Below are 112,676 nucleotides of genomic sequence, written 5' to 3' on the forward strand. Positions count from 1 at the left end.
GGGGCCGGCAAACTTTCTCTCCGCCAATCCGCACTTCGCCAAGTCCGCACTGGCACGCTACACGCCGCGCGATTTTGTGGAGCTGGTCGAACGCTACGCGATCGAATGGCACGAAAAGACGCTGGGTCAGCTGTTTTGCGACGGGTCCGCGAAACAGATCGTGGCGATGCTGCTGGCGGAGTGCGAAAAGGGATCGGTCGAAGTTCGCACCGGGCAGCAGATCGGCACGGTCTCGCATGGCGAGGATGGCTTCACGGTCGAGGCGAATGGCGAAACGCACCGCGCACCTGCGCTGGTGATCGCCACCGGCGGGCCGTCGATCCCGAAGATGGGCGCGACCGGCATCGCCTACGATCTCGCGCGCCAGTTCGGCCTCAAGGTGGTCGAGCCGCGCCCCGCGCTCGTCCCGCTGACGCTGGGCGGCAAGGATGTGCTGTTCCGCGAGCTGTCGGGCGTGTCCGCTCCGGTCGAGGCACGCGCCGGGAAGGCGACATTCCGCGAGGCGGCGCTGCTGACGCACAAGGGCCTCTCCGGCCCCGCGATCCTGCAGGTCAGCTCCTACTGGCGCCATGGCGAGGTGTTGCGGATCGATTTCCTGCCCGATGCGGCCCCCGGCTGGCTGATCGAGCGCAAGGCAGGCACGCCGCAGGCGCAGTTCGCGAGCGTGCTGCGCGAGCATCTGCCCGAGCGGCTGGCCGATACCCTCGCCGGAAGGCTCGGCCTGTCCGGCCCGCTCCAGTCGCTCTCCGACAAGGCGCTGCGGCAGGCGGAGGAAGCGTTGCGCGGCTGGCAGTTCCACCCCAACGGCACCGAAGGCTTCGTGAAGGCGGAAGTGACCGCGGGCGGCATTTCGACCGCCGAACTCTCCTCGCAGACGATGGAAGCGAAGAAGGTGCCCGGCCTGTTCGCCATCGGCGAAGCGGTCGACGTGACCGGCTGGCTGGGCGGCTACAACTTCCAGTGGGCCTGGGCGAGCGGCCATGCCTGCGGGCAGGCGCTGTAGGTCGCGTCCCGGCAAAAGCCTTCTTGAAGTTGCAACGCGGCGCGCGCATCGCAGCGGGCATGACCGCAAAGACCTTCTTCGCCGCCCTCCTCGCCCTCACGCTCGGCGCCTGCACCACCATCCCCGAGCCCCCGGCACCCGAGCCTGTGACCATCGGCATCGTCGGCCTCAACGATTTTCACGGCAATCTCCAGCCGATTTCGCGCCCGGTGAGAATCGCGGACGGCGTCGAGGTAAAGGCGGGCGGCGCGGCCTACCTCGCCGCGGCGGTCGACGCGCTGCGCGCAAAGCGCGCGAACACCATGGTCATCGCCGCGGGCGACCTTATCGGGGCCAGCCCGCTGGTGTCCTCGCTGTTCCTCGACGAGCCGAGCATCGGCGCGATGAACCGAATCGGGCTCGATTTCAACGCGGTGGGCAATCACGAGTTCGACCGCGGCTGGCGCGAACTCATGCGCGTGCAGAACGGCGGGTGCGAGAAGCTGACACTGCGCGAACCTTGCGCGGTCGAGGCCGATTTCGCCGGCGCCCGGTTCGGCTTCCTCGCCGCCAATGTGCGCACGGCCGACGGCGGCACGCTGTTTCCCGGCTACGGCATCAAATCCTTCGAGACCCCTGCGGGCGAGATCAGGATCGGGGTAATCGGCCTGACGCTGAAGGAAACGCCCACGCTCGTCACGCCGAGCGGGGTCGACGGCCTGACCTTCGGTGAGGAAGCGGCGGCGATCAACGCGCTGGTGCCGGTGCTGGAAGACCAGGGCGTGGACGCGATCGTGATCGCGATCCACCAGGGGCTCTATACCGAGGTCGGCTATAACGACAAAAGTTGCGGCGGGGTCTCGGGCCCGCTGATCGACATCCTCCGGCAGGTCGATCCCAGGGTGGACCTCGTCCTCTCCGGCCATACCCATGCCGCCTATGTCTGCGACTTCGCCCGAATCGATCCTTCGCGGACCTTCCTGGTGACCAGCGCGGGCTATGGCGGGTCTTTCCTGACCGACATCGAGATGGAGTTTGATCCCTCCACGCACGACGTGGTGCGCGTCACCGCGGACAATGTGGTGGTGCAAAGCGCCGCGCCGCAGGACGCCAACCCCGCCTTCGCCACGCTTTCTCCCAATGCAGGCGTTGCCGCCTATGTCGCACGCTATGCCGATGCGGCCCGCGCGGCGGAGCAGCGCCCCGTGGGCCGCGTCGAGGGCAATGGTTCGGCCCCCGGCCCGGCGACTGAGGAAACCCAGCTCGGCAATTTCATCGCCGACGCGCAATTGTTCGCAACCCGCAAGGAAGGCGCGCAGATCGCCTTCATGAACAATTCGGGCATTCGCGGCGCGGGGCTGGAGCCCGCCGGGGACGGCACGATCACCTTCGGCAACATCTATTCGGTCCAGCCTTTCGGCAACACGCTGGTGACCAAGACCTTCACCGGCACGCAGCTGCTCGCCCTGCTCGAACAGCAGTTCGACGACGAAGGCTTCGTCCAGACTTTCAGCGCTTCGCAGGGCTTCGAGCTGACCTACGACCTGAGCCGCCCGGTCGGATCGCGCGTCGTTTACGCAACGCTCGACGGCAAGCCGATCGATCCGCAGGCCGACTACCGCGTGACGATGAACAGCTTCCTCGCCGCGGGCGGCGACAGCTTTACCGTGTTCGAGGACGGCATCGACGTGGTCACCGGCCCGGTCGATCTCGACGCGATCGAGGCCTACCTTGCGCAGCAGGACGTCACGACACTGCCCGCCGCAGACCGGATCACCGCGGTCGAATAGCGATCAGAGGGTTATCGCGGGCAGGTAACCTTCGCCGAAGACGACCGCCGTAAAGCCCAGCGACGCGCCGATCCACGCGCCCGCCAGCCATCTCCAGCCGATGCCGGACCGGCGGGCACCGACAAGCATGAGGATCGCCAGCAGGCCGACGACGAGGGCGGGCAGTATCCATATTCCCAGCCCCAATGCCTCGCTGATCCGCGCTTCGTCGTTCGGAGCCTGCACGCTCACTGCGGTCGCCAGAATGCGCATCATCAGCGCAGCGAAGACGATGGTGGGCCCAAGCGTGCTGCCGCGCTTGCTGAGCATCACTCCGATGATCGCCAGCAGCAGGGTTACCAGCGGCCCCGCAGCATCGACCAACGCGGCGTCGCGCCAGCTTGCGGCCCCGCCGGTGATCGACACGCTGTTGATGCGTGCCACCGCGTCGTAGCCCAGCGCCTTGGCCGCCACGAGGTGACCCGCCTCATGCAGAAGGTTGCACACGACGACCACGATCAGCGCCAGCCCGATCTGCCTGAGTATTGTTAACGCCATTGCTTCCCCCCAGTTGCGAAGCCCGAACGCACATCGGCGCGAGGGACGCGTCAAGCGAACCCATGACCGGGGGCGCTCCCCTATCGACGGACGGCACCTTTGCGGAGGATCGCAGGCCCAGGTCGGCGGGCGTGCCGCGAAAAGGTACGCGAGGCCCGGCGGCACATCCGGACCCGGCGGATTCTCCGACGCGCGCTTCATGCGCTAGCGTCGCGCCCACTGCAGGTCCGCCTCCACGCCGCTACATCCGGAACACACCGAAGCGCGGGCGATCCGGAATCGGCGCTTCGAGACAGGCGGCGAAGGCGAGGCCCAGCACGTCGCGGGTCTGCACCGGGTCGATCACGCCATCGTCCCACATCCGCGCGGTGGCGTAGTAGGGATTGCCCTCGTCCTCGTATTTCTGGCGAATAGGCGCCTTGAATTCCTCGGCCTGGTCCTCGGTCCAGGAGTCCGCGTCGCGGTGGACCGTGGCGAGCACGGACGCCGCCTGTTCGCCGCCCATCACCGAGATGCGGCTGTTGGGCCAGCTGAACAGGAAGCGCGGGGAATAGGCGCGGCCCGCCATGCCGTAATTGCCCGCGCCGAAGCTGCCGCCGATCAGGATCGTGACCTTGGGCACGCTCGCGGTGGCGACCGCAGTCACCAGCTTCGCGCCGTGCTTCGCGATGCCTTCCGCTTCGTACTTCCCGCCGACCATGAAGCCGGAGATGTTCTGCAGGAACAGCAGCGGGATGCGCCGCTGGCACGCCAGTTCGATGAAGTGCGCGCCTTTGACGGCGCTTTCGGAGAACAGCACGCCGTTATTGGCGAGCACCGCCACCGGCATGCCCCAGATATGCGCGAAGCCGCATACCAGCGTGGAGCCGTAGTCCTTCTTGAACTCGTGGAACTCGCTGCCGTCGACCAGCCGCGCGATCACCTCGTGCACGTCGTAGGGCGCGCGCACATCCTCGGGGATCAGCGCGTAGAGGTCTTCGGCGTCGAACTTCGGCGGCACCGGCTCCTGAAGGTCGATATTGGTCGCCGCATCGGTGTTCGCACCCAGATGGCTGACGATATCGCGCACGATGGTCAGCGCGTGCTCGTCGTTCTCTGCCAGATGGTCGACCACGCCCGATTTCTTGGCGTGGAGGTCGCCGCCGCCCAGATCCTCGGCGCTGATTTCCTCGCCCGTCGCGGCCTTCACCAGCGGCGGCCCGGCGAGGAAGATCGTGCCCTGGTTGCGCACGATCACGCTCTCGTCGCTCATCGCGGGGACATAGGCCCCGCCCGCGGTGCAGCTGCCCATGACGCAGGCGATCTGCGGGATACCGAGGCTGCTCATCTGCGCCTGGTTGAAGAAGATGCGCCCGAAGTGCTCCTTGTCCGGGAAGACCTCGGCCTGATACGGCAGGTTCGCGCCGCCGCTGTCGACCAGATAGATGCACGGCAGGCGGTTTTCCTGCGCGATTTCCTGCGCGCGCAGGTGCTTCTTGACCGTCATCGGGTAGTAGGAGCCACCCTTCACGGTCGGATCGTTGCACACGATCATTACCTGCCGCCCGCTGACGCGCCCGACGCCGCAGATCATCGAGGCGCCGTTGACGTCGCCTTCGTACATCCCGTTGGCGGCAAGCTGCCCGATCTCGAGGAAGGGCGAGCCGGGATCGAGCAACCGCTCGACCCTTTCGCGAGGCAGCAGCTTGCCGCGTGAGACATGCCGCTCGCGATGCTTCTCGGAGCCACCAAGCGCGGCTTCGGCGACCTTCTCGCGCAGCTCTTGCGCCAGCGCCTTGTTGTGATCGAAGCGTGCCTTGGCATCGGGCGCGTCGCGGTCGAGCGTCGAGGTGAGTACGGGTGCGGTCATGAAAACTCCTTGTGCGCGCCCTAACGCCACTGCATCCTCGCGCCAAGTTAGGAGGAGTGATCGGAATGAGGATCGTGCGAGCCATCGGCGCAGGGCTGCTGCTGACGGCAGCAATCCCGGTGCCCGTCTACGCCGACATCGCCGGACGCTACGAGACCGTCGATGAAGACGCGCTCATGAAGATGGAAATGACCATCGAGGCAGACGAGCACGGCAATGTCCGCACACAGATGGCGCGGCTTGGCGCATATTTCCTGGTTAGCGACGGCGAGTTTTACCAGGTAGCGACTAGCGAAGAAGGCCCCTCGGTCATCCGACTGGCCGACTTGATGGCCATTCAGAAAGAGTTCGCGGAAGATTTCTTCGCCGACCGCCTCGAGGCTTGGGAAAAACCGACCGAGACCTTTGCGCCGATGGACGAAGAAACCGTCGGGAGCCGTGTCGGAACGGGCTACGGCATCGTGAACGATGACAATCCCGAACCGCAATACGCCTTGCTGGTTATCAGCGACGATCCGCAGCTGGCCCCGCTCGGGCAGGCACTGGCCAATTCGAATGAGGCAATGGCCGATTCGATGAACGGGTGGGGCGCGATGGGTACTGTGCTCCGGATGATGAACGACGAGATGGTTGCTGTGATGCGCAAGGGGGCACCCCTGCGTATGATGTCCATCGAACTGACCGATGTGTCTCTCGATCCCATTCCGGCAGAGCGCTTTGAATTGCCCGCGCAGCCCCTCACTATCGAAGAGATTCGCGCGCGGTTCATGCCCAGTGTGGAACCACCGCCGACACTTCCTCCGCGCGAGGACTGATCCCACGCTGGCCGTGCATCCGGCGGGAGGTGTGCACCCTGCTCAGGCGTCCATCTCTTCGTCGGCCGTGCTGCGCAGATCGGCGGGGACATCGGTTCCCTCCAGCCAGCGGCCCTTCATCCATTGCTTGGTCGCAATGCGCGTGCGGGCGGCATAGTCGGGCGTATCGAGACCGACCAGCGGGAGATCGAATTCTTTCGCGGTCAGGGCCAGGCCGGCATCGTCGAGATCGCGGCCCGCCTTGACCGCGTGGCGCGCCAGCTCCAGTTCCTGCCCCCAGAAATAGACCATGTCCGCCTTCGCGTTGGCCTGCATATCGTGAACCTCCTCGGCGCGGCCCCAGCTGATCATGTCGAGCCAGATGTCGGGCATCAGCAGGTCGACATGGCGGTCGGGCTTCCACTCGAGCGCGTCGGCCTCGACGATATGCACCTTCTCGCCCGCACCATCGGGCAACTTGGAGAACAGATCGAGCTGCCGGTGCATTTCGAGCACCTCGTCGTCCATTTCGATCACGGTCACCCGATCGACCTCGGGCTTGAGCGCGGTCATCGCGGCGACCCAGCCCATGCCGAGGCCGTAGATGGCGACATGCCCGCGCGCGAAATCGACCCCGATCAACTGACTCTCGGTCTCCATCGGCGTGATCGACATCCACACGTTGCTACGGCGCCTGAGCAGGATGAGGCCATTGACCACCTGCAGCCCGGTCCAATAGCCCTCGCACACCACCGTCGGCAGTACCTGCAAGGCCCACGCGCCGATCTGCATCGGCTGGTAATAGGCGCGCAGCGGATCGTCCGGCGTAACGGGCAAGGTGTCGAGGTCGACATTCGACAGGTCCGGCACCTGGCTTTGCGGATGCGGTTTCCCGCCGAGTTGATCGACCAATCTTGCCTCCCCCGATTGCGGCCGAGATCGGCCCCGCCCCTGTGCTAACCCGCCATTGCGATCAAATCGTGGCCATCCGCCATGTCGCTGATCAACGCTTCTTCACGAACTCGGCGCGCAGGACGAGGCCCTTGATGCCAGGGTACTTGCAGTCGATCTCCTGCGCGTCGCCGGTCAGGCGGATCGACTTGATCAGCGTGCCCTGCTTCAGGGTCTTGCCCGCGCCCTTGACCTCGAGATCCTTGATCAGCGTCACCTGGTCGCCATCCTCGAGGACATTGCCCACCGCGTCGCGCACCTCCATCTTGCGGGCAGCAGCCTGCTTGGCGGCCAGTTCGGAAGCGGGCATCCATTCGCCGCTTTCCTCGTCGTAGACGTAGTCTTCATCGGCGCTCATTCGGATGGCCCTTCGAGGTGTTCGGCGAAAAAGGGCAACACATGCCCGGAAAAGCGTTCGCCCACCCGGTTGGTGTGATCGCCATCATAGAGTTCGAACTCGTAGTCCACCCCGAACCGGTCGAGCTCTTCGCGCCAGATGCGGTTGCCTTCGAGAAGGAAATCCTTGTCGCCAATATCCATCGCAAAGCCATCGAGCGAGGTGAGCGAACGCAGATATTGCGGCAGGATCACCACCGGCGCATTGGCGGCGACGCGCTGATTGACCAGCGGGTCGATCGTGCCGTCTTCGCGCAGGCCGGTATCCGCCTTGAGGAAGCCTTCGTCCGACGGGTCCGGCGACCAGGCGACGAGCGTGGAGATCGCGGCGAGCTGGAAGAATTCCGCATTTTCCACCTCCTCCTGGCTCATCCGTTCGATCTGCTGCGCCATCTGCGGCGTCATGACCTGCGGGTCGAGGCAGCACGCGCTCATCATATAGATGCTGGAGAAGATGCCGGGGTTCTTCATCGCGACGCGCGCCGTGCCATAGCCGCCCATCGAATGGCCGGAGAGGCCGCGGCTCTGCGGATCGGCAATCGTGCGGTAGTTGGCGTCGATCCAGGAAACCAGATCATGCGCGATGAAGCCTTCGTAATCGCCCACGGTCGGACCGGAGGAATAGAAGGCGCCTTTCCACTTGGAATCGCCATTGGGGACGACCAGGATCATCGGATGCCCTGCCGCAGCGGCTTTATCGACCGCGCCGGTGAAATCGATGTGATGTTCGGCGTAGCGTTCGGGCGAACCCCAATAGCCGTGCAGGAAATAGACCACCGGGTACTGCGCATCGGGCTCCTCGTCATAGCCCGGGGGCGTGATGACGTAGACCTCTCGCTCCGCCGTATTGTTTTCAAGGTTTCCCTCGATCGCGGGGCTATGGACGGATTCGATGGTGAGCCGCGCTGTCTCCTGCGCGGCGGCAGGCATGGCCAGGGCCGCAGCCAGGCCGAGCATGAAAGCGATTTTCCCGAGCATCGTCATTTCCTTTACCCCGCCGCCCCGATCAGTTCGCGCCCGATCAGCATGCGGCGGATTTCGTTGGTGCCCGCGCCAATGTCGAGCAGCTTGGCATCGCGCATATAGCGTTCCACCGGCCAGTCGAGCGTATAGCCCGCTCCGCCCAGCGCCTGCACGCTTTCCGCTGCCACGCGGAAGGCATTCTCGCTCGCGAGCAGGATCGCGCCCGCCGCGTCGAAACGGGTCGTCTTGTTCGCATCGCAGCTCTTGGCGACCGCGTAGGTGTAGGCGCGCGCCGATTGCAGCGCGACATACATGTCCGCCACCTTGGCCTGCATCAGCTGGAAAGACCCGATCGGCTTGCCGAACTGCGTGCGCTCGCGAAGATAGGGGATCACGGTGTCGAGGCAGGCCTGCATGATGCCCAGCTGAAGCCCCGCGAGCACCACCCGCTCGTAATCCAGCCCGCTCATCAGCACGCCGACGCCGCCGCCGACCGGGCCCATCACGCGGGTTTCGGGCACGAAGCAGTCGTCGAACACCAGCTCGCTCGTCGGCGAGCCGCGCATGCCGACCTTCTCGATCTTCTGGCCGATGGAAAAGCCTTCGTCGCCCTTCTCGATCAGGAAAGCGGTAATCCCGCGCGATCCGGCCTCGCTATCGGTCTTGGCGTAGACCACCAATGTGTCGGCATAAGGCGCGTTGGTGATCCAGAACTTGGTCCCGTTCAGGCGGTAGCCGCCATCGACGGCCTCCGCCTTCAACTTCATCGAAACGACGTCGGACCCGGCGCTCGCCTCGCTCATGGCCAGCGATCCGACATGCTCGCCGGAGATCAGCCCCGGCAGATACTTGGCCTTCTGTTCCTCGGTTCCCCAGCGGCGGATCTGGTTGACGCACAGGTTGGAATGCGCGCCGTAGCTGAGCCCGAGAGAGGCGCTCGCCCGGCTGACCTCCTCGACCGCGATGACATGTTCGAGATAGCCGAGGCCGAGCCCGCCATCGGCCTCGTCCACGGTGATCCCATGCAAGCCAAGCTCGCCCATCTGGCGCCACAACGCATCGCGCGGAAACCAGTCCTCACGGTCGATCTTCTCGGCCAGCGGAGCGATCTGTTCGTCGGCGAAGCGGCCAATGCTCTCGCGGATCATCTCCGCGCTTTCGCCAAGCTGGAAATCGAAGTCGGGGGTTGCGCGCATTTTCAGGACATCCTTCTCTTTGCGCACGCGCATAACAGGCGCGCCCGGCATGGCAAACAGGCGGGCCGATGCGGGCGCAGGCAGGTGTGCGAGAGCCGCCGGATATCTTAACAATAATCATCAAAAGCAAAGCTTTTGTAGCGCGTCTCGCTGGACCGCCTATATCTTCGCGCGAAGTAGAGGGGCGGATGGAATCGACATTCGATCAGTTGGGCACGGACGAAAGCGCTCCGGATGCCACGGGTCACGGCCTGGACGGACGGCTTCGCAAGCTGGCCGAATACGGGATCGACGCGCTCGAAGACGATCCCGAACTGCGCGCGATCGCCGATTTCGCGGCCCGATTGTGCGAGACGCCGAGCGCGAGCGTGACCATCGTCGAGCGGGAGCGTCAGCGGTTCCTCGCTCGGCACGGGCTGGATAGTCGCGAGACCCCGCGGTCGGTCAGTTTCTGCGCGCATGCGATGCAGGGCGACGAACTGTTCATCGTGCCCGATGCCACGAAGGACCCCCGCTTCGCCGACAATGCCCTGGTCACCGGGGAAGAGCATGTCCGCTTCTATGCCGGCGCTCCGATGGTGACCGAGGACGGCACCGAGCTGGGCGCTTTGTGCGTCATCGATACCGAGCCGCGTCCGGACGGACTCACCACGCTGCAGGCGGAAGGTCTGACAATCCTTGCGCGTTCGGCGCTGCGCCGGTTCGTCAACGAGCGCGAGGCCTTGCGTTCGCGCAAGCAGGCCAAGGAGCGTGCGCGGATGCTCGAGCTGGTGCTCGATTCGGTCCCCGGCATCGCCTGGTCGGCGGACCGGGACCTCAATTTCGATTTCTACAACGCCCGATGGAACGAGGTGACCGGCACCGAACCACCCCGCAATGTCGAGGAATGGAGCGCGCATATCCACCCCGACGAATTCGGCGAATCGCTTGCCCAGTTCGTGGATGCGACCAGCAAGAAGCGCGTGTTCAGCCACGAATGGCGCCTGCGCCTCGCCGATGGATCGTATCGCTGGGCTCTCAGCCGCGCGGTGCCGATCGAACTGCCCGATGGCGACTGGCGCTGGTTCGGGACGATCATCGATATCGACGACGTACATCGCCTCTCCGAAAGCCGCGACCTGCTGGCGCGCGAGCTGTCGCACCGGATCAAGAACATCTTCGCGGTCGTCGCCAGCCTGATCACCCTGTCTGCCCGGCGCGATCCGCAATTGCGCTACTTCGCGGCCGAGATGACGGACAAGATCGCGGCGCTGGGTCGGGCGCACGAGTTCGTCGCGCCGACCGGGATGAACGACGTGCGGACGCTCCACGGGCTGCTCGAACAGATCTTCGCGCCCTATTCGGATGGCGATGGCCCACGCGTTTCGGTGTCGGGCGAGAATCCCGCAATCCATGCGCGTGCCGCCACGCCGCTGGCGCTGGTATTCCACGAATTGGCGACCAATTCCGCCAAATATGGCGTGTTGTCACGCGAGGAGGACGGGGTGGCGGTCTCGGTTTCGCTGCCCGATCCGACGACACTGCGGATCCAGTGGCACGAACCCGGTGTCGAGCAGGAGGGCAAGGCGAGCGAGGGCTTCGGCTCGCGGCTGCTGAGGATGAGCGTCGAGGGGCAGTTGCAGGGCAAGATCGATCGCGAATGGACCGACGACGGGCTGGTCGTGACGCTCGACCTTTCGCTTCCCGTGCTGGCGGGCTAGCGTCCCGGCGCATGGCAGCATCGCTTCGTTTCGAAGGCGTCACCAAGCGCTATGACAATACCGAGGCGCTCGCCGGGATCGATCTGGACGTCGCGGCGGGCAGCTTCGTCGCGCTGGTCGGCGCTTCGGGATCGGGCAAGTCGACGCTGCTCAAGACGATCAACCGGCTGGTCGAGCCGACCTCTGGCCGGGTGCTGCTGGATGGCGAGGATGTCACCAGTCGCGATGCCACTGCGATGCGCCGCACCATGGGCTATGTCTTCCAGCGGATCGGCCTGTTCCCGCACCTGAGCGTTGCCGAGAACATCGCCATCGGCCCCCGGCTGGTCGGCGAGCGGCTGAGCGAGGATCGCATCGGGGAACTTCTGACGCTGGTCGATCTCGACCCTTCGATGGCCGCCCGCCTGCCCGATGCGCTATCGGGTGGACAGCAGCAGCGCGTGGGCGTCGCACGGGCGCTGGCGGGCAATCCGGCGCTGTTGCTCATGGACGAGCCTTTCGGCGCGCTCGATCCCGTGACCCGCGACGCGCTGGGCGAGCGGGTGCGCGACCTGCACGAACGGCTCGACCTTACGACGATCATGGTCACCCACGATATGGCGGAGGCACTGATCCTCGCCGACCGCGTGCTGGTGATGGATGCAGGGTCGATCGTCGCCGATGAAACGCCACAGGCGCTGGCCAGCGGCAAAGGCGGCGAAATCGCACAGGCACTGGTGGCCATCCCGCGCCATCAGGCCGAGCGGTTGAAGGCGCTCGAGGCATGAGCGGTGTGTGGGCCGCGTTGCTGGGGCTGGGCGATGTTCTGGCGCAGCATGTCATCCTCGCCGCGTGCGCGATCGGGCTTGGCATCGCGGTCGCGCTGCCGCTGGCGGTCTGGGCGAGCCGCAGCCAGGCCGTGGCGCGCGCCGCGCTGGGCTTTGCCAGCCTCGTCCAAACGATTCCCGCGCTCGCCCTGCTCGCGCTGTTCTTTCCGATCCTGCTGAGCCTTCGCGCCGTCTTCGGCGAAGGTCTGCCGACGCTCGGCTTCCTGCCCGCGTTGCTGGCGCTGGCGCTCTATGCGCTGCTGCCGATCCTGCGCAACGCGGTGACCGCGCAGACCAATCTCGACCCCGGCGTGATCGAGGCGGCGGATGGCGTGGGAATGAGCTTCTGGCAGCGTTTGCGGCTGGTCGAAGCGCCACTCGCTGCGCCTTACATTATGGCGGGCATCCGCACGGCGGCGGTCTGGACCATCGGCGCGGCGACGCTTTCCACCACCATCGGCCAGCCGAGCCTGGGCGATCCGATCTTCGCTGGGTTGCAGACGCAGAACTGGTCGCTGGTGCTGGCCGGCTGCATCGCCAGCGCGGGGCTCGCGATTGTCGCCGATGCGCTGCTCGGCACGATCGAGGCGGGCTTCCGGCGGCGCGACCGGCGGCTGTGGCTGGGCGGCGCCATCGCGGTGGCGGTGGGTGTTGCAGCGGCTTTCGCCAGCCAGGCAGACTGGAGCCGCGACAACGGGCGCGACACGATCGTGATCGGGACCAAGCAGTTTTCCGAACAACTGATCCTTGGCCGTCTGGTCGGCGAACAGCTGGAGGACGCAGGCTACAACGTAGAATATCGCGAGGGGCTGGGCTCGGCAGTCGTGGCACAGGCCGTCGCCAATGGCTCGATCGACCTCTATTTCGACTATACCGGCACCATCTGGGCCAACCAGATGAAGCGCACCGACAACCCCGGTCGCGATGCGATGTACGACGCCATCGTCGAGTGGGAACGCGATGTGCAGGGCACGCGCGTGCTCGGCAAGCTGGGGTTCGAAAATGCCTACGCGCTCGCCATGCGCGAAGACCGGGCGCGGGAGCTGGGCATTCGCAGTATCGAAGATCTTGTCCGCGCTGCGCCCCGAATGGTCGCGGGCGGCGATCCCGAATGGTTCGAGCGACCCGAATGGTTCGCGGTGCGCGATGCCTACGGGCTGAATTTCGCCAATGAGCGCAATTTCTCGCCCACCTTCATGTACAATGCGCTCAAGTCCGGCGACGCCGACGTCATCAGTGCCTACACATCTGACGGGCGTATCGCGGCGGACAATCTGGTCATCCTCGACGACCCGCGCGAGGCGCTGCCGAGCTACGACACGCTCATCATCCTCTCACCCGAACGCGCCGATGACGAACGGCTGATCGCCGCGCTCGAGCCGCTGCTGGGCGCCATCAATGTCGATGCGATGCGCGAGGCGAACCTCTCGGTCGACCGGACCGATGGCGAGAAAAAGACCCCGCGTGAGGCCGCGCGGGCGCTCTCGCAAGCCATTGGTCTGGAGTAGCGCTGAGGCGCGCTAGCGCATCACCGCGTCCAGGTCTGCTCCTGACAGACCTTGACGATGACCCGGGCACAGCCCTTGACGCTCAGCCTGTTTGCCGAGGTGCGTTCAACGATCGACTCGTAGGTCTTGCCCGATTTGGGATCGTAGATGTCGCCACGCCACACCTCGCCGTCCTGACGCAGGTTGGTGAGCACGGGCAGACCCATCAGCTTGCGGCTGCGCAGACTCTTCCTCGGGTTGTTGACGTCGCGCTGGTCGGCACCCTGCGGCGGAGTTTCGAGGAATTTCGAAATCTTGCCACAGACCGACGATCCGCAATTGCCGATCGTGATCACGGCATCCTTGTCCTGCGTCACCCATCGCCCGGAAATCGGGTCGGCAGCAAGGGCGGGAGAAGCGAGCGCGGCCATGGCGGCAACAGCTGCAAGCGAGGCGAAGATGCGTTTTTTCATATGGAAGATACGTCAACAACGATGAAACGGTTTCAAGTAAATCTCACACCCGCAGGGCTGCACCATCCGGCCAGTCGCCATGCGCGAGGGCAATGACCTTGAACAGATCGCCCATCTGCTCGGGCGAGACAAGCCGGGATCGCGCCTCCTCGATGTCCGCCGCCCGTTCGGGCGCTGCCTTGGAAAGCGTGGCAGCCCGTGCGTCGATCCCCAGCGCGCTCAGCCATGCGCCCTGCGTGGCGCTGCCGAGCAGCCTCGCGCCATCGACGCGCGCGGCATCGGCCAGCGCTGCGAAATCGACATGCGCGGTCAGGTCCGCCGTGCCCGGATCCACGAGCGGATCGACCTTCCGGTGCCGCGCGACCGCCTGCAAGGTGGAGCCGATGCGCGGAGCAAGATGACCATAATCGATAATCAGCGCGACCCCGCCCTGCGTGGCCAGCCGCCGCGCAATCTCGCCCATCACCGCGCTTGCTCCGGGACAGGTTTCGATAATGGTGCCCGGCTCGCTGTCGCGCAGATCTTCGGGCACCGCGCTATCCATCGGCTGATCACCCGCGACGAACACGAAGCTCCCGTCGTCGTCCAGCCCTACCATCCGCTCGCGCCAGCCGCCCTCCATCCGCACCAGCTGGCGCACCGGCAGCGCATCGAAGAACTCGTTGGCGACGAGCAGGAGGGGGCGATCTTCGGGCACTCCGGTCAGATCGTCATGGAACTGCGCATCGGGCACGGCCTCGGTCTGCAGCGTCCGCAGCGGCGGTGAGCCTTCGACAAGGTGGACCTGCGGCTGCAACCCGAAGCGCGCCATGCTGCGCAGCGCGTCTTTCGCCAGCGTTCCGCGCCCCGGCCCCAGCTCGCAATAGAGCGGATCGGGCGGCGAGCCCGCGCGGCTCCACATATCTGCCAGCCACAGGCCCGCCAGCTCACCGAACATCTGACTGATCTCGGGCGCAGTGGTGAAATCCCCGCCGGCCCCCAGCGGATCGCGGCTGGCATAATAATGCGCGTTGCTCTCGCCCATGAAGCGCGCGACAGGTAGCGGCCCGTGGCTCGCGATCAGCCGCCGAAACCGCTCGGCCAGGCTGGCGGGCTGCGCCCGTTCGCTCAGGATTGCGCTCCGGGTTCGCTGGCGGCGGCGCTGCCTGCCCGGTCCGCCTTGTTCTGCAGCGCGTAAACCACCACCGCGATCCCGACGAGAATCATCGGAATGCTCAGCCATTGCCCCATCGACAGCCCGGTGCGGGCGGCAAATTCGGTCAGCTGCGCGTCGGGCTGGCGGAAGAATTCGTTGATGAAGCGCGCGCTCGCAATGCCGATGGTGAACACACCGACCAGCACGCCCGGCTTCCAGCGGGCCTTGGTCAGCCAGAACAGCGACAGCATGATGATCATCATCGCCAGTCCTTCGAGCCCGGCCTGGTAAAGCTGCGAGGGATGGCGGGCGATGTCTCCGGCGTTCGGGAACACCATCGCCCACGGCACATCGGCGGGGCGGCCCCACAGCTCTCCGTTGACGAAGTTGGCCAGTCGGCCGAAGAACATGCCGAACGGCACGTTGACCGCAATGTAGTCCGCCACGCGCAACCAGTTGAGATTGCTGCGATAGCTGACCCATAACAGCGCCAGAACCACGCCGATCACGCCGCCGTGAAACGACATTCCGCCATCCCACAAGCGCGGCAGGCCCCAGGGCATCCACCCTTCGTGGCTGAAATCGACGAACAGCTCGGGCTTGTAGAACAGCGCATAGCCCAGTCGGCCGCCCAGCAGCACGCCGAGCGTGCAGTAGAACAGCAGATCCTCGACATGCTGGCGGTTCATCGGCGCGCCGGGCGCCTTGATCATCCGCAGCAGATGCCAGTAGGCAAGGATGATCCCGAAGATATAGGCCAGCGAGTACCAGCGCAGGGTGAAAAACCCCAGGTCGATCCCGGGGGTCAGGCCCAGGTCCGACCAGTAGATCGGCTCGCTCGCGGCTTGCGCCAGTAGTGACAGCATTCCATCGACCCCTTAGAGATAACGGCTGAACGGCCCCCGCTTGCGCCAGTGCGGCGTGCATTGGCACAGGCGGGGCCACGAAAAAAGAGACAATGCACGCGCAGTTTGATCCTAATCATGCGGTGCACGACGAGAGAGGAAACGCATGCCCACGCAGCTCGACACTACCTTGGACACGATCATGGACCAGCTCGTCGCACCCGGCGGTCCGGCCGAAACTGTGCCGTTTACCCGCAACGGCGTGACCATGCCCGTTTTCAAGAACGCCCCGCCGAGCCTCGCGGACTATTTCGCGCATTATTGCACCCAGCATAAGGACGTCGAATTCGTCGTCGACGCCGGCTGCCGACTGACCTTCGGAGAGGCTTACGATGCGGCGCGCCATGTCGCGGCAGGGCTGCTTGCCAACCACAAGCTCATCAAGGGCGACCGGATCGGCATCGCGGCGCGCAACTCGGTCAACTGGATCATCGCCTATATGGGCATCACCATGGCGGGCGGCTGCGCCGCGCTGGTCAACGGTTTTTCGACCGGCGAGGAAATGGCGGACGCGATCCGCATGGTCGGCTGCCGGATCGTGCTGGCGGACCGCAAGCGTGGCGAGCGGCTGGAGGGCACCGACCACGGCGCGCGAATCGTTTCGCTGAAGCACGATTGCGCGCCAGCGGAAGGCCTCGCGTCGGTATGGGGCGATCCCGATACGGTAGCGCTACCAACTTTGGGGCCGGACGATTATGCGACGCTGCTCTACACCTCGGGCTCGACCGGCCGGTCGAAGGGTGCCTATTCGGACCATCGCGGCGTGATTCACGGCACGATGAGCTACGTGATGCAGAGCCTGATGGCGCTCACCTATATCTCGGGAAAAGGGGAAGCGCCGAGCCTGCAGCCCTGCGCGCTGGTCGCCGTGCCGCTGTTCCACGTGACGGGCGAAGTGCCTGTGTTCCTGCAGAGCTTCGCGCTGGGGCGCAAGCTGGTGCTGATGAAGAAATGGGATGCAGGCGAAGCGCTGCGCCTGACCGAGGCCGAGAAGGTGACCTATTTCACCGGCGTGCCGCTCATGAGCTACGAGATGGCGACCCATCCGGACCGCGACAAATACGACACGTCGTCCTGCACCTCCTTCGCCGCCGGCGGCGCGCCGCGTCCGGCCGATCACGTCACTGCGATCAAGGATGCCTTTCCCGGAGGCTTCCCGCTGCTCGGCTACGGCCTGACCGAAACCAACGCGATCGGCTGCGGAAACTTCAACGAGAATTACCTCGCCAAGCCCACCAGCACGGGCAAGGCCAGCCGACCGATCGTCGACCTCGCGATCCTCGACGATTCGGGCAACAAGCTGCCGACCGGCGAAGTGGGCGAGGTGTGCATTCGCACCGCCGCTAATTTCCTCGGCTATTGGGACAATCGCGAGGCCACGCGCGAAGCCTTTACCGACGATCTCTATTTCCGCACCGGCGACCTGGGTCGGCTGGATGAGGACGGCTATCTGTTCATCGTCGACCGCAAGAAGGACATCATCATTCGCGGGGGCGAGAACATCAGCTGCCTCGAAGTCGAGGAAGCGATCTACGCGCATGACGATGTAATCGAATGCACGGTCTTCGGCCTGCCCGACGATCGCTACGGAGAGATCGTGGGCGCCGTCTATCTGCCGAGAGAGGGCACGGACCTGAGCGAGGAGCAGCTCGCCGCCTTCCTCGAGACCAAGCTCCCGCCCTTTAAGCGTCCCGCAAAGATCTGGCGCGCGAGCGAGACGCTGCCGCGTCTCGGCACGCAGAAGATCGACCGCAAGACCATGCGCGAGCAATATACCAAGGTCTACACCTCCTCTTGAGTGCGCCCCCCCTCTCCGACCAGCGCGCCATCATCGACCGGCGCACGCTTGCCGCAGAGATTGCGGCGGCGGCTTCGCGCGATGCGGTGCTGGCGCTGCTGCGCGATGCGCTGGAGCAGGGGCGCCAGGAACTGTCGCGACGGCTCGCCGAGCATCCCTCGGCAGGCCACGCGCATTGCGGCGGGCATAGCTTTCTGCTCGATCAGCTGATCCGGCTGATCCACGATTACGCAGCGGAGCGGCTGGCACCCGTCCCCGAGGGCGAGACCGCCAAGGCGATGACCGTCGTGGCTGCGGGAGGCTACGGGCGCGAGGAGATGGCGCCGCATTCCGATGTCGATATCGCCTTCATCGTCGAGCGCGCGGAGGACAAGCGGACGGTCGCGCTGGTCGAGGCGATCCTGTATCTGCTGTGGGACCTTGGCCTGACGGTGGGTCATTCGGTCCGCACGCTCGACGACGTGGTCAGCATGTCAAAAGCCGACGGCACGATCCTGACCGCGTTGCTCGAATGCCGGTATCTGTGGGGCGACGAAGCGCTCTACGATGCTGCCACGCGCCGCTTCTATGCCGAGGTGGTGGAAGGCACCGAACGCCAGTTCGTCGCCGAGAAACTGCGCGAGCGCGATGCGCGGCACAAGCGGATGGGCGACACGCGCTATGTCGTCGAACCCAATGTGAAAGAGGGCAAGGGGGGCTTGCGCGACCTGCATGCGCTCTACTGGATCGGCAAGTATATCCACCGCGCGCGCAACGCGGCCGAGTTGGTCGATGCGGGCCTTTTCACGAAGGCCGAATATCGCAGCTTCCGCCGCGCGGAGGGCTTTTTCCTCGCGGTGCGGTGCCACCTGCACGAGATTACGGGCCGCGCCGAGGATCGCCTGACCTTCGATCTGCAGAAGGAACTCGCGCGCCGGATGAAGTTCGCCGACCGGCGGAGCAAGAGCGCGGTCGAGCGGTTCATGCAGTACTACTTCCTGCAAGCGAAGCGCGTCGGCTCGCTCACCGGGATATTCCTCGGCCAGCTCGAAGAGCAATTCGCGAAGAAGCGCGCGCGGCGCGGGCTGCTGGCGGGGTTCACCGCACGCCCACGGATGCTGCGCGGATATCAGGTCTTTGCGGGCAAGCTTTCCGCGCCGAGCGACGACTGGTTCCGCAAGGACCCGGTGCGGCTGATCGAGATCTTCCAGATCGCCGAGTCCGAACAGCTGGAGATCGATCCGCGCACCATGCGCCAAGCGGACCGCGACAGCGGCCTCATCAACGACGATGTGCGCGAAGACCCGCGCGCCAATGCGCTGTTCCTCGATCTGCTTGCCGGTCGCAACGATCCCGAAATGGTCCTGCGCTGGATGAACGAGGCGGGCGTGTTCGGCCGCTTCGTGCCCGATTTCGGGCGGGTCAACGCGCAGATGCAGTTCAACATGTACCACCACTACACGGTGGACGAGCACACCATCCGCGCGATCGGATTTCTCAACACAATCGAAAAGGGCGAGCTGGCGGAAGAGCATCCGCGCGCAACCCGTGCGATCCACCAGCTGAAGAGCCGCCGCGCGCTGTTCGTCGCCACGTTGCTGCACGATATCGCCAAGGGGCGCGGCGGCGACCACTCGGTGCTCGGCGCCGAGGTGGCCGAGCGGCTGTGCCCCCGGTTCGGGCTGAACGACTACGAGACCGCGCTGGTCGCGTGGATGGTGCGCCAGCACCTGCTGATGAGCCACACCGCGTTCAAACGCGATCTCGCCGACCCCAAGACGGTCGAGGATTTCGTGACCGAGGTCCAGACGCTCGAGCGGTTGCGCCAGCTCGCGGTCCTCACATCGGTCGATATCCGCGCAGTCGGCCCCGGCACCTGGAACAGCTGGAAGGGCCAGTTGCTCGGTGAATTATACGACCTCTCTTTCGAGCGGTTGCGGCTGGGCCATGTCACCAAGGGCCGCAAGGAACGGGTCGCCGCAAAGAAGGCGCAGGTGCGCGACGCATTGGGCGACAAGGCCGCGCTGATGGACCAGAAGGGCGATCTGTTCACCGCGCCCTACTGGATCGCGGAGCCGGTCGACATCGCAGCGCGCAACATCGTGCAATATTCCGTCGCGCGCGATCTCGGCGAGGCGCTGTCGGTCCATTGCGAGGCGGACGAGGAACGCGGCGCAACGCTCGTCACCGTGATCGCGGCGGACCATCCGGGCATTTTCATGCGGATCGCGGGCGCGATCCACCTCGTCGGCGGCAACATCATCGACGCACGAGTCCACACGACGCGCACCGGCTATGCGGTCGACAACTTCCTGGTGCAGGACCCGCTGGGTCGGCCCTTCGGCGAAGACAACCAGCTCGAGCGGATCGAGCGCAGCATTGCCGATGCGCTGGAAAGCGGCGCGAAGCTCGTTCCCAAGCTCGCCCAGCGCCCACTTCCGCGGCGGGGCGCGGACGCTTTCGAGGTGCGGCCCTCGGTCACATTCGACAACGACGCATCGCACCGCTTCACCGTGGTCGAGGTCGCCGCGCGCGATCGCCCGGCCCTGCTCAACCGGCTGGCGCGCGCGCTATTCGAACAGCATGCGATGATCCGTTCGGCCCACATCACGCATTACGGCGAGCGCGCGGCGGATACGTTTTACGTCACCGATCTGACGGGCGACAAGATCACCGATCCGGGACGGCTGGAGGCGCTGCGCGCCGCATTGGTCGAGGCCGCCAGCGACGAGATGCAGGCCGAGCTGGAGCCTGCCTGACCGCCCGGCGCAGCGCTCGATTGCGTAAAACGCAAGTTGATGAAGCCCTGCGTCGCAGTGCCTATGAAGAAGAGCGCCTGAAGGCGTCGCGGATTACGATGTGAAAGAGCGGGCCAGCGACGCTAGCACCGGGCGCGCGGGTAGGAAAATGCGTGGCGGCTATGGGGTGGGAAGCGGACGGACACCCTTCTTGATCAATACCCCGAATAGTGGCCTTGCCTCGGCGCGGGTAGAACTGGCGTAGTTGGATGGTAGCTGTGAAAAGGGAATGGCCTTGAAAGAGGTTCAAATCGAAGAAGTCGATAGGATCGCAGCGCGGAACCTGATTATTGAAATCACTGCACAACGCTTTGCCGCTGCTCGCACCGCTACCGATTTCGAAAAGCGCGTTTTGGCAGAAGCTGAGGCGCTGGGCGAATTTGCGAGGAATGCGGGCACTCGCACCTATTGCATTCTCGTTGTCTCGTTCTTGGAAGACACCTTCCGCGAGAACTTTGTGGAACGATGGCAAATCAGACCTTCTCAGCGGAATGATTTTTTTGGTGCCAATGGGCCACTCAGTACTTTTGCACAACGTATAACGTTAGCGTCGGGAATGAGCTGGCTGCCCGAGTGCTTCGTCAATGAGGCTGGCTTGTTGCGAAAAATAAGGAACGAACTTGCACACAATCATCGCATCCATTCGCTTATCCAAGACCCTTTGCTTAGTTGGGCCAATAACCTGAAGCCAGCAGAGACGGTCTGGATAAACGAAGAGCGGACGAGATACCGCGATGCCTATGACGCAGCCGACAGAGAGACCCAGCTTAGGATAAGGATATTTTGTGTAGCACTGCACATCATCGCCGCAGTTGTTTCTAGGTCAAAAAATATCGCAAATGAGTTGCCAACGAACTACAGGGCAAGTGAAGATTGGCGCGGGATGACGGATATTGAGCAAGGATTAATCGATGCAATGGTGCGTCATGCCTACTTAAGTCTCGGCATTCCGCCATCGATAACACCATAGGACTAGTCCTATGAGCCTGCTTCGGCAATGTCGTCTTTAGAAAAATGCGTGGGCCGGACCTCGCCGTCTCCCAACCGGGTCGCAAGCAGCCCCTACCCTGTCACCCCCGCTCGCCGAACAGCGCCGATCCCACGCGGATATGCGTCGCGCCAAGCATGATGGCCGTCTCGTAGTCCGCGCTCATCCCCATGCTGAGAGCCCAGGCGCCCGGTTCGGGCTCGTGTCGCCGCGCCAGCTCGTCGAGCAGGGCGAAGAAGGGTGCGGGCTCCTTGTCCGCCGGGGGGATGCACATCAGGCCGAGCAGCGGGATATCCGCCTCGCGCGCCTGATCGATCAGCGCGGGCAGGTCGGGGATTGCGCAGCCGCCCTTCTGCTCTTCCTCGCCGACATCGACCTGGATGAAGCACGGCACGCGCTTGCCCAGCTTGTCGTAGGCTTTGGCCAGCGCCTTGAGCAGGCTTGACCGGTCGAGCGAATGGATCACATCGAAGGTCGCCGCCGCATCTTCCGCTTTGTTCGATTGGAGCTGCCCGATCAGGTGCAGTTCCACTTCGTCGTAGCGCGCGCGCAGATCGGGCCACTTGGCCTGCGCTTCCTGCACGCGGTTTTCGCCGAACACGCGATGCCCCGCCTCCAGCACCGGCTCGATCTTCTCAACAGGATGCGTTTTGCTCACCGCGATCAGGTTGACCTCATCCCGCTCGCGCTTGGCGATCTTGCACGCGCGGGCGATCCGCTCTTCGACTTGGCCAAGGGCTGCTGCACTATCCATCGCGCGACGCTATAGCGATTGGACGATGCCGATCCAGCCCCGACCCGAAATGCTACCGCGCCTCTGGCTCTTGTCCGATGCCCGCAATGATGCGGTGCTCGCCGAAGCGCTTGTCACGATGCCCGAAGGCTCGGGCTTCGTCTTCCGGCACTATCATCTTGGGCCCCCAGAACGCCGCGAGCGATGGGAAATGCTGCGCAGCATTGTGCGCAGCAAAAATCATCTGCTGGTCCTTTCGGGCGGTGCGGATCAGGGCAAGGAATGGGAGGCGGATGGCATTTACGGCCCACCCGGAAAGCTCGGCAAGCGCCTCGGCTTGCTGCGCTTCGCCACGGCACATGATGCACGCGAGATCCACCTTGCCAATCGCATCGGCGCCGACGCGCTGTTCCTCTCCCCGGTCTTTCCCACGCGATCGCATCCCGATGGCCGCGCGCTGGGTGCAACGCTGTTTCACCAGCTTGCAGAGCGCAGCTCTATCCCCGTCATCGCGCTGGGCGGGATGACGGCGGAGCGCGCACGCGAGCTCGCCGTCACCCGCTGGGCGGCCATCGACGGGCTGTCCTGAGCCCTGCTCCCGAATCCTCGACGCCCCGGAAGCCGGGAAGCCATTTTCCTTGACGGGGGACTCCCCGAGGATTCATGATGCGTTCCGACCCCCAATCGCGAAGGCCCCCGGAAGGCACATCATGGCAAGCAAGGCACTCGTCACGACCGAGCAGCTCGACTGGCGCGAAGCGCTGCGCGCCTCGATCGCGCGCGCCGTGCAGATGGCGGGCGCGCTGATCCTGTTCGGGGCGATGGTGTTCCTTGCGCTTGCGCTCATCAGCTACACGCAGACCGATCCCAGCCCCTCGACCGCGGCCGCGCTCGACGGGCCGGTCGCCAACTGGATGGGCCGCGCGGGCGCTTGGGCGTCGGAGCGCGCACTGTTCCTGTTCGGCTGGATCAGCGTGCTGGTGCTGCCGCTGCTCTATATCGGGGCGCGCAGCCTCTGGCGCGCCGGGAACGAGGATACCGATCGGTCCACGCACACGCGCTGGTGGCGGCCCGCGGCCATGCTGTTGGCGTCGATGGCCTTGCTGGCGAGCGTTGCTGCACTCTCGCTCTCCGATGTGGCGATGGCGCTGCCCGCCGGTGCGGGCGGGCTTGTTGGCCTGCTCGGCGCGAGCGCGGTCGAGGCGATTGCCGGGCGGATTCTGGGCGAGGCGGCTGGCTGGCTGATCCTCGTCGTCGCGCTCGCCATGCTGGCGGGCGGCGCGCTGATGGTGGCGCGGGTCTTCGCGATCGACTGGCGCGGGCTGCTGACGCTGCCGAGCATGCCGCGGCAGTTCAAGCGCGAGCGGGCCGATGCCGGCGTGCCCGAAACGAAGTCCGGCGGCACGAAAAAGCGCACCAGAGCCAAGCCGGTCGTGCAGCAGCCCGACAACGACGTCGACGAGCCCGCGACCGAACCCGCCCGCCGCGCGCCGCAGATCGTCGACCCCAAGGTCGCGCCCCGCAAGGCGGACGGCCACGCGATCAACCGCCAAAAGGACATGTTCGCCGATTTCGACCTGCCCTCGATCGAACTTCTGTCCGACCGTGCCGATGCCAGCATCGTGCCCCTCGACCGGCAGGCGCTGGAGCGCAATGCGCGGCTGCTCGAATCGGTGCTCGACGATTTCAACGTGAAGGGCGAAGTCACCGCCGTGCGCACCGGTCCGGTGGTGACGATGTACGAGCTGGAGCCTGCACCCGGCACCAAGGCCGCGCGCGTGGTCGGCCTGTCCGAAGACATCGCCCGCAACATGAGCGCGATTTCCGCGCGCGTCAGCACGATCCCGGGCAAGACGGTGATGGGGATCGAACTGCCCAATGCCGAACGCCAGATGGTCGGCTTCAAGGAGCTTGCCGAGTGCCGCGACTTCGTCGACGCGCCGGGCGACCTGCCCATCATCCTGGGCAAGGATATCGCGGGCGAGCCCGTAATCGCCGACCTTGCCGCCATGCCCCACCTGCTGGTCGCGGGCACCACCGGGTCGGGCAAGTCGGTCGGCCTCAACACCATCCTCCTTTCGTTGCTCTACCGCTTCACGCCCGCCGAGTGCCGGCTGATCCTGGTCGATCCCAAGGTGCTCGAACTGAAGAGTTACGAGGATATTCCGCACCTCCTCTCCCCCGTCGTGACCGAGCCGGAGAAGACGATCCGCGCCTTGAAGTGGACGATCGAGGAGATGGAGCAGCGCTACCGCAAGATGAGCGAGGTCGGCGCGCGCAACCTCACCGGCTTCAACGACCGCGTGCGCGCGGCCAAGGCCAAGGGCGAACCGCTCGGCCGCCGCATCCAGACCGGCTACGATCCCGAAACCGGCGAGGAGATCGTCGAGGAGAAGGAGCTCGATTACGAAGAGCTGCCGCTGATCGTGGTGATCGTCGACGAGCTGGCGGACCTGATGGCGGTGGTGGGCAAGGATATCGAGATCCTGATCCGCCGCCTCACGCAGAAAAGCCGCGCGGCGGGCATCCACCTGATCATGGCCACCCAGCGCCCCTCGGTCGACGTCATCACCGGCGTCATCAAGGCCAACCTGCCCACGCGGATCAGCTTCAAGGTCACCAGCCGGATCGACAGCCGCACGATCCTGGGCGAGCAGGGCGCGGAAACGCTGCTGGGCAAGGGCGACATGCTGTTCAAGCCCAACATCGGCAATCTCACACGCGTCCACGGGCCCTTCGTCAGCGACGAGGAAGTGGAGCTGGTGGCCGAACACTGGCGCAAGCAGGGCTCCCCCGCCTATGTCGATGCCGTGACCGAGGAGCCCGAGAGCGGTGGCGGCTTCGCTTTCGAGGACGAATTCACCGCGAGCGACAACCCGGACGAGCGCAAGTACCGCCAGGCCTGCCAGGTCGTGTTCGAGAACCAGAAGGCATCCGGTTCGTGGCTCCAGCGCCAGATGGGCGTGGGCTACAACACCGCTGCCAAGTGGATCGAGCGGATGGAAAGCGAAGGCCTCGTCGGCCCCGCCAACCACGTGGGCCGCCGCGACGTCTACCGCGACAAGGACGGCAACCCGCTCTGATTCGCACGAGGCAAGCCGGATGGCGCGGGCTGTCCTGACACACCTGACACAGTGTCCTAGGCGCAGAAAAGCTCCGGCCTGCCCGGCGCGGTTTTCCAGACCGATCGACGCTGTGAAAGAGCGCCCTCAACGCTAGCGCCGGGGCGGCCTGTAGGACAGCCGAGGCAGGCGATCCACGCCCCGGCAACGCGCAAACCGACAGCTCCGCGCCCGGCATTGCAACATCGCGGCCAGAGGCACATGTGAATGGCGCAAGTCGCGTGCGCTTCATCGCAATTGCCGCGTCCGCGCAAAAGGTCCACGGCGCGCGGGAACAGCATGCGTTGCTTTAACAGGACGATGATCGGGCCAGGCCCGAAAGGCGAGAGATGAAAATCAACGAACATGCAGCGTGGGTCTTCAAGTCCGGGTGGAAAGGGCTTTGCCCCCGCTGCGGCAAGGGAGCCATGTTCAAGTCCTGGCTGAAGGTCAGCGATCGGTGCGAGGTGTGCGGGCTGGATTACCGCTTCGCCTCCCCCGACGATGGCCCCGCCTTCTTCTCGCTGTGCTTCGTCGCGTTCCCGCTGCTGTTCCTGATGGTCTGGCTACAGGTCGCGCTCGAGCCGCCGTTCTGGGTGCTGCTGGCGATCGCGGTGCCGGTGATGTGCATCGGCTGCCTGCTGCCGCTGCGCCCGATCAAGGGCTGGCTGGTCGCCTCGCAATACGTCAACCGGTCGGTCGAAGCGGGGACCGAGAAGCTGTGGGCGGACATGCACGCGCGCGAGGACGAGAAGAAGCGCAGCGAAGGCAGCGAGTAACTGCTGCGGCTACAACCGGGCGCCCACCGGCGCTCCGCCGAACCAGCGCTTCAGGCCGGCCGATCTCAGGCCGATCACCATGCCGACAAGCACCAGAACGGCGGCTACGCCCGCTGCTATGGCGACCAACTCTGCTTGCTGGCCACCGGCGGCGTAAATGGCCGACAGGGCCCACAGGAAAACCAGCGCATAGAACGGATTGCCGCGCCCCCGGGCGAGCGCGACCGAGGCGATGACGCCGCCTGTCAGCACCACGATTGCCGATATCAGCGGAGCGGCCTCTCCTGCCTGCACTCCATGGAAGATCAGCGAGGCCACGATATTGACGATGGTCGCGGCAGTCAGCCACGCGGCCAGCGCGCTCAATGGCAGGACGGCCAGCCATCGTTCCCCGGCCGAGAACATCGGCTGCCAGCTTGCGAATCTCCGGTAGATCGTAACGAGGCAGAGGAGGGTGAAGACGATGATAAGCGCCGATATCGCGGACAGGCCGTAAAACTGGGTGTAGAGCGCCCAGGCGGCGTTGCCGAGAAACGCCCCTGCTGCGGGCAGTCGCACATGGGCCAGCAGCCTGCTCGACCGTTGCGCGGGCAGCGCCTGGTAGATCGCGAACGCGATCGTACCCGCAAACAGCGGCCCCCAGATCGAGAAAGCCCAGCCCGCCGGAGTGACGAGGCTTCGCACCGCGTCCGACCGGGAGCCGATCGGATCGCCGATGCCCAGTGCCGGAAGCGACGTGGTGACGATCTGCAGAAGAGCCGCGATAATGACGGCGAAAACGACCGCAAAGCTTGCGCCGGTCCGATTCTTGCTGAGTTCCATGATGTGTGAACCTCCCCGATCCCATTCGGTTTCGTCGCAACCGCCCCGGCCTCAGCCCGAACGAAAAAAGCCGCCACGCTCATGTCCGAGCGGGCGGCCTTTTCGGCAACTTCGGTCTGCGAAGCGCCTTACTCTGCGGGTTCGGCAGCCGCCGCTTTGGCTTCGGCGCGCTCTGCTTCGAGGTCGGTATCGCTTTCAAGCTGCGCGGCGGTCAGCGCCGGGTGCGACTTGATCCGGTCGGTCATGGTTTCCATCGTTCCCGCGGGCAGCGCGACGAGGCCGATCTTGGCCAGCGGCCCGCCCCGCTCCCACATGTCCATCCACTCGTCGAGATAGGCCTGCAGTCCGGGGATGGCCTTGAGATGCGCCTGCTTGACGTAGATGTAGAGCGGGCGCGCGCCGGGGTACTTGAAGCTCGCGATGTTATCATAGGTCGGGTCGACGCCGTTCATGGGCAGGCCCTGAACGCGGCCCTCGTTCTCTTCCAGATAGGAATAGCCGAAAATGCCGACGGCGTTCTTGTTGCCCTGGATCTTCTGGACGATCAGATTGTCCTGTTCGCCCTGATCGACATATTTGCCGTCCGAGCGGACTTCGGTGCAGGTACGCTCGAACGCATCCTCGTCGCTTTCCTTCAGCGCTTCCATCCGGGCATCGGTTTCGCAGCCCGGCGTCAGCACCAGTTCCTTCAGCGCATCGCGCGTGCCGCTGGTCGAGGGCGGGCCGTAGACGAGGATCGGCGTATCGGGCAGCGAGGGATCGACATCGGACCATGTCTCGGCCGTCTGTTCCTCGCCATAGGGATTGGCGGCGAGCGCCTTGTAAACGATTTCCGGGGTCAGGCTCATCATGATGCCGCCGGTGGTGCTGGCGAAGGCGATGCCATCGAGGCCGACCTGAATTTCGGTAATCTCGGTCACGCCGTTGCTCTGGCAGGTTTCGAACTCGCTTGCCTTCATCCGGCGCGAGGCGTTGACCATGTCGGGCGTGTCCGCGCCCACGCCCTTGCAGAACAGCGCGATGCCGCCACCCGAGCCGGTCGATTCGATCAGCGGAGAGCGCATGTCGGAATTGGACCGGGCGAAGCTTTCCGCCACCAGCTTGGCAAAGGGATAGACGGTGGACGACCCGACCGCGCGGATCGACTCGCGCGAACCGCCGCCGCTGTCGCAGCCGGTAAGCATCAGACCGGCAGCCGCCGTCATTGCCAGAACATGGGTGAACTTCATCTCTCGCCAACTCCTGTGAAAACCGGGGACGCCCCGTCGCGCGCCGTATAACCACGGTGCTGTGACACTTGTATGACCGGCATGCGACGGAAATTGCCGTTACGGCGGCCTCCGCATGGTCTTGCCGTGGGTCGTCCGCCCACCTAACGAGCGCGGCGAAACGAGTAAAAGGCATTTCGAACTCCATGCGCATCGGTTGTCCCAAGGAAATCAAGAACCACGAATACCGCGTCGGCCTGACGCCCGAGAGCGCGGGCGAGCTCGCGCGCCACGGCCACGAGGTCTGGATTCAGAGCGGGGCGGGGCTGGGGATCGACGCAACCGATGCCGAGTACGAGGCGGCCGGCGCAAAAATCGTCGACGGGCCGGACCCGATCTTCGCCGAATGCGAAATGGTCGTAAAGGTGAAGGAGCCGCAGGCGGACGAGCGCAAGAAGCTGCGCGAGGGCCAGATCCTCTACACCTATCTGCACCTTGCTCCGGACCGCGATCAGACCGTCGACCTCGTCAACGCCGGCGTTACCGCGATCGCCTATGAAACCGTGACCGGGCCGCGCGGCTCGCTTCCGCTGCTCAAGCCGATGAGCCAGGTGGCCGGGCGGATGAGCGTGCAGGCCGGTGCCAATGCGCTGGAAAAGGCGCATGGCGGGCGCGGCGTGCTGCTGGGCGGCGTGCCGGGCGTGATGCCGGGCAAGGTCGTGGTCATCGGCGGCGGCGTGGTCGGCTTCAACGCCGCGCAGATGGCGGCCGGCGTGGGCGCGGATGTCACCATCCTCGACCGCGATCCCGAAGTGCTCGAACGGGTCGGCACCCATTTCGAAACCCGCGCCAAGACGCGCTTCTCCAACGCGGCGAACCTGCACGATGCGGTGTGCCAGGCGGATCTGGTCATCGGCGCGGTGCTGATCCCCGGTGCAGCCGCGCCCAAGCTGGTCACGCGCGAGATGCTGTCCGACATGCAGAAGGGCGCGGTGCTGGTCGATGTCGCGATCGACCAGGGTGGCTGTTTCGAAACGAGCAAGGCAACCACGCACGACAACCCGACCTACGTGATCGACGGCATCGTGCATTATTGCGTCGCCAACATGCCCGGCGCGGTCGCGCGCACCAGCACCTATGCGCTCAACAATGTTACCCTGCCCCACGCGCTGCAGATCGCGGACCTCGGCTGGAAAGATGCGATGCGTGCCAACGCGCACCTCGCCGAAGGCCTGAACGTGTGGGATGGCAAGGTGACCTACCAAGCGGTCGCCGACGATCTGGGCTACGAATATGTTCCGGTCGAGAAGGCGCTGGCCTGACGCGAACGGGCAGCCGGGCGATGATCGGGACTTAGCCTTACCGGCTCGTTAACACCTTGGTGCTAGCCGGACAGCATGGGGACGCTGCTGAGCCGGATCGGGATTTTATTCGCGCTGGCATGCGCGTGCCTCGCCGCGCCCGCATCCGCCGCCCAGCTCGATCCCGATTGCATCTTCGCAACCTCGCAAAACCTCTCCGTCGAAAGCGTTCGCGCCGATCCGCGATGGGTCTGCGACGAAGTGAAGGCCTTGGGAGCGCCGCGTTTCAACTGGCTCCGCTTCGAGGATACTAGCGGCGCCGATTTTCGCTATTACGCGATGGAGGCCCGCTGGTTCGACAGCATTACCGTGTACCGGATCGCGAGCGATGGCCGGATCGCAAGCAACACCCTCGTTCCGGACGAGGTCCGCCTCAAGAACCTCAACGACATGATGGTGCCGCTGCCGCAAGTCGGCGATCCGCAAGCCCCGGTGTTCGTCCGGATCGACAATTATGCAAAATTCCGTGACGCACCGAATATTCGCCTGCTCGAGAGTGCCGAGAAACCGGCAGGATTTGTCGACGACCTCGTATTCGCAGCCTTGCTGATGGGTCTTGTCCTCGCCCCCTGCATCCTCGCAGCCATGCTGGCCTTTGCGCTGCGGCAAACCTTCGTGGCATGGTACGCGATGATGTGCGCCGGCATGGCGCTGACGATTGCCATGACCAGCGGTCTCGCGGCCAGCTGGTTTTCCGGGAATCTGGCGGTGTTCCTGGTGTTCGAGCGGTTGGGCTACGTCCTGATCATGTTCGCATCGTGCCAGTTCGCCCGCGACTTCATCGAACGCGACGCGCTGTCGCCCGCGATGCGCCGTGCGTTGCGCTGGAGCGGCATTTTCATTCTCGTCGCGGGCGGATTGAACGCGGGCCTGATCCAAAGCCCGGCTCTGTTCGGCTTCGCCCAGCTTATCGTTCTGACGGCTTTGATCGCCGCATTCGCCCAGGCCGTGCGGCGCGGCAGCCGCTGGGTCCGCTACCAGTTGGTCGGCTGGTCCTTCGCGATGGTGCTGGTGACGGATATGGCGCTGAAAGGCGTCGGCCTCGGGGGATTTCTCCAAACCGATTTCACAATCGTCTACTACGCCATGGTGTGGGAGATCATCGTCGTCGCGGTCGGGGTGACCGACCGAGCGGTGATGTTGCGGTCCGATCGCGACCGGGCTCGCCAGCTGGCGGCCGAGATGGAGAACCTTGCCGAACGCGATCCGCTCACCGGCCTGTTGAACCGGCGCGGCATTGCCAATCAGTACGACAACCTGATGAGGCGCGGCTTCACCACCTTCGCGCTGATCGACCTCGACCATTTCAAGGCGATCAACGACCGGTTCGGCCACCATATCGGGGACGAGGCGCTGATCGCGACCGCCAGTGCACTTGCACCCGACGAAGACACGCTGGCCGTGCGGCTGGGCGGCGAGGAGTTCATGCTGGTGTTGCGCGGAGCCGATGCGACCTTGCGTGCGGAGCGGCGCCGCCGTGCGATCACCACGCGCATCGCGGACATGGTCCCCGAGATGGATCGGCCTGTCACCGCCAGCATGGGCGTGGTCGAGGCATCGGTGGAAGACGCAGCGGGGCTACCCTTCGAAGTGCTCTATCTGCGGGCGGACACCTTGCTCTATCGGGCGAAGAACGAGGGACGGAACCGCTATCTCCACGAAGCGCTGGACTTCGCCGAGCCGCCAGGGGTCGACACCCGGGCCTACGCCGCCTGACCTCGCAAGCGACGCGGCTGCGAGGGCGAGCCGTGCATGGTGGCATCGCGCCGCGTCACCGATTACACTCTCCCACATGCCACCTGCGACGTATCGGTTCTCCGGTACGGCGCCAGCCGGGAGAGATGAGGATGAGCACGCAGCAACCGACCAATTCGGGCTTTGGCCGGACCACCGAACCGCAGGAGGTGCTGGAAGGCATCGACCTGAGCGGCAAGGTCGCAATCGTCACCGGCGGTTACTCTGGCATCGGGGTGGAGACCGTCCGCGGGCTCGCCGGTGCGGGCGCGAAGGTGGTGGTGCCCGCGCGCAATCGCGAGAAGGCGAGGGGCAACCTGGCAGATGTGGCCGGTGACGTGACGATCATTGACATGGACCTCGCCGACCTCGGCTCGGTGCGCAATTTTGCTGCAAACTTTGCTGCGCAGCATGATCGGCTGGACCTGCTGATCAACAATGCCGGAATCATGGCCTGTCCGCTCACCCGCGTAGGGCCCGGTTGGGAACAGCAATTCGGCGTGAACCACCTCGGCCATTTCGCGCTGGCACAGGCGCTGATGCCGCTGCTGGAAAAGACCGCCGCGCTGCCCGACAGCGACGTGCGCGTCGTCGCGCTGTCCTCCACCGCCCACAAGATGGGCGACATCCGGTGGGATGACCCGCACTGGAACGATGGCGAGTACGACAAGTGGCAGGCCTACGGGCAGGCCAAGACCGCCGACGCGCTGTTCGCCGTGGGCATGAACAAACGCTTGGGCGAACACGGCGGGCGCGCGTTCTCAGTCCATCCCGGCGGCATCGCCACGCCGCTGCAGCGCCACTTGCCGAACGAGGAAATGGTCGCGCTGGGCTGGATGAACGAGAATGGCGAATTGACCGAAGAGGCTGCCAAGATGTTCAAGAGCGTTACCCAAGGCGCCTCGACCACCCTATGGGCCGCGACCGCGCCTGCGCTGAAGGACCGCGGCGGCGAGTATTGCGAGGATTGCGACATCGCCGAACTGGCGGATGCGGAAAACCCCAGCCGCTACAACAAGGTCCAACCCTACGCGGTCGACGAAGACAGCGCGCAGCGCCTGTGGGCGATGAGCGAGGAGATGGTGGCGGAGGTTTGAAGGGAATCGGTTCCGCCGATTTTGATCGTTGAGACTTTAGTCGAGGAGAGCACATGTTATCTATTCGTCCTGCAATCCTCCTCAGCCTGACCGTGATCCTTGGCGCGTGTCAGGAGGAATGCGAGCGGGGCGATCTGGGCTGCAACGAGCTTGCCAACAAGTCCGAGTATTCCTTGTTGCAAGCAGAGGAATTCCGACTTCGGGACAAGCCGCATACCCAGCGCTTTCTGATCATACGAAACGCTCTTGATAGTGGCCAGACGGTAATTGGCTTCCCGAAATCCGCATCGGAAAGGGGATATGTTGTCCTGCTGGCCGACTGGGAGGTGCCGTCCAAAGACAAGTCGGTTCCTGACGAGGGTTTTACCGTGTCGGCCGATGCTTTGGTCGCGCTCCAGAAGGAAGTCCGATTGTCTCCTGAAGTTGAACGCTACATCTCCACGATGGCGCACCGCTCCGCAGATTAGCCAAAGATCTCTCTTACTTCTCCCTTGAACGAAGCGCTACTGCCACCTCCTCCTTCTTCCCCTTCCGTCACCCCGGGCTTGACCCGGGGTCCCGCTTCTTCTCCATTCTCCGCATGGATCGCGAGGCATCGGGCGGCTGGGTGTACATCATGGCGGACCGCTATCGTGGCACCATGTACGTCGGCGTAACTGCGGACCTTGCACAACGTATCCATCAGCATCGGACGGGCACCGGATCGGACTTCTGTGCCCAATATGGATCAAAGCAGCTTGTCTGGGCGGAACGGTTCGGCAGCATTGTCGATGCCATCGCCCAGGAAAAGCGGATCAAGCGCTGGCACCGAGACTGGAAGTTTGAGCTGGTCGAGAAGGCCAATCAGGAGTGGGACGACCTGTTCGATTCCCTGATGTAAGATCGAAGGAGATAGCGGGACCCCGGATCAAGTCCGGGGTGACGAGGTGAGGAACGGCGCCGCAATCTCGCTCGTGATCCGCGCCGGGCGCATCGTCTCGCGGTCGAGCATTGCCCAGCGGGTTAGCGCGGAGACGAGCACCTTGCCCTCGCCATCCACGAACTGCACCTCGCGGTCGAAGCGGGCACCGCGCGGCTCGCCCGATACGCGGGTGCGGCCGTGCGCGGTCTCGCCGGACTTGATGTTGCCGCGATAGTCGATCTCGTGGCGGCTCACGACCCAGATGTATGTCTCGCGATGCTCGTCGGGCGCGACAGCGTTCCAGTGCGACACCGCGATGTCCTGAATCCAGCGGACCCATTCCGCGTTGTTCACATGACCGAGCTCGTCGATATGCTCCGCGCCCGCGGTGTAGTCGCGCTCGAAGGCCCAGCTCTCGTCGGACATCTTCTCGCTCACGCCGCCTCCAGCTTGGCATCCGGATCGACGCCGATGGAGCGCAGGTCCGCCTCGGCCTGCGCGGTGGTGGTGAAAACAAAGGCTTCCATCCCCACCGCCTTGGCGCCGTCGACGTTCTTCTGCAGATCGTCGAAGAACACGCATTCCTCCGGCACGAGATCGTAGGTTTCGGTCAGCCAGGTATACATGCGCGGATCGGGTTTGAGCGTGGAGTGATCGGCGGAAACGCACGCACCGTCGAACAAAGGCCAGAAATCGTAACGCCCACGCAGGTAGGCGACGATTTCGTGCACATTGTCGGTGATCGCATAGATGCCATAACCGCTCGCCTTGAGGCGGCGCATCAGCGGGGGCGTTTCCTCGATCAGGTGGAGGCTTTCGAACAGCGCGGAGACCAGCCGGTCGCAGGTTTTCCGGTCGAAGCCGTGGCGTTCGCCGAACATGCGCTGCGTCTCGGTCAGGCTCATCGCGCCGCGGTTCAGGGCGCGGAAGATGTCGCCGCCGAACAGGTCCTTGCTGGTGATCCCGTCAGGCAGGTCCTTGCCGAAGGCGAGCTCGACGATGGCCTCCGGCTCCCACCGGACGATCACGTTGCCGACATCGAAGACGACGTTTCTGATTCTTGCGGGGCGGATGGTCATTCGCTCTCCACCACGCCCAGCTGCGTGAGGATGAAGGCGAATTCCTCCGCCGTCTCGTACAGCGAGGCGAAGCGGCCCGACTTGCCGCCGTGGCCCGCGCCCATGTTGGTCTTGAGCAGCAGCGTGTTGCTATCGGTCTTGGTCGCGCGCAGCTTGGCGACCCACTTGGCGGGCTCCCAGTAAGTCACGCGCGGATCGTTGAGCCCTGCGGTGACCAGCAGCGGCGGGTAATCCTGCGCCACAACCTGATCGTAAGGCGAGTAGCTGAGCATGTAGGCGAAGGCCTGCTTGCTCTCGATCGGGTTGCCCCATTCGGGCCATTCGCCCGGGGTCAGCGGCAGATCCTTGTCGAGCATGGTGTTGAGCACGTCGACGAAGGGCACATCGGCCACGACCGCGCCCCACAGGTCGGGATCGGTATTGACCACCACGCCCATCAGCTCGCCCCCGGCGCTGCCACCGCTGGCGCTGATCCGGCCCTTCTCGGTGTAGCCCGCGTCGATCAGGCCCTTGGCCACATCGACGAAATCCTCGAACGTGTTGGTCCGCTCGTTCAGCTTGCCCTGCAGATACCAGCGGCGGCCCAGATCGTCGCCGCCGCGAATATGCGCGATGGCATAGGCCATGCCGCGATCGACGAGGCTCAGGCGGCTGGTCGAGAAGCCCGGCGGCACGGCGTAACCATAGGCGCCATAGGCATACAGATGCAGCGGCCCGCCCGTCGGGCGGTCCTTCAGCATCACCACGCTGACCGGCACCTGGGTGCCGTCGCGCGCGGTGATCGTCAGCCGCTCGGTCTTGTACTTCGTCGCGTCATACCCGCTCGGGATTTCCTGCTGCTTGAGCAGTTCGAGCGCGCCGGTCTTCACGTCGTAATCATAGACCGATCCGGGCGTGACCATGCTCTGGTAGGACAGGCGCAGCTTGCGCATGTCGTATTCGGGATTGTTGGAAAGCCCGGCGACGAAGCTCGCCTCGGGGAAGGCGATCGGGGTGACATCGCCCGCATCGTCGTAGGCGCGCAGCTGCACCTGATCGAGCCCGGCGAGCCGCCCTTCGGTGACGTAGAAATCCTTGAACAGCTCGAAATCGGTCAGGTAGAAATCGTCCGAGCCTTCGATCAGCGTGGTCCACTCACCCGGATTGGCCAGAGGCGCGGTCGCGAGGCGGAAATTGATGTGATTATCGTTGGTGTGGATGAAGAGCGTGTCCTCCCGCACGTCCACATCGTATTCCACGCCCTTCTGCCGTGCCTTGACCAGCGTCTGCTCGGCGGTGGGATTGGCGGCGGGGACCAGCCAGACTTCGCTCGTCTCGTTGTCGCCGGTGCCGATCACCAGCCAGTCTTCCTGCGCGGAAAGGCCTGCGCCGACGCGAAAACCTTCGTCCTCCTCGCGGAAGATCTCGACATCCTCGGACACGTCGGTGCCGAGCTTGTGAAGGCGGACATTGTCCACCCGCCAGTTCTCGTTCGCCTTGCCGTAGGCGATCATCGTGTCGCCTGCGAGCCAGGTGAGGCCCGACAAGGTCTCGGGGATCACATCGTCCAGCAGCTCGCCGGTTTCCAAGTCCTTCACCCGCGCGGTGAACCGCTCCGACCCGTTGTCGTCCGCCGAGTAGGCGAGATAGCGTCCGTCCTTGCTGACCGAGAACGCACCGAGGCGGAAGTAGTCCTTGCCCTCGGCCAGCTGGTTCTCGTCGAGAAGCAGCTGCGGCTCGCCGCCCGCAACCGGCCTGCGATAATGCAGGCGGTATTCCTTGCCCTCCTCGAATTCGGACCAGTAGAGCCAGTCGCCATCCTTCTGCGGCACCGTGGAATCGTCTTCCTTGATGCGGCCCTTCATCTCTTCGAACAGCGTATCGACCAGCTGCTGGTGCGGAGCCATCTGCGCCTCGAACCACGCATTTTCCTGGTTCAGGTAAGCGAGCACATCCTCGTCATCGACCTTCGGATAGGACTGGTCCTTCAGCCAGTGGTAGGGATCGCTGAGCGTGATGCCGTGGGTGGTGAAGCTGTAATCGCGTCGCTCGGCGACGGGTGGGGAAGTAGGCGCTTGTTCGCTCACGCTGGTATCGGCTCCGCTGGATTGGGCCGCGGCCATTCCCGGCATGGTCAATGCGGTCAATGCGATGGCTGCGGTGAGAAGCTTGCTCATTGTTCGATTCCCCCTCTGCGCGATGCGGCCTGGCTTTGAAAGCCTTGCGTTGCCGGGGTATGACCCCAGATCGTAGGCGATAGCCAGACACAAAAACGACAGGATCGACCAAATGCTGATGCAGACCCATGAAGCCCGCCTTTCCGCCCTGCGCGAGGAGCTGAAGAAGCGCGGGCTCGACGGGTTCTGCGTCCCCATCGCCGATGCGCATATGAGCGAATATGTCGGCGAGGATGCGCAGCGGCTGCGCTGGCTGACCGGTTTTGGCGGCTCGGCAGGCAGCGCGGTGGTTCTCCAGCATAAGGCGGCGATCTTCGTCGACGGGCGCTACACCGTGCAGGTGCGCGACCAGGTGGAAGAACGCCTGTTCGAATATCGCGGCGTGCCGAAGGACAATCCGGCGAACTGGCTCGCCGCGAATGTGAGCGAGGCCGCGCAGGTCGGTTACGACGCTTGGCTTGCGACGCCGGGCTGGGTCCGCTCGACCAGTGCCGCGCTGGAAAAGGTCGGCGCGCAGCTGGTCGCGGTGGACGGCAACCCGATCGACGCGGTGTGGCAGGACCAGCCCGCGCAGAGCGATGCGCCCGCGCGGATTCACGAGGATGAACATGCCGGTCGCAACGCGCAGGAAAAGCGCGCGGCAATCGCCGACTGGCTTTCGGAAGAGAAGCTCGATGGCGTGGTGCTGAGCGCGCTCGATTCGGTCGGCTGGGCGTTCAACATCCGCGGGGCCGACATTGCCCACACCCCGGTCGCCATGGCCTTCGCACTGGTTTCGCAGGATGGCACAGCGCAGCTCTTTATCGACGAGAACAAGGTCTCGCCCGAGATGAAGCAGCATCTGGGCAATGCGGTCACCATCCGCCCGCGCGGCGAGTTCGAGAGCGCGCTGGGCGATATCGGCGACAAGCGAATCGCGCTCGACCCCGAATATGGTGTCGCGGCCATCGCGCAGGCGCTCGAAGCGGGTGGCGCGAAGGTGGTCGAGACGCGCGACCCCACCATCCTGCCGCGCGCGATCAAGAACGAAGCCGAGGTCGACGGCCACCGCGATGCACAGGCGCGCGACGGTGCGGCAGTCTCCCGCTTCCTCGCCTGGATCGAAGCCGAAGCCCCCTCGGGCGAAATCGACGAACTGACCGCAGCGGCCAAGCTGCTCGAATTCCGCAGCGTGGACGGCGGGCTGAAGGATACCTCGTTCGACACCATCTCGGCCGCCGCGGGCCACGCCGCGCTGCCGCACTACAAGGTGGACGAAGACAGCAACATCACGATCCCGCCGGGCAGCATCTTCCTGTGCGATTCGGGCGGCCAGTATATCGGCGATGGCGGCGCGGGCACCACCGACATCACCCGCACCGTGTGGGTCGGCAGTGCCGACGGCAAGGCAGAGCCCACGGCGGAGATGAAGGACCGCTTCACCCGCGTGCTCAAGGGCCATATCTCGATTGCGCAGGCAATCTTCCCCGAAGGGACCACCGGCGGCCAGCTCGACACGCTGGCGCGCATGCACCTGTGGGAAGCGGGCTGCGACTATGCGCACGGCACTGGCCACGGCGTCGGCAGCGCGCTGGGCGTGCATGAGGGCCCGCAGCGGATCGCCAAGACAACCGGTTCGCAGGGCGGCACGATGGAACCGCTCGCCGCGGGCATGATCTGCTCGAACGAGCCCGGCTACTACAAGGCGGGCGAATACGGCATCCGGATCGAGAACCTCGTCCTGATCGAGGAGCGCGAGATTGAGAATGCCGATGAGGGCACGTGGTTCGGGTTCGAGAACCTGACCTGGGTGCCGATCGACGGCACGCTGATCGACATCGACCTGCTGACGCCCGAAGAGCGCGACTGGGTCGATCACTACCACGCCTGCTGCCGCGAAATCCTCAGCGCGCGCGTCGCCGAAACGGGCGACGATCGGGCGGCGAACTGGCTCGAGCGGCACACCCAGCCGCTCTGAAGGCGGCTTGCGAATCGGTATTCGTTCCCGTAATGTTCCAATTCTGAGGGTCGCTACTCGGGAGACGGTTCGATGATCGGTTACGTTACGCTGGGCACCAACGACCTGCAGGGCAATGCGCCCTTCTACGATGCCATCGCAAAGGAGATGGGCGTCGGCCGGATGATGGACTTCGACAGCTTTATCGCATGGGGCGAACCGGGCGGCGCGGCAGGTGTCGCGCTGACCAAGCCCTATGACGGCGAGGCGGCGAGCGTGGGCAACGGCACGATGGTTGCGTTCGAGGCGAAGGACAAGGAACAGGTCCACCGCCTGCATGAGATCGCGCTGGCCAATGGGGGCACTGACGAGGGCGCGCCCGGCCCGCGCGGTGATGCGGACGAGAACGGGCTGGTGTTCTACGCCGCCTATTTCCGCGACCGCGACGGCAATAAGCTCAACGCCTTCTGCATGAGCAAGAGCGATGGCTGAGGCGCGCAAGCTCTCCGAACACCCGGTCCATCTCGGCCTGGGGGCGACTGCCGTAGCGCAGCCGCCCTTCACCGGGATGGACTGGTACGAGGATTATGGCCTTCGCAACGCCGCCGATGGCGCGGAAGGGCGGCTCGTCTCGCTGCACAGCTTCGGCGAGAGCTGGGATTCGTGGGAAATGCACCCCAAGGGCTCCGAAATCGTGGTCTGTACCTCGGGCGAGATCGTGCTGACGCAGGAACATCCCGACGGCCGGGTCGAGCAGGTGACGCTGTGCCCCGGAGAATACGCGATCAACGATCCCGGCGTGTGGCACACCGCCGATGTCGAGGAGCAAGCGACCGCGCTGTTCATCACGGCTGGCGACGGCACCGAGCATCGGCCACGCTAGACGCTCACGTGGCGATCGGGCTTGCGGGCCGATGAATGGCCTGCCCGTCATGATACAAGCCGTTACAAACTCGCCCGATCATGGCAAACCCGCGCGACAATCGACGTCTAGAAGGGTCTCATGAGCTGCGAGGCGGGTTTCGATCTCCCCCCCTACCCCTGCCCGCTTCGCAGCTCTCCCACTCCAAAGGAGAGAATTTCATGAAGACCCCCATCATCGCCCTCGCCGGTATTTCGCTGCTCGCCGCAAGCGCCGCGATGGCCCAGCCGGGCGAACGCAATACCGGCCCCATGACCCGCGCCGACGTCGCGCAGAAGACCGCCGAGCGCTTCGAGCGGCGGGACCTGAACAGCGACGGCGTGCTCGATCTCGCCGATCGCGAATTGCGCCGTGAACAGCGGATCGCCCGGATCGATACCGACGGCAATGGCGCGATCAGCAAGGCCGAACGCGAAGCCGCGCAGGAAGCCCGCCAGGCGCGCCGCGCCGAACGCGCCGCAAAGCGCGGCGAGAATGCCACCGCCCGGGGCGAACGCCGCGCCATGCGCAAGATACATCGTGGCGGAATGCGCGGCATGCGCGGCGGCGGGATGATGGTCCGCGCCGATGCCAATGGCGATGGCCGCCTCACCCTCGCCGAAATGCAGGCGCACGCGCTCGCCCGGTTCGACCGGCTCGACGCCAATAGCGACGGCACCGTGACCGTCGAAGAGCGCAAGGCCGCCCGCGAAGCGATGCGCGCCAAGCGCGCCGAGCGGATGGAGCAACGCCGCGCCCAGCGTAGCGGCCAGTAAGGCCACCCGGATGGCTGCTTCCGAAGATACTGCTGCCATAACCGTGCTGCTCGTCGACGACGAGGCAAGCTTGCGCGAACCCCTGGTCGACTATCTCGTCGGCCAGGGGTTCGTCGTGCTCGAGGCGGAGAGCGCCGCCGCCGCGCGCAGCCTGCTGCGCGAAAAGCGCGCCGACATCGCGCTGGTCGACATCATGATGCCGGGCGAAGACGGCCTCTCGCTCACCCGCCACCTGATCGAGGCGCAGCACCTGCCGACCATCCTGCTAACCGCGATGGGCGAGGCGACCGACCGGATCGTCGGGCTGGAAATCGGCGCCGACGACTATGTGACCAAGCCGTTCGAGCCGCGCGAACTGGTCGCCCGCATCCGCTCGGTCCTGCGCCGCGCGGGCCGCTCGGCGATCAATCCCGACGGCGAGGATCTGCATTACCTGTTCGAAGGCTGGCGGCTCGATCCGCTCAAGCAGCGGCTGACCGATCCGGAAGATACGGTTGTCCCCATCTCGACCGCCGAATTTCGCATGCTGCGCGCCTTTCTCGATCGCCCGCGCGCCGTGCTCGATCGCGATTCGCTGCTCGACATGGTGCAGGGGCGCGAGGCGCATCTGTTCGACCGCGCGGTCGACAACCAGGTCAGCCGCCTGCGCCGCAAGATCGAGGAAGACAGCCGCAACCCCCAATTCATCCAGACCGTGCGCGGCGGAGGCTATCGCTTCGCCGCCGACGTCACCCGCGTACCCGCCTAATCGCGATGGCACGATTCATTCCGAAGAGTCTTCTGGGCCAGAGCCTGCTCGCCATCGCGGTGACGCTACTGATCGGGCAGGCGATATCGGGTGTCCTGCTGTATCGCGCGGCACAGGATCGGCGCGATGTCGGCACCCTCAACGCGGCCGCCTTCCACCTGCTACGCACCGCCAATCGCGATTTCGAATCGCCGCGCGAAGTGCGCCGGGCGCTGCGCCGGGCCGAGCCCGAGCGCGGGCTCGATCTTGCTTCGCGTGGCGAAACGCGCCGCCGGGGGCTCCCCCCGCGCCTTTCGGGCACGCTGAGCGAAACCTCGCCGCTCATCGCCGGGGAGACGCGCGATACCCAAGCAGAAAACCGCCTGCGCGAGATTCTGACGCGGCAGGGGCTCGACCCGCAGGATCTGGTGGTGACGATCCGCCCGATCGCGCAGGACCCGATGCTGACGCGACTGGCGCAGGAGCGTCCGCGCTTGCGCGCCCGCCTCGCACGACGCGCGACGGGCCGCGAGATTCTGGTGGCGGGGCTGAAGGTCGCCGGCGAGGATCGCTGGATCGTCGCACGCAGTCTTCGCCCGCCGCTGGAGGCCGGTGCCTTGTGGCTGATCGCCATCCAGACCGTGCTGCTGTTTCTCGTGCTGCTCGGTGCGACCTTCCTCGTGCTGCGCCGGATCACGCGCCCCCTCGCCCGGCTGACCCAGCGAGTCGAAGATTTCGCGCGCACGCAGGCCCCGCACGATCCGCTGCCCGCCGAAGGCCCGGAAGACGTCAGTCGGCTGATCGTGGCGCATAATACGCTCGAAAACCGGATCGCGGCGCTGCTGGACGAGAAGGACGTGATGCTCGGCGCGATCGGGCACGATCTCAAGACGCCGCTGGCCGCGCTGCGTGTACGCATCGAATCGGTGCCCGACGAGGCGCAGCGCGCGCGCATGGCCGAGGTGATCGAGGATTTGCGCCGCACGCTCGACGATATCCTCTCGCTCGCACGAATCGGGCGCGCCAAGGATCCGCCCGAGGCGACGCAGCTGGCCGCTCTGGTCGACAGCGTGGTAGAGGAATTCGAGGACATGGGACGGCCGGTGGTGGTCGAAGAGGCCCAGCGGGTCGTCGCACCGATCCAGGTAACATGGCTGCGCCGTGCGCTTCGCAACCTCATCGAGAACGCGCTGCGCTATGGCGGATCGGCCAGCGTCTCGGTCGCGCGCGAAGGCGATAGCGCGGTGATCGCGGTCGAAGACGACGGCCCCGGCATCGCGCCGCAAGACCTTGCGGCCATGCTCGAACCTTTCCGCCGCGGCGAAGCGAGCCGCAATCGCGGCACCGGCGGCGCCGGGCTTGGCCTGACGATCACGCGCGCGATCGTGCGAGAGCATCGCGGCGAGCTAATCCTGTCGAACCGCTCCGAAGGGGGCCTGCGCGCCGAAATGCGCCTGCCTTTGGTGGTTTAGTTCGGCGCCAGCCCTCACCCCCGCCCGGCCAACCCAACGGTAGTATCCTGTGTGGGTTGGCCGGGCGGGGGTGAGGGCCGGAACCGCGATACCTAGCGCATCAGCCCGCCGACGAGGTTTCGCACGAAGCTGCCGACCACCGGCCCCGCCAGATCGGTCGCGATCGATCCGGCTGCCGATGTGACGCCCGAGGCCATCGGGTTGGCGCGCGATTTCTTGCCCAGCACCGTGCGTGCCGCCATCCCTGCGGCGGACCCGGCGGCGACTTTGGTCCCGCGCGAGATCGCCTTTCCCCAGATGCTCTTGCTCTTGCGAGGGCGCTTGCGGACCTCGGCCTCGCCCTTCTCCTCCACCTCCTGCGCGGTCTCGGCCGCATCGACGATTTTCTGCGCGATCACCTCGGCTGCGCTCTCGCGGTCGACTGCGTGGTCGTACTTGCCCGCAAGCGGGCTCGCGCCGAGGATCACCGCCCGCTCGCCCGCCGAGAGCGGCCCGAGGCGGCTCTGCGGCGGCTTGATGAGGGTGCGTTCGACCACCGAGGGCGCACCATCCTCGTCCAGCGTGGAGACCAGCGCCTCGCCCGTTTTCAGCTCGGTGATCGCCTGCGCCACATCGAGTTCGGCGTTGATCCGGAACGTCTGCGCCGCCGCCTTGATCGCCTTCTGGTCGCGCGGAGTGAAAGCCCGGAGCGCGTGCTGCACGCGGTTGCCGATCTGGCCCGCGACATCGTCGGGCACGTCGATCGGGTTTTGCGTCACGAAGAATACGCCCACGCCCTTTGATCGGATCAGGCGAACCACCGTCTCGATCGTGTCCTGAAACGCCTTGGGCGTATCGTCGAACAGCAGGTGCGCCTCGTCGAAGAAGAACACGAGCCTGGGCTTCTCCGGGTCGCCCACTTCGGGCAGCGTCTCGAACAGTTCGGCGAGCAGCCAGAACAGGTAGGTCGCATAGAGATTGGGGCTGCGCATCAGCTTGTCGGCGGCGAGGATGCTGATGAACCCGCGCCCGTTTGCATCGACGCGGAACAGATCGTCCACTTCCAGCGCAGGCTCACCGAAAAAGCGATCCGCGCCTTCGCTCTCGAAGCTCAGCAGGCGGCGCTGGATGGCGCCGATCGATGCCTTGGTGATACGCCCGTAATCGCCCGCCACGGCATCGGGGTCGTCCGCCGCGAAGCCCAGCAGGCTGCGCAGGTCGGCAAAGTCGAGCAGCAGCAGGCCGTTGTCGTCGGCGTAGCGGAAGACGATCTGCAGCACGCCTTCCTGCGTGTCGTTCAGGTCGAGCAGGCGGGCGAGGAGCAGCGGCCCCATTTCGGAGATGGTGGTGCGCACGGGGTGGCCCTGCTGCCCGAACAGGTCCCAGAAGATCACCGGGAAATCGGCATAGGCGTAGTCGTCCATGCCCAGCTCGGCGGCGCGCCCTTCCAGCTTGTCGGCATGCTTGAACTTGGGCGAGCCCGGCACCGCGAGCCCCGCGAGATCGCCCTTCACGTCGGCCACGAACACCGGCACACCTTGTGCCGAGAAACTCTCCGCCAGGCCCTGCAACGTCACCGTCTTGCCGGTGCCCGTCGCACCCGCGATCAGGCCGTGGCGATTGGCGCGGTCGAGCCTGAGCTCCTGCGCTTCGCCCGCTGCGTTGCGACCCAGAAAAATCGCGCTCACCCGGCATTCCTCCCCTTCGCTTCGGACTGGGGCGTGGTCTGCGCACCGTGCCCGCGATGCGTCAAGGTGGTTCCAATTCGCGAGCGCTTCGATAGAGCGGTTCTCGCATGGCACAGGCGGACCCCTTCATATTGCTGGACGATGCACGCGCCCCCGCTGACGGCGGCGGGAGCGCGGGCGCACGCCTGTTCGAAGCGCCGGTCGCGATTTTTCGCGCCGTGCGGGCCGACGAGGTGGAACAGACGCTGGCGGCGGCGCAAGCGGCGCAGGCCGAACGCGGCGGCACGCTGGCCGGATATGTCGCCTACGAGGCAGGGTTGGCGCTGGAGCCGAAACTGCGTCCATTGGCAGACCGCCGCATCGGGGCTGCAGGCCCGCTGGTGTGGCTCGGCCTGTTCGAGGACGAGCGCGCGATTCCGGCGGACGAGGTCGATGCATGGCTGGCGGGTCGCACGCCGGGACCGGCGAGCCTTGGCCCCCTCGATCCCGCGATCACGCTGGGTTGCTGGCAGGAACGCTTTGCCGAATTACAGCGGGCTATCGCGGCGGGCGAGGTCTATCAGGCCAATCTCACGCTGCCGCTGACAGGCTCCTTCCGGGGCGATCCGCTGGCGCTCTATGCGCAGCTGCGGCAGGCCTCGCACGCGGGCCATGGCGGCGTGGTGTGGGATGGCAGCCACGCGCTCGTCAGCCTCTCGCCCGAGCTGTTCTTCGAAGCATCCGAAGCCGACATAGCGACCCGCCCGATGAAGGGCACCCGCCCGCGTCATGCTGATCCGGCGCAGGACCGGGCTGCGGCAGAGGATCTGGCGGCCTCCGAAAAGGACCGCGCCGAAAACCTGATGATCGTCGACCTTATGCGCAACGATCTGGCACGTATTGCCGAGGCCGGATCGGTCCAGGTGGAAGAGCCCTTCAAGGTCGAGAGTTTCCCGACCGTCCATCAGATGGTCAGTACCGTCCGCGCGCAGCTCGCCCCCGGCACCGGGCTGCCCGATATCCTCAAGGCGCTGTTCCCCTGCGGATCGATCACCGGCGCGCCCAAGATCCGCGCGATGGAGCTGATCGATCATCTGGAGCGCGACGCGCGCGGCCCCTATTGCGGGGCGATCGGCGCTTATGGGGCCGACGGGAGCGCAAGTTTCAACGTCGCCATCCGCACGCTGCGCCTGACCCCGATCGAGAATGGTCAGGGCAGTGCCGTGCTCGGCGTCGGCGCCGGGATCGTCGCCGACAGCGATGCGCTGGCCGAATGGCGCGAAGCGCAGATCAAGGCCGGCTTCGCCCGCAGCAGCGCGCCCGACCGCCGCGCGCCCGCGTTCGATCTCATCGAGACCATGCGATTCGACCCCGAAGAGGGTATTCCCCTGCTCGAAGGGCATCTTGCGCGGATTTCGACCAGCGCGCACGAGCTGGGCTTCGCCTTTGACCGGCATGCCGCGCGCAACCAGATCCAGACGCTCTGCTTCGAGCTGGACGAGGGCGCCAAGGTCCGCCTGTGCTGCGCGCGTTCGGGCACCACTGCGATCGAGGTTGCGCCGCTGCCCGCCACGCCATCCGGGCCGCTCGCCTGCATCGCGCTGCCGCTGCCCGTCGATCCAGGCGACTGGCGGCTGCGACACAAGACCACCGACCGCGGCTTTTATGCCGACGCGCTCGCCGCAGCGCATGGTGCCGAAGCGCACGAAGCGCTGCTGGTGCGCGACGACGGGTTGGTCACCGAGGGCAGCTGGACAAGCGTGTTCGTGGAGCGTGACGGCACGCTGGTCACTCCGCCGCTCGCGCTCGGACTGCTGCCGGGTGTGCTGCGCGATTCGCTTATCGCCGAGGGGCGCGCGGTCGAAGGCGAGATCACACTCGACGATCTGGAAGGCGGCTTCTGGATCGGTAACGCGCTGCGCGGATTGATGCAGGCGCGCCTCCTCTGAAAGCTTTCTTATGAATATTCCGATTCTCTACGAAGACGGCGAAGCGCTGGTGATCGACAAGCCTGCGGGCCTGCCGATCGACCGGCCGCGCAAAGGTGGCGAATGCCTCGAGGATCATCTCGACGACCTGAAGCTGGGATTTCAGCGCCGTCCGCTGCCCGTCCACCGGCTCGATACCGATACCAGCGGCTGCCTGCTGCTGGCGCGCAACCCGAAGGCGCACAAGCGCTTTACCGCCGCCTTCGAAGCAAAGGCCGTGGCCAAGGTCTACCACGGCATCCTCGCCGGGATTCCCGATGAGAAGGAAGGCCGGGTCGAACTCGCCCTCACCAAGATCAGCAGCGCCGATAAAGGCTGGCGCATGATCCCCGCTAAGAAGGGCAAGCCCTCGGTCACCGAATGGCGCGTGGTGGCCGAGCATGAAGGGCGCGCACTGGTCGAATTTCGCCCCGCGACAGGCCGGACGCACCAGATCCGCGTCCACGCCGCCAGCGGCATCGGCATCGCGTTGCTCGGCGACCCGGTTTACGGATCGCGCGAAGGTGCGCCCCGAACGATGCTGCACGCCAGCGGGATCGGGGTCGCGCGCGAGGGCAAGACCGATATTGCCGCAGACAGCCCCCTGCCGAGCGACTTCGCGGCGCTGGGCTTCCCGGTCGTCGAACCCGGCCCCGACTCCGTGCCCGGCCCAGTCTCCGAGCAAAGCCCCGCCTCCGAGCACAGCCCCGTCTCCGAGCCCGGCGATGCTGCCTGACGACCTGCTAGCCCGCGCGCATGCGCTGGCCGAGGAGCGGTTTGTCGCAGGCTCGGGCCCCGGCGGGCAGAACGCCAACAAGGTCGCGACCGAAGTCCAGCTGCGGGTCAATGCCTACAAGCTGCGCCTCTCGCCCTTCGCGTTCCGGCGGCTGGGCGAGGTGGCGGGCAACCGCCTGACCGATAGCGGCGACATCCTGATCGTCGCGCGCGAGCACCGCACGCAGGAAGCGAATCGGGGGCTGGCGCGCGAGAAGCTGGAGCAATTGCTGCGCGAGGCGCACCGCAGGCCGAAGACCCGCGCGAAGACCCGGCTCAACCGCGTGGGCAAGGTGAAACGGCTCAAGACCAAGAAGGCGCGCGGCGACCTGAAGGCCAAGCGATCCAAGCCGACCCGCAGCGATTGGTAGGGCGGCCGGCGCAAAGACTGGCAGCACCACTGGCAGCTTGACTTTTCCACCGCTCGCGGCCAATAGCGCCTGCGATCGGGCGGTGCCGCGTGCGCCGCCTGTTGTTTTTTCACCCGATGCACATCGTGAAGCCCCTTGGGCCCACCACCGATGGCCGGGCCCTTGAACTGGCAGGATTGAGTTATGGCGAAGCCCGCAACCGTCAAGATCAAGCTCGTGTCGACCGCGGACACCGGCTTCTATTACGTGACGAAGAAGAATCCTCGGAACATCACCGAGAAGATGACCTTCCGCAAATACGACCCCGTCGTGCGCAAGCACGTCGAGTTCAAGGAAGCGAAGATCAAGTAATCTTCGCCGCGTGGCCGGGGCCCTGTCCCTTGCGCTCGCGGAACCGGCTCGCTCACGCGCGGTTCACTCCGAGACCCTTACGGAGGCCGTCATGACGACCATTCAATTTATCGCTCGCCGCCCGCTCGCCGGGCTTGCCAGTCTCGCTCTCATCGGCGCAACGCCGATCGCCGCGACGCTCGCGTTGCCCGCACCTGCCTATGCAGCGGCGGGATCGCTGGACAGTGCGGTTGCCGCGTTGCGCGGCATCAAGACCATGCGCGCCGATTTCACGCAGACCGACCGGTCCGGGCAGAGCGTGCGCGGCAAGATGACGCTCAAGCGGCCGGGCAAGATCCGCTTCGAATACGGGCAAGGCGTGCCGCTGCTGGTGGTATCCAACGGCAAGACGCTCACCATGGTCGATTACGAGGTCAATCAGGTCGAGCGCTGGCCGATCAGCAATTCGCCGCTCGGCGCGCTGCTCGACCCGAATCGCGACGTGAAGAAATACGGGCGCCTGCGCCAGACCAACAACGACAACGTCCTTTCGGTCGAGGTGAAGGACCCGAACAAGCCCGAATACGGCACCATCACGCTGATCTTCGTGCGCGATGCTGGGGCTCCCGGCGGTTGGGAGCTGACCAACTGGGTCGCGCTCGACGCGCAGAACAACCGCACGACCGTGCGGCTGGAGAATCAGCGCTACGGGGTCTCGGTGAGCGACTCGACGTTCACCTACAAGGACCCGCGCCGCGCATCCCGTCGACCCCGGTAAACCGTTCGTCGAGGGATGCCCGCTACGCGCGGTCGGTTGCAGCTTCGCGTTCATTTACACGCAATGCGGGTCCCCCTAATCTCATTTTCACAAGGCCCGATGAGCCTGCGGGTTTCCCCCCTGTTGCCCCGTGGCTCCGTTTTACGAAGGCCTTGTCGCAAGCGTGACGAACGCTCGTAAGGAACCCTCGCACCACAGCCCCCGGTGCGGGGGTTTTCTTATCTGTCTGGCTTCAAGCGCCAGCGCGCGCATCCGCGCGCTCGGCTATCCTCGCTGACGCTGGAGGCGCGCGGTCGCCTCTGCCGGGCGGTCCGGTCTGGTGCGATCCGGCAGGAGGGCCCGCGTTACTCTTCGTCCCAGCCGAATGCGGCGCGCATGATGTGTTCGATGACGTTCTGCTCGATCACGCCGCGAACCCGCTGCGAGCCCGGGCCGGTAGCGAACAGCGCCACATCCTCCCCCCCGTGGGTTTCCGAGCCGAGCGGAACCAGCGACTGCTGCTGCGCCTGCGCGCCCGTCTCCGGCTCGCCGCGCTCGCCCTTCACCGCGCCCGGGCCGTTGGCATAGCCGAGCGTAGTGTACGGCTGACCGTCACCCGCCAGCAGAGGTTCGTCATTGGCCGCGCCGGGGTGATCCTCGTCCCCGCTAACCGGCGGATGGACCAGCCCCAGGATCGGATTGCCCCGCTTGGGATAGCCCGCGATGGTGAAGACGTGGCTGTGATCGGCGGTCACCAGAATCAGCGTCTCGTCCGGGTCGGTGTTGTCGACCGCGTACTGGATCGCGCGGGCGAACTCGATCGTCTCCTCCAGCGCGTACCCGGCCTTGCCCATATGGTGGCCGTGATCGATCCGGCCGCCCTCGATCATCAGGTAGTACCCTTGCGGATCGTCCGACAGGCGGCGAATCGATTCGGCGGTCATCTCGGTCAGGGTCGGCTCGCTCGTGTCGGGCGTCCGGTCGAGCTGATAGGTCATGTGGCTGGGCGAAAAGAGCCCCAGCACCGGCTTGTCGAGCGGCGCTTTGCGCATCGCCTGCGTGTCGGCCGCGAAGGTGCCGCCCGTGCGCGCGGCCCACTCACTCGGCAGGTTTGCTGCCGGGTCCGTGCGCTCGCCCCCCGCGCCCGTGCCCAGGAACTTGCGCGAGCCGCCACCCAGCGCGAGATCGAACGGAAACGCGACCAGTTGCTGCGCGAAATCGGTGCAGCCCAGCGCCTGCTGCGCGGGCGGCATGTCGGCATCCGATTCCCAGTTGCGATCGGGGTTGTGGCCGTAAACGGCAGCCGGAGTCGCGTGGGTCAGGCGCGCGGTGCTGACGATGCCGACGGCCTTGCCGTGCTCGAGCGCTTCTTCCGCGATCGTCTCCATCCCGTGGCCCAGCGACGCGGCGCAATCGCCGCGCGGCACGTCGGGCGCGGTGTTGATCACGCCGATGCGCGTCTTGCGACCGGTGTTGAGCGCGGACGCGGTGCCCGCGCTGTCGGCGACCTGCGCATCGGTGTTGTAGGTCTTGACCAGCGCCACATTGTCGAACTTTTCGAAACTGAGCGAATTCTCCTCGCCCGGTTGGCCCTGCTGCTGACCTGCCAGAATGCGCGCGGCGGTGATCGTCGAAATGCCCATCCCGTCGCCCACAAACAGGATGACGTTCTTCGCCTTCCCTTCCGCCGTCTGCGGGGCGGCCTGCACCGCTGGCTCCGTACCGTAGTAATTGGTGGTCGACGTGCACGCGCCAAGCGGCAGTGCGATCAGCGCGAAAGCGGCGGCCAAGCGGCGGCGTGGGCGGGCGGAATGGCGGATCATGGCGGGCTCCCTCAAACGGATCGGCGAAACGAATGACCAAATCGGTGAGCCCATGCCTTTGGCGGGGGAATGAGACAAGCGCGCGACCGACCGGCCGTCGCAAATCGTGCGGCTTGCGGGGGCCGGACCCCGCGCCTAAGTCCGCGGCCATGGTTTCTGTCACCACCTGGAATATCAACTCGGTCCGCCTGCGCATGCCGCTGGTCGAGCAGTTTCTCACCAAACACACGCCCGACGTGCTGTGCCTGCAGGAGATAAAGTGCGTCGAGGAGGCTTTCCCCGCCAAGGCCTTCCGCGAACTCGGCTACGATCACATCGCGATCCACGGGCAGAAGGGGTATCACGGGGTCGCCACCGTCAGCCGTTTGCCGTTCGAGGAATTCTCCCGCCACGACTGGCAGGATAATGGCGAGGCCCGCCATATCGGCGTGCAGCTGAGCGATCCCGCGCATCAGGGCATGGTGATCGAGAATGTCTATGTGCCCGCAGGCGGCGACGTGCCCGACCGCGAGGTCAACGCGAAGTTCGGCCAGAAGCTCGATTTTCTGGAGCGGATGACTCGCTGGGCCGACACGGTCGACCAGCCGACGCTGATCGTGGGCGATTTCAACATCGCCCCGCTCGAAAGCGATGTGTGGAGCCACAAGCAGCTGCTGAAAGTGGTCAGCCACACGCCCGTAGAGGTCGAAGCGCTGCAGCGCTTCATGGATGCGCATGGCTGGACCGATATCGGGCGCGAGCATGTGCCCGAACCCGAACGCTATTACAGCTGGTGGAGCTATCGCAATCCCAACTGGCAGACCAACGACAAGGGTCGCAGGCTGGACCACATGTGGGCCAGCCCCGAGCTGGCGAAGCAGGCGACCGGACACTCCATCCTCGAAGAAGCGCGGGGCTGGGAACGGCCGTCGGACCACGTACCGCTGACGACGGAGTTCGACCTCTGAGCGCGAGCACGCCCGGTGGCAGTGCGAGGGCGCTTGCCCAGGCGATCGACGCACTGCGGCACGGCTGGCCGATCCGGGTCGATGCCGAACACGGCGGCCCGGCGCTGCTGCCGGTCGAGACCGCGGCGGAGCCGTCTTTGACGGCAGGGCGGATGCTGATTTCGGCGGCGCGGGCGCAAACGCTCAAGCTGGCGAACCAGCGGGCGGCGGCGGTGCCGCATTCTCCGGTGCTGATCGAGGGGGGCGAGGCGTTCACGCTCGATCTGGCGCGTGCCGTTTCGGACCCCGCGCTCGACCTAGCCAATCCGATGAAAGGGCCGTTCCGGGCGCTTCCCCTGCCCGAACACGACTGGCCGCAGACCGCGCTGGAAATCGCCCGCCGCGCCGGAATCCTGCCCGCCTTCCTCATCGATCCCGACCCGGCGGACCAGCCCGTGATGGTAACAGCCGCCGATCTCGCGGCATTTTCCGCGCCCGATACGCTGCGGATCGCCGCCCGCACCCGGTTGCCGACCGCGGCCGCCGAGCAGGCCGAGATCGCGATCTTCCGCTCGCCTGCGGATATGCGCGAGCATGCCGCGCTCATCATCGGGCGGCAGAGCTCCGATGCGACGCCGCTGGTGCGTGTGCATTCCGAATGCCTGACGGGCGATGTGTTCGGCAGTCTCAAGTGCGATTGCGGGCCGCAGCTCGATGCGGCGTTGCACGTTTTTGCGCAGGAAGCGGATCGAGGCGGCTACGGCGTGGTATTGTACCTGCGTCAGGAGGGGCGCGGAATCGGCCTCGTCAACAAGCTGCGCGCCTATCGCCTGCAGGAACAGGGGCACGATACGGTCGACGCGAACCGGCGGCTCGGCCTGCCGGACGAGGCGCGAGACTTTCCCATTGCGGGACGGATGTTATCCCTACTGGGGATTCCACGCATAAAGCTGCTGACGAATAACCCGGCGAAGCTTAGCGCCCTGCAGGAACAGGGCATAGAAATCGTCGAAAGGGTTCCCTTGAACACGGGCAACAACCCCCATAACGCACGCTATCTGGCGACCAAGCGCGACCGATCGGGCCACCTCCTGCCATGAGGAGGCTGACGATCCGCGAGGAGCAGCCGAACGATATTCCAGCCATCCACGCGTTGACCCGGGCAGCCTTTGCCAAGGCGACCCATGCGGCAGGAAACGAGCAGGATATCGTCGATGCGCTGCGCGCCGATGGCGACCTGACGCTGTCGCTGGTTGCGACCAATATGGACGAGGCGATCGTCGGACATATCGCCTTCTCTCCGGTCGCTATCTCCGACGGGACGAAGGGCTGGTACGGCGCGGGGCCGGTTTCGGTCATGCCGACGCGCCAGCGGACCGGAATCGGTTCGGAACTCGCCGAGGACGGCATCGAACGACTGCGCAAGATCGGCGCCAAGGGGATCGTCCTGCTTGGCGATCCGGGCTATTATGATCGTTTCGGGTTCAGCTGCGATCCGGACCTGTTCCTGCGGGATGCCCCGCCGGAATATTTCCAGGTCCGTGCGCTGACCGACGAACCGCGGCCCAAGGGCGAAGTGACCTATGCGCCCGGCTTCGCTGCGCAGTCGAAGGGCTAGCTAGCGCCGCTCGAACGGCTTGAGGCCACTGGCAAGGCGATTGTCGTCGATCCGCAGGCTCGCGCCCGTCCAGTCGGCGACGAAGGTGGTGTTGCGTTCCACATTGGGGGCGATGCGCGCGTCGTTGCCAGCGATCACCAGACCGTCGGAACCGTGCAGTTGCTCTTCTGCACCCACCGCGATGAAGGCGGAATAGTTTTCCTTGTCACGGCCCTGCACGAACCAGTTATTGGTGATCTGGCCGCGCGCTCCGGCAGGCAGATCGATCATGTAGTTGGTCGCCCGGCCGTTCGAATCGTCGAAACTGGACGCCGCGATCTCGACCATGGCGGCGCGCGATTTCACGTAGTGACCGCCCGTGCCCTGCTCGAACCGGCTGCGGGTCGCGCGGAAATGGCCGATCGCGCCGGTATAGATCGAATGCGCGCAGCCCGCCGAATTCTCGCACGTGCCCAGCGCGGTGAAGGTAGAACGGTCAACCACCAGCCGCATCGAGGGATCGCTGGAAGTCAGGATGCCCTGCTGGCTGTTGCGGAACCAGCTGTTGGCGACGGTGAGCGTGCCGGCTTCCTGCCGGATGCCCGCGCCATTGCCATCGGCGACGCCGATATTGCTGAAGATGATGCCCGAAACGCTCGCCTCGGCGCCGCGCAGCACGAGAGCGGCCTTGCCTTCGCACGCGGTGCCGGTGAATTCGACTTCGCCCGGCTCGGTCGCGAGAAAGGCGACTCGGCCTTCGCTTTGTACCGCGCATTGGCGATAGGTGCCCGGCGCAATGGCAATGCTGCCCTCGCCCGATCCGATCGCATCGACGGCGGCCTGCAGGTTGGCATAGCCGCGATTGGTCTCGACCACCGTGAAGGGCGTCGAGGAAGGCTGAGCCATCAGCGCGGCAAGCGGGATCATCGCCACTGCCGTTACGGCAACGACCACCGCGACGACCATGGACGGCCTGCCGAGCGTGGAACGGCTGGGAAGAGCGGGCGTGCTGCGTTGGCGATCGTGGGTCATGGACCGGCATTAGCGAATAATGGTAAACGCACTGCTAACCCCTCCGATTGACCAGCAAGGTGGCATTTCCCTTTGCCCGGTGCGCGTTCCTCTGCTTAATTCGCCGGTGCGCGGGCGACGCCGGATCGTCGGCTCGCGACAATTTTCAACCGGAGGATGGGCAGATGAAATTCACTATTGCGATGGGCCGCATGGGCCTGATCGGCGTGGGCGCACTGGCGCTGGCCGCTTGCGGCGATTCCGACAATGCCAGCGACGAAGTCGTCGCCGAGGATGTCGAGATCGTGGCCGATGAACAGCTCGACGATATCACCGACATGCCCGTCGACGACGATGCCGTCGCCACGCCCGAACCGATGCCGGTGCCGGTCGAAACGCAAAGCGCCGAGGAACGAGTCGAGGCGGAACGCGAGCGGATGCAGGACACCGCTGCCGACGCCGAGCAGGCCGCTGCCGACATCCAGGCCGAACTGGAAAAGATGCAGACCGAAAACTGATCCTGCCCAACAGGGCTTACGTGGGCGGCGTGCAAGGTGCGTCGCCCACGATCTGACTGATTATTTGAACTGAAAGGCCATGCATGTCGGGAATGGACGCGGATACCTTCGAGCAGTTTCACGAGCAATTGCAGCGCTATGTCCGCGAGCGGTTGATCCCGGCCGAGAAGGACGTGATCGCGAACGACAAGATTCCCGCGGATATCGTCGATGAAATGAAGGACATGGGCCTGTTCGGCCTGACCGTGCCCGAGGAATATGGCGGCGCTGGCCTGTCCGTCACGCAATATGCGCAGACGGTGAAGACGATGGCCTACGCCGCGCCCGCCTTCCGCTCCATCTTCTCGATCAACGTCGGGATGTTCAATTCGGCGATCAAGAATGGCGGCACCGACGCACAGAAAGCCGAATGGTGGCCGCGCATCGCGGGCGGAGAGATCGCCTGTTTCGGCCTGACCGAGCCGGGCAGCGGATCGGACTCTGCGGCGATGCAGACCACCGCCAAGCCCGATCCGGACGGCAATGGCTGGATCCTCAATGGATCGAAGCGCTACATCACCAACGCCCCGCATGCCGACGTCGCGCTGATCATGGCGCGGACCGAGAAGGAGGCGCTGCCCAAGAACGCGCATGTCAGCGCCTTCATCGTGCCGATGGACACGCCCGGCATGTCGACCGGCAGCCCCGATCACAAGATGGGCCAGGCGGGCAGCCATGTGTCCGACGTCTATCTGGAAGACGTGCACGTTCCCGCCGACGCGCTACTCGGCGGCGAGACCGGCCAGGGCTTCCGTTTCGCGATGCAGAGCCTCGACAATGGTCGCATTTCGGTGGGCGCGGCCAGCACGGGTTACGCCAAGCGCGCGCTCGACAGTGCGGTCCGCTATGCCAACGAACGGCAGGCCTTCGGCGAGCCGATCGCCAATTTCCAGCTGATCCAGGCGATGCTGGCCGAAAGCTGGACCGAAATCTATGCGGCCGAGGCCATGATGGCGGACGTGACCGCACGCGTGGATCGCGGCGAGAACACGATCAAGCACGCCGCCGCGTTCAAGGTCTTCGCCTCCGAAATGTGCGGCCGGGTGGTCGACCGGGTGGTCCAGATCTACGGCGGAGCGGGTTACCTCACCGAATACGACGCGGAGCGCTTCTTCCGCGATGCGCGGCTCTACCGCATCTACGAAGGCACCACGCAGATCCTGCAATTGCAGGTCGCCAAGCACATGCTGCGCGAATTCGCGGCGGGGGTGCAGGCATGAGCGCGCTGCGCCGTGCCGCCATCGTTTCGCCCCTGCGCACGCCGGTCGGGAGATTTCTCGGCACGCTGACCCCGCTCGAGGCGGGGCCGCTCGCTGCGCAGATGATCGGGGCGCTGGTGAAGCGCAGCGGCGTCGATCCCTCGCGGGTCGACGATGTGGTGCTCGCGCAAGGCTATGGCAGTGGCGAGGCGCCCGCCATTGGGCGCTGGGCGTGGCTCGCCGCCGGGCTACCCATCGAAGTCCCCGGCTTCCAGCTCGATCGGCGCTGCGGCTCGGGGCTGCAGGCCGTGATCGAGGCGGCGATGATGGTCCAGACGGGCGCTGCCGATTGCGTGCTGGCGGGCGGCGTCGAGTCGATGTCGAACGTGGAGCATTATACCACAAAGGCGCGCCACGGCGCGAAGATGGGCGACATGGCGCTGTGGGACCGGCTGACGCGCGGCCGCCTGATGAGCCAGCCGATCGAGCGCTTCGGCGTGATCTCGGGCATGATTGAAACGGCGGAAAACCTTGCGAAAGATTACGGCATTAGCCGTGAGGCAGCCGACCAGTACGCGGTCTCGTCCCACCAGAAGGCGGCGGCGGCGTGGGATGCGGGCAATTTCGATGCGCAGCTCGTTCCGGTCGAAGTGCCGCAGCGCAAGGGCGATCCCGCGCGGTTCGAGCGCGACGAGGGCTTCCGTCCCGATGCGTCGATGGAAACGCTCGGCAGCCTGCGCCCGATCGAGAAGGACGGGATCGTCACCGCGGGCAACGCCAGCCAGCAGAACGACGCCGCCGCCGCGTGCCTGGTGGTCGCGGAGGACAAGCTCGCCGAGCTGGGTCTCGAGCCGATGCTGTGGTTCGAAGGCTGGGCGGCTGCGGGCTGCGATCCGGCGCGCATGGGTATCGGCCCGGTCCCGGCGACCGAGCGTTTGTTCGCGCGTACCGGCAAGGGGTGGGACGATATCGACCTCGTCGAACTCAACGAAGCCTTCGCGCCGCAGGTACTGGCTGTGCTGAAGGGCTGGGGTTGGAGCGAGGACGATTCGCGCCGCGACATGCTGAACGTCAATGGATCGGGCATCTCACTCGGCCATCCGATCGGCGCGACCGGGGGGCGTATCCTGGCCGACATGGCGCACGAGTTGCACCGCCGCGAGGGTCGCTTTTCGTTGGAGACGATGTGTATCGGCGGCGGGCAGGGCCTCGCTGCGCTGTTCGAACGCGCGGCTTGAGCATCGGTCGGCGGCAACCCGGGTTCGCGCAAGAGGCTCGCAAGGCGAGGAAAATTGCGCTTTTCGGGCTGCCTTGGTAAGGGAACCCTATGGAAACCCTCCTCGAAAACGAAACCGATTACGCGACCATTCCGACCCCCTCGGACAGCGTGTTCACCGCGCCGCTCCAGCGCCCGTCGCACGTGAGCGAAGACTGGCTCGAACCGCAGTCGAGCTACGATTCGGACGACGACTCTGTCTGGAACGATCTCTACGCGCGGCAGATGAACCTGCTGCCCGGGCGCGCCTGCTCGGCCTTCATGCAGGGGCTCGAAAAGCTCAATCTGGATCGCGGCGGCGTGCCCGATTTCAAGGAAATCTCTGAAGAGCTCGACCGGCTGACCGGCTGGAGTGTGGTGGCGGTGCCCGGCCTCGTCCCCGATCAGGTGTTCTTCTATCACCTCGCCAACCGGCGTTTCCCGGCGGGCAACTTCATCCGCACCCGCGAAACCTTCGATTACATCCAGGAGCCGGACGTCTTTCACGACGTGTTCGGCCATGTCCCCATGCTGACCGATCCGGTCTTCGCCGACTATATGGAAGCCTATGGCAAGGCCGGTTGGCGTGCCATGCAGTATAATCGGCTGAAGGCGCTCGGCGCGCTTTACTGGTACACGGTCGAGTTCGGTCTCATCCTCGAAGAAGGCGATCTGCGCGCCTATGGCGCCGGCATCCTCTCGGGCCCGACCGAGGTGCAATATTCGGTGGAGGCGAAAAGCCCCAACCGGATCATGCTCGATGTCGATCGGGTCATGCGCACCGATTATGTGATCTCGGACCTCCAGAACACCTATTTCGTGATCGAGAGTTTCGAGGATCTGTTTCACCGGACCGAAGAGCGCGATTTCGAACGGCTTTACCAACGCCTGCCCGCAAACTTCACCTATGCGACGACCGCAGTGATCGACACCGACGATGTGCTGCAGATCGGGACGCAGGAATATAGCCTGCGCGGCGGCCTGGGCAGCGGAGCGCGGCCCGTCTGATCAGCCCCGCCTGATCAGCCGGGTCTGCCAATGCGCCCTGCGCGCGGCCCCCGGCGCATTCTCTTACAGGCAAACGAAAACCGGCCCCGAATCGCTTCGGGGCCGGTCGAAATCATCGAGAAGATGAAGCGCGATTACTCGGCGGCTTCTTCTTCCATGGTTTCTTCGGTGGCTTCGTCGGTCATGGGGTCTTCGGCCATCGCGTCTTCAGCCATCGTGTCTTCGGCCATGGCGTCTTCGGCCATGGTGTCTTCAGCCATCGTGTCTTCCATCGCGGTGTCTTCCGCCATGGTGTCTTCGGTGGTGGTTTCTTCGGCGGTTTCACCGCAAGCGGCAACGCCGAGGCCCAGAGCAACGGTCGACGCGAGCATGGCGGTCTTGAAAATGGTCTTCATGATTCTTCCCCTTGGATTGGTTGGGCCATCGGCATAGCCATCTTTTGGCCACACGGATACCCTGAATTTGCCTCAATCCATCCCGGAAGGGCACATCGGAGGGGGTTAGCGTCGCTTGGGCGGCGCCATAATCGACACGAGTGCCAGGACGGCACAGCCGCTCGCCAGCGAGACGACCAGAGCTTCGGCGCCGAGCGTCTTGAGCAGCGGAAGGTCGCTGACAGCGACGCCCGACAGGACCGTCGATCCAGCGCCCAGCCCCACTCGCAGCCATGCGGCGCGGCTGTCTTCCGCTCCGGTTACGAGCGCAACCAGCCATCCGAGAACGGCGCCGCTGCAAAGAAGTACAATGAGTCCCATGGGTTCCATCGGAAAATTGACATTAGTGAATTTTCCAAACAGCCCAACCCGGGCTTGGTTCCCGCCCCCGCCGAGAGCTTGCTGCGCCCCCCCGCCGGCGACCTAGGGCGACCTAGAATGCGAACAGCCAGATCAGCGTGACCGAACCGACCAGGATGCGATACCATGCGAAGGGAGCGAAGCCGCGCTTGCTGACATAGGCGACGAAGGCACGCACCACGACCAGCGCGACGAGGAAGCTGGCAAAGAAGCCGAGCGCAATGTGGGTCCAGCCTATGGTTGCAGTGCCGGCAAGCAGGTCGGGCTCCTGAACGATTTTCACCGCCGACGCGCCGAGCATGGTCGGCACCGCGAGGAAGAAGGAGAACTCGGCGGCCGTCTTGCGCCCGACGCCCATCGCCAGCGCGCCCATGATCGTCGCGCCCGAACGGCTGGTGCCAGGGATCATGGCGAGGCACTGGACGAAGCCGATACCGATCGCGGTCTTCCAGGACAGCGTCTCTACGCCCTGCTCCTCGCGGGTGGGGATCGTCTTTTCGAGCACCAGGATGGCGATGCCGCCGATGATCAGCGCCACGGCGACGACAGCGGGGCTTTCGAGCATCGCGTCGATCACGTCGAGGATCAGCAGACCGATTACCGCCGCCGGCAGGAAGGCGAGAAAGATGTTGCGCAGGAAGATCAGCGAGGTCCGCTCTCCGCGCAGAAGCCCCATTCCCATGTCCCAGAAGGTGCGGAAATAGGTCACCACCACCGCCAGGATCGCGCCCAGCTGGATGATGACATTGAACTGGCGCCACTGCGCCGGATCGTATCCGAACCATGCCTGCGCCAGGATCAGGTGCCCGGTCGATGAAACCGGCAGGAACTCGGTCAGCCCTTCGAGGATGCCGAGCAGGATTGCGGTGACGATACTGTCCATGGCTTGCGCTCAAAGCGAAGGGGCCGCGCAAGTCAAGCTCGCGCGGCCCCAGGATGTAATTAAGGCAAGCTTTTGCTGGCTTACCAGATGCGGACGCGCTCTTCCGGCGGCAGATAGAGATCGTCTTCCGGCGTCACGTTGAAGGCTTCGTACCATTCATCCATGTTGCGCACGACGCCGTTGACGCGATACTCTTCCGGGCTGTGCGGATCGGTCAGAAGACGGCTGCGGGCCGCCTCTTCGCGCTGCTGGCTGCGCCAGACCTGCGCCCAGGCGAGGAAGAAGCGCTGGTCGCCGGTCAGCCCGTCGATCACCTTGTCTTCCTTGCCGTTGAGGCTGAGCTTGTAGGCGCGGTAGGCGAGGCTGAGCCCGCCAAGGTCACCGATATTCTCGCCCAGCGTCAGCCGCCCGTTGACGCAGGTTTCGCCGTTATCGAGCGGGCAGAAGCTGTTGTACTGCTCGACCAGCGCGTCGCCGCGCTCGTCGAAGGCCGCGCGATCTGCGTCGGTCCACCAGTTCCGCAACATGCCGGTGCCGTCCGACTTGGAGCCCTGATCGTCGAAGCCGTGGCCCATTTCGTGGCCGATGACCCCGCCGATCGCACCATAGTTGACCGCCGGATCGTTGGTCAGCGCGAAGAACGGCTGCTGCAGGATCGCCGCGGGGAACACGATCTCGTTCTTGGTCGAGTTGTAGTAGGCATTCACGGTCTGCGGCAGCATTCCCCATTCGGTCCGGTCGATCGGTCCGCCCAGCTTGGCAAGATTGTCTGCCCGGCCCCAGCGCGCCGCTTCCATCCGGTTGGCGAGAGGATCGCCGGCGGTGATCGTCAGCCCTTCATAGGTTTCCGGGTTGTCGCGGTAACCGATCTTGGGATCGAAGCTGTCGAGCTTGGCGCGCGCTTCTTCCTTGGTTTCCTCGCCCATCCATTCGATCTCGCCGATCGACTCGGCCATCGCGACGCGCAGGTTGGCGACAAGCTCTTCCATCGCCGCCTTGTTCTCGGACGGGAAATATTCGGCCGCATAGGATTTGCCGAGCAGTTCGCCGAGCAGGCCTTCGGTCTCGCCGATGGCGCGCTTCCAGCGTGCGCGCTGTTCGGGCGTGCCCTGCAGCGTCTGGCCGTAGAAAGCGAAGTCCGCCTCGTCGAAACGGCTCGGCAGGACCGAGGCATTGCCTTCGAGGAATTCCTTGATCGTCCACGCCTGGAGAACCTCCATCGGCGTATCGACGATCAGCGCCATCATGGCAGGCGTGCCGCCCCCGATCTTCTCGAGCGTTTCGGGCGTGAGGCCCAGCTCTTCCGCCTCTTCGGCCGAGGGAGGAAGATCGCCGACGATGTAGCGGTCGGTATCCGCGATGCCCGAAGCTTCGAGGAAGGCGGTCAGCGGGAACGCGTTTGACAGCGCGCCGAGTTCGGTCGGGGTCAGCGCATTGTAGGTCAGGTCGCGGTTGCGCCGCGTGGCGCGATCCCACGAAACCTTGCGCGCGATCGAATCTTCGAAATCATAGACCGACTGCGCCATCCCGGCGGCATCCTCGTACCCGGCTTCTCCGAGCAGGAAGGTCAGGTATTCGCGATACTTCGTCTGGATGTCGCGGCCCTTTTCGGACTCGTCGAGGTAATAGTCGCGGTCGGGCAGGCCGAGACCGCCCGATCCGACATAGACCGAGTAGCGCGTCGGCTCTTTCGCATCGACGCTCACTCCGCCGCCCAGCGGCGCGGAATAGCCCGGCTGGCCCCACAGGATCGCCAGTTCGGACAGCGTATCGGCATCGCGGATCTTGTCGAGAAAAGGCTGCGCGGGGGCGAGGCCCGCCGCGTCGATCGCGGCCGTATCGTAGTAGGAATTATAGGCATCGACGATGCGCTTCTCGTCGGAACTGAGCTGTGCAGCGGGCTTCGCGAGCAGGCCGTCGACGAGTGCCTTCACGTCGCTGGTCGACTTCTCGCGCAGCAGGTTGAACGCGCCGAAACGGCTGAATTCGGGCGGCAAGGGGTTGGCATCGAGCCATTCCTGGTTGACATAGCCGAAGAAGTTGTCGCCCGGATCGATGGTGTCCGAAAGCGCGCTCGGGTCGACGCCCCATTCGCCAAAGTCCATCGTCGGGGTCGGGGCGGCCGCCTGCGCGTCGTCGCCGTCCTGCAGCAGCATTTCCATGTCGCCCTCGGCATGGTCGTCATGCGCCGCGGCGGGCGTGACGAGCGCCAGCGCAAGAACGCTCGCGGTGGTGGTAAATACGGTGCGGATCATGAAAGTCCCCTATGATTACAAAGTGCTGCTCTTCCACCGGTCGCCATGAACGGCGGATTGCGCGTGACGATGCCATAGACCTGTGCGCACGACCACGCGCGTCGCTCGTCGGACGGGCTATGTCGCTGGTCGATTGCCCGCGCGATCAAGCCGCGCCGATCTGCGGCGCGTCGAACTGGAGCTTTGCCAGCTGAGCATACAGGCCGCCGCGGGCAAGCAGCTCGCTATGAGTGCCCTGCTGCACGATCCGGCCCTGGTCGAGCACCACGATCCGGTCGGCCTCGCGCACGGTGGCAAGGCGGTGCGCGATCACCAGCGTCGTGCGCCCCTGCATGACGCGGGCGAGCGCGTCCTGCACCAGCCGCTCGCTCTGCGCGTCGAGCGCGCTGGTCGCCTCGTCCAGCAGCAGGATCGGCGAATCGCGCAGGATTGCGCGGGCGATGGCGATGCGCTGTTGCTGCCCACCCGACAGGCGGGTGCCGTCTTCGCCCAGATTGGTGTCGAGCCCCTGCGGCAGCGCCTCGATGAAATCGGCGGCATTGGCGAGCCGCGCAGCCTCCCAGATTTCTTCGTCGGTCGCGTCCCAGCGGCCATAGCGCAGGTTGTCGCGCGCATCGCCCGAGAACAGCGTGCCAACCTGCGGGACGAACGCCATTCGCGCCCGGATATCCGCCGGGTCGGCGCTGGGCAGCGCAATCCCGTCGAGCCGGATGGTGCCCTCGTCGGGGTCGTAGAAGCGCTGGGCGAGCATGAAGAGCGTCGACTTGCCCGCGCCCGACGGCCCGACCAATGCAACTGTCTCGCCCGGTTCGATCTCCAGCGTCAGGTCCTCGATCACCGGTTCGCCGGGGCGCGAGGGATAAGTGAAGCCGACATTGCGGAACGACAGACTGCCGCGTGCCGGGATCGGCAGCGGCTGGGGGTTGGCAGGCGGCGCGATGGCCGGTTCGGCGCGCGCCAGCTCGGCCAGTCGGTCCGCCGCGCCCGCCCCGCGCAACAGGTCGCCATAGACCTCGGTCAGCGACCCGAATGAGCCAGCGACCAACCCGCCGATCAGGACCACGGCGGTGATCGTGCCGCCGGTGATGGCACCTTCCGACACTGCAAGCGCACCGCGCCACATGACCAGCGTGATCCCGCCGAAGACCATCACGATCACGATCGATGTCATCGCCGCGCGCAGCAGGATGCGCCGTTTCGCGCTATCGAAAGTCCGCTCCACCACCCCGGCGAAGCGGGTGCTCTCGCGCTGTTCCTGGCCGAAGCTCTGGACGATCGGCATCGCGCTCAGCACTTCGGTGACGTAGGCACCCACATCCGCCACCCGATCCTGGTTGGAGCGCGAGACCGTGCGGATCTTGCGCCCGAAGAACACGATCGGCGCGAGCACCAGCGGGATCCCGATCAGCAGCCCAAGCGTGAGCGACGGCGCGAGATAGAACAGCAGCAGAATTCCGCCGACCGCGGTCAGCGTATTGCGCAAGGCGACCGAAATCGTCGTGCCGACGACCTGTTCGATGATCGCGGTGTCCGAAGTCATCCGGCTGGAGATTTCTTTCGGACTGTTCTCTTCGTAGAAGCTCGGCGGCTGGCGCATAAGGTTGCGCTGCACTTTCAGACGCAGATTGGCGATCACCCGCTCTCCGATCCAGCTCACGTAGTAGAACCGCAGCGCGGTGGCGATGCCCAGCACCACCACGATCATCAGCAGATACTCGAAGGCATGCGCGATATCGTCGGCACCGGCAGAGCCGCCGAACGCTTCGTCGACGATGACCTTGAAGCGCCACGGAATCGCCAGTGTGGCCGCCGATGTCGTGACGAGGGCCGCAAGCGCCAGTGCGGCCTGGCGCCGGTAGCGCGATGCCTCTCGATAGACCATCCGCAGCGGTGCAAGCGATCGAGCCTTTGGCGCATCCGCCCCGGCTTTTGCGCCGCCTCTACGCATGCGCCGTCCTGATCCGTTTGTATCGCGTGCCATGTTCGAATGCGCCTAGCGGGGGAGTGCGCGGAAATCCACGGGGCATGCACCCGCAATCCACCTTGTGCATTGCACAATGATGGCAAGAGGCGCAGGTAATGCCCACATATGCCTGTGCCGCCTTGTCGGCGACGTTACGTCAAGAGGTCCTTTTTTGCTTTACCACGCCTACGAAATCCAGGCCGCCTGGCTCAACAGCGCCAGCTCGATGGCCTCGATCGGCTCCGAATGGCTGACCAACCCGCGCAATCCGCTGGCCTATAGCGGCTTCGGCCCGGTCGCAGGCTCCGCGCTGGAAGTGTTCGCACATGCAACCATCCGCCGCGGCAAGCCCGAATTCGATATCGAAACCGTGATGATCGACGGCAAGCCGGATCCGGTGGTCGAAACGCTGGTGCTGCACCGCCCCTTCGGCGACCTCAAGCGCTTCCGCCGCAACGGCCTGCCCGATGACGCGCCCTCGGTGCTGATCGTCGCCCCGATGAGCGGCCATTTCGCCACGCTGCTGCGCGGCACGGTGGAGCGGATGGTCGAGAATAGCGAAGTCTACATCACCGACTGGCACGATGCGCGCGACATTCCGCTTAGCGAAGGGCGCTTCGATCTCGACGACTATATCGATTACGTCATCGAGTTCCTGCAGGAGATAGCCAAGCGCAACGACGGCAAGGCCGCGCATGTGGTCGCGGTATGCCAGCCGTCGGTCCCCGCGCTTGCCGCGACCGCGCTGATGAACGGCGCGAAGGACAAGGCCGCCCCGAAGACGCTGACCATGATGGGCGGGCCGATCGACACGCGCGAGAGCCCGACCACGGTCAACGACATGGCAATGAAGCGTCCGCTCAGCTGGTTCGAGCAGAACGTGATCGCCACCGTGCCCGCGCAATATTCAGGGAGCGGGAGGCGCGTCTATCCCGGCTTCATGCAGCTGGCGAGCTTCATGAGCATGAACCTGGGCGGCCACATCCTCTCGCATTACGAGATGTACAAGCATCTCGTTTCCGGCGACGACGACAGTGCCCAGCTGACCAAGGATTTCTACGACGAATACCGCTCCGTCTGCGACATGACCGCAGAGTTCTATCTCCAGACGGTGGAGGAGGTGTTCCAGACGCACTCGCTGCCCAACAACACCTTCGAACATCGCGGCACCGTGATCGATCTGGGCGACATTACGCAGACCGCGCTGCTGGCGGTCGAGGGTGAGCGCGACGATATCTCGGGCATCGGCCAGACCAAGGCTGCGCTACCGCTGGCGCGCAATCTCTCGGACAAGAAGAAGCAGTATTATCTCGCCGAAGGCGCGGGCCACTACGGCATCTTCAACGGCAGCAAGTGGCGCACCAAGATCGCCCCGGTGGTCGAAGAATTTATGAAAACGAACGGATAATTCGCGAAGGCTCGGCTGGGTACCCGACAGCGCCCTAAGCCGGGTCGGGCGGGCCGCGCTTGCCGTGGAGCAAGCGCTTCACCGTGCGCCCGACCACCACGATCAGCGCGATACTCAGCACCAGCAGAACGGTTGCGATGATCGCAGCGGCGATCGGGTTGGCAATGGCCAGCGCCAGCAACCCCACGGTCGCGACATCCTCTGCGGTCGAAACCAGTACATTGCTGACCGGTTCGGGGCTCGTGTTGACCGCCGCGCGCGCGCTCGCCTTGCCCGCATGTGCGGCGAAGGCCGCCCCGCCGCCGAGCAGGAAGGCGACGACCTGCCAGGTCGGATCGGACGGATCGACGATCGCGAGCGCCAGCAGCGCACCGCCGACCGGGCGGGCGAGCGAATTGACCGCATCCCACGCCGAATCGAGCCACATAACCTTGTCGGCGAGAAACTCGATCACCGCGCCCACGCCTGCGATGCCGATCACCCACGGATTGGCGAGCACGGTCAGCATCTCGAGATGATCGGGTAGCGGCACCCAGCCGGTTCGCATGGCGAGCCCGGTGACCAGCACCGTGGCATAGAGCCGCCAGCCGGACAGCAGGCTGATGCTGCCTGCAAGGCCGAGGAGTTCGATCAGTCCCATCGGGTCATCCTAGCACATCCGCGCGGCTAGCGCGCATCGCCGATATAGCGCGGTTCTTTCGCACAGTCGAAAGTGGCGGCATCTGCATCGGCAACGGCGCGCGCACGCGCGTTGGCGCGGGGGGTATCGCCCGCGATCTGCGCGACACGGCAGCCCGGCGCGCCCGTCGTGCCGATCTTGTCGACCGCGAGGACGGAGCGCTCCCCGCCCTGCATGCTGACATCGCGATAGCGGATAATGGTCGCGAAGGGTTCTCCCTCGCGCAGCCGCCATTCGACCGTCTCGCCAAGCTCGTTGAACGCCATGATCGTCTGAAAGGTCTCGTTCGGAACGCCGGCATCGACGTCGAAGCGAAGATCGCCCTCGCTCACGAACAGCTCAATGCCCTCGTATCCCGCGCAGCGCAGCTCGACCCAGGTGCCTTCATCCGTGCTCTGGTCGAGCACCCGGCAGCTTTCGAGATCGAGCTTGGTGTAGGCGGAGGTGTAGCCATCGTCCGACTGCTGCGGCGTATCGGGCTTTTCCACCGTGCCGTCCGATGGTTGCGGAGAAGGCACCGCATCGGTGTCGGCTGCGTTGTCACCCTGCGAGCATGCGGCGAGGGCGAGCACCAAGGCCACGGAGGGGATCGCGACACTGGCACGCATTCGGCATTGCTCCTTCGATCGGATCGGCCGCGCTAGCGGTTGCGGTGCGCAACGACATCATAGGGCGCGCCGAAACTCCCTAGCGGAATCTCGAGCCGCTCCCGGTCCCAATCGGCCCGCGAGGCAACCGCAGCGTAGCTGGTTTCGAGGAAGGCGAGCAAGGCCGCCTCGGGATCGTCGGCGCAGCGAACCGCTTCGTAGGGCAGCACGAATTCACCCAGGTCACCGTGCCAAGACGCCGCCGAGGGCTCTATCGACGCACTGCCGAGCCCCTCGGGGGTCGGATAGCCATAGGCATAGAACGCCGCTTCACTCATCCCGCCGCCGCCCGGCCAGAACCCGAAGCTCGCGACCTCGTGGCTGTAGGCCTCGCGGGTGACGCGGTCGGGCAGATTGGGGAAACCGCCGGGATGAAGCGGCGCCTCGCGCCCGGAAAAGCGGGTGACGGCCAGATCGAAGCTTCCCCAGAAGAGGTGTACGGGGCTCGACTTGCCGACGAAACCGGTCCGGAATTGCGTGAGCACCCGCGCCGCATCGGCGAAGGCGCGATGCAGGCGGCGCACCACCTCCGCGTCCCATGCGCGTTCGCGATCATCCTCGTGGAAGGGCACCGCATCCTCGACCTCGTTGGGCGCGCCGCGAATCGCGGTCCGCACGTCCGCCTTTTCGAGAAGCGCCTGAAGCTGCGCGTGAAAGGTGGCGACCGACTGGCCTTCCAGCGCGATCACGCCGGTACGGCCGTCACTCGTTGTCAGGACAACGCGCGATTCGAGGCAATCGAACAGGATCTCCGCCTCGCCGGTCTCGGTCACGACCGGGTAGGTCCGGAGGCCCTGCGGCACCACGAGCAGCGCGAGGTGCCAGCTGTGGTTGCACCACGGCAATGCGCGGGTCGGCACCTTGCCGATCACCTGGAGGTAGGCGTGAACGGTGGCGTAAACCGATTTCTCGGCCTCGAAATCGAGCGCGGGCCACCGTTCACCCATAGCAATTACTCCTGTGCGATCAGAGAACCTCGAAGATCCCAGCCGCGCCCATGCCGCCACCGACGCACATGGTGACGCAGACATACTTCGCGCCGCGACGCTTGCCTTCGATCAGCGCGTGGCCGACGCAGCGGGCGCCCGTCATGCCGTAGGGGTGGCCGATCGAGATCGAGCCGCCGTTGACGTTGAGGTCTTCGTCGGGGATGCCCAGCTTGTCGCGGCAGTAGAGCACCTGCACCGCAAAGGCTTCGTTCAGTTCCCACAACCCGATATCGCTCATCTTCAGGCCGGTGCGTTCGAGCACGGCGGGAATCGCGAAGACCGGGCCGATGCCCATTTCGTCAGGCTCGGTGCCCGCGACCGCCATGCCGACATAACGGCCGAGCGGGGTCAGGCCGCGCTTCTCGGCCAGCTTTTCGTCCATCAGGATGCTGGCCGACGAACCGTCCGACAGCTGGCTGGCATTGCCGGCGGTGATCGTGGTGTCGGGGCCGAGCACGGGGTTGAGCGAGGCGAGCCCTTCGAGCTTCGTGTCCGGGCGGTTGCCCTCGTCCTTGGCGACGGTGACTTCCTTTTCGGAAACCTCGCCGGTTTCCTTGTCCTTCACCTTCATGGTGACGGTGACGGGCACGATCTCGTCGTCGAACTTGCCTTCTTCCTGCGCCTTGGCGGTGCGCTGCTGCGAACGCAGCGCGTATTCGTCCTGCGCCTCGCGGCTGATGCCGTAACGCTGGGCGACCGTCTCGGCGGTCTGCAGCATCGGCATGTAGACCGCATTGTGCATCGCCATCAGTTCGGGGTCGGGCATCACGCGCATTTCGGGCGTCTGGACGAGACTGATCGATTCCTGCCCGCCGGCGGCGACGATATCCATGTTGTCGACCATGATCTGCTTGGCGCCGGTGGCGATCGCCATCAGGCCGCTGGAGCACTGGCGGTCGATCGTCATGCCCGAAACGCCGATCGGGCAACCGCTGCGCAGCGCGACCTGACGACCGAGGTTGCCGGCCTGCGCGCCCTGCTGGAGCGCCGCGCCCCACACGACGTCGTTGATTTCGCCGGCCTCGATCTTGGCACGCTCGATCGCGGGGGCGAGCGAGTAGGAGCCGAGCGTTGCGCCCTTGGTGTTGTTGAAGCCGCCCTTGTAGGCGCGGCCGATGGCGGTGCGGGCGGTGGAAACGATGACTGCACTACGGGTCATGGAAAGGGTCCTCTTGCTGAGTCCCAGCGAAAGCCGGGACCTCCTTAATCTTGTTGCCTAATTGCATGAGGTCCCAGCTTTCGCTGGGACTCACACCAAGGATTTAGACGAAGAACATCGTCATCCATTCGCAGATCAGGGCGGGCTTTTCCTCGCCTTCGATCTCGATCGTGATCTCGACCGTCTGCTGCCACTGGCCGGGGCGCTTCTCGGTCATTTCGAGCAGCTTCCACTGGCCACGAATTCTCTTTCCGCTCTTCACCGGATTGATGAAGCGGGTTTTGTTGCCGCCGTAGTTGACCGCCATCTTGATCCCGTCGGGCTTGGGCAGGTCGGCCTCGGCGCTGAGGTAGGGGATCATCGATAGGGTCAGGAAGCCGTGGGCGATGGTGCCGCCGAACGGCGTCATCTTCGCAGCTTCTTCGTTCACGTGGATGAACTGGTGATCGCCCGTCGCTTCCGCGAACTGGTTGATCCGTTCCTGACTGATCTCGACCCAGGGGCTGGTGCCGATCTGTTCGCCGACTTTTGCGGCAATATCCTGCGGGGTCATGCGCCTCTCCTTTGCTTGGAATATGCGCGCTCCATGCAGGATGGACGGGGCTAGCGCAATGGAGGGGCGGCGCCTGCCGAACCTGTCGCTACGGCATCGCGGGCCACCCGTTCGCGTTGTGCGGCCAGCCGCTCCCCGACCGTGGGCTCGCGCGGCGAATCATAGCGTCTTGCGTAGACCGCCAGCGCAATCTGCAACCCGGCCAGCATCATGATGAACGGCTGCCACGCGATCCCCTGGAAGGCCGCACCGACGAGGTAGATCAACTGCGCATATTGCAGCGCAATCGCGAGGTGCCCCAGCCATTCCAGCTCCGGATCGCCGCGCTTCCTCATCCGCCGCCGCAACCGTTCCATGCTGACCAGGCCGAGCGCCTGGAGCAGCAGCCATGCGCCGAGGCCGGGCCAGCCCTGCTCGCCCAGCATTTCGAAGAAGGCCGAGTGATAGGCGCGCCCCTCGTCGGTCACCCGCTCGTAGGTCACGCTTTTCATGTTCCCCTCGCCCGATGTCTGCGGCATGCGGTAGGTGAAGCTGTTCGCGCGATAGGCCTCGAACCCGCCGCCCAGCGGCCGTTCCTTCACGTAATCGAGCGTCCATTTCCACACCGCCACCCGCGTAGAGGCGCTTTCGTCCTCCTCGGCGGTCATCATCGTCGCCATGCGATCGGCATAGCTTTGCGGCAGCAGCGGGAAGGCGGCGGCGCACAGGAGCAATCCGCCGACGATCACGGCCAGCTTGTACTTGGTTTCGCGCAGGATCAGCAGCCCGAGCATGGCGACGCAGACGAGGCCGGTGCGCGCCTCGGTGCCGATCGGGATCAGCAGGCATGCGCCCGTCAGCCCCAGCGCGAACAGCTTGACCAGGATGTTGGGCGGGAAAATCGTCCCGTGCCGGGTAAACCAGTAGAGCAGCGGGATGATGGCGACCGCCACGGTCGACAGCGTGCTGCTCTCGTAGAGGCCGTAATTCTCGTTCACGAACAGCGCGAGGCTGCCGTAGCCGCCGCCGCCCAGCACTGTCTTCATCCCGCCCGAGATGATGATCGCCCCCACGGTCAGCACCATGACCAGCGCGGCGGCTTCGAAGCGAAGCTTGGTGGTGACGGTGAACGGCAGGAAGATCGCGAAGACCATCGTCTTCCACACCCAGTCCCACTTGTTCGCGGCAGGTTCGGCGAACTCGGCCCCCTGCAAGGTGAAGAACGCCCAGGCGACGAGGAACAGCATCACCCCCTGGCGAAAGGTGAAGGTCGGCCGCGTCTTCTTGTCGAGTGCGAGCCAGCCTCCGAAGGCGGCGACGAAGGCGATCAGCGACAGCGGGATCGAGGTTATCGGGCCGAAGCCGATCTTCTGCGGAATCAGAATGTCGACATAGAGATACATGCACACCCACAAAAAGGGGCGTTTGAGGCCGAAGACCATGAAGGCGGCAAAGAAGCCGAGGAGGAACAGATCGGTCATGGCACCGAACCGTCACGGCGGCCGTTCTCGACGCCATTTTCGCTTTCGAGCAGCGGATCCTCGTCCAGATCGTCGCGCAGCATCAGCCGGTATCCCGCGAGCAGCAGCAGGCCGTGGATCGAAACGAGGACGATCATGTCGATCACGGCGCGTACGCTCCCGGCGGCTTCGCCCGGACGTGTTCCGGGCCATCATGGCAGCTGCGCTAGCAGCGGGGAGTTGACGCGGCGTTAAGTACACTCGCGCTAGGGCACGCGGCGTGATGCGTGTGCTCCATGTCCTCGACCATTCCTTGCCGCTGCACAGCGGCTATGCCTTCCGGACCAAGGCGATCCTGCGCGCGCAGGCGCATGACGGCCTCGATGTGCGCGGCATCACCAGCCTGCGCCACAGTGCCGAGGGGCCGGACGACGAGATCTGCGAGGGGCTGCGTTTCCACCGTAGCCGCGGAGTCGCGGGTGGCCCGCCGGGCTTGCGCGAATGGCACGAAGTGCGCACGCATGCGAATGCTATCGTGGCGCTGGCGCAGGAATGGCGGCCGGACGTCCTCCATGCCCACTCGCCCGCCCTCGCGGGCCTCGCCGCGATTCGCGCAGGAGCCAAGCTCGGTATCCCGGTGGTCTACGAGATTCGCGCCTTCTGGGAGGATGCCGCGGTCGGCAACGGAACCGGGCGCGAAGGCTCGGTGAAATACCGGCTGACGCGCGCGCTCGAAAACCATGTCGTCGCGCGCGCCGATGCGGTGTTCACGATCTGCGAGGGCCTGCGCGCCGATCTGGTCGCGCGCGGCTTTGCGCCTGGCAAGATCGGCATTTCGCCCAACGCGGTCGACCTGACCCAGTTCGGCAAGCCGGTGCCGCGCGACCCGGAACTCGCCGCGCGCTTTGGCCTCAGCGAAGGCCCGGTGATCGGCTTCATCGGCAGCTTTTACCCTTACGAGGGGCTGGACGATCTTATCGCCGCCCTGCCGCTCCTGCGTGAGCATCAGCCGCAGGCAAAGCTGTTGTTGGTCGGCGGCGGACCGCAGGACGAGGACTTGCGCGCACAGGCCGCAGCCTCGACCGCGTCCGATGCGATCATCTTCACCGGCCGTGTGCCGCACGCCGAGGTGGAAGACTATTACAGCCTCATCGACATCCTCGCCTATCCGCGCAAGGCCAGCCGCCTGACCGATCTGGTGACGCCGCTCAAACCGCTCGAGGCAATGGCGCAGGGGCGAATCGTCGCCGCGTCCGATGTCGGCGGCCACCGCGAGCTGATCGACCATGGTGAAACCGGCGTGCTCTTCCCCGCCGACGACCCGCAGGGAATCGCAAACGCACTCACCGACATGCTCGACGAACGCGACGAATGGCCTGCGATGCGCGAACGCGCACGAGACTACATCGCCATTGAACGCGACTGGTCGAGCAACAGCCGTCGTTATCGCGGCGTTTACCATCGCTTGATAGGCAGCGAGACGGATCGGTCGCCCGAAAGCGAGGCATGGGCCGCTGCGAAAGCGAGCGTCCATGCCCGCCAGGGTGACCCCGATGAAGGAATGGCCCGATGAAGGAATGGCCCGGATGATGGAAGGCATCGCCGACGAATTTCGCACGACGGACGAGGACGAAGCTGCGACCGGTGGATTTACCGCCAGCCCTGCGTTCCCCGCTCTGGTTGCGCTCTGGTTCGCCGCCCTGTTCGGCGGCGGCTGCCTGTTCCTGCCGCCCGTCCTGTTCGACGCGGTGTTCGGCGGCACGGCCCCCTTCGGCCCGAACACGCGCATCATCGTGGCGCTGGGAGCTGCCGGAATCGGGCTGCTCATGGGCCTGTTCATCGCCAGTCGCGTGCGCGGCAGCCCGGACGAGCGCGAAGAGCGGGCACCTGCCACGCCGCGCAAGCCGACGCGGAAACGCAGGAGCAAGCGCGATGCACCCAAGCCGCTCGATGTGCGCTCCGCCCTCGGCCTCGACCCCGATTACGACGACGACGACGAGCTCGCCATGCCCCGGCCGGAAGCGGGCGAGGAAGACGAGCTGGAGCTATCCGACGAAGCGATCGAAGACGTAGAGCCCGGCGTTGCCAGACCGCCAATCGACGATCCCTATTTCGCCTCGGCATGGAGCGATTCGGACACCTACGATCAGCTCGACGCCCAGCGCGACCCCCGGCATCGCGAGCCGGGCGATGCCGCCTGGCGCCCCTCGCCTCCGCCCCGGCCCGAACCGTTTCAAGAGCGTGCCTCGAAAGTCGACGAGTGGGAGATGGACGCGGTACCCGAACATCCGCAGCCTAGCCCCTCGCGCTACAATCCCTTCGCGGATTTCGTGAGCAGCGACGACGCGCTGGAGGACGATCTCGACGTGTCCGATGACGGGGGCGAGCCAGAGCGAGCCGAGCAATCGGCACACCGCTTTTCGGAGGACCCGGCCCCGCAGCAGCATTCCCCTCGGGCGCCTGCGCCCCACCCGGAGCGACTGCGCGCTACCGCCCCTCCGCCCCCGCCGGCATGGCCCATACCGCGTACGGAAGAGCCGAAGCTGCAGGATCTGGGCGTCGCCGAACTGGTCGAGCGGCTTGCGCGCGCCCTGCAAGGTCAGCAAGAGGCGCAAGAGCGCGAGCAGGCCGAGGTTCCCCCGCGAACGCAGGCACCGATCGCTCCGCCGCGCAGCGGCGAGCATCGCCACGACTCCGCGCTCGCCCCACGCAAATCGCAAGACAGTGACGTGGATCGGGCCCTGCGCGGCGCACTCGATCGGCTGTCGCGACTCGACGACGTCGCTTGATCAGGGCTTGATCAGGCCGGATTCCAGTCGATCCGCCCGCGGCCGGCTGCTTCCAGAAATGCATTGGCGCGGCTGAAAGGCTGCGAGCCGAAGAAGCCGCGATGCGCGGACAGCGGGCTGGGATGCGGCGAGCGGATCACACAATGGCGGGTCGGTGCGTTCAGCTCCTCGATCCGCGAGGCCTTCTTCTGCGCATGACTGCCCCACAGGATAAAGACCGACAGCTCTTCCCGCCCGGCGACGGCGGCGACGCAGGCATCGGTGATCGCATCCCAGCCGCGCCCGGCATGGCTGCCCGCCTGCCCCGCCTCGACCGTCAGCGTGTTATTGAGCAGCAGCACGCCCTGCTTCGCCCATGCAGTCAGGTCGCCCGAGGATGGCGGGGCGATATCGCAATCCTGCGCCAGTTCCTTGTAGATGTTCCTGAGCGAGGGCGGCGGGCGAACCCCTTCGGGCACCGAAAAGCTCAAGCCCATGGCCTGCCCCGGCCCGTGATAGGGGTCCTGCCCCAAAATCACGACCTTCACCTGTTCCAGCGGCGTCAGCTCCAGCGCGCGCAATCGGCAGCCTTGTGGCGGATAGATCGCCTTGCCTGCCGCCTCCTCGGCGCGAAGGAAGCTGCCCAGCTTCCGGGCCTCGGGGCTCGCCAGCACCGGCTCCAGCGTTTCGCGCCAGCTTGGGGGGATGTCTGCGGTCATGGACAAAGGCTATGAGGCCAAGGCCGCGCGCACCAGATGCCCTTCCCCTCTTTCCCCAATGGGCCTAGGGCGATGGCGACCAAACGGCGCTCGCCCTCACCCGCAGAAAAAAAGGCATTCATGGCAGTCTATTTTCACGAAGAAGACCTCCCCGCAGGCGTATTGGCAGAAGGCGCGGACGTCGCCGTCGATACCGAGACGATGGGCCTCATTACGCACCGCGACCGGCTGTGCCTCGTCCAGATCAGCGACGGGCAGGGCGACGAGCATCTGGTCCGCTTCGGCGTCAACAGCAGCTACGATGCGCCCAATCTCAAGGCCGTTCTGGCCGATCCGGCGCGCGTGAAGCTGTACCATTTCGGCCGCTTCGATCTCGCCGCGATCGAATACTGGCTGGGCGTCACCGCCGCGCCGGTGTTCTGCACCAAGATCGCGAGCAAGCTGACCCGCACCTATACCGACCGGCACGGGCTCAAGATGCTGGTCAACGAGTTGCTGGGCGAGGACATCTCGAAGCAGCAGCAGAGTTCGGACTGGGGCGCGCCCGAAATCAACGATGCGCAGCGCGAATATGCAGCATCGGACGTGCGCTTCCTCCACCGCATGCGCGACATTTTCGAGGAACGCCTGCTGCGCGAAAACCGTATGGAAATCGCGCAGGCCTGTTTCGAATTCCTGCCGACCCGCGCGCGGCTGGACATTGCCGGCTGGCCCAACGCGGATATCTTCAGCCACGAGTAAGGGCCGAGTGGCTCTGGACGCATCATGCATACCGATCAGGTGGAAGAGACAGAAGAAGCACGCACGAGGCGGCGCGGGCGGGAACGCCAGGCGGCCCCGGGCGGCTTCCATGATCGCCTGATCAAGATCCTCGCCATCGCGCTGCCGATGGCGACGGGTGCGATCGTTGCGTTCCTCGTCATCGCGCCATTCTCGCCGCGCAGCGAGGTTTCCTTCATTCTCGACCGGGACAAGGTCGAACAGATCGACGAGCGGATGCGGATCGACAATGCCACCTATCGCGGCTCCGACAACGAGGGCCGCCCCTTCTCGCTCACTGCGCAGGAAGCCGTCCAGCAATCGAGCGCGGAAGGCATCGTGCGGCTCGACGAGGTGATCGCCCGCATCCTGCTGAGCGACGGCCCCGCCCGGCTGACCGCAGAGGGCGGCGCCTACAAGATCGATGAAGAATTTCTCGACGTGAACGGGCCGGTGATGCTGCGCGCGAGCGATGGCTACAACCTTACCGCGCGCGGCGTATCGGTCGACCTGCGCGAACAGATGCTGGTGGGCAGCGAGGGTGTATCGGGCGCGGTTCCGGCGGGGACATTCTCTGCCGACAGCCTGAAGGTCGACATCGAAACGCGCACGATAACGCTTGACGGCAATGCGCGTCTGCGCATGGTGCCCGGCGCATTGGAGAGCATGCAATGAGCATCCGCCGCAAAGCCCGGCTGACCCCCCGCCATGTCCGCCTCGCCGCCCGTTCGGGCGTGGCGGGCTTCGTGCTCGCCGCCTGCACGGTCGTGGGCCTGCAGCTCAATGCGCAGGCCATCGCAGGCCACAATTCGAATGCGCCGGTCGATTATGCGGCGAACCGGATCGAGCTGCAGGATCGCCAGAACCGGGTCGTGCTGTCGGGCAATGTGCAGATCACGCAGGCCAATCTGCGGCTGAACGCGGCGCGCACCATCGTCGACTATACCGACGCAGGCTCGCTCAGCATCCAGCGCATCTCCGCCACCGGCGGGGTGACGGTGACGCGCGGGGACGAGCGCGCGCAAGGCAACGTGGCAGTGTACGATTTCAACCGCCGGATCATCACCATGACCGGCGATGTGCGGCTGCAGCGCGGTTCTGACACGCTCAACGGCGGGCGCCTGACGATCGACTTGCGCACCGGCCTGTCGAGCGTCGACGGCGCGGGCAGCGCTGGCGGCGAGAGTGGCCGCGTGACCGGCTCGTTCTCGGTCCCGCAGGACTAGGTTTTAGGGTTACGGGTACTCGAACTAGCGCGACGCGGCCCGCGCGATCCACGCGATCTCTTGCGACAGCAGCAGTTCGGCCTGCTGGCTGTTGGCGAGCAGCGCCTGATGCAGCGCAGTCAGCCGCGAGACCAGCCGGTCGAGTCGCTTGCCCCGCCAGATCTGCAGCTGCTCGGTCAGATCGCGCTCGTCCTTGAAGAAGATACGCCGCGCACGCTTTTGCGCATCGACGAAACTGCTCACATCCTCTCCCGGGCGCATCCGTGCCGAAAGCTGGGCGAGCTGCGCCGCGCGCCGCTCGAACGCGAGTGCCACGCCCACCGGATTGAGCGAGAGTGTGTGCAAGCGTGCCAGTTCGGCGGGCAGACGCTTCGCATGTCCGCCCAGCGCAGCGTTGACGATCGGCATCAGGCCATCCTCCTCGCTCGAGGCGCCGATCGCGTCCCACGCAGCCGGATCGGCGGTCTTGGGCGAATCGGGCGCGGCATCGAGATAGAGCGCGAGCTTTTCCACTTCGGCCTCGGCCAGCCGCCGGTCTAGCCCAGAGGCGCGCGCGATCCGCTGGGCGAGGTCGCCGCCGAGCCGCAGGCCCGACTTGTCTGCCAGATCGCGCACGGTTTCGGCCATGTCGCGCAGGTTGGGCGGGTAGAACATCGCCACCAGCGTGCCGCCCGCGCCCGCCACCAGCTTGGCGCTGCGCGACTTGTCCGTCGCGCTCGTCGCCACCACCAGCACGGGGCAGGCCTCGCCCTCGGCTTCGAGATGGATCTTCAGCGCATCATGCGCTTCCTCGCCACTGGCGCGCACAAGGATGTGACGCGAATCGCCGAAGAGCGAGGAGGAGCGCGCATCGTCCGCCAGCCTGACGGGATCGCGTCGCAGGTCGGCACCCGACACCTCGACCCGCTCGCCCGGATCGGCAAGTCCGGCGACGATCTGCGCCGCCGCCGCCGAGGCCGCGCTCTCGTCGGGTCCGCAGAAGAAGAAGGTGTGGCATTCGCGCGCGGCCTGCCCGGCCATGCGGCCGAAGCTGTTCTGGTTGGCTTTGAACGACTGGCGTTTTGCCATTTTACGGGCCGCCGCCGTCAGTTGCGCCGACGCAGCGCCAGCGACACCCGCGTCACGATCTGGTCCGCGACCACTTCGGCCAGCCGCTCGGCCGCCGCGCGTTCGGCCGCGATGGTGGCATAGTCGCTGGAGACGACATCGATGCCCGCGTCCGACCCGGCGGTCGCGTCGAGCACGATCGCGCCACTCGACAGGTCGATCAGCTGGTAGCGCGCGCGCAGTACGCGCCGCTCACGCGTCACGCTCTCGTCGGTCAGCAGCCCGAGGCTCTCCAGGCTTTCGTCGAGCTGGACGTCGAGGCGATAGCGCGGTGCGGCAGCCGATTCGCGGATCGACACACGGTCTTCCAGCGCGGTCGCGACGAGCCAGCCGGTGCGCCCTTCGATGGGGGCGATATCCACGGCGGAAAGGTCCGCGAGCGCGCCCTCGCCGCTCGCCCCGGCATAGATCGGCTGGAGCCCGCAGGCCGACAGGGCGCATGCCATCGGCACTAGCAGCAAACCCGCCAGCGCCTGCGCCATCCGTCTACCGTCATGCTGAACTTGTTTCAGCATCCATCCTTCCTCTTCGAATGATCGCACGTTGCCGGGAACTGGACCCCGAAACAAGTTCGGGGTGACGGATTGGCCATCAGGTGACGATATTCACCAGACGGTCGGGCACGACAATGATCTTACGCACCTCGGCCCCGTCGAGCGATCGCTGGACCTTCTCGCTCGCCAGCGCCATTTCCTCGAGCGCTTCCTTGCTGGCACCCTTGGGCGCGGTGAGCGTGTCGCGCAGCTTGCCCTTGTGCTGGACGGCGATGGTCACTTCGTCTTCAACCAGCATCGCGGGATCGACTTCGGGCCAGGGGGCCTCGGCAATCAGACCCTCGCCCCCCGCGCGGTGCCAGGCCTCTTCCGCGAGGTGCGGCATCATCGGCGAGATCAGCTTGGTCAGCGCCAGCGTAGCCTCGCGCCGGTCGGCACCGGGCTCGGCCTTTTCGATCGCGCCGGTCAATTCGTAGAGCCGCGCGACCGCCTTGTTGAAGGAGAGCGCTTCGATATCCTCGGCGACAGCGGCGATCGTCTTGTGCGTCTTGCGCCGCAGCTCGACATCCTCGCCCAGCGCGTCGCCCGACGTGTCGGAGACCAGCCGCCACACACGCTGCACGAAGCGTGTGCAACCCTCGATCCCACTTTCCGACCACGGCAGGTCGCGCTCGGGCGGCGAGTCGGACAGCATGAACCAGCGCACGGCGTCGGCGCCGTACTGCGCGATGATCGTGTCCGGATCGACGACATTCTTCTTCGACTTGGACATCTTGATGACGCGGCCGATCTCGACCTCGCCGCCATCGTCCTTCAGCAGCGCCCGCTCTGCTTCGCGGCTGATTTCGTCGGGTGCGTAGTAGACCGTCTTGCCGCCTTGCTTGCGGCTGTAGGTCTCGTGCGTAACCATGCCCTGCGTGAACAGCGAGGCGAAGGGTTCCTGCACGTCGATCTGGCCGATCCGGGCGAGCGCGCGGGTCCAGAAGCGGGCGTAGAGCAGGTGCAGGATCGCATGCTCGATCCCGCCGATATATTGCTCCACCGGCAGCCACTTGGCGACCTCTTCCGGATCGAACGGACGGTCGGCGGGCTGGCTGGCGAAGCGCAGGAAATACCAGCTCGAATCGACGAAGGTGTCGAGCGTATCGGTCTCGCGTTCCGCCTTGCCGCCGCACTTGGGGCAATCGACGTGTTTCCATGTCGGATGACGCACGAGCGGATTGCCCGGCGTCTTGAAGTCGACATCCTCGGGCAGCGTGATCGGCAGGCTGTCCTTGGGTGCGGGCACCACACCGCAGCTCTCGCAATGGATGAAGGGGATCGGCGTGCCCCAGTAACGCTGGCGCGAAACGCCCCAGTCGCGCAGGCGCCACACGGTCTTGCCCTCGCCCCGACCCTGTGCCTCCAGCGCGCCGATGATCGCGGCCTTGCCCTCTTCGACGCTCAGCCCGTCGTATTGGCCCGAATTGACCAGGATGCCATCGCCGGATTCGGCCTCGGTCAGCGGGGCAGCGGCGTCTTCGGCTCTGGCAGCGACCACCCGGACGATCGGTAGATCGTACTTGGTCGCGAAATCGAAGTCGCGCTGGTCGTGCGCGGGTACCGCCATGATCGCGCCGGTGCCGTAATCCATCAGCACGAAGTTCGCGATATAGACCGGCAGGTCCGCGCCGGTGAACGGATGCTTCGCGGTGATGCCGGTGTCGAAGCCCAGCTTTTCGGCCGTCTCCAGCTCCGCCGCCGTCGTCCCGCCGCGCTTGCACAGCGCGATGAATTCGCGCGCCGCGTCGCTATCGAGCGACTGCGCGACCGGGTGGTCCGCCGCCACCGCGACGAAGCTCGCGCCGAAGATCGTATCGGGCCGGGTGGAATAGACGGGCAGTTTATCGCCGTTCGACAGGTCGAAGGAGAATTCCAGACCCTGCGACTTGCCGATCCAGTTCTCCTGCATCAGCCGGACCTTTTCCGGCCACTTGTCGAGGCTGCCCAGCCCATCGAGCAGTTCCTCGGCGAAGTCGGTGATCTTGAGGAACCACTGGGCGAGCTTGCGCTTCTCGACCTCGGCGCCCGAGCGCCAGCCCTTCCCGTCGATCACCTGTTCGTTGGCGAGCACGGTCTGGTCGACCGGGTCCCAATTGACCTCGCTTTCCTTGCGATAGACGAGGCCCGCTTCGTACAGATCGACGAACAACGCCTGCTCATGGCCGTAATAATCCGGCTCACACGTCGCCAGCTCGCGGCTCCAGTCGAGCGCGAAACCCAGGCGCTTCAACTGCGCCTTCATCGATTCGATATTTTCGCGCGTCCACTTGCCGGGATGGACGCCCTTTTCCATCGCCGCATTTTCGGCGGGCATGCCGAAGGCGTCCCAGCCCATCGGGTGGAGGACCTCGTGCCCGCGCATCTTCTTGTAGCGCGCGAGCACGTCGCCCATCGTGTAGTTGCGGACATGCCCGATATGGATGCGCCCGGAGGGATAAGGGAACATCTCGAGCACATAGCTCTTGGGCCGATCGCTGTTGCTATCGGCACGGAAGCACTGCGCTTCGTCCCATGCCTGTTGCCAGCGTCCGTCGGCCTGCGACGGATCGAAGCGCATATCTGTCATACTCGGGTCTTTTTACGTGATGGGCTGGCTCAGCCGGTGATCGCCTGGCGGCGCAATTCGCGCGCCTTGGTCAGGATGATGTCTTCCAGCTTCTGGACGGTCGCGGCCTGCACGGGGGCATCGACCCAGTTGCCGCTCTGGGCGACCTGGCGGCTGGCGGCGACGCGCAGCGCATCGGCGCGCAGATCCTGGTCGAGGATCGAAATGGTCAGCTTCACCCGCTCGCCCGGGTTTTCGGGATTGGCGTACCAGTCGGTCACGATCACGCCGCCCGCGCTGTCTGCCTGCAGCAGCGGCGCGAAGCTCACCGCCTCGAGGCTCGCGCGCCAGAGATAGGAATTGACGCCGATGGTCGTCACCTGGCTGGCGGCGGCATCGGGATTGGGCAGGTTGTTGCCACCGCCGCAGGCCGAAAGTGCGGCGCATGCACCCAGAAGGCTGGCGGAAACAACTAAGGAGCGGCGCTTGATCATCGTGGCTGGCTTTCCAATGAAAACTGCGAAGGAACCGGTCGGCAGACCGCGCATGCAAAAAGCCTCTATCGCCGCGAACCGACCGCAGCAAGGGCGTGGCTGCCTTGGGTCGCCCAAGCTGGCGTCGGCGCGTGTATGCACGATGAACCCGCTCGCAATTTTGCGATGCGTCCATTGTGTGCCTGTTGCAACAGTCCAGCCGCAAGCGGGACGCGGGTTGTGGAAAAGCTGGCAAGCGGGCGCGCCATTGCATAGGAAAGGGATCGTAAGCGGGGCCTGCGCATTGGTGCTTGGATCGACAGGGGCAATTTTTCCGCGTTCACGAGCCGTAATGGTTACGGTGCTATAAGGTGAAGCATGAGCGATAATCGGGGCAAAGGATTGCGCAAGCTGCTTGCCCCCGCCATCGGCGGGGCGCTGGTGCTCGTCGCCGTGCCTTATGCCGGTGTCGCGCTGGCCGAAGCCACCGCACCCGCGCTTATTTCCGGCAGCCCGTCGCTGGGCGCGCATTTCACGCCCGCGACCGTCGATCCCGATCTCGCCCGCCGCGTGATGGAGCGTTTCGCCGCGCGCCGCGAGACGATGCCCTTCACGCCCGCCACGGGCAAAACCATCACCGATCGGACGGTCACCGTCGCCGTGCGAGTCGATGACGATGCGGCGCGTGCGATCTCGATTCGTTCGGCCATCGAGTCGACTCGCGGCGAACCCGGCACCCGCCGCGATGTGGCGGTGGCACCTTCCGCCTTCGATCTGGGCGTCGCGCGCGGGTATCAGAGCTTCACCAAGCCCGCGAGCGAGCTTCCCAAGTCGGTTTCGCGCGTTTCGATGCCCGATCTTGCCGAATTCCGCCCGTCGGAAGGCGCGCGCGACAAGCCGAGCCGATTCCAGCCGCGCATCTCGGTCGATCAGGAACGTATCCCGGGCCGCTCGCCTCGCACGCTCGAAGGTCACGGCGATCGCCAGGTCGATCTGGGCGGCGCCTATCGCGTTTCGCGCAATCTCGACGTGACCGCCGGTGTCCGCCTGTCCGAAGAGCAGGATCGCCTGACGCCGCTGACCGATGGCGTGGAAGACAGCCAGTCGGTCTATATCGGAACGCAGCTGCGCTTCTGATCGGCTGGGCGCGACCGATCGGGCGTGCGTCTTTCCCCTCCCGGTCTACATCGCTTCCAGCATCCCGAAATCCCCCCGGCATCCCGTGATTTGCTTTGCCCATAGGCGTGCCTGACGCTACGTCCTTGGGAAGAGGATGAATTGGGGAGAGTGATGATGGCACGTGTCGCAGTGGTGACGGGTGGAACGCGCGGGATCGGCGAGGCGATCAGCCTTGCGCTCAAGGAACAGGGCCGCACGGTCATAGCCAATTACGCCGGCAACGATGAGCGCGCGCGCGAATTCTCCGAACGGACCGGCATCGCCGCGATGAAGTGGGACGTGGGCGACCACGAGGCATGTCTCGAAGGTTGCGCACAGATCGCGAAAGACCATGGCAACATCGATATCGTCGTCAATAATGCCGGGATCACCCGCGACGGCACCCTGCACAGGATGAGTTTTGACGACTGGAACGAGGTGATGCGCGTCAACCTCGGCGGGTGCTTCAACATGGCCAAGGCGTGCTTTCCCGGGATGCGCGAGCGCAAGTGGGGGCGAATCGTCAATATTGGCTCGATCAACGGACAGGCGGGCCAGTATGGCCAGGTGAACTATGCCGCCGCCAAGTCGGGCATCCACGGCTTTACCAAGGCGCTGGCGCAGGAAGGCGCCCGATTTGGGGTCACCGTGAACGCAATCGCGCCGGGCTATATCGACACCGACATGGTTGCCGCCGTGCCCGAGGAAGTCCTCGGCAAGATCGTCGCCAAGATCCCGGTAGGCCGCCTGGGCCAGGCGGAAGAAATCGCCCGCGCCGTAGCCTTCCTGACTGCCGACGAGGGCGAGTTCGTTACCGGCTCGACCATGAGCATCAATGGCGGCCAGCACATGTATTGAGTGGTTCATCGCCCGGACACGGGCCGCGCGTCACAGCCTCTTTACAGCTGCGATGGAGGCGTTGGCGTATGCAATACCCGTCTATGAGTCTGTTCGCCCCGTTGCTGCTGGGCCTTGGCCTTCTGTCGCTCGCTACCTCCGCCGTTGCGGGGCCTGTTTCCAGCCAGGTCTACCAACCGGTTTCGCTGGCCGATACGAACGTGGAGTTCCGGGGTGAGCCCCCACAGGCGATCACCGCGCAGACAGCGGACGGTTTGACGCTGGAGGGGGCCTACTGGCCGCCCGCCGAATGCGTCGATCAGGTCGTCATCGTGTTCCACGGCAACAGCTACAACCACATGGTCTCCGCCTATCGCGCCGAACCCCTGCGGGCGGGCGGGCGTGGTGTGCTGATCGCGTCCTACCGTGGGTATGGAGACAATCCGGGCAAGCCTTCCGAAGCAGGCCTCTATGCCGATGCCGAAGCATGGATCGCCAAGGCACAAGAGCTCGCCCCCGATTCGCGGCTCTACCTCTTCGGATTTTCGCTGGGCGGCGCGGTCGCCGTCGAGATGGCCGCGCGGCACGAGGTGTCCGGCGTCGCGACGATGGGCGCGTTCACGCGACTGCGGGACATGGTTCCGAAAATCGCGCGGGCGCTGGTGACCGAGCGCTACGACAATCTCGCCAGGATCGCAGCCGTCGAGGAGCCGCTGCTGCTCATGCACGGGACGAAGGACGAGGTGGTCGACCCCAAGGCGGTTGCGAAGCTCGAGGCTGCAGGCGGGCCGAACGTCGTTCGCGTCAACCTGACGGGCGGCGGCCACTGGGTCCCGCTCGACGGTCTGGCGCCGCGCATCTGGGATCAATGGGAAAAGCTCGAAGCGGCTCGGCCGGGCGCTGCTGCGCCGTAGGCATCGTAGGTGTTGCAGATGGCGTTCGCCGGGTGACGGGATTGCGCTGGAGCGAGAGCTACGCCACGGCTTCCCCATGAAATACCACCCGCCCGTCAAACGTTCGGTCGAGATCGCCGGGCACAAGACCAGTATCACGCTGGAACCGGTGTTCTGGGATTTGCTCCGCGAGGACGCGCAGGCATCGGACCTGCCGATCAACGCCATCGTAGCGCGAATCGATGCCGCACGGCTCGAAGTTGAGGAGCCGACGGGGCTTGCCAGCGCGATCCGGCAATATCTCGTCGCCCAAATGCGCAGCGGGGGCGAGGCCTAGGCCCCGCCCCCGCGCGCGTCGGCTTTCGCTGGTCAGTATTTGGCAGTTGCGTCGCTTGCCGGGAAGGTCTCGTCGAGCGCCTCGTCGGTCCGGCTCATGGTGTCGCCCTTGGTCGCAGTCGCGGAAGAGCCGGCATTGCGGACGGCGCCTTCGGGCTGGCCGTCGGCGAAGGCCACGCCGTTCTCGTCCTTGTGCTGCTTGTACGCCTTGTAGCCGAGGTAACCCAGGCCACCCAGAATTGCGGTTCGAATCAGGCCCATTTTCTTGTCTCCAGAATAAGTGGTTATCTGGCGAACGTGGGAACGCGACTTTGGGTCCTGAAAAGGCGCGCTATTCGTCGCTCACCCGCTCGATTTCCGCGCCGATCGCCTGGAGCTTCTCCTCCAGCCGCTCGTACCCGCGATCGAGGTGATAGATGCGGCGGATCTGCGATTCATCGGGCGCCGCCAGCGCGGCGATAACGAGGCTCATCGAAGCGCGCAGATCGGTTGCCATCACTTCCGCGCCGTTGAGCTTGGGTTGCCCCTGCACGATCGCGGTACGACCCGACACTTCGATATTGGCACCCATCCGGGTCAGCTCAGGCACATGCATGTAGCGATTCTCGAAAATCGTCTCGGTCAGCACGCTGGTGCCCTCCGCCACGGTCAGCAGCGCCATCAGCTGCGCCTGCATGTCGGTCGCGAGACCCGGATAGGGCGCAGTGGAGAGGTTGACCGCCTTGAGCCTGCCGTTCGTACCAATGTGCACGCCCTTTGCGGTGGACTCGACCGAGACGCCGATGTTGCGCAGCGCATGGAGCGTGGCCGACATATCGTCCGCCTTGGCGCCTTCCAGAAAGGCATCGCCGCCCGTGATCGCCGCCGCGCAGGCATAGGAGCCCGCCTCGATCCGGTCCGCCATCACCTTGTAGGTCGCGCCGTTCAGCCGCTTCACACCGTGGATCACGAGGTCCGACTGGCCGATATTCTCGATCTCGGCGCCCATCGCGACGAGCAGGTTGCACAGGTCGACGATCTCCGGCTCGCGCGCGGCATTGCGCAAGGTCGAGGTGCCGGTGGCCAGCACTGCCGCCATCAGCGCATTCTCAGTCGCCCCGACCGACACCACGGGGAAGTCGAATTCGCCGCCCGGCAGGCCGCCATCGGGCGCATGTGCGCGGACATAGCCCTGCGCCAGCTCGATCTCGGCGCCCAGCGCTTCCAGCGCGGACAGGTGCAGATCGATCGGGCGGTTGCCGATCGCACACCCGCCGGGCTGCGAGACCGTGGCAACGCCTGCGCGGGCCAGCATCGGGCCGAGCACCAGGATCGAGGCGCGCATCTTGCGCACCAGATCGTAAGGCGCGGTGGTCGAGGTGAGGCGGGTCGCCTCGTAGGTGACGACGCGGCCGAAATCTTCCGGCTTGGTCCCCGCGATGTTCACCGAGACGCCGAACTGCGTCATCAGATGCTGGAAACTGTCGATATCCGCCAACCGCGGCAGATTGCGCAGCGTGAGCGGCTCGTCGGTCAGCAATGCGCAGGGGATCAGCGTGAGCGCCGCGTTCTTGGCGCCGGAGATCGGGATGGTGCCGGAGAGCTTGCGCCCGCCAATAATGCGTAGTTTGTCCATTCCTAGGGCGTTTAGCGGGCCCATGGCGCAACACAAGCCGCACGCACGCGTATTGGCCCGAACATTGACGACCCCATCCCGCGCGCACATAGCACTGCGTCATGGCTCACAAACCGATCAAGAAGGCCGTGTTCCCCGTTGCGGGCCTCGGCACCCGCTTCCTCCCCGCGACCAAGGCGATCCCCAAAGAGATGCTCGCGATCGTCGATCGCCCGCTGATCCAGTACGCGGTGGACGAAGCGCGCGAGGCGGGGATCGAGCAGATGATCTTCGTCACCGGGCGCGGCAAGACCGCGATCGTCGAGCATTTCGACGTCGCTTTCGAACTGGAACAGACGATGGAGGAGCGTGGCAAGGATCTCTCGATCCTCGATTCCACCCGCGCGACGCCGGGCGACATCATCACCGTGCGCCAGCAGGTTCCGCTGGGGTTGGGCCACGCGATCTGGTGCGCCCGCGCCATCGTGGGCGACGATCCCTTCGCGATCTTCCTGCCCGACGAGCTGATGATCGGGAAGCAGGACGGCACCGGCTGCATGAAGCAGATGGTCGACGCCTATGACCAGGTCGGCGGCAACCTCATTAGCGTGCTCGAAGTGCCACACGAAAGCGTGTCCGCCTACGGCGTGATCGAGCCGGGCGCCGAAGATGGCATCCTGACCGAGGTGAAAGGCTTGGTGGAAAAGCCGCCGGTGGCCGAGGCCCCGTCTAACAAGATCATTTCGGGCCGTTACATCCTGCAGCCCGAGGTCATGCGGGTGCTCGAAACCCAGGGCAAGGGCGCGGGTGGAGAGATCCAGCTGACCGATGCAATGGCGCGGATGATCGGCAACCAGGCATTCCACGCGGTCACTTTCGACGGTGCGCGTTACGATTGCGGGAGCAAGACGGGCTTCGTCGAGGCGACGCTGGCGCTGGCGCTGGAGCGCGAGGATATGGGCGAGGAAGTGCGTGCGATGGCGCGGCGCCTTCTGGGATAGCTCAATACCCCAATAGAAACCGGGCGGAACGCTTCGCGCGCCGCCCGGTCCTGCTTTCGCGACTGTCGTCGTGGCTAGTCGGCGTCGCCCTTGTCCGTGGCGCCCTTGTCCGTCGCGCCCGTGGCCAGAGCGGGCTTCGCTTCGAGGCTGTCCCGGCCGGGCGCCTCATCCGGCTTGGCCGTCACCGGATCGGCTTGCGTCACCTTCGGGTTGGGCCGGAAAGGTTCGGACGGCGTCTCGATGTCGGCCGCCGCACCCGCGACCAGCGCACCGAGCGAAGACCCATCGAGACCGAGCTCCTTCATCAGCCCATCGAGCACCGGAGCCTGCGCGCGATAGGCCAGCGCGGCATTGACCGCGTCGCCCGCGAGGTTCCCGCTGCCGCCCGGTGCACCATTCGCGCCCGAACCGCCGCCACGGCCTGAACCCCCGCCGTTGGTGAGCCCATCGACCTGCACGATCTTGATCGAATCGATCGCCTCCATCGGCTTGGCGCTTTCGCGAATAACTTCGGGCAGGACCTTGAGCAGCGCGAGTTTGGTCTGCAGCCCGATCTGGTCGGACGAGAGCAGGTTCGCCGCCTCGTTGATCGCCTGCTGACCGGCGGCCTCGACCTCGAAGCGGACCCGCGCGGCTTCGGCGCGCAGTTTTTCGGCTTCGGCCTCGCCCTCGGCCTCGCGCCGCGCAGCTTCGGCGCGGTTCGACGCTGCGTCCTTCTCCGCCTCGGCATCGACGCGGATCTTGATCGCATCGCGCTCGGCCTGCTTGGCCGCTTCGATCAGCTCAATCCGCTTGTCGCGTTCGGCAATCTCGGTTTCGCGACTGGTCGCAACCTGCTCCTCCGCGGCGACCGCCTTGGCGCGAGCCTCGTCGGCTTCGGCCTTGGCCTGGCTTTCCTCGCGGCTCTTGTTCTGCACCGCGATCTGCTGTTCCTGCCGGGCGATCTCGAGCGCGCGCTGCTGGTCGATCCGCGCTTCCTCGACCAGCCGGTCTGCCTCGATCTGCTGGGCGTCGACCTGCTTCTTGGCCTCGATCCGCGCCGCATCGGCCTCGCGGGTACGCTCGGCCTGTTCGCGGGCGATCTCGGAAATCTGCTTGGCCCGCCGCATCTCGACCTCGCGCTCCTGCTCGAGGCGCGCATATTCGTTGTCGCGGCTGATCTCGAAGCTGCGCTGGTCGGCTTCGAGGTTCTTGGTCTCCATCTGAACGCGCGTGTCCTGCTCGATGTCGTTGCGCAGTTTCTTGCGCGCCTCGATCTGCTCGGTCAGCTTGGTGAGGCCTTCGGCGTCGAAGGCGTTGTTGGCGTTGAAATGCTCGATACTGGTCTGGTCGAGCCCGGTCAGCGAGACCGACTCAAGCTCCAGCCCGTTCATGGCGAGATCGTTGGACGAGACCTGCTGCACCTTCTGGACGAAATCCGCACGCTGTTCGTGCAGTTCGTTCATCGTCATGCCTGCCGCGACAGAGCGCAGCGCGTCGACGAACTTGCCCTCGACCAGATCCTTGAGCATCTCGGGCTGCATGGTGCGCTGGCCGAGCGTTTGCGCAGCCATCGCGATCGCATTGCCATCGGGCTTTACGCGGACATAGAATTCCGCCTTCACGTCGATCCGCAAACGGTCGAGCGTGATCAGCGCTTCGCCGTCGCGCCGGACTACGCTCAGCACCAAGGTGTTCATGTTGACCGGCATGGTCTCGTGGAACACCGGCAGCACCATCGCGCCCCCGTTCATCACCACGCGTTCGCCGCCCACACCCGTGCGCACGAAGGCGGTTTCCTTCGATGCACGCTTGTACAGTCTGGTGATCGTCAAGCCGATGATCAGCAGGACGAAAAAGCCGGCCCCTGCAAAGATGAGAACGGTCCAAAGATCTTGCATAGTCTCTCCTGTGTCGGTGTGGGTTGGATCTCCGCGCCGCGCCCTAGGGCGACAGCAGGGGGTTGTGGCGCCTTTCGGCGTAGAATGTGTTCGCCTCCTTGCGTACGAGCAGCACCTGCTCCTCGGCCGCCAGTTCGGCCGATGGATCATGCGGTTCCACCATCACGAAATGGGCCTGTCCGAACTGATCGAGCACCCGCGCCCTTGCGGGCGATCCGGCGCGCGCCGTGCCGATCTGGATTTGCGCCATGCGGCCGACCAGCGAAGAAAGCGGCACCGCAGACGTGCGGTCGCGTGGCAGGATCGCGCCGAGCGGCCGGCTGACCGCGCCGGTCACGGGCAGCGCGAACAGGCCAGCGAGTACGGCGGCAAGCGCGGGGTGCAGCACATCGCCGAGCAGATCGACGCTGAGCGCCTGGAGCGAAATGCCGATCAGGGAGAAGGCAAACAGCAGCAGCGCCAGCCAGATGAGGAATGGCACCCGGCCGACCCCCAGCAGGCTCAACAGACCGCCGAGAAAACCAATTTCGCCCGCCGAGGCATCGCCTGCGACGGCATCCGCATCGAGATCGATATCCAGATCGGCATCGCCGCCTTCCAGAACATCGCCGAGGCCGAAAAGCTGGCTGACCGCGAGCATGACCATCAGCACCAGTGCGGCGAGAAACGGAATATTATGGCTCTGAAGCAATTCCATCACGAATTGCCGCCCCCAATGAACGCCGCGCAGAGGACCGCGACGCCACCGGTGTTCTTGTTTTTATCCATGCCCCTTCACTAGCATGAATCGGTTGAAAAGGCCACGAAAACCGGACGTTTCACGGGCGATTCAGGGCGCTTTTCGGGCGTATTCGTCGCGCAACTCGCGCTTGTACAATTTGCCATTCGCCTCGCGCGGCAGATCGGGACGGAAATCGAAGCTCTTGGGCATTTTGACCTTGCTGAGCTGCGGTTCGAGATAGGCGCGCAGGCTTTGCTCCAGCGCCTCGCCCGCCTGCCCCATATCGACCGGCTGGACCACCGCGACGACCCGCTCGCCGAGGTCGTCGTCCGGCGCACCGATCACCGCCGCGTCGAGCACTTGCGGATGCGAGACCAGCAGGTTCTCGATCTCCTGCGGGTAGATGTTGACCCCGCCCGAGATGATCATGTGGCTCTTGCGATCGGTCAGGAAGATGAACCCGTCTTCGTCCAGATGCCCGATATCGCCCAGCGTCATCCACCCTTGCGGGTGCATGGCCTCGGCGGTCTTGCCGGGATCCTTGTGATAGGTCGGCAGGGTTTCGTTCTCGAAGAACAGCAGCCCTGTCTCGCCCGGCGGCAGTTCGCTGCCATCGGGCGCACAAACATGCGCCTTGCCGTAGATCATCTTGCCCACGGTGCCGGGCTTGGCCAGCCAGTCCTCGCTCTTGACCAGCGACATGCCGATGCCTTCCGAGCCTGCGTAATATTCCTGGATGATCGGGCCCCACCATTCGATCATCGCCCGCTTGATCGGCACCGGACATGGCGCGGCGGCGTGGATTGCGCGCTGGTGGCTGGATAGGTCGTGACGTGCCCTCTCTTCCTCGGGCAGCTTGAGCATGCGTACGAAATGGGTCGGCACCCATTGGCTATCGGTCACGCCATAGCGCTCGATCGCATCGAGCGCGCCTTCGGGGGTGAACTTCTCCATGATGACTACGGTGCCGCCCAGCCGATGGGCCGTGCTGCACCAGCCGAGCGGCGCGGCGTGATAGAGCGGCGCGGGCGAGAGGTAGACCATGCTGCCATCGCTAGGCATGCCGACGCCCATCGTCGCCAGCCCGACCAGCGCATTGGGCGCGGTGATATCCTCGCTTGGCGGCGGCGGCGGCATGATGCCCTTGGGCTGCCCGGTCGTGCCCGAGGAATAGAGCATGTATTGCCCCGGCACAGGGTCGTCGATCATCTCGGGCGAGTTGGCGGCCACGCCTTGCGTGAACGCATCGCTGTCGACATCGACGATTTCGAGCTGCGGCATGATCTGCGCCAGCTCATCGGTCACGTCGGCGAAGGCGGCCGAGGTCAGCAGCAGCGAACATTCGGCATCTTTAAGGATATAGGCGATCTCGGGCGCGGTCAGCCGGGTTGCGATCGGCACCAGCATTGCGCCCATCCGCTGGGCCGACCAGACAAGCTCGAGATAGAGCGGACGGTTCTCGAGCAGCAGGCCGACGCTCGTGCCGCGGCTGGCGCCCTTCGCGCGCAACCACCGCGCCATGCGGTTGGCGAACGCATCCAGTTCGCCATAGGTGACCGTATCGCCGGTGGTCGCGTTGATGATTGCCGCATGGTCGGGCCGCGCGGCTGCATGGGTAATGGGGTGCATATCTCTCTCCTGCACCCAACCTCACGCATGACCGAGGGCCACGCAAGAAAAAAGGCGGCGCCGCAGCACCGCCTTTTCGAATTCGGATTGGCTTGGAAGCGCGGGCCTATTCTTCGCCGCCACCCATGCCGCCCGGGCCCATCGCGAGGCGGAAGGCTTCCTGCGCTTCGGTTTCGACCATAAAGGGACGCGGATCGACAGGGTTGCCGTCGATGCGCACTTCGTAATGCAGGTGCGGGCCGGTCGAGCGGCCGGTCGAGCCGACGAAGCCGATCAGATCGCCCTTGCGAACCTGCGCGCCGTCCTTGACGACGATCCGCGAGAGATGCGCGAAGCGCGTCTCGATCGCGTTGCCGTGGCCGATCTGAATGTAGTTGCCGTAGCTGCCGAAATAGTTCGCACGCTCGACGATGCCATCGGCGGTCGCGTAGATCGGGGTCCCGCTCGGCGCGGCGAGGTCGATCCCGTTGTGGCGCGCACGCTTGCGCAGCACCGGGTGGTCCCGCATGCCATAGCTGCTCGAAACTCGGGCTTGCTCCAGCGGCATCCGCGAGGGCACCGAGACGGTCGGCAGTGCCACCGTCGGCTCGCTGCGTTCGATGTCGAGCGTCTGCCAGCTGGCGAAGAGCTGGCGGAACTGCGCATCGCCATTGCCGAGCGGGCTGTGCGCTTCTTCGACCGCGTCCGACACGTCGACCGCAGCTGCGGCGCTGGTGTTGGCCTGGGCAGGCATGGCGAAAGTCGCAAAAGCCGCGGCAAAAAGAATGCCCGCACGGCTGAAAAGTCGATCAGTGGTCCGCAAGATATCCGTCCTCTGTCGGTGGCGGAGGTCCCTCCGCCCGTTCCGAGCCCTGGCGCATTTTCGATCCTGAAACGCGCCGAGACCCCCTGAATGATGACGGGAACCTTCCCCGTCCGTCTGTGTTGAGGGATTATGCGGGCTCAGGTTAAGACGGCAAGGGCACCGTAGAAGTCGCGCGACAAACCGGCTGCCGAACGCGCTGAGTCGTTGAACGGCGGCTTAATCGCTCCTCTAAAATGATGGTTAACAAGCTTTTGCCAGCGTTTCGGCGGGTCGAATCCGTCCCGCGTCGCCTGTGCGACGAAGTGCCTGGTGCCGATTCCCACATGCCGGATTTCGTCGTCAAGGATCCGCTGGAGGATCTTCGCACCGCTCGCATCGCCCTGCGCGCGCACCCGGTCGAGCATCGCGGGCGTCACGTCGAGCCCCCGCGCCTCCAGCACCATCGGCACCACGGCGAGCCGCGCGGCGACATCGTGCCGCGTCGCATGCGCCGATTCCCACAGCCCCGCATGTGCGGGCAGCGCTCCATAGAACGCGCCCATCGACGCCAGCTTGCGCTCCAGCAGCGCGAAATGCATCGCCTCGTCGGCGGCGACAGACAGGAAATCGTCGGCAAACGCGCGCGGCATTTCAGCGCCGAACCGCCCCACCATATCTAGCGCGAGGTTGATCGCGACGAATTCGATATGCGCGAGCGAGTGCCACAGCGCGATCCGCCCGCGCAGCGACCCACCCTTGCCGCGCTTAGGCATCTTGCCCGGCGGCAGCAGTTCGGGCCGGGCCGGGCGCGCGGGCCGATCGGGCATTGCGACATCATACACTGCCGCCAGCCGCCCCAGCCGCCAGTCGCGCGCAACCTGCCGCGCCGCGAAAACCTTGGCGCGCGCGGGCCCGGTCAGCAGGGCAGCCCGGATTGCTTGGGCGAGCGATTCGCTCTGCGGCGCGCTCACAGCGCCTGTGCGGCCGCCAGCACTTCCTCGGCGTGGCCCGCCACCTTTACCTTGGGCCAGATGCGCGCGACCTTGCCGTGCGTATCGACCAGGTAGGTGCTGCGGATCATGCCCATGAAGGTCTTGCCGTACATCTTCTTCTCGGCCCACACGCCCAGTTCGTCGGACAGGCCGCCTTCCTCGGCATCGGTCGCAAGGTCGACGGTGAGATCGTGCTTGGCGATGAAGTTCTGGTGCTTCTTGCTCGAATCCTTGCTCACTCCCAGCAGCGCGCAGCCAGCCTTCTCGAATTCGTCCTTCAGGGCGGAGAAGTCCTTCGCCTCGGTCGTGCAGCCGGGGGTGTTGTCCTTGGGGTAGAAGAACAGCGCCAGCTTGCGCCCGCGATAGTCGGACACCTTCACCTCTGCGCCATCGTGCCGCACCATCGCGATATCAGGCATCGCGCCCCCTTCTTGTGGCCCTTCGCCAATTGTCATCAGTCGATCTCCAGTTGCTCTTCGAATGTCTGCTGCCAGACCCGGGCGACCTCCTGCCGCGCCTTCGCGACATGGCGCAAGAGCGCGTCGGCGTCGTCGCACCCGCAGGCCTTGGCCAGCGTCTGCCCGGCGGCCCCGGGCGGTACCGCAAGATCGGGCGCGAGCAGCCGCGCGGCCACGATCAGCCGGGTGAGAAAGTCGTGCGCCTGCGCAAACGCCTCGGGCAGCGCGCCCGTGTGGACCAGCGTCTCGCACACTTTCGACAGCCGCGGATCGAGCGCGACCTTGTCGCGCAGCTGCAGGAAGTGAAGGATGAACTCGATGTCGACCAGCCCGCCGCGTAGCAGCTTCACATCGAGCGGACCCTTGGCGGGTTTGTGGCTCGCCATCTCGGCGCGCATTTTCAACACGTCCGCGCGCAGGGTGGCGGGATCGCGCGGGGCGCACAGGACCCCGCGGATAATATCCTCGACAGTGCCGCGCGCGGCAAAAGAGCCCGCGACGACGCGTGCGCGCGCCAGCGCCATATGCTCCCACGTCCACGCCGATTCGTTCTGGTAGCGCGCGAAGCTTTCCACGCTGACGGCAAGAGGGCCCTGCGCGCCTTGCGGGCGCAATCGCGTATCGACCTCGTACAGGGGCCCCTCGGCGGTCGGCACGCTGACCGCCGCGCTGACCCGCTGGGCCAGGCGGTTGTAATAGCGTGTGGCACTGATCGGGCGCTCTCCGTCGCTTTCCGCCGCGTGGTTCCCGGTGAAGAGGTAGACGATGTCGAGATCGGAGGCATGCGTCAGCGCCTCGCCGCCGAGCCGTCCCAGCCCGAGGATCATCATCTCGCTACCCTCGATCCGCCCATGCGCCTTCTCGAATTCGGCGAGCGTCCCCGCGAGCGCGGCCTGCAACGCCGCCTCCGCGACGGTCGAAAAGCCCCGCGCGATATCGAGCGGGTCGTGCACCCCGCCGATCAACTGCACCCCCAGGGCAAAGCGCTGCTCCCCGGTCACAACCCTGATCCGATCGAGCAGCGCCTCGTAATTCCCCTGCGGTTCGGCCCGCATCATCGAGCGCACCAGCGCAGGCACGCTTTCGGGCAGGTCGAGCGCCGAGCGGTCAATCAGCGCGTCGAACAATGCGGGCCGCAGCGCGAGATCATTTGCGAGCGGCGGGGCGAGCGTGATGATCGAGAGGAACTGGTCGAGCAGCGCGGGCCGCGCCTCCAGCAGCCGAAACAGGTTGATCCCGCTCGGCAGCGCCTCCAGCAACCGCTCAAGGCGAACCACCGCGCGATCGGGCTCAGGCGATTGGGCAAGCGCTTCGAGCAGCGCAGGGAGCAGACGGCGGAAAGCGTTTTGTGCGTCCGTGCCACGCAGTGCGCGATAGCGGCCATCCAGCCAGCCGGCGACCCGCTCGCCCATGTCGGCTTGCCCGGCGAGCGGGCTCGCGGCGACAAGTTCACGGGCAGGGCGATCGTTCGCCGTGCCGGTCTCGCTGGTTTCGAGCAGCGTGTCGAACGCCTGCGCGGTGACCGTCAGGTGCGGGTCGAGATCCGCCAGCAGCGCCGCCCCGTCGGCGAACCCGTCGAGATGCGCCAGCCGCTCCAGCGCCTCGCCTTCGGGCACCATATGCGTCTGGCGATCCTCCAGCATCTGGATTCGGTGCTCGGCCACCCGCAGGCGGGCATAGGCGGTGGCCAGCGCACGCGCGGTCTGTTCCTCCACGATCCCCGCCCGGGCCAGCGCGAGCAGCGCCGCGCGCGTGTCGCTGCTACGCAGCCGCGGATCGCGCCCGCCATGGATCAGCTGGTGGGTCTGGGCGAAGAATTCGATCTCGCGAATGCCGCCGCGCCCGCGTTTGAGATCGAAACCCGGGCCGAGCACGGGTTCGCCGCCATAGGCCTCGCGGATGCGCAGGCGCAGTTGCGCAATGTCGTCGATCGCGCCGAAATCGACGCTGCGGCGCCACACGAAGGGGCGGATGCTCGCGAGAAAATTCTCGCCGCGCACCACGTCCCCCGCAGCCGAGCGGGCGCGGATGAAGGCCGCGCGCTCCCATGCAAGCGCCGCGCTTTCATAATGCGTGGCCGCCGCGTTGACCGAGACCGCCAGCGGCGTGATCTCCGCCGCCGGGCGCAGCCGCAGGTCGACCCGGAAGACGTAGCCTTCCTCGGTATGGTCGGCGAGCAGGCGGACGATATCGCGCGCCATGCGTTGTGCGGTTTCTGCGGGGCCGGAGCGCGGACCGCTCGCCAGCACATCGGGATCGAACAGTAAGATCGGGTCTATGTCCGAGCTGTAGTTGAGCTCGCTTGCGCCATGCTTGCCCAGCGCCACAGCGAAAAACCCGTCGACACTTTCGAGCGTGGTGCGGCTGCGCGCGGCTTCGGCGATAGCCCGATCGAGTGCAATGTCCGCGAAGGACGACAGGCGCCGCATCACATCGTCAAGCGTGAGGACACCGCAGAGATCGCCGATCGCCAGCGTCAGGGCGAGTGCCAGCCGCTCGCGCCGCAAGGCGACACCGGTCTCGGCACCCTCGCCCGCCTTCGCCGCATATTCGAATGCGGCATCGAGATCGCCTTGCGCCAGCAGGTCGGCAAGGTCGGGCAGGCGGTCGAGACTGCGGGCGAGAAAAGGCGCGTTCTCCCGCGCGCGTGCGATTGCATCTGTCCATTCGCTTGCCATGGAGCCGCCCTGCCCGCCCCATGCGGCGCTGGCAAGAAGGTGGGCCATCGTTGCGCGAGCGCACCCGTTCACTTGCCCTCGCGCCGCGCTTTTGCAACAACCCCGCGCGAAGCCAAGATTTTCTGGAGAAATTCCAAGTCATGAAACGCATTCTCGCCGTGGCGGCCATCGCCCTCTCGCTGGCCGGTTGCGATGCCGCCGTCCTGTCGGGCGGAAACGACGACGCGACCCTCGACATCCCCGAGGTTGCCGATGGCGACATTTCGGAAAAGACGATGGTCGATCTGACCCGCGAATTGTCCAGCGACGAGTTCGAAGGCCGGATGCCCGGAACCGAGGGCGGGCAGATGACCGTCGAACTGCTGACCGAGCGGTTCAAGGCGGCAGGGCTGGAACCCGGCAATAACGGATCATGGACGCAGGACGTCCCGCTGGTCGAGATCACCGGCAGCGATTTCGCCCCGCTCACCATCAACGGGGGCGACGGCGACGGCATGGCGTTCGAATATGGCGACGACTGGGTCGGCGTGAGCTACCGCGAAACGCCGCGCACGCGGATCAACAACGCCGAGCTGGTGTTCGTGGGCTACGGCATCAACGCGCCGGAAAAGGGCTGGAACGACTACGAAGGCCTCGACATGGAAGGCAAGATCGCGGTCATCCTCGTCAACGATCCCGACTTCGGGGCAGAAACCCTCGAAGGCCCGTTCGATGGCAAGGCGATGACTTATTACGGGCGCTGGACCTACAAGTACGAAGAGGCTGCGCGGCAGGGCGCCGCAGGTGCCCTGATCATCCACGAGACCGAGCCTGCGTCCTATGGCTGGAACGTCGTCGAGAGCAGCTGGTCGGGCCCGCAGGGCTACCCGCAGCGCGGCGAGAACGCACCGCCGACAACGCAGATGAACGGCTGGATTCAGAATTCGGTCGCGGAAAAGATCTTCGATGCCGCCGGACAGGATCTCGATGAGCTGAAGGAGGCTGCGCGCGAAGAAGACTTCACCGGCGTCCGGCTTGGCCTCAAGGCCTCGACCAGCTTCGACAACGAGAGCCGCGAATATATGTCGCAGAACGTCATCGGCGTCCTGCCGGGTTCCAAGCGGCCCGAGGAATACGTGCTGTACACCGCCCACTGGGACCATCTCGGCCGCTGCACGCCCGCCGATGATGGCGACGACATCTGCAACGGCGCGGTCGACAATGCCACCGGCACGGCAGCGCTGGTCGCGCTGGCCGAAGCCCAGGTCAAAGCGGGCGCGGCGGATCGCAGCCTCGTGTTCCTCGCGGTCACCGCAGAGGAGCAGGGCCTGCTCGGCTCGACCTATTATGCGCAGAACCCGGTTTTCCCGCTCGACCAGACGGTCGGGGGGGTGAACATGGACGCCTTCCTGATCGCCGGGCCGGCACGCGACGTGACCGTCGTGGGTCCGGGCAAGTCGCAGCTCGACCAGTTCCTCGAAGCCGCGCTGGAGGCCGATGGACGCGTATCGACCGACAATCCCAATCCGGAAGCAGGCTACTATTACCGCTCCGACCACTTCCCCTTCGCCAAGCAGGGCGTGCCGATGCTCTATATCGACGGCGGCGAGGATCTGGTCGAAGGCGGCAGCGAAGCGGGCGCAGCGCTCGCCAAAGACTATCGCGACAACCGCTATCACGGACCCAAGGACGAATTCGACGAGGAATGGGACTGGTCGGGCGTGATGGCCGACCTCCAGCTTTACTACCGCCTCGGGCGGATGTTGGCGATGAGCGACAGCTGGCCCAACTGGGTCGAGGGCGACGAGTTCCGCTCGATCCGCGACGAAAGCTGCGCGGCCACCAATGCAGGCTGCTGATCGCTAACCCGGCGGACACGTCATGAGCATCGATACCATGCGGCTCCCCGCAGAGTGGGAGCCGCAGGACTGGCTGTGGATCGGCTTCCCGCACGACCCCGCTGAGTGGGGCGATGCCGTCGCGCTTGCGCAGGAAGAAATCGCCGCCTTTGCCAATGCTGTCGCCGAGAGCGGGCAGGAGGTTCGCCTGCTCGTTCGGGATGCGGCGAACGAAGCGCGCGCCAAGGCGCTGATCTCGGATGCCGTCACGCTCGAGCGGCGGACCTATGGCGACGTCTGGCTGCGCGACACCGGACCGCTGACGGTCGGGCGAAACGGCGGGTATTTGGCCGTCCGCCCGCGCTTCAACGGCTGGGGCGGGAAATACGTGATGGCCGGCGACGAAACCATCGGCAGCGAGCTGGCACGCGACGCGGGTCTGTCGCTGGACCGGCCCGACTGGGTGCTCGAGGGCGGGGCGATCGACACCAATGGTGCGGGCCTTGTGCTGACCACCGAGCAGTGCCTGCTCAATCCCAATCGCAATCCCGATCTCTCGCGCGCCGATGTCGAAGCGCGGCTCGCACGGGATCTCGGCCTTTCCCGCGTGGTGTGGCTCGGTGACGGGCTGCTCAACGATCACACAGATGGCCATGTCGACAATCTCGCGCGGTTCGTGGCGCCAGGCACGGTCGCGCTGGCCGAACCTTTCGGCGACGACGATCCCAATACCGGAGTCTATGCCGATGCGAGGGCGCGGCTGGAGGCGGCCGGGCTGAGCGTCGCGCCGATCCCCTCGCCCGGCCTTATAACGCGTGATGGCAGAGTGGAACCGGCGAGCTACGCCAACTTCCTGATTGCCAATTCCATCGTCGCCGTACCGACCTTCGGCCTGCCGCAGGACGAAGACGCGGTTGCGGCAATCGACGCGCTGTTCCCGGATCGCACTGCCGTCGGCCTGCCGATGGGCGCGGTGCTGGCAGGCGGTGGCGGGTTCCATTGCGCCAGCATGCAGATGCCGGCTCGCGCGCTGCGGTAGGAGTTTCTTAACCCGCCCGGGCCAGGCTGGCACCCATGACCCGCACCATCGCCAATGCCCGCCGCTTCGAGACGCTTTCAGCCGCCCGTGCGATCATCGTATCGGCCTGCGCGATCGCGCTTATCGCTGCGGAACGCTTCGTTCCCTTCGGCTGAGGCCGCCTAGACCACCAGCTTGGCCAGCGCGGCCATTGCCGCCGCAGCAAGCACTACGCCCACGAATATGCGCCATGTCCGGTCGGATACGCGGCCATCGGCCTTGCGCCCCAGCCACGTCCCCAGCAGCACCACCGGCAGCAGCAGGGCGCCGAGCAGCGCCAGCCGCCATTCCATCCGGCCAAGCGCAACGCCCGACCCGATCCCGATCATCGCTGCAAAAGTGAAGATGAGGATCATCGAACTTTTGGCCATCTGCCGCGGAATGGCGCGCCCAACATAATAGGGCACCACGGGCGGGCCGGGCATTCCGGCGAAGCCTGTGAGAATGCCGGTCGCCACGCCCGTCAGCCCGGTGGTCACGAGCCCGGGCCGCTCCGGCTCGCGCACGGGAAACAGGATTGCCGCAAAGGCCGATAGAGCGACCAGCGCGATCAGCAGGCGGGCAATGTTCGGCGGCGTCGCCGCCAGCAGCGCGAGGCCCGGCAGGGTCGTCAGCAATACGAGTCCGATGATGATCCATACGCTGCGCTCGGCCTCTCGCAGCAGGCGCGGCAGCTCGATTCCGCCGATCAGCATGGCGACCACATTGGTGGTCAGCACCGCCTCGACCGGCGTCAGCGCGAGCGCGAGGACAGGCACCAGCAGGATCGCCAGGCCAAAACCTGCAAGCCCGCGAATGAATGCCGCGATCAATCCGATGGCAAGCGCGACCGCGAGTTGCGGCCAGGTGAATCCTGCGAGGAGTTCCAAGCCTTAGTTGTCGCGCAGATCGGGCGGGGTCGCCTCGGTGCGCAGCATGGCGATCGCCTCGTCGAGCGACATCACCCGCTGCTCCTTCTCGCCCAGCGTGCGGACCGCGACGGTCCCTTCCTCGGCCTCGCGCTTGCCGATGACCAGCAGGTGCGGGACCTTCGCCAGTGAATGCTCGCGCACCTTGTAGTTGATCTTCTCGTTGCGCACGTCCGCCTCGGTGCGGATGCCCGCCGCGCGCAGCTTGGCCAGCGCCTCGTTGGCATAGTCGTCCGCATCCGAAACGATGGTCGCGACCACCGCCTGCGTCGGGGCGAGCCACACCGGCAGCTTGCCGGCGAAATGCTCGATCAGGATGCCAATGAAGCGCTCGTACGATCCGAAGATCGCGCGGTGGAGCATCACCGGACGGTGCTTCTCGCCATCCTCGCCGATGTAGCTCGCGTCGAGCCGGTCGGGCAGCACGCGGTCGCCCTGAATCGTGCCGACCTGCCAGGTCCGGCCGATCGCGTCGGTCAGGTGCCATTCGAGCTTGGGCGCATAGAACGCGCCTTCGCCAGGCAGTTCTTCCCAGCCGTACGCGTCGTTCATCATGCCCGCATCGCGCACGGCATCGCGCAGTTCCTGTTCGGCCTTGTCCCAGTCGGCGTCCGACCCCAGCCGCTTTTCGGGCCGCAGCGCGAGCTTGATCGCGTATTTGAAGCCGAAGTCGCGGTAGACGCTATCCGCCAGCTTGCAGAAGGCGCGCACTTCCTCGACCACCTGATTCTCGGTGCAGAAGATATGCGCGTCGTCCTGCGTAAACTGGCGCACGCGCATGAGGCCGTGGAGCGCACCATGCGGTTCGTTGCGGTGGCAGCAGCCCATCTCGCCCAGCCGGATCGGCAGGTCGCGATAAGACGTGATGCCCTGCTTGAAGACGAGCACGTGCGCGGGGCAGTTCATCGGCTTCAGCGCCATCCAGTCGGCGTCCTTGGAGACGAGATCGCCCTCATCCTCCGTGTTCGGCACCTCGTCGGGGATGACGAACATGTTTTCGCGATACTTGCCCCAGTGTCCGGACTGCTCCCACTGGCGTGCGTCCATCACCTGCGGGGTCTTGATCTCGCGGTAACCCGCACCGTCCATCTTGCGGCGCATGTAGGCTTCCAGCTGGCGCCAGATCCGATAGCCCTGCGGATGCCAGAAGACGCTGCCATGCGCCTCTTCCTGCAGATGGAACAGATCCATCTCGCGGCCGAGCTTGCGGTGGTCGCGCTTGGCGGCCTCTTCCAGCCGCGTCAGGTGGGCGTTGAGCTGCTTCTTGTTGAGCCAGCCGGTGCCGTAGATGCGCGTCAGCTGCGCATTCTTCTGGTCGCCGCGCCAGTAGGCACCCGCCACGCGCATCAGCTTGAACGCCTGCGGATCGAGCTTGCCGGTGCTGGCGAGGTGCGGGCCGCGGCACATGTCGAGCCAATCGTCCCCGCTCCAGTAAACCGTCAGTTCCTCGTCCTCGGGCAGTTCCCTGGCCCATTCGGCCTTGAACGTCTCGCCGTCGGCGGTCCACTTCTCGATCAGCTGCTCGCGGCTCCAGACTTCGCGCCTGAGCGGCTTGTCAGCCTTGATGATCCGGCGCATCTCCTCTTCGATCGCGGGGAGATCGTCCATGCTGAACGGGTCGCGGCTCTCGGGGGCCTTGACGTCATAGTAAAAGCCATCGTCGGTTGCGGGGCCGAAGGTGATCTGCGTGCCCGGCCACAGCGACTGCACGGCCTCTGCCAGCACATGGGCATAGTCGTGGCGCGCGAGTTCGAGCGCGTCTTCCTCGTCGCGGCTCGTCACCAGCGCGAGTTCGCTGTCGCAGTCGAAGGGGCGGCCAATATCGCGCAGCTCGCCATTCACGCGCGCCGCCAGCGCCGCCTTGGCAAGGCCGGGGCCGATCGCGGCGGCGACGTCCGCCGGGCTGCTGCCCGGTTCCATTTCGCGCACCGATCCGTCGGGCAGGCTGATCTTGAGCAGTTCGGTCATCGGTTCAATCCATCGGGAAGTCTTGGGTAAGGGCTATGCCTCGCGCCGCGTGGCCTAGGCAAGATCGCTGTCGGCGCAAGCCTTTTGCACCAGTGAAAGGTCCGCCGGGCCCATCGTCGCAAGCTCGCCGGAAAGGTTGCGCTCGACATGATCGGCCAGTGCCCTCGCATCGGCCAGCGCATTGTGCGGCACCGCGCTGGCGCTTGCAGTGCTGAAACCGGGGAGGTTCAGCAGCAGGCAGGCGAACTGAAACGGATCGTTGCGCTTGCCGTGGCCGCGCAACAGCATGGTGTTGAAATGCACGAGGTCTTCCGGCCAGTCGGCGATGAAGACATGCGGGCCTTCATCTTTCCTGAGGAATTTCTGCATCTTCTTGACCGCCTGCAGGCGCTCCACCGGCTCCTGCCCGTAATGGGGCACGACATGCGCCTGGACCCACGGCACGATCAGTTCGTGCGCGTGGAGCACTTCGTAGAAATGGGCACCGTCCTGCCGAACCAGCGCAATGCTGAGCAGCTGGCCGCCGGTGCCGTTGAATTCGGTGTCGATGTAATATCGCATGTTCGCTTTCCCGTTGCGCCGCCAAGCTGGTGCAGGTCCGGGGAAGCCGACGCATCGCCACCCGAACCCGGGCGGCGGCGATCGCGTGTCAGGCCACGACCATCCGCCCCCGGTACCCCGAGGTCGTAGTGGTCGTAGTCGTGGCGATCTTCTGAGCCATGCGGATCGATATAGCGCGTTTTCACGCGAGGTCCAGAAATGGTGGTGCCAAGTACGCTTTCTTTTATGGCAAGGTCGCTTGACAGGCCCCGTCGGGTATGACAAGCACCCTTTCCATAGCAGAAAGGAAGCTTGACCATGACCCGCAATATCCAACTTCTCTGGGGCGCCCTCATCCTCGTCGTCGCCCTGCTCAACATCGTCGACGTGCTGCCCGACTGGGCGACCTTCGCCGCGGTGCTCTCCCTCCCGCTGATGACCGCGAGCGGGTGCCTGACCCGCCGTGCCGACGTGCCGCGGGTTCGCTCCTGAGGCCAAAGCCTCGCCGACAACGACATAGAAAGGAAACCAACCATGAAACGCTCTCTCCTCATCGCCATCGTCTGGGCCGTCGCAATGATCGGCATCGCCGCAGCGGGCCGCACCGATCTGATCCCGGGGGACAATGCCCAGAAACTGCTGGTCGTGATGCCCGCCCTGGCCGTCGCCACCATCGGCGCGGTCGCGGTCCGCTCGCGCTGCGGGGGCCGGGCATGAGCACGACGACAACAGGTTTGGGCGCCCGCCCCGGCTTGTGGGTCGGGCTGATTCTCGTAACCTGCGGCCTGATCTTCGGCTTGAAGGCGTCTGGCGCGATCAACGATACGACCACGATGCTCCTCGCCATAGTCCCGACAGCGCTCATCTTCGCCCTGTTCCGCTCGCTGGCCAACCAGCGCGAGAACCGATGCGGGAGTACGAGCCAGGCGGCGAAGCGATACGTCTTCGGAATCATGGCAACCTCGATCGCCTACGTACTCGGCCTGGGGGTGGCGATGTGGGTGTTTCGTAACCTCGCTCCTTCGGTCGAGCTTACCTGGCTGCTCGCGATGCTGCCGATCGCACCGATCCTTGCCATGATCTTCGTCATGGGCCGGTACATCGTGGAAGAGCAGGACGAGTACCTGCGCCATCGCGCGATCATGGCTTCGCTGATCGGGCTCGGCTTCGTGCTCGCCATCGGCAGCTTCTGGGGCTTCCTAGAAACCTTCGAGCTGGTGCCGCACGTGCCCGGCTGGTGGGCGGTGCCGATCTGGGCGATGGGCATGGGGCTGGGCCAGGCGTGGCAAAGCATGCGCCACAAGGCGGGTCCGGTCGATGAAGAATAGGCTCAAGGTCCTGCGCGCCGAGCGCAACTGGAGCCAGCAGGCGCTGGCCGAAGAGCTCGGCGTAAGCCGCCAGAGCGTCAACGCGATCGAGACCGGCCGCTACGACCCCTCGCTCCCCCTCGCCTTCCAGATTGCCGAGGTCTTCGGCCTCGCCATCGAAGAGATTTTCATTCGTGAGAAAGACTGATGCTATGAAACCTGCCCTATTCGCCGCCGCGGCTCTCGCTGCCTTCGCCACTCCGCTGGCTGCCGCCGGTCCGGCCGAGCCAGCCAGCCCCACCGATGTCGCAACCCAGCAGCGCTTCAGCGTCGAAGTCGTCGGCGAAGGAGGTCGCGATGCGATCCTGATCCCCGGCCTGCTTTCGCCGCGCAGCGTGTGGGACGGACAGATCGAGACACTGACCAAGGCGGGGTACCGGGTGCACTTGGTACAGGTGAACGGCTTCGGAGGGACCGCTGCTGGCGCCAATGCGCAAGGCCCGGTGCTGCCCCTGCTGGTCGAGGGACTTGCCAGCTATATCGACGACAACGCCCTCGCCGATGTCCATGTCGTCGGCCATTCGATGGGCGGGTTCACCGCGCTCACCCTCGCGCTCGACCATCCCGATCTGGTCGATGAGATCATGATCGTCGATTCGCTGCCTTTCTTCTCGATCCTGATGGGGCGAAGCAGCGCGGACGCCGCCAAGTCGCAGGCCGCGCAGATGCGCTCTGTGATGGTGGCGCAGGCGGCGATGGACCTGCCCGCTCCCGATTGCGACCAGCCGTCGATGCAGGCGCAGGGCATGGCCAAGAGCCCCGCAGGGCAGTGCAAGGTCGATCAGTACTCCGCGCAGGCTGACCTTAGGGTTGGCGGTCAGCTGATGTACGAGATCATGACCACCGATCTTCGCCCGCGTCTCGGCGAACTCACAGTGCCGGTCACCATGCTCTACCCGGTCGATCCGCCCACCCTCTCCGCAGAGATGGCCGAGAGCATCTACCCGGTGCAATACGCCGGTACGCCCGATATCACCTTCGTGCCCATCCAAGGCTCGCTTCACTTCATCATGCTCGACCAGCCCGATGCGATGAACGCCGCGCTGGCGGACTTTATCGCCGACTGACCGGCCCTACCCCATGGCGAGCGTGTTCGATCCGAGCGCGCTCGCCATCCGATGCGTTCCCGCCAGCTGTGTGCCGCGCTGGCGGATGCCCGAGACGAACCGCCACTCGCAGGTTGCAGCCTCGGGCGTCAGGTCCACCGCCATATAGCCGCGTTGCGAGGTATCCGCCCATTGCAGCTGCGGATTGGCGCCAACCACGGCCTGCTGCAGCATCGAAGTCGGCACCTGCGGCAGATACCCCTCGAAGCCCGGGGAAGTGACCGAGCAGACGCCGAACTCGACCCCCACCGCATTGCGATCCTGCGCGAGGTCGAAGGCCCATGCATTATGCGTGTCGCCCGCCAGCACGACGAGGTTGGCATCTGCAGCAAGCGCGGCATCGAACACGCGTGCGCGGGCCGCCGGATAGCCGTCCCATGCATCCATGTTGAGCGGGAGGCCGACCCGGCTCGCCATTGCGCCCGCCATCAGGCGTTGCCGCAGCCCTTCGGGCGTATTCGCGGGCAGCGCGTCGGCCAGCGCGGTCGGCGTGCTGAGATTGCCCATCAGCACCTGCTGGACCAGCACCTGCCAGCGGGTCCCGCCCCGCGTCGAGGCGCGCAGGCCGTTCGCCAGCCATGCCTCCTGCGCCGCGCCCAGCATCTGCCGGGCCGGGTCTGCCCAGGCGCCATCGCGGAAGGCGGTTAGCGCGGCCATCATCTGGTCGGGCGTCGACTTGCCCGCCAGCACGTCCGCCACATTGAGCTGCTGCGAGCGCGCGGTCAGCCGCGTTTCCAGCCGGAAGAGCGTGGCCAGATCGCCGATGTCGTACGATTTCCACGGCTCGTCGGAGACCGGCAGCCATTCGCGATAGGCACGCAGCGACGCCGCCTTGCGCGCATCCCACGATCCCTCGCTGTCAGGCTGGTGATTCTCCGCGCCGCCGGCCCACGAATCGTTCGCGGTCTCATGATCGTCGGGGACGAGGATCATCGGGTAGAGCTGCGTCAGCCGCTGCAGATCGGGATCGGCGCGGTAGCTCGCGTGGCGCAGGCGATAGTCGGCCAGGTGCACGATCTCGCTGCGCGGCGCGATCTCACGACCGGCCAGCGTCTGTTCGGGAGTGGGGTACTTGTCGGGCCCGTATTCGTAATAATAGTCGCCCAGATGCAGCAGCAGGTCGAACGCGTTCGCCTCGGCCGCGTGGGCATAGGCGTTGAAATAGCCGAACCCCATGTTGGAGCAGGAGAACACGCCCAGCCGGTAGCGGCTGGTGGGGCCGACCGGCAGGGTGCGCGTGCGCCCCACGGCAGAGCGCGATCCATCGGGGCCGACGAAGCGGTAGTAGTACCATGTATCGGGCTCGAGCCCGGCAACCTCGGCCTTGGCGCACCAGTCCTTGCCCGGCGCGGCCAGCGTTTCACCCTCGGCGACGACGCGCGTGAATGCGGAACTGTCGCTCACCTGCCAGGCAAGCTTTGCCTCGTTCGATCCGACGAAGCGGGTCCACAGCAACACGCCGCTGGCATGCGGTTCGCCGCTGGCGATGCCGTGGGTAAAACCCTTCGCGCCCGCTTGCGCCGACAGCGGCATCGCCGCGAGCCCCGCACCCAGCGCGCCACCCGCCAGCAAAGTGCGGCGGTCGAGCGAAAGCGTGGAACGGGAGCTGCGGGCAGCGGCGGGCGGGGGTGCGAGAAGATGAGCCATGGGCACCGCCTAGCTCGTGATCGTGAAAGATCGAAGACGGCGGATTGAGAACCGGCCCTGACACACCTGACACAGTGTCTTAGGGCGAAAAAGCGTGCCAGCCCCAACGGCGCCGAAAACCCGCAGGATACCGTCCGAAATGCGCGTTTCAAAAGCCACGGAAGCAGGCATATCGCGGCGATTCCCGGTAGGAAACCATGAGAAAACCGCCGGTCGCGGGCGCCCGCCCCGGATGGGTCGTCCGATGGACAGGAATGGCTGCCATCCCTAGGCCGCGATGCCGATGGATATATTCGAAATACCCTCCGGGCGCCGCATCGCCTATCGCCTGACCCGGGCGAACGGCACGGCGGACACCCCCGCGATCGTCTTCCTGCCGGGCTACATGTCCGACATGGCCGGATCGAAGGCGACCGCGCTGTTCGACTGGGCGGCCTCGCATGACCGGACCTGCCTGCTGCTCGACTATTCGGGTTGCGGAGAATCGGATGGCGATTTCGCCGAAGGCACGCTGACCCGCTGGCGCGACGAGGTTCTCGCGTTGATCGAAGCGAAGATCGACGGGCCGGTGGTGCTGATCGGCTCGTCGATGGGCGGATGGCTGATGCTGCTCGTCGCGCTCCGACTGGAGGAAAAGCTGGCTGGCATGATCGGCATAGCGAGCGCGCCGGACTTTTCGGACTGGGGATACGACGACGCCCAAAAGGCGCAGCTGGAACGCGGCGAAACCGTGCTGGAGGCCAATCCCTACGGCCCCGAACCCACACCCACCCATGCGAAATTCTGGGCCGATGCGCAGCAGCACCGGCTGCTCGACGCGCCGATCCCGCTCAGCTGCCCGGTTACGCTCCTGCACGGGCAGGCCGATGCCGATGTACCATGGGATATCAGCCTGCGCCTCGCCGAACGAATCGCCTCGGAAGACGTGCAGGTCCTGCTGAGCAAGAGCGGCGACCATCGGCTTTCGCGCCCTGCGGACATTGCCAGGCTCTTGGCCGCCGTAGAAGGCATGCTCTGCGTCTGATCCGTAGCGTCTGATCCTTGCGGGCCTCAGCGCAAGCTTCTAACGGCGCTGGATAATGACGCGCGTCACCCCCCGTTCGCGCGCAGCAATTTCGGTGGAGGCGCGCCACGGCGCCCCGCATGGGAGACAGAACGATTATGGCAGGCGACAACAAGCAGTCGGAGGCCGCTTTGCACGAGCAACTGGCCACGCGAATCCGCGAGTCGCTGTTGCCGGTCGACCAGCCATTCGACGACTCCGCGCTGGAGGAAGCGGCGTCCTTCGTTCTCGAGACCGCGTCTTCCCGACCCTCCGGCGAGCCTGCGATCTCGATCGCCGAAGGCAATAGCGTCGGTCGCAAGCTGCGCATGGCGATCGTGAACGACGACATGCCCTTCCTGGTCGATTCGATCTCCGCGCAGATCGCGGCCTTCGGCCTGTCGATCGACCGTCTGGTCCATCCCGTCGTCCACGCGCGGCGCGATGACGAGGGCACGCTGATCGAGCTGCCGAGCAAGGCCAGCGGTGCGCCGCGCGAATCGATGATCTATCTCGAGACCGAGCATGCCGAGCAGGCTGCCCGCGAAGAGCTGGAAGCCGACCTGCGCGTGACGCTGGCCGATGTGCGTGCTTCGGTTGAAGACTGGGCCGCGATGCGCAAGGCGATGCAGCAGGACGGCCAGTCGCTGAACGATAGCGAGGGCGCAGGCCTGCTCGAATGGCTCAGCGGCGGAATGCTCACCCAGCTCGGCCACATCCAGCGCTACCGCGACGGGCGCGAAGAAAATGCGCTGGGCATCTGCCGTTCCAGCGCACGGCAGATCCTCGCCGATGCATCCTACGACCGCGCCTTCGCCTGGTTCGACGACCCTGCCAATGCCGACGCGCGAATCCCGCTGATCGTCAAGGCGAACCGCGTATCGAACGTCCATCGCCGCGTTCCGCTCGACCTGTTTCTCGTACCGGTGAAAGAGGGCGGCGAGATCGTGGCCGTATCGATCCATGCCGGGATCTGGACGAGCGCCGCGCTGTCGACCGATCCGCACGCCGTACCGCGCCTGCGCCGCCAGCTGAGCGAGCTGATGGCCGAACTCGATTTCGATCCCGAAGGCCATGCGGGCAAGGCACTGGTCCACGCGTTGACCGCGCTGCCGCACGATCTGGTGATCGGCTTCCGCGACGAGGATGTGCGCCGCGTGGCGACCACCACGATGAGCCTGACCGATCGCCCGCGCCCCCGCCTCGCGATCGTCGAAGCGCCGCTCGCGCGCCACCTGTTCGCCTTCGTGTGGCTCCCCCGCGACCTCATGTCGACCGCGGTGCGCCAGCAAATCCAGGCGCTGCTGGAGGAAAGCACCGGTTCGACCCTGCTCGACTGGAGCCTCGAGATCGAAGGCGGCGCGCTCGCGCTGCTGCGCTTCGTCCTCGATTTCCGCGAAAGCCGCGTGCGCTACAAGGCGGAAGATCTGGAAACGCGCGTGCAGGAGATGCTGCGCGCGTGGGCCGAAGCGGTCGAGACCGAGCTTGGCAAGCTGGTCGACGCCGATCTCGCCGCGACGCTGGCGCGCCGTTACGCGGACAATTTCCCCGCCTTCTACCGGGCGGCCAGCGGCGCGGAAGAAGCCGCGCTCGACATCCTGCGGATGCGCGAGCTGTTCAGCCATTCAGGCGACGAGGATCCCGACAGGTCCCGGCGCGGGGTGCGCCTGCGGCGCGACGCGACGCAGGCCGACGGCAGGCTGCGCCTGAAGATCTATCAGAACGAAGGCACGCTGCCGCTTTCCGAAGCCGTGCCCGCGCTCGAGAATTTCGGCCTCAAGACCAACAGCGAAGTACCCGCCCTGCTGGCCGACGGCTCGCTCGGCACGATCCACGATTTCCATTGCGAACTCGAAGCAGGGGTCGATCAGGACGCGCTGCTCGACCGGGCGCCCGAGATCGAAGCCGCGATCGCAGCGGTGCTCAACGGGCTGGCGGAAGACGATCCGTTCAACCGGCTGGTGCTCGACGTGGCGCTCGGCGCGCGCGAGGCGGAATGGTTGCGGTCGATCTATCGCTATCTGCGCCAGACCGGCATGGGCTTCACGATCTACACCGTGGTCGACGCGCTGGCCCGCGCGCCCAAGGTGACGCGTGCAATCATCGCGCTGTTCATCGCCCGCCACGATCCCGCCTTCGAAGGTGACCGGGCGGAGGCCGAAGAGGCCGCGCAGGAAGCGATCAAGGACGGGCTGCAACAGGTCGCGGCGATCAACGACGATCGGCTGCTGCGCCTTTACCGCAGCGTGGTCGAGGCGATGCTGCGGACCAACGCCTTCGCGCTCCATCCCGACATCGCGCTGTCGTACAAGTTCGATTCCGCGAAGGTGCCGGGCCTGCCCAAGCCGATCCCCTTCCGCGAGATCTTCGTCTATTCGCGCCGGGTCGAAGGCATCCACCTGCGCGCCGGCGCGGTTGCACGCGGCGGGCTTCGCTGGTCCGACCGGCGCGACGACTTCCGCACCGAAGTGCTCGGCCTGATGAAGGCGCAGCGGGTCAAGAACGCGGTGATCGTGCCGACCGGCGCGAAGGGCGGGTTCTATCCCAAGCAGTTGCCCGATCCCGCGCAGGATCGCGACGGCTGGGCTGCCGAGGGCCAGGCCAGTTACGAAATCTTCATCCGCTCGCTGCTGTCGATCACCGACAACATCGTGAACGACCAGGTCGTCCACCCCGACGGCGTGCGGATCCTCGACAATCCGGACCCCTATTTCGTAGTCGCGGCGGACAAGGGCACGGCGCGCTTTTCCGATGTTGCCAATGCCATCGCCGAAAGCCGGGACTTCTGGCTCGACGATGCCTTCGCCAGCGGCGGCAGCAATGGCTACGACCACAAGGCGATGGGGATCACCGCGCGCGGTGGCTGGGTTTCGGTCCAGCGCCATTTCCTCGAACTGGGAATCGATGTGCAGACCGAGCCGACCAAGGTCGTCGGCTGCGGCGACATGTCGGGCGACGTGTTCGGCAATGGCATGCTGCTGTCCAAGGCGATCCGCCTGGTCGCGGCGTTCGACCATCGGCACATCTTCATCGATCCCGATCCCGATCCGGCGCAGAGCTGGGAAGAACGCAAGCGCCTGTTCGACCTTCCCCGGTCGAGTTGGGACGATTACGACAAGGGCCTGATTTCCAAGGGCGGCATGGTTGTCGCCCGGACCGAGAAATCGATTTCGCTGTCGAAGCAGGCGCGCAAGGCGCTGGGCACCGATCTCGATGAGGTCGACCCCGACACGCTCATCTCGATCATCCTCAAGGCGCCGGCGGACCTGCTGTGGTTCGGCGGTATCGGGACCTATGTGAAGGCCGAGAGAGAGAACAACATCCAGGTCGGCGACCCCGCCAACGACGCGCTGCGCGTCAATGGCGAAGACCTGCGCGTGAAGGTGATCGGCGAAGGCGCCAATCTCGGCGTGACGCAGGCGGGCCGGATCGAGTTCGCATTGAACGGCGGCCGCCTGAACACCGATTTCATCGACAATTCGGCAGGCGTCGACTGTTCCGACAACGAGGTGAACATCAAGATCGCGCTCGCTGCCGCGCGGCGCGCCGACCTGTTGACCGAGGAAGATCGCAACGCGCTGCTCGCTTCGATGACCGAAGAGGTCGCGGAGATCGTGCTGGAAGACAACCGGCTGCAGGCGCTCGCCATCTCGATCGCCGAACAGCGCGGCGAGGCGGCGACCGCATCGACGATCCGCCTGATCGAGACGCTCGAAGACGCAGGCATGCTCGACCGTCGGACCGAAGGGATCGCAGACAACGAAACCTTCACGCGCCGTGCGGGCGAAGGCGCGGGCCTGACCCGGCCCGAGCTTGCAGTACTGCTGTCGAGCAGCAAGCTGACCTTGCAGGACGCGATCGAAGCGGGCGATCTTACCCGCGATCCGGCGATGGAAAGCACGCTGTTCGGATATTTCCCGACCCCCTTGCGCGAGAAATATGCCGAGCAGATTCGCGAGCACCGGCTGCGCAACGAGATCATTGCAACCGATCTTGCGAACCGCATCGTCAACCGGCTGGGCATTGTTCATCCGTTCGAGCTGGCGGAGGAAGAAGGTGTCGGCCTTAACGACGTGGCGACGGCCTTTGTCACCGCCGACCGTCTGCTCGACATTCAGAGCATCTGGGATGCGCTCGACACCGCCGACATGCCCGAAAGCATGCGGCTGACGCTGTTCGACCGGGTCGCGACCGCGATGCGCATCCAGATGGCCGATGCCATCCGGGTATGCGGCACCTCGTCGCCCAGCGCCGCCGTGGCGGACCTTCGCCCCACGCTCGAAGTCCTGCGGGAGGGGACGGTCGATCTGCTCGCGGCGGAAACCCGCCAGCGCTCGGCCAGGATGCGCGCCGAATTCGTCAAGGGCGGCGCGCCCGAGACGGTCGCAGCACAGGTCGCCCATCTGTTCGATCTCGATGGCGGCATCGGCATCGCGCGGCTTGCCAGCGATCTGGAGCTTGAGCCCCGCAGCGTGGCCAAGGCGTTCTCGGATTTGGGCGGCCAGCTCGGTCTCGACTGGGCGCAGGGGACCGCGGCGCTGATGTCTCCCTCCGATGTGTGGGACCGGCTGCTCGTCGCAGGGCTGGCACGTGATTTCCAGCACATGCGGCTCGAATTCCTCCAGCGGATTTGCGATCAGGACGATGGCGCCGGCGCACCTTGCGAGAAGGTAGAGGCATGGATCGCCGCGCATGAGGCGGAGGTGCGGCAGTTCCGCTCGATGATCCGGCGGGCGCAGGCGCAAAACCCGGTGGAGCCCGCGACACTGGCGCAGATCGCCAGCCAGGCCCGAAACCTGCTGAACCGGTAACGGAGCGATTGGGATGAGCTTTGCGGATGTCCTGATCGTGGGCGGCGGGCATGGCGGGGCGCAGGCCGCGCTCGCGCTGAGGCAACGCGGGTTTACGGGCCGCGTGGTGATGATCGCGCGCGAGCCGTCACTGCCTTACGAGCGTCCGCCGCTGTCCAAGGATTACCTCGCAGGCACCCGTCCGTTCGAAAAGATGCTGATCCGCCCCGAAAGCTTCTGGGCTGAACGCGATATCGAAATCCGCAGCCGCTGCGCGGTGGTCGCGATCAATCCGCAACTGCGCAGCGTCGAACTGAGCGACGGCAGCCGGCTCGACTATCATTCGCTGATCTGGGCGGCGGGCGGCGACCCCCGGCGCCTGTCGTGCCCCGGTGCCGATCTCGATGGCATCCATTCGATCCGCACCCGCGCCGATGTCGACCGGATACGCGCGCAGATGGACGGCGGGGTCAGGCGCGTCGCGGTGATCGGCGGCGGCTATATCGGGCTGGAGGCGGCGGCGGTGTTCCGCACGGCGGGCCTGCCGGTCACCGTGATCGAACGCGAAGGCCGGGTGCTCAGCCGCGTGGCGGGGCCAGAACTGTCGGATTTCTACGAGGCCGAACACCGGCGCCAGGGCGTGGAGCTGATGCTGGGCCAGACGGTCGAAACTCTGTTCGGCGACGATGATGGCAAGGTGCGCGCCGTGGGCTACACCGACGAGAATGGTGCAAGCGGCGAGATCGAGGCCGATCTGGTGATCGTGGGCATCGGCATCGTGCCCGCTGTCGGCCCGCTGCTGGCTGCGGGTGCGGCGGGCACCAACGGCGTCGACGTGGACGATTTCTGCCGCACCAGCCTCGACGATACCTATGCCATCGGCGACTGCGCGGCGCACGCCAATCCTTATGCCGACAACAAGGTGGTCCGCCTCGAATCGGTGCAGAACGCGACCGATATGGCCAACACCGTGGCCAAGCACCTCACCGGCACGCGCGAGCCCTACGACACGATCCCGT

At 65.6% G+C, this 112,676-nt stretch carries 104 protein-coding genes (2 of these 104 cut by a window edge); 56 read left to right on the top strand and 48 right to left on the bottom strand.

The features are described 5' to 3' along the window. Both AAG612_RS09235 and AAG612_RS09240 read left to right on the top strand, forming a co-directional pair. Positions 1-1,003: the 3' portion of a BaiN/RdsA family NAD(P)/FAD-dependent oxidoreductase gene (locus AAG612_RS09235; RefSeq protein ID WP_342509504.1), read on the top strand. 167 nt of this gene lie to the left of the window's left edge; only the last 1,003 of its 1,170 coding nucleotides appear in the window; its start codon lies beyond the left edge, outside the window; its stop codon occupies positions 1,001-1,003. Between the two features lie 59 nt (positions 1,004-1,062). Then, on the top strand, positions 1,063-2,772 hold the full coding sequence (locus tag AAG612_RS09240) for a bifunctional metallophosphatase/5'-nucleotidase (protein WP_342509506.1): 1,710 nt from the start codon (positions 1,063-1,065) through the stop codon (positions 2,770-2,772). Positions 2,773-2,775: 3 nt separating this feature from the next. On the opposite strand, the gene AAG612_RS09245 is transcribed toward AAG612_RS09240, so the two are convergent. Together AAG612_RS09245 and AAG612_RS09250 are read right to left on the bottom strand one after the other, a co-directional pair. Next, positions 2,776-3,309 carry a hypothetical protein gene (locus tag AAG612_RS09245; protein WP_342509508.1) on the bottom strand — a complete coding sequence of 178 codons (534 nt, stop codon included), beginning with the start codon at positions 3,307-3,309 and terminating at the stop codon, positions 2,776-2,778. Between the two features lie 241 nt (positions 3,310-3,550). Beyond that, positions 3,551-5,158 (bottom strand): carboxyl transferase domain-containing protein, encoded by a 1,608-nt coding sequence (locus AAG612_RS09250; protein WP_342509509.1) that lies wholly within the window; start codon positions 5,156-5,158, stop codon positions 3,551-3,553. Positions 5,159-5,223: 65 nt separating this feature from the next. Here AAG612_RS09250 and AAG612_RS09255 point away from each other — a divergent pair, with 65 nt between their 5' ends. Continuing rightward, a complete protein-coding gene (locus tag AAG612_RS09255; RefSeq protein WP_342509511.1) occupies positions 5,224-5,973 on the top strand; it encodes a hypothetical protein in 750 nt (249 codons plus the stop codon). 42 nt (positions 5,974-6,015) lie between these two features. On the opposite strand, the gene AAG612_RS09260 is transcribed toward AAG612_RS09255, so the two are convergent. The 4 genes from AAG612_RS09260 to AAG612_RS09275 form a co-directional block, all read right to left on the bottom strand. After that, positions 6,016-6,864: a hypothetical protein gene (locus AAG612_RS09260; protein ID WP_342509513.1), complete on the bottom strand. Its 849-nt coding sequence runs from the start codon at positions 6,862-6,864 to the stop codon at positions 6,016-6,018. Positions 6,865-6,955: 91 nt separating this feature from the next. After that, a complete protein-coding gene (locus tag AAG612_RS09265) occupies positions 6,956-7,261 on the bottom strand; it encodes an alkylphosphonate utilization protein (RefSeq protein ID WP_342509515.1) in 306 nt (101 codons plus the stop codon). Next, positions 7,258-8,277 (bottom strand): alpha/beta hydrolase, encoded by a 1,020-nt coding sequence (locus tag AAG612_RS09270; RefSeq protein WP_342509517.1) that lies wholly within the window; start codon positions 8,275-8,277, stop codon positions 7,258-7,260. Before AAG612_RS09270 ends, AAG612_RS09265 begins: the two co-directional genes overlap by 4 nt. An 11-nt stretch (positions 8,278-8,288) precedes the next feature. Further along, positions 8,289-9,458: an acyl-CoA dehydrogenase family protein gene (locus AAG612_RS09275; RefSeq protein WP_342510331.1), complete on the bottom strand. Its 1,170-nt coding sequence runs from the start codon at positions 9,456-9,458 to the stop codon at positions 8,289-8,291. A gap of 188 nt (positions 9,459-9,646) precedes the next feature. Here AAG612_RS09275 and AAG612_RS09280 point away from each other — a divergent pair, with 188 nt between their 5' ends. The 3 genes from AAG612_RS09280 to AAG612_RS09290 are packed head-to-tail and all read left to right on the top strand — an operon-like array spanning position 9,647 to position 13,472. Next, the gene (locus AAG612_RS09280) at positions 9,647-11,158 is read left to right on the top strand and encodes a sensor histidine kinase (RefSeq protein ID WP_342509519.1); all 1,512 of its coding nucleotides are present in this window, start codon (positions 9,647-9,649) and stop codon (positions 11,156-11,158) included. Positions 11,159-11,169: 11 nt separating this feature from the next. Continuing rightward, positions 11,170-11,925: an ATP-binding cassette domain-containing protein gene (locus AAG612_RS09285; RefSeq protein WP_342509521.1), complete on the top strand. Its 756-nt coding sequence runs from the start codon at positions 11,170-11,172 to the stop codon at positions 11,923-11,925. Next, on the top strand, positions 11,922-13,472 hold the full coding sequence (locus AAG612_RS09290) for an ABC transporter permease/substrate-binding protein (RefSeq protein WP_342509523.1): 1,551 nt from the start codon (positions 11,922-11,924) through the stop codon (positions 13,470-13,472). The genes AAG612_RS09285 and AAG612_RS09290 overlap by 4 nt, the downstream gene beginning before the upstream one ends. Before the next feature lie 20 nt (positions 13,473-13,492). Here AAG612_RS09290 and AAG612_RS09295 read toward each other — a convergent pair whose 3' ends face one another. The 3 genes from AAG612_RS09295 to lgt all read right to left on the bottom strand — a co-directional run bounded on the left by AAG612_RS09295 (position 13,493) and on the right by lgt (position 15,925). Then, a complete protein-coding gene (locus AAG612_RS09295) occupies positions 13,493-13,924 on the bottom strand; it encodes a DUF2147 domain-containing protein (RefSeq protein ID WP_342509524.1) in 432 nt (143 codons plus the stop codon). 43 nt (positions 13,925-13,967) lie between these two features. After that, the gene (locus AAG612_RS09300; RefSeq protein WP_342509526.1) at positions 13,968-14,948 is read right to left on the bottom strand and encodes a class I SAM-dependent methyltransferase; all 981 of its coding nucleotides are present in this window, start codon (positions 14,946-14,948) and stop codon (positions 13,968-13,970) included. 83 nt (positions 14,949-15,031) lie between these two features. Further along, positions 15,032-15,925, bottom strand: coding sequence for a prolipoprotein diacylglyceryl transferase (gene lgt / locus AAG612_RS09305; protein WP_342509527.1), 894 nt, complete (start codon positions 15,923-15,925; stop codon positions 15,032-15,034). 145 nt (positions 15,926-16,070) lie between these two features. On the opposite strand from lgt, the gene AAG612_RS09310 reads away from it, so the two are divergent. The 3 genes from AAG612_RS09310 to AAG612_RS09320 all read left to right on the top strand — a co-directional run bounded on the left by AAG612_RS09310 (position 16,071) and on the right by AAG612_RS09320 (position 21,509). Continuing rightward, positions 16,071-17,762, top strand: coding sequence for a class I adenylate-forming enzyme family protein (locus AAG612_RS09310; protein ID WP_342509529.1), 1,692 nt, complete (start codon positions 16,071-16,073; stop codon positions 17,760-17,762). Continuing rightward, positions 17,759-20,500, top strand: coding sequence for a [protein-PII] uridylyltransferase (locus tag AAG612_RS09315; protein ID WP_342509531.1), 2,742 nt, complete (start codon positions 17,759-17,761; stop codon positions 20,498-20,500). Before AAG612_RS09310 ends, AAG612_RS09315 begins: the two co-directional genes overlap by 4 nt. A gap of 274 nt (positions 20,501-20,774) precedes the next feature. Then, entirely contained in the window at positions 20,775-21,509 is a 735-nt protein-coding gene (locus AAG612_RS09320) for a hypothetical protein (RefSeq protein WP_342509533.1), read from the top strand. Positions 21,510-21,609: 100 nt separating this feature from the next. Here the strand turns inward: AAG612_RS09320 and AAG612_RS09325 are convergent, their stop codons facing one another. After that, a complete protein-coding gene (locus AAG612_RS09325; protein WP_342509535.1) occupies positions 21,610-22,281 on the bottom strand; it encodes a YggS family pyridoxal phosphate-dependent enzyme in 672 nt (223 codons plus the stop codon). A 49-nt stretch (positions 22,282-22,330) separates the two neighbouring features. Here AAG612_RS09325 and AAG612_RS09330 point away from each other — a divergent pair, with 49 nt between their 5' ends. The 3 genes from AAG612_RS09330 (at position 22,331) to AAG612_RS09340 (ending at position 26,140) form a co-directional block, all read left to right on the top strand. Then, a complete protein-coding gene (locus AAG612_RS09330; protein ID WP_342509537.1) occupies positions 22,331-22,849 on the top strand; it encodes a thiamine phosphate synthase in 519 nt (172 codons plus the stop codon). A gap of 121 nt (positions 22,850-22,970) precedes the next feature. Further along, entirely contained in the window at positions 22,971-25,343 is a 2,373-nt protein-coding gene (locus AAG612_RS09335; RefSeq protein ID WP_342509540.1) for a DNA translocase FtsK, read from the top strand. A 368-nt stretch (positions 25,344-25,711) separates the two neighbouring features. Then, complete coding sequence (locus AAG612_RS09340; RefSeq protein WP_342509542.1) at positions 25,712-26,140, top strand: DUF983 domain-containing protein; 429 nt, start codon at positions 25,712-25,714, stop codon at positions 26,138-26,140. 9 nt (positions 26,141-26,149) lie between these two features. Here AAG612_RS09340 and AAG612_RS09345 read toward each other — a convergent pair whose 3' ends face one another. Together AAG612_RS09345 and AAG612_RS09350 are read right to left on the bottom strand one after the other, a co-directional pair. Continuing rightward, positions 26,150-26,962, bottom strand: coding sequence for a hypothetical protein (locus AAG612_RS09345; protein ID WP_342509544.1), 813 nt, complete (start codon positions 26,960-26,962; stop codon positions 26,150-26,152). Between the two features lie 128 nt (positions 26,963-27,090). Next, a complete protein-coding gene (locus AAG612_RS09350; RefSeq protein ID WP_342509546.1) occupies positions 27,091-28,191 on the bottom strand; it encodes a substrate-binding domain-containing protein in 1,101 nt (366 codons plus the stop codon). 185 nt (positions 28,192-28,376) lie between these two features. Here AAG612_RS09350 and ald point away from each other — a divergent pair, with 185 nt between their 5' ends. From ald to AAG612_RS09375, 5 genes are all read left to right on the top strand, one after another. After that, positions 28,377-29,492 (top strand): alanine dehydrogenase, encoded by a 1,116-nt coding sequence (ald, locus tag AAG612_RS09355; protein ID WP_342509548.1) that lies wholly within the window; start codon positions 28,377-28,379, stop codon positions 29,490-29,492. Between the two features lie 75 nt (positions 29,493-29,567). Continuing rightward, on the top strand, positions 29,568-31,247 hold the full coding sequence (locus tag AAG612_RS09360; RefSeq protein WP_342509550.1) for a sensor domain-containing diguanylate cyclase: 1,680 nt from the start codon (positions 29,568-29,570) through the stop codon (positions 31,245-31,247). A gap of 131 nt (positions 31,248-31,378) precedes the next feature. Then, positions 31,379-32,362, top strand: coding sequence for an oxidoreductase (locus AAG612_RS09365; RefSeq protein ID WP_342509552.1), 984 nt, complete (start codon positions 31,379-31,381; stop codon positions 32,360-32,362). A 53-nt stretch (positions 32,363-32,415) separates the two neighbouring features. Then, positions 32,416-32,829, top strand: a complete 414-nt coding sequence (locus AAG612_RS09370; RefSeq protein WP_342509554.1) for a hypothetical protein — start codon at positions 32,416-32,418, stop codon at positions 32,827-32,829. A 113-nt stretch (positions 32,830-32,942) separates the two neighbouring features. Further along, a complete protein-coding gene (locus AAG612_RS09375; protein ID WP_342509556.1) occupies positions 32,943-33,242 on the top strand; it encodes a GIY-YIG nuclease family protein in 300 nt (99 codons plus the stop codon). Positions 33,243-33,269: 27 nt separating this feature from the next. On the opposite strand, the gene AAG612_RS09380 is transcribed toward AAG612_RS09375, so the two are convergent. Genes AAG612_RS09380 through AAG612_RS09390 form a run of 3 tightly spaced genes read right to left on the bottom strand, consistent with a single transcriptional unit; the run spans position 33,270 to position 36,498 of the window. Next, positions 33,270-33,689, bottom strand: coding sequence for an acyl-CoA thioesterase (locus AAG612_RS09380; RefSeq protein WP_425341852.1), 420 nt, complete (start codon positions 33,687-33,689; stop codon positions 33,270-33,272). Between the two features lie 8 nt (positions 33,690-33,697). Then, positions 33,698-34,342, bottom strand: coding sequence for an HAD family hydrolase (locus AAG612_RS09385; protein WP_342509560.1), 645 nt, complete (start codon positions 34,340-34,342; stop codon positions 33,698-33,700). Next, on the bottom strand, positions 34,339-36,498 hold the full coding sequence (locus tag AAG612_RS09390; RefSeq protein WP_342509562.1) for a S9 family peptidase: 2,160 nt from the start codon (positions 36,496-36,498) through the stop codon (positions 34,339-34,341). Before AAG612_RS09390 ends, AAG612_RS09385 begins: the two co-directional genes overlap by 4 nt. Before the next feature lie 112 nt (positions 36,499-36,610). Here AAG612_RS09390 and AAG612_RS09395 point away from each other — a divergent pair, with 112 nt between their 5' ends. The 6 genes from AAG612_RS09395 (at position 36,611) to AAG612_RS09420 (ending at position 42,310) form a co-directional block, all read left to right on the top strand. Then, the gene (locus AAG612_RS09395) at positions 36,611-38,455 is read left to right on the top strand and encodes an aminopeptidase P family protein (RefSeq protein WP_342509564.1); all 1,845 of its coding nucleotides are present in this window, start codon (positions 36,611-36,613) and stop codon (positions 38,453-38,455) included. 72 nt (positions 38,456-38,527) lie between these two features. Beyond that, positions 38,528-38,926 (top strand): VOC family protein, encoded by a 399-nt coding sequence (locus tag AAG612_RS09400; protein ID WP_342509565.1) that lies wholly within the window; start codon positions 38,528-38,530, stop codon positions 38,924-38,926. Next, complete coding sequence (locus AAG612_RS09405; protein WP_342509567.1) at positions 38,919-39,317, top strand: cupin; 399 nt, start codon at positions 38,919-38,921, stop codon at positions 39,315-39,317. The genes AAG612_RS09400 and AAG612_RS09405 overlap by 8 nt, the downstream gene beginning before the upstream one ends. Before the next feature lie 200 nt (positions 39,318-39,517). After that, a complete protein-coding gene (locus tag AAG612_RS09410; protein ID WP_342509569.1) occupies positions 39,518-40,111 on the top strand; it encodes an EF-hand domain-containing protein in 594 nt (197 codons plus the stop codon). 10 nt (positions 40,112-40,121) lie between these two features. Next, complete coding sequence (locus AAG612_RS09415; RefSeq protein WP_342509571.1) at positions 40,122-40,859, top strand: response regulator; 738 nt, start codon at positions 40,122-40,124, stop codon at positions 40,857-40,859. A 5-nt stretch (positions 40,860-40,864) separates the two neighbouring features. Continuing rightward, positions 40,865-42,310, top strand: coding sequence for an ATP-binding protein (locus tag AAG612_RS09420; protein WP_342509572.1), 1,446 nt, complete (start codon positions 40,865-40,867; stop codon positions 42,308-42,310). A 92-nt stretch (positions 42,311-42,402) separates the two neighbouring features. Here the strand turns inward: AAG612_RS09420 and AAG612_RS09425 are convergent, their stop codons facing one another. Beyond that, positions 42,403-43,977: a helicase HerA-like domain-containing protein gene (locus AAG612_RS09425; protein WP_342509574.1), complete on the bottom strand. Its 1,575-nt coding sequence runs from the start codon at positions 43,975-43,977 to the stop codon at positions 42,403-42,405. A gap of 107 nt (positions 43,978-44,084) precedes the next feature. Between AAG612_RS09425 and pabB the strand changes: the two genes are divergently transcribed. The 5 genes from pabB (at position 44,085) to AAG612_RS09450 (ending at position 48,176) form a co-directional block, all read left to right on the top strand. Continuing rightward, positions 44,085-45,905, top strand: a complete 1,821-nt coding sequence (gene pabB, locus AAG612_RS09430; protein ID WP_342509576.1) for an aminodeoxychorismate synthase component I — start codon at positions 44,085-44,087, stop codon at positions 45,903-45,905. A 10-nt stretch (positions 45,906-45,915) separates the two neighbouring features. Further along, on the top strand, positions 45,916-46,659 hold the full coding sequence (locus tag AAG612_RS09435) for an RluA family pseudouridine synthase (protein ID WP_342509578.1): 744 nt from the start codon (positions 45,916-45,918) through the stop codon (positions 46,657-46,659). Further along, entirely contained in the window at positions 46,649-47,068 is a 420-nt protein-coding gene (arfB, locus tag AAG612_RS09440) for an alternative ribosome rescue aminoacyl-tRNA hydrolase ArfB (RefSeq protein WP_342509580.1), read from the top strand. The genes AAG612_RS09435 and arfB overlap by 11 nt, the downstream gene beginning before the upstream one ends. Before the next feature lie 183 nt (positions 47,069-47,251). Next, positions 47,252-47,419 carry a 50S ribosomal protein L33 gene (gene rpmG, locus AAG612_RS09445; protein ID WP_010233410.1) on the top strand — a complete coding sequence of 56 codons (168 nt, stop codon included), beginning with the start codon at positions 47,252-47,254 and terminating at the stop codon, positions 47,417-47,419. Positions 47,420-47,510: 91 nt separating this feature from the next. Beyond that, entirely contained in the window at positions 47,511-48,176 is a 666-nt protein-coding gene (locus tag AAG612_RS09450; RefSeq protein ID WP_342509583.1) for a LolA family protein, read from the top strand. Between the two features lie 344 nt (positions 48,177-48,520). Here AAG612_RS09450 and AAG612_RS09455 read toward each other — a convergent pair whose 3' ends face one another. After that, positions 48,521-49,978, bottom strand: coding sequence for an alkaline phosphatase (locus tag AAG612_RS09455; protein ID WP_342509585.1), 1,458 nt, complete (start codon positions 49,976-49,978; stop codon positions 48,521-48,523). A gap of 149 nt (positions 49,979-50,127) precedes the next feature. Between AAG612_RS09455 and xth the strand changes: the two genes are divergently transcribed. The 3 genes from xth to AAG612_RS09470 are packed head-to-tail and all read left to right on the top strand — an operon-like array spanning position 50,128 to position 52,522. Continuing rightward, positions 50,128-50,925 carry an exodeoxyribonuclease III gene (gene xth / locus AAG612_RS09460; RefSeq protein WP_342509587.1) on the top strand — a complete coding sequence of 266 codons (798 nt, stop codon included), beginning with the start codon at positions 50,128-50,130 and terminating at the stop codon, positions 50,923-50,925. Beyond that, positions 50,874-52,004 carry a GTP cyclohydrolase II gene (gene ribA / locus AAG612_RS09465; RefSeq protein ID WP_425341853.1) on the top strand — a complete coding sequence of 377 codons (1,131 nt, stop codon included), beginning with the start codon at positions 50,874-50,876 and terminating at the stop codon, positions 52,002-52,004. The genes xth and ribA overlap by 52 nt, the downstream gene beginning before the upstream one ends. Further along, positions 52,001-52,522 carry a GNAT family N-acetyltransferase gene (locus tag AAG612_RS09470; protein WP_342509592.1) on the top strand — a complete coding sequence of 174 codons (522 nt, stop codon included), beginning with the start codon at positions 52,001-52,003 and terminating at the stop codon, positions 52,520-52,522. The genes ribA and AAG612_RS09470 overlap by 4 nt, the downstream gene beginning before the upstream one ends. Here AAG612_RS09470 and AAG612_RS09475 read toward each other — a convergent pair whose 3' ends face one another. Continuing rightward, a complete protein-coding gene (locus AAG612_RS09475; protein ID WP_342509594.1) occupies positions 52,523-53,533 on the bottom strand; it encodes a right-handed parallel beta-helix repeat-containing protein in 1,011 nt (336 codons plus the stop codon). 164 nt (positions 53,534-53,697) lie between these two features. Here AAG612_RS09475 and AAG612_RS09480 point away from each other — a divergent pair, with 164 nt between their 5' ends. From AAG612_RS09480 to phhA, 4 genes are all read left to right on the top strand, one after another. After that, on the top strand, positions 53,698-54,030 hold the full coding sequence (locus AAG612_RS09480) for a hypothetical protein (protein ID WP_342509596.1): 333 nt from the start codon (positions 53,698-53,700) through the stop codon (positions 54,028-54,030). Between the two features lie 92 nt (positions 54,031-54,122). Next, positions 54,123-55,289 (top strand): acyl-CoA dehydrogenase family protein, encoded by a 1,167-nt coding sequence (locus tag AAG612_RS09485; protein WP_425341854.1) that lies wholly within the window; start codon positions 54,123-54,125, stop codon positions 55,287-55,289. After that, positions 55,286-56,506 carry an acetyl-CoA C-acetyltransferase gene (locus AAG612_RS09490; RefSeq protein WP_342509600.1) on the top strand — a complete coding sequence of 407 codons (1,221 nt, stop codon included), beginning with the start codon at positions 55,286-55,288 and terminating at the stop codon, positions 56,504-56,506. The genes AAG612_RS09485 and AAG612_RS09490 overlap by 4 nt, the downstream gene beginning before the upstream one ends. An 89-nt stretch (positions 56,507-56,595) precedes the next feature. Continuing rightward, positions 56,596-57,531 (top strand): phenylalanine 4-monooxygenase, encoded by a 936-nt coding sequence (gene phhA, locus AAG612_RS09495; protein ID WP_342509602.1) that lies wholly within the window; start codon positions 56,596-56,598, stop codon positions 57,529-57,531. Between the two features lie 134 nt (positions 57,532-57,665). Here phhA and AAG612_RS09500 read toward each other — a convergent pair whose 3' ends face one another. The 5 genes from AAG612_RS09500 to AAG612_RS09520 form a co-directional block, all read right to left on the bottom strand. Further along, complete coding sequence (locus AAG612_RS09500; protein WP_342509604.1) at positions 57,666-57,926, bottom strand: hypothetical protein; 261 nt, start codon at positions 57,924-57,926, stop codon at positions 57,666-57,668. 105 nt (positions 57,927-58,031) lie between these two features. Next, positions 58,032-58,286, bottom strand: coding sequence for a hypothetical protein (locus AAG612_RS09505; protein WP_342509606.1), 255 nt, complete (start codon positions 58,284-58,286; stop codon positions 58,032-58,034). A 112-nt stretch (positions 58,287-58,398) separates the two neighbouring features. After that, positions 58,399-59,208, bottom strand: a complete 810-nt coding sequence (locus AAG612_RS09510; RefSeq protein ID WP_342509608.1) for an undecaprenyl-diphosphate phosphatase — start codon at positions 59,206-59,208, stop codon at positions 58,399-58,401. Positions 59,209-59,288: 80 nt separating this feature from the next. After that, positions 59,289-61,463 carry a M13 family metallopeptidase gene (locus tag AAG612_RS09515; RefSeq protein ID WP_342509610.1) on the bottom strand — a complete coding sequence of 725 codons (2,175 nt, stop codon included), beginning with the start codon at positions 61,461-61,463 and terminating at the stop codon, positions 59,289-59,291. Positions 61,464-61,608: 145 nt separating this feature from the next. Next, a complete protein-coding gene (locus tag AAG612_RS09520; RefSeq protein WP_342509612.1) occupies positions 61,609-63,345 on the bottom strand; it encodes an ABC transporter transmembrane domain-containing protein in 1,737 nt (578 codons plus the stop codon). Between the two features lie 253 nt (positions 63,346-63,598). On the opposite strand from AAG612_RS09520, the gene AAG612_RS09525 reads away from it, so the two are divergent. Then, on the top strand, positions 63,599-64,834 hold the full coding sequence (locus AAG612_RS09525) for a polyhydroxyalkanoate depolymerase (protein ID WP_342509614.1): 1,236 nt from the start codon (positions 63,599-63,601) through the stop codon (positions 64,832-64,834). 34 nt (positions 64,835-64,868) lie between these two features. Here the strand turns inward: AAG612_RS09525 and AAG612_RS09530 are convergent, their stop codons facing one another. The 7 genes from AAG612_RS09530 to AAG612_RS09560 form a co-directional block, all read right to left on the bottom strand. After that, positions 64,869-65,474: a DUF4126 domain-containing protein gene (locus tag AAG612_RS09530; protein ID WP_342509616.1), complete on the bottom strand. Its 606-nt coding sequence runs from the start codon at positions 65,472-65,474 to the stop codon at positions 64,869-64,871. A 26-nt stretch (positions 65,475-65,500) separates the two neighbouring features. Then, positions 65,501-66,121 carry a hypothetical protein gene (locus AAG612_RS09535; RefSeq protein WP_342509618.1) on the bottom strand — a complete coding sequence of 207 codons (621 nt, stop codon included), beginning with the start codon at positions 66,119-66,121 and terminating at the stop codon, positions 65,501-65,503. A 32-nt stretch (positions 66,122-66,153) separates the two neighbouring features. Next, the gene (locus tag AAG612_RS09540) at positions 66,154-67,107 is read right to left on the bottom strand and encodes a DUF5996 family protein (protein ID WP_342509620.1); all 954 of its coding nucleotides are present in this window, start codon (positions 67,105-67,107) and stop codon (positions 66,154-66,156) included. Positions 67,108-67,126: 19 nt separating this feature from the next. Then, positions 67,127-68,308, bottom strand: a complete 1,182-nt coding sequence (locus tag AAG612_RS09545) for an acetyl-CoA C-acyltransferase (RefSeq protein ID WP_342509623.1) — start codon at positions 68,306-68,308, stop codon at positions 67,127-67,129. Between the two features lie 103 nt (positions 68,309-68,411). Then, a complete protein-coding gene (locus AAG612_RS09550; RefSeq protein ID WP_342509624.1) occupies positions 68,412-68,861 on the bottom strand; it encodes a MaoC family dehydratase in 450 nt (149 codons plus the stop codon). A gap of 50 nt (positions 68,862-68,911) precedes the next feature. Next, positions 68,912-70,321 carry a DUF5935 domain-containing protein gene (locus AAG612_RS09555; protein WP_342509626.1) on the bottom strand — a complete coding sequence of 470 codons (1,410 nt, stop codon included), beginning with the start codon at positions 70,319-70,321 and terminating at the stop codon, positions 68,912-68,914. Continuing rightward, positions 70,318-70,467, bottom strand: a complete 150-nt coding sequence (locus tag AAG612_RS09560; RefSeq protein ID WP_342510349.1) for a hypothetical protein — start codon at positions 70,465-70,467, stop codon at positions 70,318-70,320. Before AAG612_RS09560 ends, AAG612_RS09555 begins: the two co-directional genes overlap by 4 nt. Positions 70,468-70,583: 116 nt before the next feature. On the opposite strand from AAG612_RS09560, the gene AAG612_RS09565 reads away from it, so the two are divergent. Both AAG612_RS09565 and AAG612_RS09570 read left to right on the top strand, forming a co-directional pair. Continuing rightward, positions 70,584-71,873 (top strand): TIGR04063 family PEP-CTERM/XrtA system glycosyltransferase, encoded by a 1,290-nt coding sequence (locus tag AAG612_RS09565; RefSeq protein WP_342510332.1) that lies wholly within the window; start codon positions 70,584-70,586, stop codon positions 71,871-71,873. Next, positions 71,833-73,089: a YveK family protein gene (locus AAG612_RS09570; RefSeq protein ID WP_342509628.1), complete on the top strand. Its 1,257-nt coding sequence runs from the start codon at positions 71,833-71,835 to the stop codon at positions 73,087-73,089. The genes AAG612_RS09565 and AAG612_RS09570 overlap by 41 nt, the downstream gene beginning before the upstream one ends. Positions 73,090-73,100: 11 nt before the next feature. On the opposite strand, the gene ung is transcribed toward AAG612_RS09570, so the two are convergent. Continuing rightward, the gene (ung, locus tag AAG612_RS09575) at positions 73,101-73,787 is read right to left on the bottom strand and encodes a uracil-DNA glycosylase (RefSeq protein WP_342509630.1); all 687 of its coding nucleotides are present in this window, start codon (positions 73,785-73,787) and stop codon (positions 73,101-73,103) included. Positions 73,788-73,907: 120 nt separating this feature from the next. Here ung and AAG612_RS09580 point away from each other — a divergent pair, with 120 nt between their 5' ends. From AAG612_RS09580 to AAG612_RS09590, 3 genes are read left to right on the top strand one after another with little or no spacing between them, the layout of a single operon-like run. Then, positions 73,908-74,528 carry a ribonuclease D gene (locus tag AAG612_RS09580; protein ID WP_342509632.1) on the top strand — a complete coding sequence of 207 codons (621 nt, stop codon included), beginning with the start codon at positions 73,908-73,910 and terminating at the stop codon, positions 74,526-74,528. Positions 74,529-74,552: 24 nt separating this feature from the next. Next, positions 74,553-75,221, top strand: coding sequence for an LPS export ABC transporter periplasmic protein LptC (gene lptC / locus AAG612_RS09585; RefSeq protein WP_342509634.1), 669 nt, complete (start codon positions 74,553-74,555; stop codon positions 75,219-75,221). Next, positions 75,218-75,772, top strand: a complete 555-nt coding sequence (locus AAG612_RS09590) for an LptA/OstA family protein (RefSeq protein WP_342509636.1) — start codon at positions 75,218-75,220, stop codon at positions 75,770-75,772. The genes lptC and AAG612_RS09590 overlap by 4 nt, the downstream gene beginning before the upstream one ends. A gap of 24 nt (positions 75,773-75,796) precedes the next feature. Here the strand turns inward: AAG612_RS09590 and AAG612_RS09595 are convergent, their stop codons facing one another. The 4 genes from AAG612_RS09595 to AAG612_RS09610 all read right to left on the bottom strand — a co-directional run bounded on the left by AAG612_RS09595 (position 75,797) and on the right by AAG612_RS09610 (position 80,454). After that, positions 75,797-76,840, bottom strand: coding sequence for a DNA polymerase III subunit delta (locus tag AAG612_RS09595; protein WP_342509638.1), 1,044 nt, complete (start codon positions 76,838-76,840; stop codon positions 75,797-75,799). A 17-nt stretch (positions 76,841-76,857) separates the two neighbouring features. Then, positions 76,858-77,361: an LPS assembly lipoprotein LptE gene (gene lptE, locus AAG612_RS09600; protein ID WP_342510333.1), complete on the bottom strand. Its 504-nt coding sequence runs from the start codon at positions 77,359-77,361 to the stop codon at positions 76,858-76,860. Between the two features lie 109 nt (positions 77,362-77,470). Beyond that, positions 77,471-79,981: a leucine--tRNA ligase gene (leuS, locus tag AAG612_RS09605; RefSeq protein WP_342509640.1), complete on the bottom strand. Its 2,511-nt coding sequence runs from the start codon at positions 79,979-79,981 to the stop codon at positions 77,471-77,473. 29 nt (positions 79,982-80,010) lie between these two features. Continuing rightward, positions 80,011-80,454 (bottom strand): DUF3576 domain-containing protein, encoded by a 444-nt coding sequence (locus AAG612_RS09610; protein ID WP_342509642.1) that lies wholly within the window; start codon positions 80,452-80,454, stop codon positions 80,011-80,013. 357 nt (positions 80,455-80,811) lie between these two features. Between AAG612_RS09610 and AAG612_RS09615 the strand changes: the two genes are divergently transcribed. The 4 genes from AAG612_RS09615 (at position 80,812) to AAG612_RS09630 (ending at position 83,658) form a co-directional block, all read left to right on the top strand. Continuing rightward, complete coding sequence (locus tag AAG612_RS09615; protein ID WP_342509644.1) at positions 80,812-81,570, top strand: hypothetical protein; 759 nt, start codon at positions 80,812-80,814, stop codon at positions 81,568-81,570. Positions 81,571-81,726: 156 nt separating this feature from the next. After that, a complete protein-coding gene (phbB, locus tag AAG612_RS09620) occupies positions 81,727-82,449 on the top strand; it encodes an acetoacetyl-CoA reductase (RefSeq protein WP_342509646.1) in 723 nt (240 codons plus the stop codon). Positions 82,450-82,532: 83 nt separating this feature from the next. After that, positions 82,533-83,342 carry an alpha/beta hydrolase gene (locus AAG612_RS09625; RefSeq protein ID WP_342509648.1) on the top strand — a complete coding sequence of 270 codons (810 nt, stop codon included), beginning with the start codon at positions 82,533-82,535 and terminating at the stop codon, positions 83,340-83,342. Positions 83,343-83,418: 76 nt separating this feature from the next. Further along, the gene (locus tag AAG612_RS09630; RefSeq protein ID WP_342509650.1) at positions 83,419-83,658 is read left to right on the top strand and encodes a ribbon-helix-helix domain-containing protein; all 240 of its coding nucleotides are present in this window, start codon (positions 83,419-83,421) and stop codon (positions 83,656-83,658) included. 32 nt (positions 83,659-83,690) lie between these two features. Here the strand turns inward: AAG612_RS09630 and AAG612_RS09635 are convergent, their stop codons facing one another. Beyond that, on the bottom strand, positions 83,691-83,918 hold the full coding sequence (locus tag AAG612_RS09635; RefSeq protein ID WP_342509651.1) for a hypothetical protein: 228 nt from the start codon (positions 83,916-83,918) through the stop codon (positions 83,691-83,693). Positions 83,919-83,988: 70 nt separating this feature from the next. Then, on the bottom strand, positions 83,989-85,272 hold the full coding sequence (murA, locus tag AAG612_RS09640) for a UDP-N-acetylglucosamine 1-carboxyvinyltransferase (RefSeq protein WP_342509653.1): 1,284 nt from the start codon (positions 85,270-85,272) through the stop codon (positions 83,989-83,991). Between the two features lie 101 nt (positions 85,273-85,373). On the opposite strand from murA, the gene AAG612_RS09645 reads away from it, so the two are divergent. After that, positions 85,374-86,252: a UTP--glucose-1-phosphate uridylyltransferase gene (locus AAG612_RS09645; RefSeq protein WP_342509655.1), complete on the top strand. Its 879-nt coding sequence runs from the start codon at positions 85,374-85,376 to the stop codon at positions 86,250-86,252. A 74-nt stretch (positions 86,253-86,326) separates the two neighbouring features. On the opposite strand, the gene AAG612_RS09650 is transcribed toward AAG612_RS09645, so the two are convergent. The 7 genes from AAG612_RS09650 to AAG612_RS09680 form a co-directional block, all read right to left on the bottom strand. Continuing rightward, the gene (locus AAG612_RS09650) at positions 86,327-88,132 is read right to left on the bottom strand and encodes a flotillin family protein (protein WP_342509657.1); all 1,806 of its coding nucleotides are present in this window, start codon (positions 88,130-88,132) and stop codon (positions 86,327-86,329) included. Between the two features lie 43 nt (positions 88,133-88,175). After that, complete coding sequence (locus AAG612_RS09655) at positions 88,176-88,829, bottom strand: OB-fold-containig protein (RefSeq protein WP_342509659.1); 654 nt, start codon at positions 88,827-88,829, stop codon at positions 88,176-88,178. 132 nt (positions 88,830-88,961) lie between these two features. Then, the gene (locus AAG612_RS09660; RefSeq protein WP_342509661.1) at positions 88,962-90,482 is read right to left on the bottom strand and encodes an acyl-CoA synthetase; all 1,521 of its coding nucleotides are present in this window, start codon (positions 90,480-90,482) and stop codon (positions 88,962-88,964) included. A 106-nt stretch (positions 90,483-90,588) separates the two neighbouring features. Next, complete coding sequence (locus AAG612_RS09665; RefSeq protein ID WP_342509663.1) at positions 90,589-91,215, bottom strand: M23 family metallopeptidase; 627 nt, start codon at positions 91,213-91,215, stop codon at positions 90,589-90,591. A 209-nt stretch (positions 91,216-91,424) separates the two neighbouring features. Next, on the bottom strand, positions 91,425-92,237 hold the full coding sequence (locus AAG612_RS09670) for a ferritin-like domain-containing protein (protein ID WP_342509665.1): 813 nt from the start codon (positions 92,235-92,237) through the stop codon (positions 91,425-91,427). Beyond that, entirely contained in the window at positions 92,234-92,713 is a 480-nt protein-coding gene (locus AAG612_RS09675) for a peroxiredoxin (RefSeq protein WP_342509667.1), read from the bottom strand. Before AAG612_RS09675 ends, AAG612_RS09670 begins: the two co-directional genes overlap by 4 nt. After that, the gene (locus AAG612_RS09680) at positions 92,713-95,394 is read right to left on the bottom strand and encodes a bifunctional [glutamine synthetase] adenylyltransferase/[glutamine synthetase]-adenylyl-L-tyrosine phosphorylase (protein WP_342509669.1); all 2,682 of its coding nucleotides are present in this window, start codon (positions 95,392-95,394) and stop codon (positions 92,713-92,715) included. The genes AAG612_RS09675 and AAG612_RS09680 overlap by 1 nt, the downstream gene beginning before the upstream one ends. A 140-nt stretch (positions 95,395-95,534) precedes the next feature. Between AAG612_RS09680 and AAG612_RS09685 the strand changes: the two genes are divergently transcribed. Together AAG612_RS09685 and AAG612_RS09690 are read left to right on the top strand one after the other, a co-directional pair. After that, entirely contained in the window at positions 95,535-97,232 is a 1,698-nt protein-coding gene (locus AAG612_RS09685; protein ID WP_342509671.1) for a M28 family metallopeptidase, read from the top strand. 22 nt (positions 97,233-97,254) lie between these two features. Beyond that, positions 97,255-98,250 (top strand): agmatine deiminase family protein, encoded by a 996-nt coding sequence (locus AAG612_RS09690; protein WP_342509672.1) that lies wholly within the window; start codon positions 97,255-97,257, stop codon positions 98,248-98,250. A gap of 161 nt (positions 98,251-98,411) precedes the next feature. Here AAG612_RS09690 and AAG612_RS09695 read toward each other — a convergent pair whose 3' ends face one another. The 3 genes from AAG612_RS09695 to AAG612_RS09705 are packed head-to-tail and all read right to left on the bottom strand — an operon-like array spanning position 98,412 to position 101,726. After that, positions 98,412-99,158, bottom strand: coding sequence for a TSUP family transporter (locus tag AAG612_RS09695; RefSeq protein ID WP_342509675.1), 747 nt, complete (start codon positions 99,156-99,158; stop codon positions 98,412-98,414). A gap of 3 nt (positions 99,159-99,161) precedes the next feature. Continuing rightward, a complete protein-coding gene (thrS, locus tag AAG612_RS09700) occupies positions 99,162-101,165 on the bottom strand; it encodes a threonine--tRNA ligase (RefSeq protein ID WP_342509677.1) in 2,004 nt (667 codons plus the stop codon). Between the two features lie 54 nt (positions 101,166-101,219). Beyond that, on the bottom strand, positions 101,220-101,726 hold the full coding sequence (locus AAG612_RS09705) for a hypothetical protein (protein ID WP_342509680.1): 507 nt from the start codon (positions 101,724-101,726) through the stop codon (positions 101,220-101,222). 297 nt (positions 101,727-102,023) lie between these two features. Here AAG612_RS09705 and AAG612_RS09710 point away from each other — a divergent pair, with 297 nt between their 5' ends. Genes AAG612_RS09710 through AAG612_RS09730 form a run of 5 tightly spaced genes read left to right on the top strand, consistent with a single transcriptional unit; the run spans position 102,024 to position 104,139 of the window. After that, positions 102,024-102,197, top strand: a complete 174-nt coding sequence (locus AAG612_RS09710; RefSeq protein WP_342509681.1) for a hypothetical protein — start codon at positions 102,024-102,026, stop codon at positions 102,195-102,197. Positions 102,198-102,239: 42 nt separating this feature from the next. Then, positions 102,240-102,422 carry a hypothetical protein gene (locus AAG612_RS09715; protein ID WP_010408068.1) on the top strand — a complete coding sequence of 61 codons (183 nt, stop codon included), beginning with the start codon at positions 102,240-102,242 and terminating at the stop codon, positions 102,420-102,422. Continuing rightward, positions 102,419-103,033: a hypothetical protein gene (locus tag AAG612_RS09720; protein WP_342509686.1), complete on the top strand. Its 615-nt coding sequence runs from the start codon at positions 102,419-102,421 to the stop codon at positions 103,031-103,033. Before AAG612_RS09715 ends, AAG612_RS09720 begins: the two co-directional genes overlap by 4 nt. Then, on the top strand, positions 103,023-103,220 hold the full coding sequence (locus AAG612_RS09725) for a helix-turn-helix transcriptional regulator (RefSeq protein ID WP_342509688.1): 198 nt from the start codon (positions 103,023-103,025) through the stop codon (positions 103,218-103,220). The genes AAG612_RS09720 and AAG612_RS09725 overlap by 11 nt, the downstream gene beginning before the upstream one ends. Positions 103,221-103,224: 4 nt before the next feature. After that, entirely contained in the window at positions 103,225-104,139 is a 915-nt protein-coding gene (locus tag AAG612_RS09730) for an alpha/beta fold hydrolase (RefSeq protein WP_342509690.1), read from the top strand. A 6-nt stretch (positions 104,140-104,145) separates the two neighbouring features. Here the strand turns inward: AAG612_RS09730 and AAG612_RS09735 are convergent, their stop codons facing one another. After that, a complete protein-coding gene (locus tag AAG612_RS09735; RefSeq protein WP_342509692.1) occupies positions 104,146-105,825 on the bottom strand; it encodes an alkaline phosphatase D family protein in 1,680 nt (559 codons plus the stop codon). Between the two features lie 283 nt (positions 105,826-106,108). On the opposite strand from AAG612_RS09735, the gene AAG612_RS09740 reads away from it, so the two are divergent. From AAG612_RS09740 to AAG612_RS09750, 3 genes are all read left to right on the top strand, one after another. Beyond that, positions 106,109-106,849, top strand: a complete 741-nt coding sequence (locus AAG612_RS09740) for an alpha/beta fold hydrolase (protein ID WP_342509694.1) — start codon at positions 106,109-106,111, stop codon at positions 106,847-106,849. 119 nt (positions 106,850-106,968) lie between these two features. Beyond that, positions 106,969-111,678: an NAD-glutamate dehydrogenase domain-containing protein gene (locus AAG612_RS09745; RefSeq protein ID WP_425341844.1), complete on the top strand. Its 4,710-nt coding sequence runs from the start codon at positions 106,969-106,971 to the stop codon at positions 111,676-111,678. Between the two features lie 13 nt (positions 111,679-111,691). Beyond that, positions 111,692-112,676: the 5' portion of an NAD(P)/FAD-dependent oxidoreductase gene (locus AAG612_RS09750; RefSeq protein ID WP_342509696.1), read on the top strand. 257 nt of this gene lie beyond the right edge of the window; the window shows 985 of its 1,242 coding nt (coding positions 1-985); it begins with the start codon at positions 111,692-111,694; the stop codon falls past the right edge of the window.

The sequence above is a fragment of the Citromicrobium bathyomarinum genome (assembly GCF_038594605.1).
Classification (GTDB): Bacteria; Pseudomonadota; Alphaproteobacteria; order Sphingomonadales; family Sphingomonadaceae; genus Alteriqipengyuania; species Alteriqipengyuania bathyomarina_B.

Excerpts from the sequence above, each read along its gene's own strand:
- AAG612_RS09675 (WP_342509667.1), bottom strand. The coding sequence starts at position 92,713 with ATGACAATTGGCGAAGGGCCACAAGAAGGGGGCGCGATGCCTGATATC.
- AAG612_RS09480 (WP_342509596.1), top strand. The coding sequence starts at position 53,698 with ATGAAATTCACTATTGCGATGGGCCGCATGGGCCTGATCGGCGTGGGC.
- AAG612_RS09250 (WP_342509509.1), bottom strand. The coding sequence starts at position 5,158 with ATGACCGCACCCGTACTCACCTCGACGCTCGACCGCGACGCGCCCGAT.
- AAG612_RS09635 (WP_342509651.1), bottom strand. The coding sequence starts at position 83,918 with ATGGGCCTGATTCGAACCGCAATTCTGGGTGGCCTGGGTTACCTCGGC.
- AAG612_RS09405 (WP_342509567.1), top strand. The coding sequence starts at position 38,919 with ATGGCTGAGGCGCGCAAGCTCTCCGAACACCCGGTCCATCTCGGCCTG.
- AAG612_RS09400 (WP_342509565.1), top strand. The coding sequence starts at position 38,528 with ATGATCGGTTACGTTACGCTGGGCACCAACGACCTGCAGGGCAATGCG.
- AAG612_RS09550 (WP_342509624.1), bottom strand. The coding sequence starts at position 68,861 with ATGACCCCGCAGGATATTGCCGCAAAAGTCGGCGAACAGATCGGCACC.
- AAG612_RS09240 (WP_342509506.1), top strand. The coding sequence starts at position 1,063 with ATGACCGCAAAGACCTTCTTCGCCGCCCTCCTCGCCCTCACGCTCGGC.
- pabB (WP_342509576.1), top strand. The coding sequence starts at position 44,085 with ATGGCACAGGCGGACCCCTTCATATTGCTGGACGATGCACGCGCCCCC.
- AAG612_RS09345 (WP_342509544.1), bottom strand. The coding sequence starts at position 26,962 with ATGGAACTCAGCAAGAATCGGACCGGCGCAAGCTTTGCGGTCGTTTTC.
- AAG612_RS09490 (WP_342509600.1), top strand. The coding sequence starts at position 55,286 with ATGAGCGCGCTGCGCCGTGCCGCCATCGTTTCGCCCCTGCGCACGCCG.
- AAG612_RS09370 (WP_342509554.1), top strand. The coding sequence starts at position 32,416 with ATGTTATCTATTCGTCCTGCAATCCTCCTCAGCCTGACCGTGATCCTT.
- AAG612_RS09565 (WP_342510332.1), top strand. The coding sequence starts at position 70,584 with ATGCGTGTGCTCCATGTCCTCGACCATTCCTTGCCGCTGCACAGCGGC.
- AAG612_RS09410 (WP_342509569.1), top strand. The coding sequence starts at position 39,518 with ATGAAGACCCCCATCATCGCCCTCGCCGGTATTTCGCTGCTCGCCGCA.
- xth (WP_342509587.1), top strand. The coding sequence starts at position 50,128 with ATGGTTTCTGTCACCACCTGGAATATCAACTCGGTCCGCCTGCGCATG.
- lptC (WP_342509634.1), top strand. The coding sequence starts at position 74,553 with ATGCATACCGATCAGGTGGAAGAGACAGAAGAAGCACGCACGAGGCGG.
- AAG612_RS09630 (WP_342509650.1), top strand. The coding sequence starts at position 83,419 with ATGAAATACCACCCGCCCGTCAAACGTTCGGTCGAGATCGCCGGGCAC.
- AAG612_RS09530 (WP_342509616.1), bottom strand. The coding sequence starts at position 65,474 with ATGGGACTGATCGAACTCCTCGGCCTTGCAGGCAGCATCAGCCTGCTG.
- AAG612_RS09515 (WP_342509610.1), bottom strand. The coding sequence starts at position 61,463 with ATGATCCGCACCGTATTTACCACCACCGCGAGCGTTCTTGCGCTGGCG.
- AAG612_RS09470 (WP_342509592.1), top strand. The coding sequence starts at position 52,001 with ATGAGGAGGCTGACGATCCGCGAGGAGCAGCCGAACGATATTCCAGCC.
- AAG612_RS09420 (WP_342509572.1), top strand. The coding sequence starts at position 40,865 with ATGGCACGATTCATTCCGAAGAGTCTTCTGGGCCAGAGCCTGCTCGCC.
- AAG612_RS09655 (WP_342509659.1), bottom strand. The coding sequence starts at position 88,829 with ATGGAATTGCTTCAGAGCCATAATATTCCGTTTCTCGCCGCACTGGTG.
- AAG612_RS09520 (WP_342509612.1), bottom strand. The coding sequence starts at position 63,345 with ATGGTCTATCGAGAGGCATCGCGCTACCGGCGCCAGGCCGCACTGGCG.
- AAG612_RS09245 (WP_342509508.1), bottom strand. The coding sequence starts at position 3,309 with ATGGCGTTAACAATACTCAGGCAGATCGGGCTGGCGCTGATCGTGGTC.
- phbB (WP_342509646.1), top strand. The coding sequence starts at position 81,727 with ATGGCACGTGTCGCAGTGGTGACGGGTGGAACGCGCGGGATCGGCGAG.
- AAG612_RS09340 (WP_342509542.1), top strand. The coding sequence starts at position 25,712 with ATGAAAATCAACGAACATGCAGCGTGGGTCTTCAAGTCCGGGTGGAAA.
- AAG612_RS09365 (WP_342509552.1), top strand. The coding sequence starts at position 31,379 with ATGAGCACGCAGCAACCGACCAATTCGGGCTTTGGCCGGACCACCGAA.
- AAG612_RS09265 (WP_342509515.1), bottom strand. The coding sequence starts at position 7,261 with ATGAGCGCCGATGAAGACTACGTCTACGACGAGGAAAGCGGCGAATGG.
- AAG612_RS09510 (WP_342509608.1), bottom strand. The coding sequence starts at position 59,208 with ATGGACAGTATCGTCACCGCAATCCTGCTCGGCATCCTCGAAGGGCTG.
- AAG612_RS09380 (WP_425341852.1), bottom strand. The coding sequence starts at position 33,689 with ATGTCCGACGAGAGCTGGGCCTTCGAGCGCGACTACACCGCGGGCGCG.
- AAG612_RS09435 (WP_342509578.1), top strand. The coding sequence starts at position 45,916 with ATGAATATTCCGATTCTCTACGAAGACGGCGAAGCGCTGGTGATCGAC.
- AAG612_RS09680 (WP_342509669.1), bottom strand. The coding sequence starts at position 95,394 with ATGGCAAGCGAATGGACAGATGCAATCGCACGCGCGCGGGAGAACGCG.
- AAG612_RS09610 (WP_342509642.1), bottom strand. The coding sequence starts at position 80,454 with ATGATCAAGCGCCGCTCCTTAGTTGTTTCCGCCAGCCTTCTGGGTGCA.
- ald (WP_342509548.1), top strand. The coding sequence starts at position 28,377 with ATGCGCATCGGTTGTCCCAAGGAAATCAAGAACCACGAATACCGCGTC.
- AAG612_RS09535 (WP_342509618.1), bottom strand. The coding sequence starts at position 66,121 with ATGCGTGCCAGTGTCGCGATCCCCTCCGTGGCCTTGGTGCTCGCCCTC.
- AAG612_RS09500 (WP_342509604.1), bottom strand. The coding sequence starts at position 57,926 with ATGAAGACCATTTTCAAGACCGCCATGCTCGCGTCGACCGTTGCTCTG.
- AAG612_RS09580 (WP_342509632.1), top strand. The coding sequence starts at position 73,908 with ATGGCAGTCTATTTTCACGAAGAAGACCTCCCCGCAGGCGTATTGGCA.
- AAG612_RS09415 (WP_342509571.1), top strand. The coding sequence starts at position 40,122 with ATGGCTGCTTCCGAAGATACTGCTGCCATAACCGTGCTGCTCGTCGAC.
- AAG612_RS09255 (WP_342509511.1), top strand. The coding sequence starts at position 5,224 with ATGAGGATCGTGCGAGCCATCGGCGCAGGGCTGCTGCTGACGGCAGCA.
- AAG612_RS09685 (WP_342509671.1), top strand. The coding sequence starts at position 95,535 with ATGAAACGCATTCTCGCCGTGGCGGCCATCGCCCTCTCGCTGGCCGGT.
- arfB (WP_342509580.1), top strand. The coding sequence starts at position 46,649 with ATGCTGCCTGACGACCTGCTAGCCCGCGCGCATGCGCTGGCCGAGGAG.
- AAG612_RS09665 (WP_342509663.1), bottom strand. The coding sequence starts at position 91,215 with ATGCCTGCCCAGGCCAACACCAGCGCCGCAGCTGCGGTCGACGTGTCG.
- AAG612_RS09650 (WP_342509657.1), bottom strand. The coding sequence starts at position 88,132 with ATGCAAGATCTTTGGACCGTTCTCATCTTTGCAGGGGCCGGCTTTTTC.
- AAG612_RS09280 (WP_342509519.1), top strand. The coding sequence starts at position 9,647 with ATGGAATCGACATTCGATCAGTTGGGCACGGACGAAAGCGCTCCGGAT.
- AAG612_RS09710 (WP_342509681.1), top strand. The coding sequence starts at position 102,024 with ATGACCCGCAATATCCAACTTCTCTGGGGCGCCCTCATCCTCGTCGTC.
- AAG612_RS09505 (WP_342509606.1), bottom strand. The coding sequence starts at position 58,286 with ATGGGACTCATTGTACTTCTTTGCAGCGGCGCCGTTCTCGGATGGCTG.
- AAG612_RS09540 (WP_342509620.1), bottom strand. The coding sequence starts at position 67,107 with ATGGGTGAACGGTGGCCCGCGCTCGATTTCGAGGCCGAGAAATCGGTT.
- AAG612_RS09325 (WP_342509535.1), bottom strand. The coding sequence starts at position 22,281 with ATGGATAGTGCAGCAGCCCTTGGCCAAGTCGAAGAGCGGATCGCCCGC.
- lgt (WP_342509527.1), bottom strand. The coding sequence starts at position 15,925 with ATGCTGTCACTACTGGCGCAAGCCGCGAGCGAGCCGATCTACTGGTCG.
- AAG612_RS09660 (WP_342509661.1), bottom strand. The coding sequence starts at position 90,482 with ATGCACCCCATTACCCATGCAGCCGCGCGGCCCGACCATGCGGCAATC.
- AAG612_RS09555 (WP_342509626.1), bottom strand. The coding sequence starts at position 70,321 with ATGACCGATCTGTTCCTCCTCGGCTTCTTTGCCGCCTTCATGGTCTTC.
- AAG612_RS09615 (WP_342509644.1), top strand. The coding sequence starts at position 80,812 with ATGAGCGATAATCGGGGCAAAGGATTGCGCAAGCTGCTTGCCCCCGCC.
- rpmG (WP_010233410.1), top strand. The coding sequence starts at position 47,252 with ATGGCGAAGCCCGCAACCGTCAAGATCAAGCTCGTGTCGACCGCGGAC.
- AAG612_RS09645 (WP_342509655.1), top strand. The coding sequence starts at position 85,374 with ATGGCTCACAAACCGATCAAGAAGGCCGTGTTCCCCGTTGCGGGCCTC.
- AAG612_RS09455 (WP_342509585.1), bottom strand. The coding sequence starts at position 49,978 with ATGATCCGCCATTCCGCCCGCCCACGCCGCCGCTTGGCCGCCGCTTTC.
- ung (WP_342509630.1), bottom strand. The coding sequence starts at position 73,787 with ATGACCGCAGACATCCCCCCAAGCTGGCGCGAAACGCTGGAGCCGGTG.
- AAG612_RS09295 (WP_342509524.1), bottom strand. The coding sequence starts at position 13,924 with ATGAAAAAACGCATCTTCGCCTCGCTTGCAGCTGTTGCCGCCATGGCC.
- AAG612_RS09485 (WP_425341854.1), top strand. The coding sequence starts at position 54,123 with ATGGACGCGGATACCTTCGAGCAGTTTCACGAGCAATTGCAGCGCTAT.
- AAG612_RS09705 (WP_342509680.1), bottom strand. The coding sequence starts at position 101,726 with ATGCGATATTACATCGACACCGAATTCAACGGCACCGGCGGCCAGCTG.
- AAG612_RS09730 (WP_342509690.1), top strand. The coding sequence starts at position 103,225 with ATGAAACCTGCCCTATTCGCCGCCGCGGCTCTCGCTGCCTTCGCCACT.
- AAG612_RS09725 (WP_342509688.1), top strand. The coding sequence starts at position 103,023 with ATGAAGAATAGGCTCAAGGTCCTGCGCGCCGAGCGCAACTGGAGCCAG.
- AAG612_RS09300 (WP_342509526.1), bottom strand. The coding sequence starts at position 14,948 with ATGGGCGAGAGCAACGCGCATTATTATGCCAGCCGCGATCCGCTGGGG.
- phhA (WP_342509602.1), top strand. The coding sequence starts at position 56,596 with ATGGAAACCCTCCTCGAAAACGAAACCGATTACGCGACCATTCCGACC.
- AAG612_RS09715 (WP_010408068.1), top strand. The coding sequence starts at position 102,240 with ATGAAACGCTCTCTCCTCATCGCCATCGTCTGGGCCGTCGCAATGATC.
- AAG612_RS09450 (WP_342509583.1), top strand. The coding sequence starts at position 47,511 with ATGACGACCATTCAATTTATCGCTCGCCGCCCGCTCGCCGGGCTTGCC.
- leuS (WP_342509640.1), bottom strand. The coding sequence starts at position 79,981 with ATGACAGATATGCGCTTCGATCCGTCGCAGGCCGACGGACGCTGGCAA.
- AAG612_RS09375 (WP_342509556.1), top strand. The coding sequence starts at position 32,943 with ATGGATCGCGAGGCATCGGGCGGCTGGGTGTACATCATGGCGGACCGC.
- AAG612_RS09310 (WP_342509529.1), top strand. The coding sequence starts at position 16,071 with ATGCCCACGCAGCTCGACACTACCTTGGACACGATCATGGACCAGCTC.
- murA (WP_342509653.1), bottom strand. The coding sequence starts at position 85,272 with ATGGACAAACTACGCATTATTGGCGGGCGCAAGCTCTCCGGCACCATC.
- AAG612_RS09735 (WP_342509692.1), bottom strand. The coding sequence starts at position 105,825 with ATGGCTCATCTTCTCGCACCCCCGCCCGCCGCTGCCCGCAGCTCCCGT.
- AAG612_RS09385 (WP_342509560.1), bottom strand. The coding sequence starts at position 34,342 with ATGACCATCCGCCCCGCAAGAATCAGAAACGTCGTCTTCGATGTCGGC.
- AAG612_RS09720 (WP_342509686.1), top strand. The coding sequence starts at position 102,419 with ATGAGCACGACGACAACAGGTTTGGGCGCCCGCCCCGGCTTGTGGGTC.
- lptE (WP_342510333.1), bottom strand. The coding sequence starts at position 77,361 with ATGGCGCAGGCGCTGGCGGGTTTGCTGCTAGTGCCGATGGCATGCGCC.
- AAG612_RS09270 (WP_342509517.1), bottom strand. The coding sequence starts at position 8,277 with ATGCTCGGGAAAATCGCTTTCATGCTCGGCCTGGCTGCGGCCCTGGCC.
- AAG612_RS09475 (WP_342509594.1), bottom strand. The coding sequence starts at position 53,533 with ATGACCCACGATCGCCAACGCAGCACGCCCGCTCTTCCCAGCCGTTCC.
- AAG612_RS09335 (WP_342509540.1), top strand. The coding sequence starts at position 22,971 with ATGGCAAGCAAGGCACTCGTCACGACCGAGCAGCTCGACTGGCGCGAA.
- AAG612_RS09390 (WP_342509562.1), bottom strand. The coding sequence starts at position 36,498 with ATGAGCAAGCTTCTCACCGCAGCCATCGCATTGACCGCATTGACCATG.
- AAG612_RS09590 (WP_342509636.1), top strand. The coding sequence starts at position 75,218 with ATGAGCATCCGCCGCAAAGCCCGGCTGACCCCCCGCCATGTCCGCCTC.
- AAG612_RS09285 (WP_342509521.1), top strand. The coding sequence starts at position 11,170 with ATGGCAGCATCGCTTCGTTTCGAAGGCGTCACCAAGCGCTATGACAAT.
- AAG612_RS09570 (WP_342509628.1), top strand. The coding sequence starts at position 71,833 with ATGCCCGCCAGGGTGACCCCGATGAAGGAATGGCCCGATGAAGGAATG.
- thrS (WP_342509677.1), bottom strand. The coding sequence starts at position 101,165 with ATGACCGAACTGCTCAAGATCAGCCTGCCCGACGGATCGGTGCGCGAA.
- AAG612_RS09625 (WP_342509648.1), top strand. The coding sequence starts at position 82,533 with ATGAGTCTGTTCGCCCCGTTGCTGCTGGGCCTTGGCCTTCTGTCGCTC.
- AAG612_RS09275 (WP_342510331.1), bottom strand. The coding sequence starts at position 9,458 with ATGCGCGCAACCCCCGACTTCGATTTCCAGCTTGGCGAAAGCGCGGAG.
- AAG612_RS09350 (WP_342509546.1), bottom strand. The coding sequence starts at position 28,191 with ATGAAGTTCACCCATGTTCTGGCAATGACGGCGGCTGCCGGTCTGATG.
- AAG612_RS09690 (WP_342509672.1), top strand. The coding sequence starts at position 97,255 with ATGAGCATCGATACCATGCGGCTCCCCGCAGAGTGGGAGCCGCAGGAC.
- AAG612_RS09290 (WP_342509523.1), top strand. The coding sequence starts at position 11,922 with ATGAGCGGTGTGTGGGCCGCGTTGCTGGGGCTGGGCGATGTTCTGGCG.
- AAG612_RS09745 (WP_425341844.1), top strand. The coding sequence starts at position 106,969 with ATGGGAGACAGAACGATTATGGCAGGCGACAACAAGCAGTCGGAGGCC.
- AAG612_RS09595 (WP_342509638.1), bottom strand. The coding sequence starts at position 76,840 with ATGGCAAAACGCCAGTCGTTCAAAGCCAACCAGAACAGCTTCGGCCGC.
- AAG612_RS09740 (WP_342509694.1), top strand. The coding sequence starts at position 106,109 with ATGGATATATTCGAAATACCCTCCGGGCGCCGCATCGCCTATCGCCTG.
- AAG612_RS09545 (WP_342509623.1), bottom strand. The coding sequence starts at position 68,308 with ATGACCCGTAGTGCAGTCATCGTTTCCACCGCCCGCACCGCCATCGGC.
- AAG612_RS09395 (WP_342509564.1), top strand. The coding sequence starts at position 36,611 with ATGCTGATGCAGACCCATGAAGCCCGCCTTTCCGCCCTGCGCGAGGAG.
- AAG612_RS09330 (WP_342509537.1), top strand. The coding sequence starts at position 22,331 with ATGCTACCGCGCCTCTGGCTCTTGTCCGATGCCCGCAATGATGCGGTG.
- AAG612_RS09360 (WP_342509550.1), top strand. The coding sequence starts at position 29,568 with ATGGGGACGCTGCTGAGCCGGATCGGGATTTTATTCGCGCTGGCATGC.